95 protein-coding genes and 5 tRNA genes are annotated in these 109,581 nt (G+C 72.7%); 37 read left to right on the top strand and 63 right to left on the bottom strand.

Translation table 11 applies throughout. From position 1 onward, the window contains the following. Positions 1-94 precede the first annotated feature (94 nt). Entirely contained in the window at positions 95-1,003 is a 909-nt protein-coding gene (locus ACYVD5_RS18535) for an ABC transporter permease (RefSeq protein ID WP_461002425.1), read from the top strand. A 24-nt stretch (positions 1,004-1,027) separates the two neighbouring features. Here the strand turns inward: ACYVD5_RS18535 and ACYVD5_RS18540 are convergent, their stop codons facing one another. Then, positions 1,028-1,879, bottom strand: a complete 852-nt coding sequence (locus ACYVD5_RS18540; RefSeq protein ID WP_461002334.1) for an NAD(P)H-dependent oxidoreductase — start codon at positions 1,877-1,879, stop codon at positions 1,028-1,030. Between the two features lie 739 nt (positions 1,880-2,618). Here ACYVD5_RS18540 and ACYVD5_RS18545 point away from each other — a divergent pair. The 5 genes from ACYVD5_RS18545 (at position 2,619) to ACYVD5_RS18565 (ending at position 11,628) form a co-directional block, all read left to right on the top strand. After that, positions 2,619-4,703 (top strand): NHL repeat-containing protein, encoded by a 2,085-nt coding sequence (locus tag ACYVD5_RS18545; protein ID WP_461002335.1) that lies wholly within the window; start codon positions 2,619-2,621, stop codon positions 4,701-4,703. Positions 4,704-4,943: 240 nt separating this feature from the next. Then, a complete protein-coding gene (locus tag ACYVD5_RS18550) occupies positions 4,944-5,912 on the top strand; it encodes an AAA family ATPase (protein ID WP_461002426.1) in 969 nt (322 codons plus the stop codon). Beyond that, positions 5,905-7,146 carry a DUF58 domain-containing protein gene (locus ACYVD5_RS18555; protein WP_461002336.1) on the top strand — a complete coding sequence of 414 codons (1,242 nt, stop codon included), beginning with the start codon at positions 5,905-5,907 and terminating at the stop codon, positions 7,144-7,146. Before ACYVD5_RS18550 ends, ACYVD5_RS18555 begins: the two co-directional genes overlap by 8 nt. After that, positions 7,143-9,389 carry a DUF3488 and transglutaminase-like domain-containing protein gene (locus ACYVD5_RS18560; protein WP_461002337.1) on the top strand — a complete coding sequence of 749 codons (2,247 nt, stop codon included), beginning with the start codon at positions 7,143-7,145 and terminating at the stop codon, positions 9,387-9,389. Before ACYVD5_RS18555 ends, ACYVD5_RS18560 begins: the two co-directional genes overlap by 4 nt. A gap of 151 nt (positions 9,390-9,540) precedes the next feature. Continuing rightward, positions 9,541-11,628 (top strand): protein kinase domain-containing protein, encoded by a 2,088-nt coding sequence (locus ACYVD5_RS18565; RefSeq protein ID WP_461002338.1) that lies wholly within the window; start codon positions 9,541-9,543, stop codon positions 11,626-11,628. Positions 11,629-11,704: 76 nt separating this feature from the next. Here the strand turns inward: ACYVD5_RS18565 and ACYVD5_RS18570 are convergent, their stop codons facing one another. From ACYVD5_RS18570 to ACYVD5_RS18585, 4 genes are all read right to left on the bottom strand, one after another. Continuing rightward, a complete protein-coding gene (locus ACYVD5_RS18570) occupies positions 11,705-12,223 on the bottom strand; it encodes a hypothetical protein (protein ID WP_461002339.1) in 519 nt (172 codons plus the stop codon). Between the two features lie 340 nt (positions 12,224-12,563). After that, on the bottom strand, positions 12,564-13,619 hold the full coding sequence (locus tag ACYVD5_RS18575; RefSeq protein ID WP_461002340.1) for a hypothetical protein: 1,056 nt from the start codon (positions 13,617-13,619) through the stop codon (positions 12,564-12,566). A 212-nt stretch (positions 13,620-13,831) separates the two neighbouring features. Further along, entirely contained in the window at positions 13,832-14,476 is a 645-nt protein-coding gene (locus tag ACYVD5_RS18580; RefSeq protein WP_461002341.1) for a DJ-1/PfpI family protein, read from the bottom strand. 122 nt (positions 14,477-14,598) lie between these two features. Beyond that, complete coding sequence (locus ACYVD5_RS18585) at positions 14,599-15,588, bottom strand: GlxA family transcriptional regulator (RefSeq protein ID WP_461002342.1); 990 nt, start codon at positions 15,586-15,588, stop codon at positions 14,599-14,601. Between the two features lie 245 nt (positions 15,589-15,833). Here ACYVD5_RS18585 and ACYVD5_RS18590 point away from each other — a divergent pair, with 245 nt between their 5' ends. Next, a complete protein-coding gene (locus tag ACYVD5_RS18590) occupies positions 15,834-16,448 on the top strand; it encodes a TetR/AcrR family transcriptional regulator (RefSeq protein WP_461002343.1) in 615 nt (204 codons plus the stop codon). Positions 16,449-16,523: 75 nt separating this feature from the next. On the opposite strand, the gene ACYVD5_RS18595 is transcribed toward ACYVD5_RS18590, so the two are convergent. The 10 genes from ACYVD5_RS18595 to ACYVD5_RS18640 all read right to left on the bottom strand — a co-directional run bounded on the left by ACYVD5_RS18595 (position 16,524) and on the right by ACYVD5_RS18640 (position 28,177). Continuing rightward, positions 16,524-18,860, bottom strand: coding sequence for an ABC transporter permease (locus ACYVD5_RS18595; protein WP_461002344.1), 2,337 nt, complete (start codon positions 18,858-18,860; stop codon positions 16,524-16,526). Beyond that, a complete protein-coding gene (locus tag ACYVD5_RS18600; RefSeq protein ID WP_461002345.1) occupies positions 18,857-19,594 on the bottom strand; it encodes an ABC transporter ATP-binding protein in 738 nt (245 codons plus the stop codon). The genes ACYVD5_RS18595 and ACYVD5_RS18600 overlap by 4 nt, the downstream gene beginning before the upstream one ends. Beyond that, positions 19,591-20,115 carry a PadR family transcriptional regulator gene (locus tag ACYVD5_RS18605; RefSeq protein WP_461002346.1) on the bottom strand — a complete coding sequence of 175 codons (525 nt, stop codon included), beginning with the start codon at positions 20,113-20,115 and terminating at the stop codon, positions 19,591-19,593. The genes ACYVD5_RS18600 and ACYVD5_RS18605 overlap by 4 nt, the downstream gene beginning before the upstream one ends. A 139-nt stretch (positions 20,116-20,254) precedes the next feature. After that, positions 20,255-21,022: a hypothetical protein gene (locus ACYVD5_RS18610; RefSeq protein ID WP_461002347.1), complete on the bottom strand. Its 768-nt coding sequence runs from the start codon at positions 21,020-21,022 to the stop codon at positions 20,255-20,257. A gap of 94 nt (positions 21,023-21,116) precedes the next feature. Further along, entirely contained in the window at positions 21,117-21,881 is a 765-nt protein-coding gene (locus ACYVD5_RS18615) for an SDR family NAD(P)-dependent oxidoreductase (protein ID WP_461002348.1), read from the bottom strand. 98 nt (positions 21,882-21,979) lie between these two features. Further along, entirely contained in the window at positions 21,980-23,455 is a 1,476-nt protein-coding gene (locus ACYVD5_RS18620; protein ID WP_461002349.1) for a mannitol dehydrogenase family protein, read from the bottom strand. Positions 23,456-23,506: 51 nt separating this feature from the next. Beyond that, positions 23,507-24,895, bottom strand: coding sequence for an MFS transporter (locus ACYVD5_RS18625; protein ID WP_461002350.1), 1,389 nt, complete (start codon positions 24,893-24,895; stop codon positions 23,507-23,509). Positions 24,896-25,009: 114 nt separating this feature from the next. Next, positions 25,010-26,293 carry an Ldh family oxidoreductase gene (locus tag ACYVD5_RS18630; protein ID WP_461002351.1) on the bottom strand — a complete coding sequence of 428 codons (1,284 nt, stop codon included), beginning with the start codon at positions 26,291-26,293 and terminating at the stop codon, positions 25,010-25,012. A gap of 318 nt (positions 26,294-26,611) precedes the next feature. Next, positions 26,612-27,370, bottom strand: a complete 759-nt coding sequence (locus ACYVD5_RS18635) for an IclR family transcriptional regulator (protein WP_461002352.1) — start codon at positions 27,368-27,370, stop codon at positions 26,612-26,614. Positions 27,371-27,457: 87 nt separating this feature from the next. Next, positions 27,458-28,177: a response regulator transcription factor gene (locus tag ACYVD5_RS18640; protein ID WP_461002353.1), complete on the bottom strand. Its 720-nt coding sequence runs from the start codon at positions 28,175-28,177 to the stop codon at positions 27,458-27,460. A gap of 143 nt (positions 28,178-28,320) precedes the next feature. Between ACYVD5_RS18640 and ACYVD5_RS18645 the strand changes: the two genes are divergently transcribed. Genes ACYVD5_RS18645 through ACYVD5_RS18655 form a run of 3 tightly spaced genes read left to right on the top strand, consistent with a single transcriptional unit; the run spans position 28,321 to position 30,495 of the window. Further along, positions 28,321-29,337 carry a ring-cleaving dioxygenase gene (locus tag ACYVD5_RS18645; protein WP_461002354.1) on the top strand — a complete coding sequence of 339 codons (1,017 nt, stop codon included), beginning with the start codon at positions 28,321-28,323 and terminating at the stop codon, positions 29,335-29,337. Further along, positions 29,334-30,005 carry an alpha/beta hydrolase gene (locus tag ACYVD5_RS18650; RefSeq protein WP_461002355.1) on the top strand — a complete coding sequence of 224 codons (672 nt, stop codon included), beginning with the start codon at positions 29,334-29,336 and terminating at the stop codon, positions 30,003-30,005. Before ACYVD5_RS18645 ends, ACYVD5_RS18650 begins: the two co-directional genes overlap by 4 nt. 25 nt (positions 30,006-30,030) lie before the next feature. After that, a complete protein-coding gene (locus ACYVD5_RS18655; protein WP_461002356.1) occupies positions 30,031-30,495 on the top strand; it encodes a MarR family winged helix-turn-helix transcriptional regulator in 465 nt (154 codons plus the stop codon). A 68-nt stretch (positions 30,496-30,563) separates the two neighbouring features. Here ACYVD5_RS18655 and ACYVD5_RS18660 read toward each other — a convergent pair whose 3' ends face one another. Next, on the bottom strand, positions 30,564-31,118 hold the full coding sequence (locus tag ACYVD5_RS18660; protein ID WP_461002357.1) for a TIGR03086 family metal-binding protein: 555 nt from the start codon (positions 31,116-31,118) through the stop codon (positions 30,564-30,566). A gap of 258 nt (positions 31,119-31,376) precedes the next feature. On the opposite strand from ACYVD5_RS18660, the gene ACYVD5_RS18665 reads away from it, so the two are divergent. Together ACYVD5_RS18665 and ACYVD5_RS18670 are read left to right on the top strand one after the other, a co-directional pair. Beyond that, positions 31,377-32,279, top strand: a complete 903-nt coding sequence (locus ACYVD5_RS18665) for a metallophosphoesterase family protein (RefSeq protein WP_461002358.1) — start codon at positions 31,377-31,379, stop codon at positions 32,277-32,279. 184 nt (positions 32,280-32,463) lie between these two features. Further along, the gene (locus tag ACYVD5_RS18670) at positions 32,464-33,885 is read left to right on the top strand and encodes a DUF1266 domain-containing protein (protein WP_461002359.1); all 1,422 of its coding nucleotides are present in this window, start codon (positions 32,464-32,466) and stop codon (positions 33,883-33,885) included. A 63-nt stretch (positions 33,886-33,948) separates the two neighbouring features. On the opposite strand, the gene ACYVD5_RS18675 is transcribed toward ACYVD5_RS18670, so the two are convergent. Continuing rightward, the gene (locus ACYVD5_RS18675; RefSeq protein ID WP_461002360.1) at positions 33,949-34,824 is read right to left on the bottom strand and encodes an endo alpha-1,4 polygalactosaminidase; all 876 of its coding nucleotides are present in this window, start codon (positions 34,822-34,824) and stop codon (positions 33,949-33,951) included. A 155-nt stretch (positions 34,825-34,979) separates the two neighbouring features. Continuing rightward, the gene (locus ACYVD5_RS18680) at positions 34,980-35,507 is read right to left on the bottom strand and encodes a DUF2000 domain-containing protein (protein WP_461002361.1); all 528 of its coding nucleotides are present in this window, start codon (positions 35,505-35,507) and stop codon (positions 34,980-34,982) included. 145 nt (positions 35,508-35,652) lie between these two features. On the opposite strand from ACYVD5_RS18680, the gene ACYVD5_RS18685 reads away from it, so the two are divergent. From ACYVD5_RS18685 to ACYVD5_RS18695, 3 genes are all read left to right on the top strand, one after another. Beyond that, a complete protein-coding gene (locus ACYVD5_RS18685; RefSeq protein ID WP_461002362.1) occupies positions 35,653-36,159 on the top strand; it encodes an Lrp/AsnC family transcriptional regulator in 507 nt (168 codons plus the stop codon). Positions 36,160-36,341: 182 nt separating this feature from the next. After that, positions 36,342-37,154 (top strand): FkbM family methyltransferase, encoded by an 813-nt coding sequence (locus tag ACYVD5_RS18690; RefSeq protein ID WP_461002363.1) that lies wholly within the window; start codon positions 36,342-36,344, stop codon positions 37,152-37,154. A gap of 89 nt (positions 37,155-37,243) precedes the next feature. After that, complete coding sequence (locus ACYVD5_RS18695) at positions 37,244-38,152, top strand: RNA polymerase sigma-70 factor (protein WP_461002364.1); 909 nt, start codon at positions 37,244-37,246, stop codon at positions 38,150-38,152. A 93-nt stretch (positions 38,153-38,245) separates the two neighbouring features. Here ACYVD5_RS18695 and ACYVD5_RS18700 read toward each other — a convergent pair whose 3' ends face one another. Continuing rightward, positions 38,246-38,989 (bottom strand): YqeB family protein, encoded by a 744-nt coding sequence (locus tag ACYVD5_RS18700; protein WP_461002365.1) that lies wholly within the window; start codon positions 38,987-38,989, stop codon positions 38,246-38,248. Positions 38,990-39,047: 58 nt separating this feature from the next. Beyond that, a complete protein-coding gene (locus ACYVD5_RS18705; protein WP_461002366.1) occupies positions 39,048-39,284 on the bottom strand; it encodes a hypothetical protein in 237 nt (78 codons plus the stop codon). Positions 39,285-39,461: 177 nt separating this feature from the next. Between ACYVD5_RS18705 and ACYVD5_RS18710 the strand changes: the two genes are divergently transcribed. Further along, a complete protein-coding gene (locus ACYVD5_RS18710) occupies positions 39,462-40,832 on the top strand; it encodes a sensor histidine kinase (RefSeq protein WP_461002367.1) in 1,371 nt (456 codons plus the stop codon). 639 nt (positions 40,833-41,471) lie between these two features. On the opposite strand, the gene ACYVD5_RS18715 is transcribed toward ACYVD5_RS18710, so the two are convergent. Together ACYVD5_RS18715 and pgi are read right to left on the bottom strand one after the other, a co-directional pair. Continuing rightward, positions 41,472-42,080, bottom strand: a complete 609-nt coding sequence (locus ACYVD5_RS18715) for a histidine phosphatase family protein (protein ID WP_461002368.1) — start codon at positions 42,078-42,080, stop codon at positions 41,472-41,474. A gap of 69 nt (positions 42,081-42,149) precedes the next feature. After that, a complete protein-coding gene (pgi, locus tag ACYVD5_RS18720) occupies positions 42,150-43,826 on the bottom strand; it encodes a glucose-6-phosphate isomerase (RefSeq protein WP_461002369.1) in 1,677 nt (558 codons plus the stop codon). A gap of 432 nt (positions 43,827-44,258) precedes the next feature. On the opposite strand from pgi, the gene ACYVD5_RS18725 reads away from it, so the two are divergent. After that, entirely contained in the window at positions 44,259-45,611 is a 1,353-nt protein-coding gene (locus ACYVD5_RS18725) for a dihydrolipoyl dehydrogenase family protein (RefSeq protein ID WP_461002370.1), read from the top strand. A 291-nt stretch (positions 45,612-45,902) separates the two neighbouring features. Beyond that, complete coding sequence (locus tag ACYVD5_RS18730) at positions 45,903-46,688, top strand: hypothetical protein (protein WP_461002371.1); 786 nt, start codon at positions 45,903-45,905, stop codon at positions 46,686-46,688. A gap of 139 nt (positions 46,689-46,827) precedes the next feature. Here ACYVD5_RS18730 and ACYVD5_RS18735 read toward each other — a convergent pair whose 3' ends face one another. The 12 genes from ACYVD5_RS18735 to ACYVD5_RS18790 form a co-directional block, all read right to left on the bottom strand. Then, positions 46,828-47,127, bottom strand: a complete 300-nt coding sequence (locus ACYVD5_RS18735; RefSeq protein ID WP_461002372.1) for a DUF6221 family protein — start codon at positions 47,125-47,127, stop codon at positions 46,828-46,830. Between the two features lie 220 nt (positions 47,128-47,347). Then, positions 47,348-48,187: a glutamate ABC transporter substrate-binding protein gene (locus tag ACYVD5_RS18740; RefSeq protein WP_461002373.1), complete on the bottom strand. Its 840-nt coding sequence runs from the start codon at positions 48,185-48,187 to the stop codon at positions 47,348-47,350. Between the two features lie 59 nt (positions 48,188-48,246). Beyond that, a complete protein-coding gene (locus tag ACYVD5_RS18745) occupies positions 48,247-49,740 on the bottom strand; it encodes a hypothetical protein (protein WP_461002374.1) in 1,494 nt (497 codons plus the stop codon). A 9-nt stretch (positions 49,741-49,749) separates the two neighbouring features. Further along, on the bottom strand, positions 49,750-50,511 hold the full coding sequence (locus tag ACYVD5_RS18750) for an FHA domain-containing protein (RefSeq protein ID WP_461002375.1): 762 nt from the start codon (positions 50,509-50,511) through the stop codon (positions 49,750-49,752). 19 nt (positions 50,512-50,530) lie between these two features. Then, a complete protein-coding gene (locus ACYVD5_RS18755; protein ID WP_461002376.1) occupies positions 50,531-51,853 on the bottom strand; it encodes a vWA domain-containing protein in 1,323 nt (440 codons plus the stop codon). Then, positions 51,850-53,034 carry a PP2C family protein-serine/threonine phosphatase gene (locus ACYVD5_RS18760; protein ID WP_461002377.1) on the bottom strand — a complete coding sequence of 395 codons (1,185 nt, stop codon included), beginning with the start codon at positions 53,032-53,034 and terminating at the stop codon, positions 51,850-51,852. Before ACYVD5_RS18760 ends, ACYVD5_RS18755 begins: the two co-directional genes overlap by 4 nt. 192 nt (positions 53,035-53,226) lie before the next feature. Further along, on the bottom strand, positions 53,227-55,614 hold the full coding sequence (locus ACYVD5_RS18765; protein ID WP_461002378.1) for a serine/threonine-protein kinase: 2,388 nt from the start codon (positions 55,612-55,614) through the stop codon (positions 53,227-53,229). Positions 55,615-56,066: 452 nt separating this feature from the next. Beyond that, positions 56,067-56,753 (bottom strand): response regulator, encoded by a 687-nt coding sequence (locus tag ACYVD5_RS18770; protein WP_461002379.1) that lies wholly within the window; start codon positions 56,751-56,753, stop codon positions 56,067-56,069. 120 nt (positions 56,754-56,873) lie between these two features. Further along, positions 56,874-58,175 carry a sensor histidine kinase gene (locus tag ACYVD5_RS18775; RefSeq protein WP_461002380.1) on the bottom strand — a complete coding sequence of 434 codons (1,302 nt, stop codon included), beginning with the start codon at positions 58,173-58,175 and terminating at the stop codon, positions 56,874-56,876. A gap of 150 nt (positions 58,176-58,325) precedes the next feature. Further along, on the bottom strand, positions 58,326-58,910 hold the full coding sequence (locus ACYVD5_RS18780) for an HdeD family acid-resistance protein (RefSeq protein WP_461002381.1): 585 nt from the start codon (positions 58,908-58,910) through the stop codon (positions 58,326-58,328). 198 nt (positions 58,911-59,108) lie between these two features. Then, positions 59,109-60,398 (bottom strand): citrate synthase, encoded by a 1,290-nt coding sequence (locus tag ACYVD5_RS18785; RefSeq protein WP_461002382.1) that lies wholly within the window; start codon positions 60,396-60,398, stop codon positions 59,109-59,111. A 319-nt stretch (positions 60,399-60,717) separates the two neighbouring features. Beyond that, the gene (locus tag ACYVD5_RS18790) at positions 60,718-61,236 is read right to left on the bottom strand and encodes a methyltransferase family protein (protein WP_461002383.1); all 519 of its coding nucleotides are present in this window, start codon (positions 61,234-61,236) and stop codon (positions 60,718-60,720) included. Positions 61,237-61,495: 259 nt separating this feature from the next. On the opposite strand from ACYVD5_RS18790, the gene ACYVD5_RS18795 reads away from it, so the two are divergent. Further along, positions 61,496-62,335, top strand: coding sequence for a TetR/AcrR family transcriptional regulator (locus tag ACYVD5_RS18795; RefSeq protein ID WP_461002384.1), 840 nt, complete (start codon positions 61,496-61,498; stop codon positions 62,333-62,335). 37 nt (positions 62,336-62,372) lie between these two features. Here ACYVD5_RS18795 and ACYVD5_RS18800 read toward each other — a convergent pair whose 3' ends face one another. Then, entirely contained in the window at positions 62,373-63,158 is a 786-nt protein-coding gene (locus ACYVD5_RS18800) for a TetR/AcrR family transcriptional regulator (RefSeq protein WP_461002385.1), read from the bottom strand. A gap of 346 nt (positions 63,159-63,504) precedes the next feature. Between ACYVD5_RS18800 and ACYVD5_RS18805 the strand changes: the two genes are divergently transcribed. Then, entirely contained in the window at positions 63,505-64,659 is a 1,155-nt protein-coding gene (locus ACYVD5_RS18805) for an acyl-CoA dehydrogenase family protein (protein WP_461002386.1), read from the top strand. An 87-nt stretch (positions 64,660-64,746) separates the two neighbouring features. On the opposite strand, the gene ACYVD5_RS18810 is transcribed toward ACYVD5_RS18805, so the two are convergent. Next, a complete protein-coding gene (locus ACYVD5_RS18810) occupies positions 64,747-65,709 on the bottom strand; it encodes a GlxA family transcriptional regulator (RefSeq protein WP_461002387.1) in 963 nt (320 codons plus the stop codon). A gap of 303 nt (positions 65,710-66,012) precedes the next feature. On the opposite strand from ACYVD5_RS18810, the gene ACYVD5_RS18815 reads away from it, so the two are divergent. Continuing rightward, positions 66,013-66,177 (top strand): hypothetical protein, encoded by a 165-nt coding sequence (locus tag ACYVD5_RS18815; RefSeq protein WP_461002388.1) that lies wholly within the window; start codon positions 66,013-66,015, stop codon positions 66,175-66,177. 36 nt (positions 66,178-66,213) lie between these two features. Continuing rightward, a complete protein-coding gene (locus ACYVD5_RS18820) occupies positions 66,214-66,642 on the top strand; it encodes a DUF6010 family protein (protein ID WP_461002389.1) in 429 nt (142 codons plus the stop codon). 60 nt (positions 66,643-66,702) lie between these two features. On the opposite strand, the gene ACYVD5_RS18825 is transcribed toward ACYVD5_RS18820, so the two are convergent. Continuing rightward, positions 66,703-67,149 (bottom strand): pyridoxamine 5'-phosphate oxidase family protein, encoded by a 447-nt coding sequence (locus tag ACYVD5_RS18825; RefSeq protein ID WP_461002390.1) that lies wholly within the window; start codon positions 67,147-67,149, stop codon positions 66,703-66,705. Positions 67,150-67,212: 63 nt separating this feature from the next. Continuing rightward, a complete protein-coding gene (locus ACYVD5_RS18830; protein ID WP_461002391.1) occupies positions 67,213-68,073 on the bottom strand; it encodes an NAD(P)H-binding protein in 861 nt (286 codons plus the stop codon). An 81-nt stretch (positions 68,074-68,154) separates the two neighbouring features. Here ACYVD5_RS18830 and ACYVD5_RS18835 point away from each other — a divergent pair, with 81 nt between their 5' ends. Then, positions 68,155-69,183, top strand: a complete 1,029-nt coding sequence (locus tag ACYVD5_RS18835) for an AraC family transcriptional regulator (RefSeq protein ID WP_461002392.1) — start codon at positions 68,155-68,157, stop codon at positions 69,181-69,183. 39 nt (positions 69,184-69,222) lie between these two features. Here the strand turns inward: ACYVD5_RS18835 and ACYVD5_RS18840 are convergent, their stop codons facing one another. Together ACYVD5_RS18840 and ACYVD5_RS18845 are read right to left on the bottom strand one after the other, a co-directional pair. After that, positions 69,223-69,738 carry a TIGR03668 family PPOX class F420-dependent oxidoreductase gene (locus ACYVD5_RS18840; protein WP_461002393.1) on the bottom strand — a complete coding sequence of 172 codons (516 nt, stop codon included), beginning with the start codon at positions 69,736-69,738 and terminating at the stop codon, positions 69,223-69,225. A 37-nt stretch (positions 69,739-69,775) separates the two neighbouring features. Next, positions 69,776-71,632: a serine/threonine-protein kinase gene (locus ACYVD5_RS18845; RefSeq protein ID WP_461002394.1), complete on the bottom strand. Its 1,857-nt coding sequence runs from the start codon at positions 71,630-71,632 to the stop codon at positions 69,776-69,778. A 334-nt stretch (positions 71,633-71,966) separates the two neighbouring features. On the opposite strand from ACYVD5_RS18845, the gene ACYVD5_RS18850 reads away from it, so the two are divergent. Beyond that, on the top strand, positions 71,967-72,365 hold the full coding sequence (locus ACYVD5_RS18850) for a TFIIB-type zinc ribbon-containing protein (RefSeq protein ID WP_461002395.1): 399 nt from the start codon (positions 71,967-71,969) through the stop codon (positions 72,363-72,365). Positions 72,366-72,532: 167 nt separating this feature from the next. Continuing rightward, complete coding sequence (locus tag ACYVD5_RS18855) at positions 72,533-73,174, top strand: AAA family ATPase (protein WP_461002396.1); 642 nt, start codon at positions 72,533-72,535, stop codon at positions 73,172-73,174. Between the two features lie 116 nt (positions 73,175-73,290). Here the strand turns inward: ACYVD5_RS18855 and ACYVD5_RS18860 are convergent, their stop codons facing one another. The 10 genes from ACYVD5_RS18860 to ACYVD5_RS18905 all read right to left on the bottom strand — a co-directional run bounded on the left by ACYVD5_RS18860 (position 73,291) and on the right by ACYVD5_RS18905 (position 86,751). Further along, positions 73,291-74,496 (bottom strand): cytochrome P450 family protein, encoded by a 1,206-nt coding sequence (locus ACYVD5_RS18860; protein WP_461002397.1) that lies wholly within the window; start codon positions 74,494-74,496, stop codon positions 73,291-73,293. Next, a complete protein-coding gene (locus ACYVD5_RS18865; protein ID WP_461002398.1) occupies positions 74,379-75,719 on the bottom strand; it encodes a cytochrome P450 family protein in 1,341 nt (446 codons plus the stop codon). Before ACYVD5_RS18865 ends, ACYVD5_RS18860 begins: the two co-directional genes overlap by 118 nt. Before the next feature lie 360 nt (positions 75,720-76,079). Continuing rightward, the gene (locus tag ACYVD5_RS18870) at positions 76,080-78,476 is read right to left on the bottom strand and encodes a heavy metal translocating P-type ATPase (protein WP_461002399.1); all 2,397 of its coding nucleotides are present in this window, start codon (positions 78,474-78,476) and stop codon (positions 76,080-76,082) included. Between the two features lie 341 nt (positions 78,477-78,817). Beyond that, entirely contained in the window at positions 78,818-79,417 is a 600-nt protein-coding gene (locus ACYVD5_RS18875) for a GNAT family N-acetyltransferase (protein ID WP_461002400.1), read from the bottom strand. Positions 79,418-79,642: 225 nt separating this feature from the next. After that, complete coding sequence (locus tag ACYVD5_RS18880) at positions 79,643-80,539, bottom strand: helix-turn-helix domain-containing protein (RefSeq protein ID WP_461002401.1); 897 nt, start codon at positions 80,537-80,539, stop codon at positions 79,643-79,645. A gap of 302 nt (positions 80,540-80,841) precedes the next feature. Beyond that, the gene (locus ACYVD5_RS18885) at positions 80,842-82,320 is read right to left on the bottom strand and encodes an alanine/glycine:cation symporter family protein (RefSeq protein ID WP_461002402.1); all 1,479 of its coding nucleotides are present in this window, start codon (positions 82,318-82,320) and stop codon (positions 80,842-80,844) included. A gap of 433 nt (positions 82,321-82,753) precedes the next feature. After that, complete coding sequence (locus ACYVD5_RS18890; RefSeq protein ID WP_461002403.1) at positions 82,754-83,515, bottom strand: nitrate reductase molybdenum cofactor assembly chaperone; 762 nt, start codon at positions 83,513-83,515, stop codon at positions 82,754-82,756. A 450-nt stretch (positions 83,516-83,965) separates the two neighbouring features. Next, on the bottom strand, positions 83,966-84,694 hold the full coding sequence (locus ACYVD5_RS18895; protein ID WP_461002404.1) for an rRNA methyltransferase: 729 nt from the start codon (positions 84,692-84,694) through the stop codon (positions 83,966-83,968). A gap of 56 nt (positions 84,695-84,750) precedes the next feature. Further along, positions 84,751-84,825, bottom strand: a tRNA-Asp gene (locus ACYVD5_RS18900). A 252-nt stretch (positions 84,826-85,077) separates the two neighbouring features. Then, positions 85,078-86,751: an ABC-F family ATP-binding cassette domain-containing protein gene (locus ACYVD5_RS18905; protein WP_461002405.1), complete on the bottom strand. Its 1,674-nt coding sequence runs from the start codon at positions 86,749-86,751 to the stop codon at positions 85,078-85,080. 486 nt (positions 86,752-87,237) lie between these two features. On the opposite strand from ACYVD5_RS18905, the gene ACYVD5_RS18910 reads away from it, so the two are divergent. Further along, positions 87,238-87,615 (top strand): RNA-binding S4 domain-containing protein, encoded by a 378-nt coding sequence (locus ACYVD5_RS18910; RefSeq protein ID WP_461002406.1) that lies wholly within the window; start codon positions 87,238-87,240, stop codon positions 87,613-87,615. 37 nt (positions 87,616-87,652) lie between these two features. On the opposite strand, the gene ACYVD5_RS18915 is transcribed toward ACYVD5_RS18910, so the two are convergent. The 3 genes from ACYVD5_RS18915 to ACYVD5_RS18925 form a co-directional block, all read right to left on the bottom strand. Further along, positions 87,653-88,297: a DUF6221 family protein gene (locus tag ACYVD5_RS18915; protein ID WP_461002407.1), complete on the bottom strand. Its 645-nt coding sequence runs from the start codon at positions 88,295-88,297 to the stop codon at positions 87,653-87,655. A 100-nt stretch (positions 88,298-88,397) separates the two neighbouring features. Further along, positions 88,398-88,625 (bottom strand): hypothetical protein, encoded by a 228-nt coding sequence (locus tag ACYVD5_RS18920; protein ID WP_461002408.1) that lies wholly within the window; start codon positions 88,623-88,625, stop codon positions 88,398-88,400. Between the two features lie 329 nt (positions 88,626-88,954). Further along, the gene (locus ACYVD5_RS18925) at positions 88,955-89,884 is read right to left on the bottom strand and encodes an AraC family transcriptional regulator (RefSeq protein ID WP_461002409.1); all 930 of its coding nucleotides are present in this window, start codon (positions 89,882-89,884) and stop codon (positions 88,955-88,957) included. A 74-nt stretch (positions 89,885-89,958) separates the two neighbouring features. Between ACYVD5_RS18925 and ACYVD5_RS18930 the strand changes: the two genes are divergently transcribed. Continuing rightward, entirely contained in the window at positions 89,959-91,035 is a 1,077-nt protein-coding gene (locus ACYVD5_RS18930; protein ID WP_461002410.1) for an aldo/keto reductase, read from the top strand. Between the two features lie 93 nt (positions 91,036-91,128). Here ACYVD5_RS18930 and ACYVD5_RS18935 read toward each other — a convergent pair. The 4 genes from ACYVD5_RS18935 to ACYVD5_RS18950 all read right to left on the bottom strand — a co-directional run bounded on the left by ACYVD5_RS18935 (position 91,129) and on the right by ACYVD5_RS18950 (position 93,225). After that, positions 91,129-91,202: transfer RNA gene (locus ACYVD5_RS18935), tRNA-Phe, on the bottom strand. Positions 91,203-91,225: 23 nt separating this feature from the next. Next, positions 91,226-91,303, bottom strand: a tRNA-Asp gene (locus tag ACYVD5_RS18940). Between the two features lie 136 nt (positions 91,304-91,439). Beyond that, positions 91,440-91,512, bottom strand: a tRNA-Glu gene (locus ACYVD5_RS18945). 117 nt (positions 91,513-91,629) lie between these two features. Further along, a complete protein-coding gene (locus ACYVD5_RS18950) occupies positions 91,630-93,225 on the bottom strand; it encodes a metallophosphoesterase family protein (protein WP_461002427.1) in 1,596 nt (531 codons plus the stop codon). A gap of 140 nt (positions 93,226-93,365) precedes the next feature. Here ACYVD5_RS18950 and ACYVD5_RS18955 point away from each other — a divergent pair, with 140 nt between their 5' ends. Together ACYVD5_RS18955 and ACYVD5_RS18960 are read left to right on the top strand one after the other, a co-directional pair. Next, entirely contained in the window at positions 93,366-93,710 is a 345-nt protein-coding gene (locus ACYVD5_RS18955) for a metallopeptidase family protein (RefSeq protein ID WP_461002411.1), read from the top strand. Positions 93,711-94,263: 553 nt separating this feature from the next. Then, positions 94,264-95,469, top strand: a complete 1,206-nt coding sequence (locus ACYVD5_RS18960) for an MFS transporter (RefSeq protein ID WP_461002428.1) — start codon at positions 94,264-94,266, stop codon at positions 95,467-95,469. 284 nt (positions 95,470-95,753) lie between these two features. Here ACYVD5_RS18960 and ACYVD5_RS18965 read toward each other — a convergent pair whose 3' ends face one another. Continuing rightward, positions 95,754-96,017, bottom strand: coding sequence for a PspC domain-containing protein (locus ACYVD5_RS18965; protein WP_461002412.1), 264 nt, complete (start codon positions 96,015-96,017; stop codon positions 95,754-95,756). Between the two features lie 290 nt (positions 96,018-96,307). Between ACYVD5_RS18965 and ACYVD5_RS18970 the strand changes: the two genes are divergently transcribed. Next, positions 96,308-96,913, top strand: a complete 606-nt coding sequence (locus ACYVD5_RS18970; RefSeq protein WP_461002413.1) for a hypothetical protein — start codon at positions 96,308-96,310, stop codon at positions 96,911-96,913. Between the two features lie 48 nt (positions 96,914-96,961). On the opposite strand, the gene ACYVD5_RS18975 is transcribed toward ACYVD5_RS18970, so the two are convergent. After that, positions 96,962-98,023 carry a glucose 1-dehydrogenase gene (locus tag ACYVD5_RS18975; protein ID WP_461002414.1) on the bottom strand — a complete coding sequence of 354 codons (1,062 nt, stop codon included), beginning with the start codon at positions 98,021-98,023 and terminating at the stop codon, positions 96,962-96,964. Between the two features lie 415 nt (positions 98,024-98,438). On the opposite strand from ACYVD5_RS18975, the gene ACYVD5_RS18980 reads away from it, so the two are divergent. After that, positions 98,439-100,208 carry a hypothetical protein gene (locus ACYVD5_RS18980; RefSeq protein ID WP_461002415.1) on the top strand — a complete coding sequence of 590 codons (1,770 nt, stop codon included), beginning with the start codon at positions 98,439-98,441 and terminating at the stop codon, positions 100,206-100,208. Between the two features lie 237 nt (positions 100,209-100,445). On the opposite strand, the gene ACYVD5_RS18985 is transcribed toward ACYVD5_RS18980, so the two are convergent. Further along, positions 100,446-102,626 (bottom strand): ATP-binding protein, encoded by a 2,181-nt coding sequence (locus tag ACYVD5_RS18985; RefSeq protein ID WP_461002416.1) that lies wholly within the window; start codon positions 102,624-102,626, stop codon positions 100,446-100,448. Between the two features lie 754 nt (positions 102,627-103,380). Between ACYVD5_RS18985 and ACYVD5_RS18990 the strand changes: the two genes are divergently transcribed. Then, positions 103,381-104,130 carry a metal-dependent hydrolase gene (locus ACYVD5_RS18990; protein ID WP_461002417.1) on the top strand — a complete coding sequence of 250 codons (750 nt, stop codon included), beginning with the start codon at positions 103,381-103,383 and terminating at the stop codon, positions 104,128-104,130. A 47-nt stretch (positions 104,131-104,177) separates the two neighbouring features. Here the strand turns inward: ACYVD5_RS18990 and ACYVD5_RS18995 are convergent, their stop codons facing one another. Next, positions 104,178-104,651, bottom strand: coding sequence for a hypothetical protein (locus ACYVD5_RS18995; protein ID WP_461002418.1), 474 nt, complete (start codon positions 104,649-104,651; stop codon positions 104,178-104,180). A gap of 294 nt (positions 104,652-104,945) precedes the next feature. Then, on the bottom strand, positions 104,946-105,707 hold the full coding sequence (locus tag ACYVD5_RS19000; protein WP_461002419.1) for a hypothetical protein: 762 nt from the start codon (positions 105,705-105,707) through the stop codon (positions 104,946-104,948). A gap of 184 nt (positions 105,708-105,891) precedes the next feature. Between ACYVD5_RS19000 and ACYVD5_RS19005 the strand changes: the two genes are divergently transcribed. From ACYVD5_RS19005 to ACYVD5_RS19025, 5 genes are all read left to right on the top strand, one after another. Then, positions 105,892-106,515 (top strand): hypothetical protein, encoded by a 624-nt coding sequence (locus tag ACYVD5_RS19005; RefSeq protein WP_461002420.1) that lies wholly within the window; start codon positions 105,892-105,894, stop codon positions 106,513-106,515. A 56-nt stretch (positions 106,516-106,571) separates the two neighbouring features. Continuing rightward, complete coding sequence (locus ACYVD5_RS19010) at positions 106,572-106,829, top strand: hypothetical protein (RefSeq protein ID WP_461002421.1); 258 nt, start codon at positions 106,572-106,574, stop codon at positions 106,827-106,829. 290 nt (positions 106,830-107,119) lie between these two features. Continuing rightward, a complete protein-coding gene (locus ACYVD5_RS19015; RefSeq protein ID WP_461002422.1) occupies positions 107,120-107,533 on the top strand; it encodes a hypothetical protein in 414 nt (137 codons plus the stop codon). 58 nt (positions 107,534-107,591) lie between these two features. After that, entirely contained in the window at positions 107,592-107,978 is a 387-nt protein-coding gene (locus tag ACYVD5_RS19020) for a hypothetical protein (protein WP_461002423.1), read from the top strand. Next, positions 107,978-108,637, top strand: a complete 660-nt coding sequence (locus ACYVD5_RS19025) for a DUF2306 domain-containing protein (RefSeq protein WP_461002424.1) — start codon at positions 107,978-107,980, stop codon at positions 108,635-108,637. Before ACYVD5_RS19020 ends, ACYVD5_RS19025 begins: the two co-directional genes overlap by 1 nt. A gap of 601 nt (positions 108,638-109,238) precedes the next feature. On the opposite strand, the gene ACYVD5_RS19030 is transcribed toward ACYVD5_RS19025, so the two are convergent. After that, positions 109,239-109,324, bottom strand: a tRNA-Lys gene (locus tag ACYVD5_RS19030). Positions 109,325-109,581: the final 257 nt, after the last annotated feature.

The following is a 109,581-nucleotide window of genomic DNA, read 5'->3' on the forward strand; positions in this document are numbered from 1 at the left end:
CCGCGCCGGCGCGGGCGGCCCGCCCGGCCCGGGCGGCGGGCGGACCGCTGCGGCGTTCGTGCAGCGGCACGGCGCGCTGGTGGTCCTGGCGGCGGTGCTCGCTATCGCCGCGCTGACGCTCGACGGCTTCCTGAGTCTGGGCAACCTCAACCACATCGCGGTCGGTGCGGCGTTTCCCGCGATCATCGCGCTGGGGATGACGTTCGTGATCATCACCGGCGGGATCGACCTGTCGGTGGGCACGGTGTTCGCGCTGGCCGGGGTGCTGGCGGCGTGGGCTTCGCAGTTCGGCAGCCTGGCGGCGCTCGCGCTGCCGCTGGCGGTGTGCGGGCTGATCGGCATGCTCAACGGGGTGCTGATCGCCCGCGCGCGGCTGGCGCCGTTCATCGTCACCCTGGCCACGATGCTGGGCGCGTGGGGGCTGATGCTGGCGGTCTCCGACGAAGGCACCGAGACCTACGTGGTGCCCGACGGCCTCGCCATCACACCGCTCGTGCAGGACCGCATCGCCGGGATCGGCTACCCGGTGTTCCTGGTGGTCGTGCTCTTCGCGGTGGGCGGTGTGCTGCTGCGCCGCACCGGCTGGGGCCAGCGCGTCTACGCCGTCGGCGGCAACGAGGACGCCGCGGCGCTGATGGGTGTGCCGGTGGCGCGCACCAAGATCGCCGCCTACACGCTGTCGGGCCTGCTGGCCGGGCTGGCCGGCGCGCTGAACGCGGTGTGGCTTGGGTCGGGCGTGACCATTTTCGGTATCGGCATCGAGCTGGACGCGATCTCGGCGGTCGTGATCGGCGGCACCCTGCTGGCCGGCGGCTACGGCTTCGTCTCGGGTTCGCTGGTGGGTGTGCTGCTGCTGAACGTGATCCAGAACATCATCAACGCGATCGGCGGCCTCAGTTCGGCCTACCAGCAGGTGGTCAGCGGGGCGTTCCTGGTCGCGGTCGTGCTCGCGCAGAACTACCTGAGCAGGCGCAGGCACCGGGAAGCACCGCCGCCCGTGTGAGGGCCCGCGCCGCCCCGCGGGAATTCAAGCGGGGCGGCCGGGCAGGCGCGGGCCGGTGCCGTCCTTGGCTTCGGCGACCGGCAGGCGGCCGTGCTCGTCGGGCTCGGCCCGGTGGACCGCCAGGCCCGTGCGGCCGGGGGCCAGGGCCGGGTCCAGCACCAGGTCGCCGCCGTAGTCGGTGCTGTTCTCATGGCGGTAGGCGATCGGCTCCGCGGTCTCCAACTCCGACAGCCGCTTGCGCAGTTCCGCGGCGTGGCCGGCGAAGTCGCCGCTTCCGGCGCGGTCGGCGCCGTAGACCACGAACGGCGGCAGCGCGGCCGCGCCGGTGTACCAGAAGGTGCCGTGCAGCAGCGGGAAGAGCACTTCCTCGACTTGGCCGTGCACGCCCCGCGGCCCGAACCCGGATTCGCGCGCACCCACCGAGGTGATGATGAGCACCCGCTTGCCGACCAGCCCGCCGTCGCCGTAGCGCCGGGTGGTGCCGCGGGAGTCCTTGAGGCCGAAGGCGAAGCCCTGCACGAGCACGCGGTCGAACCAGCCCTTGAGGATGGCGGGCGGGCCGAACCACCACAGCGGGAAGTGGAAGACGAGCGCGTCGGCCCATTCGACGTTCTTCTGCTCGGCGCGCACGTCGGCGCTGAGCCGCTGCTCCTGGTACGCCCGCTCCTGCTCGTCGCCGACGAACATGCGGTCGCAGCCGGCACCCCCGACGCCGCGGAAGTCGGTCGCGTCCACAACGGGTTTGAAGTCCATCCGGTACAGGTCGGAGACGCGGTGTTCGTGCCCGAGCGCCTGAACGTGCGCTAACCCCTCGTCCAGCAGTGCGCCGTTGAGGGAACGCCGTTCGGGGTGTGCGAATACCCAGTTGATCTTCATGGTCGCATCCTGCCCCAGGTACGGCGCTCGGGACGAGGAAGCGGCGGCCCGGACCGCCCGAGGCGCGCCCCGGACAACGCGGAGCTGCAGGGTAAGGAACTTTTGGCCACAAGTGGCCATCGGTTCCGGACAGTCCTGAACTCGTTTGCCAGGGGCCGGGTCAACGGGGTGCTGGGCGCCGACCGGAACCATGGGCGGCTACACCGCGGACCGTTCGCGCAGACCGCGGGACAGGTCGCGGGCGCGCCGCGGAGAGGCGCGAGCAGGGAAGAAAGCGGTGCCGGCCGCATCCGGCGGCGCCTCCACCAGGCCGGACCGGCGCAGCAGGCCGCGGGTACCCGGACCGCACGTGCGCACCGGCGTGGCGCGGTCGCGTTGCGCGCAGGAGTCCGGTCGGCACCCGGACGGCGAACACCGCGCGAATCCCCATCGGCAACAGTGGTCCACCGCAGTCGGACGGTAATCCACACGACGCTCGATCACCTTTTTTCCCAGCAGCGATCCGGGTAAAGTTGCCGTCGCGGCGTCTCCGTTAATTCGCAATTCCCCGGCCAAGACGGTCACCCCCCGCGCCGCAGCGAGTCGGCAATCGGCTTTGACCAGGCGCTTTCTGCTGATTGCGAACCCCGCCGACCGGTGCCCCTCCCCGGATCGGCTGCCTCTCCTCAGCAGTTGCGCCACCGCAGGGCACAGACCCGGCGTTCTTCACCCCCAGAGGAATGACAGGAGACCGGTAACCTTGCGCCACAAGAAGAATTCGGAACGCGGCCGTTTCGGTAGGCACGCCACCGCCGGAGCCGTCACCGTTCTGGCCACGGGGCTCGTTGGCAGCGCCGTGTTCGGGGTGGGTGCTTTTAGCCATCTCGACCAACTCTCCGATGGCTCTTCCTGGCTGTGGAGCCGCGTCACCGGCGAGGTCATCCGCGTGAACGCCAACAACGGCCAGGTCGACCTCGTCCAGGCCGTGAAAGGCTCCGCCAACCACCCGGTGCGCCTGGCCCAGAACAATCGCCACCTGGTGCTGCACGATCTCAACACCGGTTCGCTGACCTCGGTAAACCTCTCGCGCATGGATTTCTCCGGCGAGACCGAGATCGGCGCGTCCACCGACAACCACTTCATTCTCGGCCGCGATGCCGCGGTCATCGTCGCCAAGGAAACCGGCGAGATCCGCCGCGTCGACCCCGAGACCCTCCAGCCCGTGGGCGAACCCCTGCAGCTGGCCGGGCCGCTGGTCGGCGGGCAGTTCGACTCCGACGGCGTGCTGTGGGTGGCCGCCCCGTCGCAGGGCACCGTCGTGGGCATCGACCCCAGCGGCGACCAACCCCAGGTCGTCGACAGTGTTCCCGTCAGCGACCCCGGCGACGATATCGCGCTCACCGTCCTCGATTCCGGTGCGCTGGCCGTCAACCGCGACTCCGGCGAACTGAGCGTGGTCTCGGGCGGTTCGGCCACCACGGTCGACTCGCCGGTCAGCCTCAAGGGCGCCGAGGTCCCCGACCGCACAGCGGGCGACCTGGCCACGGTCACCGTCGCCGACTCCTCGTCCATCGTCGCCGTGCGCGACCTCACCGGCGATCCGCAGCCGCAGGCGTTCACCGTGCACGGCGAGCGCCCTGATCCCGCGCTGGCGTACTCCGGCCAGGTCTACGTGCCGTATTCCGGCGAGGGCCTGGTCCGCAAGTTCTCCCGCGACGGCACCCAGAGCAGCACCATCCAGGTCCCCGACGCCGGCAAGAGCCCGCTGGAGCTTGAGGTCCGCGAGAACCACCTGTTCATCAACGCGCCCGAATCCGAATCCGCGCTGGTCATCGACCCCGACGGCCTCGTGCGCAAGGTGAGCAAGTACGACACCGACCCCGAGGGCGACGGCTCGGGCGACGGCCAGGGCGGCGAGGGCGGTTCCGATCAGCGCGACAACAGCGGCGAGCCCTACGTCGACGGCCCCGACCAGAGCGACTACGTCCCCGACCAGACCGACCTGCCCGATGCCAGTACGCCCGAGGACCTGCCCAAGCCCCCGCCGGGCCCGAACAAGGACGGCAAGAACGGCAAGGACGACCGGCGGCACCCGCTGAACGGCGACGACAACCCGCACGACGACCAGGGGCGCCCCGAGGACCACGAGGACGGCTACGAGCCCCCGCCGCTGCCCGACGGACAACCGGAGCTGCCCGAGCTACCGGAAACACCCGAGGGCCCCGGCAACGGATGGGGCGGCGATGACGACGGGCCCGGTGGCGGCGACGGCAAGGACGACGACGGCGGCAACGGCTGGCCCGGCGGCGACGAAGACGGCGGCATCATCGACTGGCCCGATACTCCGGGGAACAACGGGGACGGAAACCAGGACGACGAGGACGACGACCAGGAAAACGACGCGCCCGGCCTGCCCGGCGGTCTGCCCGATCCCCCCGACGAGGACGAGGACGACGAGTCCGAGAACGACGGCGACCAGGATCAGGACCAGGGCAACCCGGACGACGGCGAGAACGGCGGCCCGGACGACGGCGAGGGCGACCCGGGACAGGGTGAAGGCGATCCAGGGCAGGATGACGGACCCGAGACCGAGCCCGAGACTCCGCCCGGCGATGGCGAGGGCGATGGCACTCCGGATCCCGGTGGCACTCCGCCCGACCAAGGCCAACCGCCTGAAGAGGGCACCGAACCGCCGCCGAATGAGGGCACCCAGCCTCCCCCTCCCGGCCCCCAGCCCGACCCCGGCACTCAGCCCGATCCGGGGCAGGAGCCCCCGATCGAGCAACCCGAGACCCCCGAACCCAACCCCGGCACCGAGCAGCCCCCCGAGACCCCTGCCGCCTAAGGAGTCCCAGGCGCCGGCTCCCGACCACGGCACCCGGTAGCCCCGCCGGGCGCCGTGGTCCGGGCGTTGCGCGCCCGGCCGTGCCCGTCCCTGTGCCGGCCGTGCCCGGCGCACCGGGCACGGCGCGCACCCGACCGCACAAGTAGAGAAGAGACAGTGACGACTCCGGTTCCGCAGACCGATCCCGGCGAGACCGCCGCGGACCGCGCCCCTGCCTCACCCGCCTCCGCACCCGCTCCGCTGACCGGCGCCGAGGCCGCCGACCACGCGGCCCGGTTCGGGCGGCTGGCCGCCGAGGTCGAATCCGCCGTCCTGGGCAAGGCCGAGATGGTCCGCCTGGCGCTGGTGGCCATGCTCAGCGAGGGCCACGTGCTCCTTGAGGACGTGCCCGGGGTCGGCAAGACCACGTTGGCCCGCGCCATCGCCGCCGCCACCGACGGCGAATGGCACCGGATCCAGTTCACGCCGGACCTGCTGCCTTCCGACGTCACCGGGGTCCCCGTGTTCAACCAGGACACCCGCGAATTCCAGTTCCACCCCGGCCCGGTCTTCGGCAACGTCGTCATCGCCGACGAGATCAACCGCGCCTCCCCCAAAGCGCAGTCGGCGCTGCTGGAGGTCATGGAGGAACGCCAGGTCACCGTCGACGGTACGCGCTACCCGGTGCCGCGCCCGTTCCTGGTCGTGGCCACCCAGAACCCGGTCGAGATGGACGGCACCTACCGGCTGCCCGAAGCCCAGCTCGACCGGTTCCTGATCCGGCTTTCGCTGGGCTATCCCGATACCGACTCCGAACTCTCGATCATGCGCGGCGACCGACTCAAGGACACCGACGAGCTGAAGACGGTCGTCGGCGCCGCCGAGCTGGCCGAGACCACGGCCGCCGCCAAGCGGGTGCACATCCACGAGGCCATCTACCGCTACGCGCTGGAGCTCGCCAACAGCACCCGCGACCACGACGAGATCCACGTCGGTGTCTCGCCCCGCGCCACCGCCGCGCTGATGCGGGCGCTGCGCATGTTCGTCCTCACCGAGGGCCGCCACTTCGCCACCCCCGAGGACGTCAAGGCGCTGGCCGTGCCGGTTTGGGCGCACCGGTTGGTGCTGGCCGCGGGGTCGGCCGTCAGCGGACGCAGCACGGCCGACGTCCTGGCCGACATCGTCGACCGCGCACCCACACCCCAGCCGGTGCAGTTCGGCGGTGAGTGAGGTGTCCGGCGGCGGAGCCACCGGCACCGCCCGCGCCGCCGCCACCCGCACCGCCGCGCCCGACGACCGCGAGGCCGCCGGCGGGGCGGTGCTGCCCACCACCCGCGGCTGGCTGGTGCTGGCGGGCGGCGCGGCCCTGCTCGCCGGCGGTGCCGTGTTCGGCTACCGCGAACTGATCGTGCTGGGCGCGGCACCCGTTGCCGTGCTGGTGGTGTCCGTGGTCCTGGTGGGCCGCCTGCGCCCGATGCGCGTGTGGCGTTCGGTGGCCACCCCGCGCGTCGCACCCGGCGACGAGATCGACGTCGCCCTGGGCACCACCGAGGACGGCCGCGGCCGGGGAGCGCATCTGCTCGCCGACCGGGTGAGCGGCCCCGACGGCACCCGGTCGGTGGAACTTCCGGCTGCCCGCCCCGGCGATTCCAGCCCTGTCGGATACCGGCTGCGGGCCGAACGGCGCGGCGTGCTCGACCTGGGGCCGCTGGAGTCGCGGCGGCGCGACCCGCTCGGGCTGGTGGCGACCCGGCGCAGCTCGGGCGGCACAGCGCGGGTGTGGGTGCACCCCCACTGGGAGCCGCTGGTCAGCATGCCGGTCGGCCGCACCGACGACCCGCAGGGCGTGTTCGACGGCGGTCGCGCGGGCAGCGTCAGCTTCCACACCCTGCGCGACTACGTCCCGGGCGACGACGTGCGGCACATCCACTGGCGCAGCACGGCGCGCCAGGGCAAGCTCATGGTGCGCGAGCACCTCGACACCTCCCACACCCGGCTCACTGTGGTGGCCGACGACCGCGCCGGCGCGGCGGGCGACGAACTGGCGGCGCTGGACGAGGTCGCCGGCGCGGCGGCGGCCGTTGCCGCGGCGTCGGTGAGCGGGCGCTGGGCGTGCGAACTCCGGCTGGTCAGCGGCAGGTCGCTGGAGAGCACCGGGCGGCTGGCGCCGCTGCTGGACCTGCTGGCCGAGGCCGCCATCAGCACCGAGGCCGGACTCGCCGAGGAGCTGTGGCGGCTGCGCAACCGGCCCTTCGGCGACACGGTCGTACTGATCAGCGCCTCGGTCACCAGCGCCGAGGCGCGGCTGTTCGCCCGGCTGCGCGACCTCTACCCGCGGCTGGTGCTGATCGTGCTTCGCCAGTACGGCCAACCGGTCGGGGCGGTCCCCGGTGTCACCGTGGTCAACGCCGCCGACTCCCGCGACCTGGCGGCGCGCTGGAACGGGCAGCGGTGGTCCGCGTGAGCCGGGCCGGCGCCGCGCGCACCGCCACCGCCCTGCTGGCGCTGGCGGCGGCCGGCGCGGCGCCGGGACTCGCCGTCGCTCCGGCCTACACCGCGCCCACCGCGGTCGCCGCCCTGCTCAGCGGCTGGTCGGTGGTTGCCGTGCTGGTCACCGCGCTGCTGCGGCGGCGCTTCAGCGCAACCGCCGCGCTGCTGGCGGGGCTGCCGGTCGCCGCCGGCGGGGTGGCGGTACTGGTCGCCACCGTGCCCGGGCCGCACAGCGGACTGCTGCGGGGCACCGCCGACGCCGTCGTCCACTCCGGCGCCCGCATCCTGACCACCTCGTTGCCGACCGCGGTCACCGCCGACACGCTGGCGCTGCCGGCACTGGGGGTGTGGCTGGCGGCGGCGGCCGCGGTCCTGGCGGTGCGCGGCGGCTACCCGCTGGCAGCTCTGCTGTGCCCGCTGCTGGCCCTGGCGGGCGCGGCGGTGCTCAACGGGCCCGATATCTCACCGGCCTACTACCCGGCGGCGCTGTTCGCGGTGGCCGCGGTCGTACTGCTGGCGGTCGCCGCCGGGCAGCAGACCCGGTCCGAGTCCGACGGCGACGGCGGCGGGCAGGCGGCCGGCGCGGTGGTGCCGATCGCCCCGCCCAGCAGGGCCGGCGCCTTCGCCCGGGCGCTGCCGCGGGCGCTGAGCCTGGGAGGGGTGCTGGCGCTGGTCGCCGCGCTGACCGCTTATGTCGGGCCGCTCGCGCTCTACGGCACACCCATCCACCCCGCCGACCCCCGCGCCGCGGTCACCCCGCCCGAGGACGACAACCCGGCGCTGAGCCCGCTGAGCTACCTGGCCGCCTGGTCGGCGGAGCCCGGGCAGGAGTTGCTGCACGTCGAATCCAACGTGCCGACCGAACTGCGGTGGGCCACCCTTTCGCGCTTCGACGGCGTCACCTGGCTGCCCGCGGGCCGCTACCGCGCCGCATCGGAGGTGCTGCCGGAGCTGGAACACGAGGTCCCGCCGGGCCAACCGCGCCGCGTCACCGTCGACGTTGCGGGCCTGCCCGGGCACTGGCTGCCGATCGCGGGCGTGCCGCACCGGGTCGAAGGCGTGCCGGTGGCGTTCGAGCCGGCCTCGGCCACGGTGCGCACCCGCAGTGGCGGGGTCGAGGACCTGCACTACACGGCGTTGGGCCACTCGCCCGAGTACAAAAAGGCCGATCTCAAGGACGCCGGGCTGCCCGACAAGCAGGAGTTCGCGGACTATCTGGTACTGCCGAAGGGCGCACCGCCGGAGATCAACGAGATCGCCGACGCCTTCAGCGACGGCACGCCCTACCAGCGCGCGAACTGGCTGGCGGGCCACCTGCGGAGCAACTACGGCTTCGACCCCGACGCCGCGGGCGGGCACGGCTACGCCAACCTCGCCGAACTGCTGGTGCCGCCGCACGAGAAGGGCGGCGGGGGCACCGCCGGGCAGTTCGCGAGCGCGTTCGCGCTGCTGGCGCGCGCCTCGGGGCTGCCCAGCCGGGTGGTCGTCGGATTCGGCCGGGGCACCCCGGAAAACGGCGGCAAGGGCCGGCTGATCCGTTCCGGCGATGCCGTGGCCTGGGGCGAGGTCTACCTCAAGGGGGTCGGTTGGGCGCCCTTCGACGTCATCCCCGGCGACCCCAAACGCAACGGTGCCGAGGGCTCCGAGACCGGCGGCGGCAAGAACGGCGGCGGCGCCCAGGCGGGCGCCGGGGCCGCCGCGGAGGAGTCGGGCTTCTTCCGGATGTCCGGCGCGCCGCTCGATGTCGCCTATGCGTGGGGGCTGGCCGGACGCACCAGCGCCGGCGTGGTGGCGGCCCTGGTACTCGGTGCGCTGCTGACCGGGCTGCTGCGCGGCGCCCGGCGCGGGGTCCGGCTGCGGGCCCGCGATCCGCGGCGCAGGCTCGCGGGCGCGTGGTGGGAGCTGCGCGACGGCCTGCGCCTGGCGGGGGCCGCGCCGCGCCCGTCCGAGACGGTCACCGAGGTGCTGGTCCGCTCGGACGAGCTGCTGCCGCCGCCCGGGGGCGGCCGGCGCGACTGGACACTTGGGCGCGCGTTGAACGCGATGGCGTTCGTGCCGCCGCAGGAGCGCACCGAGCGGGCCGGCGCCGCCCCGGATGCGGACACCGCCGCAGCCGAGGTCCGCTCCTACACCGCTGCGCTGCGCCGACGGAGCGCGTGGAGCCGCCGCCTGCTGTGGTGGCTCGATCCCCGGCCGCTGTTCTGGAGGCGCCGATGAACGCGCGGCGCGGGCACCGGGTGGCGCAGCGGGCAGGCCGGGACGGCGGGCGGGCGGCCGGGGCAAGCGGGACAGGCAGGGCAGGCGGGGGCAGTGGAATCCGGCATCCGGCACGGCCTGGAGGTGCACCATGAATGAGCGCGGTGATCGTGTGCGATCGGACACGTGGATCGTCCCGGGCGTACACGCGCCCGAGCCGCTGTACTGCGGGGCCGACTCGGTGCTGTACCGCGCCCGGCGCGATCCCAGCGAGATCCCCGTGGTGGTCAAGCTGGCGCGTACGCAGGGCCCGTTCGAGCAGCGCGACGAGATCGAGCTGTGGCGGATGCATTCGGCGGGCCGCGGCATCCACTCGCTGCTGCAGCACGGCATCACCGACACCGGTCGGCCCTATGCGGTCATGGAGGACTGCCCCGAGGGCGACTACCGGAGCATCGTCATGGCGCAGGGCCCGCTCTCGGTGGACGAGGCGGTCGCTGTGGGCACCGCCGGCGCCGAAGCCCTGACCGCGGTGCACTCCCGCGGCCTGCTGCACCATGCGGTGGCGCCCGAGAACATCCTGCGCGCCCGGTTCGGGCCCGCGCTCATCGACTTCGGCTCGGCACTGCCGCAGGACCACCCGTTCCCGCCGGTGCACTACGGCGAGGCCGGTCCGGAGCACGCGCCGCCGGAGGAGCTGAGCGGCGGGTGGCCGGGGCAGGCCTCGGACGTCTACCGGCTGGCGTCCACCGTCTGGACCCTGCTGGCCGGGCACCCGCCGTTCTCCGACGGCCCGGACGATGCGGTGTCCGCCGCCGCTTACCGGGCGCGCATACTGGGCTCCCCGCCGCCGCAGGTGCCGCGCGCCGATGTGCCGGAGTGGCTCCAGCAGGTGCTGGTGCGCGCGCTGGCCACCGATCCCGCAGAGCGGGTCGACAGCGCGGCCGACCTCGCCCGGATGCTGCGCACCGAGCAGGCGCAGGTACCGGCGCAGGGCCCGGAGTCCGGCGCCCCCGGAAACACCGGCTCCGCTGCACCGTCCGAACCACCGCGCCGCGAACCGCTGCGTCCCGGCCCCCGCCCCAAAAACGAGCCGCAGCCGCCCGCCGCAGCACCTCCAGCTGCGGCACCGCTGCCGGCGCTGCCTGCGGAGGCCGCTCCGGCAGCGGGGGCGGACGGCACGTCCGCCTCCGGCTCCGCAGCGCCCGCGGCGGGCCCGGCCACAGCGGGCACGGGCACGGGCACGGGCCCAGGCACCGACGGCACCGTTGCCGCCGGTTTCGCCGCTGCCCTGGGCGATCCCGTGCCGGAGCCGGGGGCGGAAACGGCCGGGGAGTCCACTGCCGACCCGCAGCAGCTCCCGCCCCTTCCCGAGCCGCCCGCTGCCGAGTCTCCCGCGCCGCCCTACGGCCTGAGCGCGCCCCAGAACTCCGGCTCCGCGGCCGCCGCCCCGGACCCCACCGCCTCGGACACCGGATTCGACGCCGTTCCCGAGCCGCCCTATGTGCTGCGGTCCCCTTCCGGCGGTTATCCGGGCTCGGGCGGCGGAGCGGGGACCGGGGGCGGGTACGCGCCGCATGCGGGTGCCGATCCCGCCGAGCCGGTGGCCCCCGCACCGCCGCCGCTCCCGCCCCCGGTGCCGGTACCCGCGCCGGGCTCTCCGCCACCGCCCGATGTCCGCCCGCGGCGGCGGGTGCGGCGCACCGCGCTGTACGCGCTGGCCGTGGCGGCGCTGATGGTGGCGGTCTCGGGCGCGGCGTGGTGGGCGTCGTCGCTGCTGCCGTCGGTACTGCCGCAGTCGCAGCAGCCGCTGGCCGGCGCCGACTCGTCCGCGGCACCGTCCGGGCCCACCGGCGACGGCAAGCCGGCGCCGGAGGACACCGGAGCCGCCGATGCCGCTGAGGACGCGGCGCGGGACGTGGCCGAAGACCCCGGCGCGGAGGCCACGCAGGCACCCGACGCGGCCGAGATGGCACCGACATCGGTGCGGATCGTGCGCGACGGCACGATCAGCGTCGAGCTGTCCTGGACCGACAACTCCGGTGGAACCGCCACCCACCACGTCGTCGGCGGCCCGGTAGGGGCCGAGGAGGTCACCAGCATGGCCAGTGTGCCGCTCGGCGAGACCGGCATCGAGATCACCGGGCTCAACTCGGAGGCCGAGTACTGCTTCCGCGTGGTGGCGGTGCAGTCGACCGATGTCTCGGCGGCGTCGAAGCAGGTCTGCACGGACCGCGGTTCGCAGGACCAGCCGGAGTAGGCGGGACCGGGCCGCCCACCGGTCCCACCGGTCCCGGCCGGTCCGGCGGGCTGCGCCGCCGCGGGTGCGTGCGGGCTCAGGCCAGGGCGGTGAAGGCGGCGCGGTCGCAGGCCCGGCGGATCTCGACCAGCGCCTGCTGCGCCTTCTTCGGCAGCCGCACCTGTTCGACTTCGGCGATGTCCACTTGGCGCAGCCCGGCCACGTGGGGGAAGCGGATGAGGCTGCCGACATTCGGCTCGGCGGTACGCAGGGCGGCGGTGGCCGCGCGCGGCTCGGGGCCGGAGCCGTCGGCGACCACTACCAGCGCCGCGATCTCGGCACCGGCCGCCGCGACGTGGGCCACCACATCGGCGGCGCGGATCGCGGCCGCGGCGTTGTCCCTGGTCACCAGGGTCAGCGGACGGCCGAACGTGGCAATGTCGCTGTTCTCGACGGAGTAGGCGCCGAGTTCCCAGGGGGTCTTCAGCAGGATGCGCAGGGTGGTGGTTCCCGCCCCGCCGTGGCAGCCGAGGAGAACGATCTCCCGGGCCCAGTCGGGCAGCGCCGCTGCGCCGTCGTGTCCGGCTGCGTTCTGTTCGCCCTGCCCGCGTGCCATGCCGCCACCGTCCGTTGCCGTGTCACCGGTGCTGCGCCGCGGTCACCGCGCCCCGGGCGGCCCGCGCGGGACCGGAATTCAGGACATGTACGGCACAACACCGGTTTCCTACCGCAGCCCGGGAAGGCGCGCAACCTCGTGGGCCGGTGCGGACCGATTGTTCGGCTGGTTTTGCGCTCCGGGCCACCCGCGGACCCTCGGACGGGTCGCCGCGTGTCCGTTGTGTCGCGTTCGGGGGCTGCGGTCGGCGGTGATCATGCAGAAATGCCCGCCTGGGAGCCAGGCTTCGGCATTCCTGCATGATCACTTCGATGCGCCGGGTGGCCAAACAAACAGGCCGCTAGAAACCGGCCCCCGTGTAGGCGTCGAAAGCCGCGGGCGATGCGACGTCGACGTGGTCGCAGCCGCGGTCGCGGGTCAGCGGCCACTGGGTCAACCAGTAGACCTCCCGGCCGGTGTCGGCGATCGCGCGGTTGATGCGGTCGGCGCCCGCAGCGTCGTTGTAGTAGGTCTCGCCCACCACCCAGCCCTGTTCGTAGCCCATGTCGGCCATCTGCCGGTGCGCCGCGGTGAACTGCTGGTACTCGTCGGCGCTGTCGTCGCCGTAGAAGTGGAAGTCGAAGAGGTATGGCGGGTTGCCGCGGTACATCTCGGGGATGGCGGCGATCCGCTCGGGGCGGCTGCCGATGATGGAGAACCCGACGGTGTCGGCCTTGCCGTAGGCCGCGGTGTAGTCGTCCCACAGCCGCTGGGTGTAGGCGAGGGTCTGCGGCTGGTTGGGGGCGGGGGTCAGCTCGTTGCCCAGGTTGAGCCGGTAGTGGATCCCCGATTCCCGCACGATAGGCCGGATCTGCTGGATGAGCTGCCAGTTCTCGCGGTACAGGTCCTCGTTCCAGGTGTCCCAGTTGTTGGGGCTGTTGTCGCCGAGCACGTGCATGGCGACCTCGACCTCGGCGAAACCGATGCCCTTGGCGGCGGCCAGCAGGTCGGCGAGGTTCTCCTTGTACTGCGGCTTGATGTCGCCGCCGGCGGAGTTCATCACCGTGCCGGTCTCGGGCCCGTTGTGGTGGAAGACGCCGATGATGAGGCGGCGCTGGCCGTTGGCGTGCATCTCGGTGAGCTGGTCGGTGATGAGGTCGCGCTTGGTGTGGAAGTTCTTGAGCACGCCGTACGGTTCGCGGTTGCAGCCGTCCAGCTTGTAGAAGTTGTAGTTGGAGCCGCCGGGGCTGTTGGCGCCGCCGGCGCCCGCTGCCGGTGCCGCCTGCGGCCCGGTTCCGGCCTGCTCGGCCGTTGCCGCGGTGGGCGCCGCCAGCGTCAGTGCGGCGGCCACCGCCATACCGGCGACTCCCGCCGCGCGCAGTCGCCACCGCGCCGTTCTGCCGATTCCCCCGATCATGGGACCCCCGATCTTCGGTGCTGAGTGTGCAAGGCCCGCCGAGTCTTGCGCACACCACCATGACCGGGCAATCCCGGCCTGTCACCGCAAAAAAGGGACGGAACACCAGGTCACCGGGGGCACCGGGGGTTTCCGCACTGGCAGTGCGCCCAAGATCGGCCGTGACCGGCCAGGTGGGGAACCGAAACGGCGCGGTGGGCCGTCCGATTCGGTTATGCCTGCGCGGTGGTTACGCCGGCGAGCCGCGCACGCACCGCGTCGACCGCCTGCTGCGGCGCCTTCTCGGGCGAACCCGTGTCGTAGGGCGGCTGGGGGTCGTACTCCGTCACGAGCTGGATCGTCCGGGCGAACTCGTCGCCGGCGATGCGCCCGAGCAGGGTGAGGGCCATGTCGATGCCCGCCGAGACCCCGGCCGCGGTCACGTACTTGCCGTCGAACACGACCCGCTGCCCGGTCGGCTCGGCGCCGTAGGCCGGCAGTTGGTCCAGCGCCGCCCAGTGCGAGGTCGCGCGGCGGCCGTCGAGCAGGCCGGCCGCAGCCAGCAGCAGCGAGCCCGTGCACACCGACGTCGTCCAGGTGGTCGCCGCGTCGGCGGCGCGGATCCACTCCAGCATCGGCCGGTTGTCCATGTTCTCGCCCTGGCCCGGCCCACCGGGCACCAGCAGCATGTCGGGCGCGGGCACATCGGCCGGCGCCGCGTCTGCGACCAGGGTGAGCGACCCGGTGTCGTTGCGCACGGGTCCGGGGCGTTCGGCGACAAAGGACACCTGCGCGTCGGGCAGGCGGCAGAGCGACTCGTAAGGGCCGACCGCGTCGAGCGCGGTGAAACCGTCGAAGAGCAGGATCGCGATCTGCATACTGGTTCTCCTTTTTCGGTGTTCCGGTGTTCCGGTGTTGCGGTGGGTCGGTGGATGGGTGGGTCTCGGTTCAGCCGGCCGGGTCGGTACGCACGGATTGCGGACGTTGGCTGCCACGGGTTTCACATACGTCCGAAAGGAGCCGGGTCCCGGGGCCGGAAGCGGCTGCGGTACTCGGCCGGGCTCATGCCCAGTGCGCGGATGAATGCGCGGCGCATGGTCTCGGGCGTGCGGAAACCGCAGGAGCGCGCCGTCTCCTCGACGCCCGCACCGGTGTCCTCCAGGCGGCGGCGCGCGGCCTCCAGCCGGATGCGGTCGACGTAGCGGCCCGGCGGCATGCCCACCTCGGCGGTGAACGCGCGGGCGAAATGGCGCGGGGAAAATCCGGCGCGGGCGGCCAGTGCATCCACCGACAGGTCGGCGCCGGGGTGCTCGGCGATCCACTGCTGGGTGGCGCGCAGCGGCTCGCGCTCGGCGGTCTGGGCGGCCAACTGGGTGCTGAACTGGGCTTGGTCGCCGGGCCGGCGCAGGAAAACGACCAGATAGCGGGCGACGGTCAGTGCCAGTTCGCGCCCGGCATCCTCCTCCACCATCGCGAGCGCCAGGTCGATGCCCGCGGTCACGCCCGCCGACGTGGCGAACTTCCCGTCGCGCACGTAGACAGGGTCGGCCGCAACATCGATGCGGGGGAACCGCTCGGCCAACTCGCGGCATTGCGCCCAGTGCGTAGTCGCCCGCCGCCCGTCCAGCAGCCCTGCTTCGGCGAGCAGGAACGCTCCCGTGCACACCGACATGATCCTGCGCACACGGGGTGCGCGCGCCACCAGCCACTCGACGACCTCGGGCTGCGGGCTGCGGGTGCCCAGGCCGCCGGGGACCAGCACCATCTCAGGGGCGGGCACCGGCTCCAGGGCGGTGTCGGGTGTCAGGCGCAGCCCGCTGTCGGTGGCGACCGCTGCGCCGCCGGGCGCGGCCGTCGCAATGTCGTAGAGCCGCGGCTGGCCGCGAGCGGCGCGGACGTGGTTCGCGCCGGTGAACACCTCCAGCGGTCCGGCCACGTCCAGGCTCTGCACGTGCTCGAACAGCGGGATCAGCAGCCTCGAACCGGTCATGCGGCCATGCTCGCCGCAGCGAGCGGTGGCTGCAACGACGAGAAACCCACCTTTCCTGCCATCACCTGGTTGAGCTGCGGCCCGGTCGCCGCGCGGCGGCGCAGCGCGCGGACCGCGCCGATCACGCGCCGAGCCGGGCGCGGCGTTCGCTACCGTGGTGCCGGTACCGCACGCAGGCGCTGCCCACCCGGGACACCCCCGCTACCGCTCCCCGCATCCGCTCCCCACCGACGGGAAGGCCACGCATGGCACGCAAGCCGGGCGCCCGCGCCGACGGCGGCGGTTCCTGGCAGTGGAGCCGGACCGCCCGCACCCGCAGCGTGCTGCTGGAGGCGGCCCGCGAAGTGTTCACCGAGAAGGGTTTTGCCGCGGCCGGTGTCGCCGATGTGGTCGAACGGGCGGGTTCCAGTGTCGGCAGCCTCTACCACCACTTCGGCGGCAAGTCCGAACTGTTCCTGGCGCTGTGGGAGGACCAGCAGGCCGCCGACGAGGAACAGGCCACCGGCGCGGTTGCCGCGGCCCGCGCCAGCGGGCAGAGCGACCCGCTGGCACTGTTCATCGCGGGCGCCCGCGCCTTTCTGACCGGTTCGTGGCAGCGCCGCCACGTGGGTCTGCTGCTGCTCAGCGGCGACGGCCCGCCAGGCTTCGACGTGCTGCGGCGCGGACGCAGCCGCGAGTGGGTGCGCAAGAACGCCGAGCTGCTGCAGGCCGGCGAGTCGGCCGCCGACCGGTTGTCCGTCAGCGTGCTCACCGCGATCATCGGCGAGGCGAGCCGCGAGATCGTCGTCGCGGATTCCCGCGAGGAGGCCAACGAGATCATTGAGGCCGCCATCGGCCTGATCCGGCGCCTGGGCGAGTGAGTGGCCCGGGCGCTTCGGAAGGGAGGACCGAAGCGCCCGGGTGGGGGCGGCCGCCCGCGCCGGGGCGTGCGCGGCTTACTCGGCCCGCAGGTTGTCGGGGCGGACGAGCCGGGCCAGGGCGGGCAGGCTGAGCACGGTGACCGCGAGGACCACCGCAGCCGCGACGCCCGAGGTGGCCGCGATGGCGACCGGGTCGAACTCCACCGGGTAGTCGACGGCGCGCAGCAGCAGCCCGCCCAGCACGGTGCCCACCGCGGCGGCGACGGCCAGGCCCGTGGCAAGCGGGATTGCGGCCTGGTACAGCACCGACGCCGCCAGGGTGCGTCTGCGCACGCCTGAGGCGGCGAGTACCGCCAGGGGCCGCCTGCTCTCGCGCAGCTGTTCAACGGTGGAGATCAGCAGCCCGAGCCCGATGACCACCAGGGACATCGAGACCGCGGCGGTCAGCAGCGCCCGGATCGGGGCGATCACGTCGCGGCCGTCGACCACCCGGTTGACCACGGTGCGGGCGAGCGGGCTGATATCGCGGGCCGCGGTGCGGGCCTCTTCCAGGGCTTGGGGCTTGCCCGGCGCGAGGTCGAAGGCGACCCGGGTGGGGGCATGCGGCAGCCCGGCACCGCTGATGGCACCCGGTGTGGCGAGCACGCCGCCGGCCTCGCCCGGGGCGGTCATCTCCGTGGTGAACTCCGACGGCGGCACCGCGCGGGTGGAGGCGGGCAGTGTCCAGGCGGTCTCGTCGCCCCCGCGGGCGATCTGCAGCCGGTCGCCCGGTTCGGGGCGGTTCTTGCCCCCCTCGACAACGAAGGTGTCGCCGTCGGAGCACATGCCGAGGCGGGCGTACTGCCGCAGCGCGTCGCAGCCGCCGACCCGCATGGTCAGCCGCCCGGCCGGGCCCGCAGTGTCGTGGTACCGGGCGGTGGCCCGCGCGTCCTCGACGGCGGGCGAACCCGCCAACCGTGTGGCGGTCTCGGCCGCGGAGAGCGGGTCCTGGTCAGGGATGTCGGCGTAGTAGAGGGGCGCGCCCGGGAAGAGCGGCCGGGGTTCGCCGAAGCCTTTCTCGACGCCGGCGAGCACGGTCTGCAGCGCGATGACACCTGCGACGGCCACCACGACACCGGCGACGATGCGGGTTTCGGCCGTGCCGTCGGCGCGCAGCCTGCGCACCGCCAGCATCCGGGCCACGCCGCCGCCGCGTGCGCGGGACACGGCCACCTGGAACAGCCACGGGGTCACCGCGGCGGCGCCCGCCAGGAACAGCACCATCCCGGCGACCATCGCCGGCGGCGTGGAGCCGGCTCCGGAGCCGGCCAAGCCGTCTCCAGCCGCGGTCAGACCCAGTAGCGCAGCGCCCGCGGCGAGCAGCGCGAACCGCCACCACGGCTTGCGGCGCGGCCGGGGGGCACGGTGGGTGGCCCCGAGCGGATCGGCCGCCGCCCGCGCGGTGGAGACAAGGGTGACGCCGACCGCGAGACCGACCACGCCGACCGCCACAGCCGCCGCCAGGGCGGGGTGCGGCACGATGTCGGCGGCGAACACGTCGATGCCGCCCGGCCGCAACGGAGGTACGGCATTGCGCAGCGGCAGGAACACCGCGGCGCCGGCCGCCAGCCCGGCCAGCGCACCGGCGAGGGTTTCGCCGCACGCGATCCGCCCCGCGGTCCACCGGTCGGCGCCGAGCAGCCGCAGCGCGGCGAGCCTGCGGTCGCGCTGGTCGGCGCCGAAGCGCAGCGCCGCCGCCACGAAGACGCCCAGCGGCAGCAGCGCGACGACCGTGCCCAGCAGTACCAGCACCAGGATGGCCGGGTCGGTACGGGACTCGACCTGCGCTTTTCCAAAGCCGTCGATGCGGTGGACCATCGCGACGCCCGGGGCGAGCACGCCGGTGTCGGCCCCGGCGTAGTAGGCGAGCTCGTGCGGACCGAGCAGGCCGGCGCCGCCGATGGTTCCGACGACGCGGTAGTCGAGCCGCTCCCGCAGCAACCGGCTGCCGGGCGAGTCCAGCAACCGCCCCAAGGCGGGCGAGACCACCATCTCGCCGGGGCCGGGGAGTTCGGCGACGCCGGGCGGCGCGGGTGCGCGCGGGCCTTCGGGGTGGACGACTTGGCCGTAGACCCGCTGGCCGTCGTAGTCGGTCCGGGCGTCGCCGATGAGCAGCGTATCGGCGGCGGGCTCCTGGATCGCCGCGGTCACGTCGTAGGAGCGGGCCAGGTCGCGGGCGGCGCGGGCGTCCATCAGTGTCGGCACGGAGGCCGCGCCGAACAGCAAGGCCACCGCCGCGCCGACGGCCACCGTGATCAGCGCGAGCCGAACCCAGGAGTCGCGCCCGCCCGATACCGACATCCGCACACCCAGGGCGGTCTCGCGGCACCAGCGCAGAGGGGCGGCGGGCCGGCGCGCGCCCTGCGGGCTCACTGGGCGCCGCCCGGCACGAGGTCGCGGGTGCGGCCGTCGCGGACGCCGGCCTCGCGGTCGCAGTATGCGGCCACCCGCGCCTCGTGGGTGACGAGCACGACCGCGGTGCCGCTGCTGCGCGCGGCGGAGGTCAGCAGCTGCATCACCTTCTCCTCGTTGAGAGAGTCGAGCGCGCCCGTGGGTTCGTCGGCGAAAAGGACGACGGGTTCGATGGCGAGCGCCCGGGCCAGGCTGACCCGCTGGCCTTCACCGCCGGAGACCTCGCCGGGGCGCTGGCGGGCCGTGTGGTCGACACCCAGGTGCGCCAGCCACTCCGCGGCGCGCCGGTGGGCGGTCTTGCGGGAGAGGCCGTTGAGCCGCAGCGGCAGGGCGGTGTTCTCAAGGCAGCTCAGTTCGGGGACGAGCCCGCCCGACTGGAACAGGAAGCCGAAGTCGCCGCGGCGCAGCCAGCTGCGTTCGCTCTCGGACATCGAGCCGAGGTCGCGGCCCAGGTAGGAGACGGTTCCGCTATCGGGGCGGATGATGCCGCCCAGGCAATGCAGCAGCGTGGTCTTGCCGGAGCCGGAGGAGCCCATGATCGCCACCATCTCGCCCGGGGCGACATCGAAGGATGCGCTGCGCAGGGCGGTTGTGGGGCCGTAGGACTTGGCCAGGCCGCGGGCGCTGAGCAGGAGGCGGCCGGGGTCGGCGCCGGAAAGGGGCGGGGCTGCGGGGGCGGCGGAGTCGGGGCTCATGAGTGGACCTCCGCGGCGAGTTCGTCGAGCCGGGCCGCAGTGAGCTCCAGCCAGCGCAGGTCGGCCTCAAGATGGAAGAGCGCGTGGTCGCAGACGAGGTGCTCGGCGAGGTCGCCGCTGGATTTGCGCCGGGTGAGCTCGCGCATGGCCTCAAGGTGGGCGCCGCGCTGCACCTCCAGCACATCGGCGGCAGGGCGGCCGCTGAGGAGCGCTATCACGACCTTGGTGTAGAGGGTGCTCTGCAGGTACTGCTCGGGCGCCTCGGGACCGGCCAGCCAGGCATCGAGGTCGGTGACCCCGGCATCGGTGATGGCGTAGCGCTTGCGTTCGGGCCCGGAGCCGGATTCGGTCCCGGCGACCTCGACCAGGCCTTTCTTGAGCAGACGCGCAAGCGCGGCGTAGACCTGCCCGTAGTGCATCGGCCGGTCCAGCCCGAAACGCTGGTCGTAGGCCCGCTTGATGTCGTAACCGTGCGCCGGGCCGTTCTCGAGCAGCCCGAGGACAGTGTGTGCGAAGGACATGGCCAGGACTATACACGCCATCTATACATCGTGTGTATAGCCGAGCCGAGCCATTCCGGCCGCTGCACACAAGCAGGGGCCCGGCTACCGGACGTATCGGCGCGACCGCTCCACCGGCCCGAAGGCGCCAGCGGCCGGGCTACCGGACGTCTTCGCCCAGCCGCTCCACCAGCGCTTCGGCTACCTCGCCGCGGTGGCGGCCGAAGTCGTGGTTCGTCTTGCCCGCAACGACCGCCTCCGCGAGCCGAGCGCGCTGCCCGTCCTCCAGCGAGTCGGCCATCTTCTCGGCGAGCAGCAGCGCGTGGTACTGCTCGAAGGCGCTGCCGGCCATCTCCACCAGCGGCAGCAGCGCCTCGAAGTCGCGCAGGTCCGGGTCGGCCTGCATCATGCCCAGGGCGGTGACCCGCCGTTCCTCATCGCCGGAGCGCAACCACTCGCGCACCTGGTCGGCGTCGGTCCCGCCCGCGCGGGCGAGGTCGCGGGCCCGCTCGACGATCCGCTCCATGATCGCGGTGCGCCGCGGGCCGGAAGGCATCGTCCGGCGGGTCGAGCGGTAGTCTTCCGCGATCGCGCCGGCCGCCTCCAGCAGCGCCCGCGCCTCTCCTCGCAGCCGGTCGCCGGCAGCGGTGTCGCCGCGTTCGTCGGACTCCTCGGCCAAGGCGTACTTCGCCGCCGCAGCGGCACGCATCCGCAGGTTCGCGCCACCGAACTCGAGGCTGTCGATCCGGTCACCGAAGAGCGCCAGCACCAGGAGTACGCCGCCGAAGATGATCAGCGCCGCCGCGCCGGTGCCGTTCGCGGTCAGGAACACCGCGGCCGCCCCGAGCGAGAACGACCCCAGCCCGAGGACGGCGGTCAGGGAGCGCATGAGCCGGGACAGCGTGGGCTGCTGGGATGAACGGGGCACGGTGTATGTCTCCTCGGAGCCGGGGGGTGAGGGCGCCCAATCTTCTCACCGCCCCCGGAACCGGCGCTGCGGCGGCCGGCCCGCGGCCGACCGGTCAGTACAGCACGTGCTTGCCGCCGTCGATGATGAGGGTCTCTCCTGTGACCGCGTCCATCTCCAGCATGGCCAGCAGGCAGCGGGCCACCTGGTCGGGCTGGGTGGTGGCGCGCAGCGGGATGGACTCGCGCTCCTTGCGGCTGAACTCGGCGAACCCTTCCTCGCCGCGCAGGCCCGTCTGCCAGCGGGTCTCGACCGTGCCCGGGGCGACCGCGTTGACCCGCACGTCGGGGGCGAGCGCTGCGGCCAGGGACCGGGTGAGCTGCTCCAGCGCGGCCTTGCTCACCCCGTAGGCGATGGAGGAGCCGCCGGCGCGGTGCGCGGAGATCGAGGAGGTGTTGACGATCGCGCCGCCCGCCGCCCGCAGCGGCCGTTCCAGCGAGCGGGCGCAGCGGAACGCGCCGACGACGTTGACGTCGAGGATCTCCCGCCACATGTCGTCGGTGAGCCCGGCGAGATCCTGCGCCGCGGCGACGCGTGTCGTCCCGGCGTTGTTCACCAGCCCGTCCACGCGGCCGAACCGTTCGAGGGCGGTGTCGGCCATGCGCCCGACCTGCCCGGTGTCGGCGACGTCGGCCTGCACCGGCAGCGCGGCGGCGCCCGCCGCCTCAACCTCGCCCGCGGTCTCCGCGGCCTCCTGCGCCGAACGGGTGTAGGTGAGCACGATCCCGGCGGCGCCGCACCGGGCGGCCTCCAGGCACACGGCCCGCCCGATTCCGGTGCCGCCGCCCGTCACGACCAGAACGGCGCCGTCGATCCGCATCCGCGTCCTCCTCGCTCGTTGCTGCTTGCTGCTTGCTCCGTGCCTGTTGCCCGGTGCCTGCTGCTCGCCGCCGCCGCCCGCAACCGCCGCGCGGTCCGCTATCCGGCGGCCTCCCGTACGACCGCCGATGCGCCCCGCACCTCCAGTGCGCGCAGCGCCTCGGCGACGCGGTCGCCGACGTCGGGCCGGGCCCCCGACTCCCCCGACAGCCCGGGCATGCGCTTGCGCAGCAGATCCACCGCCTCGGTGGCGTAGCGCGCCGCGGCAAGGTGCTCGGCGAGGTGCTCGGAGTCCGGGTCCAGCCGCGGGCGGTCCCCCGGCGGTGTGCGCAGCAGCCGCACCCACGCGGCGATCGCCAGGCACGCGAGCCGCGGCTCGCGGCCGTTGCGCACGTGCTCCTCGGCCGGCGCGACCAGGCGCTGGGGCAGCTTGCCCAGCCCCTGCTGGGCGATCTGGGCGAGCCGGTGGCGCAGGTTCGGGTTGCCCAGGCGCATCAGCAGGTCCTCGAACCCGGGCGGGTTCCCGCCGGCCGCGGCGGCGCTGGGCACCAGTTCCCCGGTGTAGAGCGCGCGCAGGAAGCGGCGCAGGTCCAGGCGCCCGACCGCCTCGGCAACGGTTTCGGCCCCCAGCAGCAGCCCCATGCACGCGGCCGTGGACTGCGTGGCGTTGACGCAGCGCAGCTTGACCGTCTCGTAGGGCCGGACATCGCCGGCGAAACGGGCGCCGGCGCGGTCCCAGGCCGGGCGGGGTCCGGCGAAGCGGTCCTCGATCACCCACGAGCGGTGCTGCTCGCCGACCGCGGCCGCTTCGTCGCGCACGCCCAGCTCCGCGGCGACGCGGTCCCGGTCGGCCTGCGCGGTGGCCGGCACCACCTGGTCGACCACGGTGGAGCAGAAACCCACCTGCGCGCGGATCCACTCCAGCAGCTCGGTGCCCTCGTTCGCGGGCAGCAACTCGCAGAAGGACTCGACCAGCCCGCGCACCAGCCGCCCGTTCTGCGGCAGGTTGTCGCAGGAGAGCACGGTCAGCGGCCCGCCGTCGGCGCGGCTGCGCGCCTGCAGGCCGCGCACCAGCTGCCCCACGGCCGTGTGCGGCGCCCGGCCGGCGATGTCGGCGGCGGTCTCGGGGTCATCGGGCGAGAGGCGGCCGGTGGCGGGGTCGTGCCGGTAGCCGCCCTCGGTGATGGTCAGCGAGACGATGCTGGTGGCGGGCGCCGCGACCGCGGCCGCGAGCAGCTCGGGTTCGTCCAGCGCAGCCACGCTGCCGGTGATGGCGCCGACCAGCCGCATCCGGTCGGCGCCATCGGGTGCCCGCTCGGTGACGGTGTAGAGGTGGTCCTGGGCGCGCAGCGCGTCGACGACCGTTCGCCCGCGCGCGGCTGCGGCGCAGATGCCCCAGTCGCCCGGTTCGGCGGCCATGGCCCGCTGGGTGTAGACCGCCTGGTGCGCCCGGTGGAACGCACCCGGCCCCAGGTGCACGATCCCGGTTCCGGTACCGGGCGGCGGCAGCTCGTCCGCCGGTCCGGCGGACAGCCGGTCGCGTACCGCCGTCCGGTTCAGACGCTGTTCGGCCATGGTCATGAGTCACCTCGGCATCGGATGTGGACGTGCGCCACCGGGCCCGGTTCAATGCTGCTCCGGAGCCGGGCGGCGGTTGCGCCAGGACGCAGTGACGATACTGGTCTGGTCGGTGTCGAAGGCGGAGATGTCGACCTCCCGGGTCTCGCGCGAGAACACGAAAGCCGCCAGCGAGATCGCCGCGGTTCCGATCATCAGCAGCGCGACCAGCCACGGGTCGCCGCCCGAGTAGGCGAGCAGGGCACCGGCCGCGACCGGCGAGAACCCGGCGATGGCCGCGCCGATCTCGCGGGAGGCGGCGAATCCGGTGTAGCGCACCCCGGCGCCGAACAGCTCCGCGTAGAAGGCCGGCTGCACCGCGATCATCGGCGCCACACCAAGGGTGGTGGCGATGATCAGCGCCAGCCAGATCACCGCGGGGATGCCCGTGTTGAGCATCAGGAAGAACGGGAAGGCGAACGCGGCGGTGAACAGCACGCTGAAGATGTTCAGCGGCCGCCGCCCGATGCGGTCCGACAGTGCGCCGTAGACCGGCTGCAGCAGGATGACCGCCACGCCGAACGCGATGACGCCGGTCAGCGCCACCCAGCGGGGCTGGTCCAGTTGGGTGGTGAGGTAGGAGACGCTGAAGGTCGCGTAGATGTAGACGACGGCGGTGTCGCAGATGTGCGCCCCGATGCCGACCAGGAAGCTGCCGGGGTACTTGCGCAGTGCCCGCACGATCGGCAGCCGCACCGTGGTGCGCTTCTTTGCCGCCTGCAGGAACACCGGCGACTCCGCGACCCGCAGCCGCAGGTACAGCGACACTCCGATCAGCAGGAAGCTGAGCAGGAACGGCAGCCGCCAGCCCCAGCTCATCAGCGCTTCGTCGGGCAGGAAACCGACGACGAGGAAGACCACGGTGCCCATCACCAGGCCGATCTGCACGCCGGTCTGCGCGAACGAGCCGAAGAACCCGCGCCGTTCCGGCGGGGCGTGTTCGGACAGCAGCGTGGAGGCGCCGCCGAACTCCGCACCGGCGCCCAGGCCCTGGCAGATACGCAGCAGGGTCAGCAGGACCGGCGCCCAGAGTCCGATCTGCGGGTAAGTGGGCAGCAGCCCGATGATGCCGGTGGACAGCCCCATGATCAACGTGGTGATGACGAGTGTGGTGCGCCGGCCGAGCACGTCGCCGATGTGGCCGAAGATGAAGCCGCCGAGCGGGCGGAACACGAACCCCACGCCGAAGCTGGCGAAGGCGACGAGCGTGCCGATGGCGGGGTCGGCGTCGGTGAAGAACAGCACGTTGAAGACGAGGGCGGCGGCCGTGCCGTAGATGAAGAAGTCGTACCACTCCAGCGCGGTCCCCACCAGCGAGGCGAGCACGACGCGCCGCATGTGTTCAGGGGACGTGGCGGGTGTGTTGTCCGGGGCCCGGGCCCCCTCCTGGTCGGTCATGGCGTTACTCCGTCTCTCCCCCGTTTTCGATCGTGGCCGGGTCGGCGTTCGCAACTGGGGGCGCCCTGCTGGAGGGCGCGGGGGCCGGCCGGGTGCGGACCGGCCGGCCCGGGCTCACCGTGTGGGCCCCGCTGCCGGGTCGGCGGCGGGGCCGCCCGGAGCGTGCTGGTCGTCGGGGCCGGCGGGTCGGTCCGGGCCGGCCAGGTCGTCCGGGTTGCTCGGGCTGTTCGGGCTGTCAGCGCTGTCCTGGTGGCCGCCGGGGCGGTCGACCAGCAGGTCGGTGAGCGCTTCCCACACCGCGGGCGGCACCGGGATGCCCGATTCGGCCCGCTCGGCGCGGGCGCGCCGTTCGACGTCGCCGGGGACGAGCACCTCGCTGTGGCCCGCGGCGGCGGGCGTGCGGCGCAATTCGTCGCAGAAGTCCGCGACTTGGGCGCGGAAGGCATCGGCGGGCAGGAACCGCTCCGGGTCGATGGCGATGAACACCGTGCCATTGCCGCCGTCATACCCCGGTAGGCACGACACGCCGCCCCCGGAGAGCAGTCCGCCGACGGCTTCGATCATCATGCTGAGGCCGTAGCCCTTGTGCCCGGCGAAGGGCAGCAGCGCTCCGCCCAGATAGAAGTCGCACGGTTTGCTGGACTCGTGGCCGCGGGAGTCCAGCACCGCTGCGGGGGGCGCGTCCTCGCCGCGTGCGCGTGCCACAGCAAGCTTGCCTTCGGCAACGGCCGAGGTGGCCCAGTCCATGACCACCGGGCCGGTGCCGGCGGGGTCGCCCGCTGAGTCGCGGGGCAGTGCCCAAGCCAGCGGGTTGGTACCGAGCTTGCGCTCGCGCCCGCCGAACGGAGCGACCGTGGGGTCGGCGTTGCACAGGGCCAGGCCGATGTAGCCGGCTTCGGCCAGGGACTCGACGTACTCGCCGAGGCGGCCGATGTGGTTGCAATCGCGTATGGCCGCGATACCGATGCCGTTGGCGGCGGTGGCCTCGCCGAGCGCCTGGACGGCGGCGGCCGCGGCGACCTGCCCGAAGGAGAGGTTGCCGCGCACGGTCACCACGGCGCCCTCGCGGTCCCCGACCTCCGGCAGCGCGGCGGGGTCGATCCGGCCCTGGTGCACCGCGCGGGCGTAGATGGGCAGCCGCCGGACGCCGTGCGAGTCGTGGCCGACGAGGTTGGAGTCGACCAGGGACGCCGCAACGGCGAGCGCGGTCCCCTTCGGTGCGCCCATGTTCCGCAGCGCGGCCTCGGCGACCTCGGTCAGTTCGGCCGGCGACACGAGGCACGGCGGGCCTTGGTCGCCGGTACCGGGCCGCTCGGACCCGGCGTCGGCGTCCATCCACGCGACCCCGGTAGCGGCCGGGGCCCGCTGGGCGGGCTCGGGTTGTCCCCCGTTCTGCACTGGCGCTCCCGTCCCTTCTGCGTTTCGTTGAGCGCTGCGTTCCACTGAATGTCGTGTTCCATTCAATGAAACGGCGTTTCATCGAGTTCGTGTTTCACATCATAAACACACCTGTGAGGAACTGTGAAGGGGACACATAAGACGTGCACGTAAAGCGTTGAGGTGCGAAAACAGATCGCACGGCCGCGCTGCGAGGTCGGTGGCGACCATGCAGAACCGCCCGTCTCAGCTGTGGAATCCGGGCATTCCTGCACGGTCATCGGTGCACCGGGCGGCCCGCCGGCCGCGGGCCGGACCGGGGACCGCCCGCCCCCGCCGCTACTCCCCCAACGACCCCAGCAGAGTGGAGATCTCCGCAGCCGCCGCCGCGACCTGTTCGCCGCGCCAGGCGGCGGTGCCCTCGGTGGGCATGTGCACGAGCGCCGCCGCGCTCACGCCGCCCACGACCTCGCCGGTGTAGTCGGTGACCGCGGCGCCCACCGCGCCCACGCCGGTCTCGTTCTCCTCGCGGTCCTCGGCGTAGCCCCGGGCGCGGACGGCCGCCAGCTCGGCGAAGAGCCGCTCCTCCTCGCAGATGGTGTTCGGGGTGCGCCGCGGCATCCCGGTCCGCTGGAGCAGCGCGTGCACCCGGTCGTCGGGCATGCGCGCGAGCATCGCCTTGCCCACCGACGTGCAGTGCAGCCACAGCTGCATGCCCACGCGGGAGGCGAGGTGGTAGGGCTTGGTCCCCTCCAGTTTTGCGGCGTAGACGGCTTCGTCGCCGGTCAGTAGCGCGAGGTGGACGGTCCACTCGGTGCTTTCCTGCAGCCGGGACAGGACCGGGTAGGCGTGCTGGGGCAGGTCCAGCCGGCGCATGTAGCGCCCGGCCAGCGATAGCACGCGCGGCCCGCCGATGTAGTGGCCCTGCCCGTCGGTACGCACGAAGCCGCGCGCGACCATCCGCTGCAGGATCCGGTGCACGGTCGGTTTGGGCAACTCCGCCGCCGCAGCAATGTCGGCCAACCGCGACGTATGCGCCAGCGCCTCCAGCACATCCAATGTCCGGTCGGTCACCGTCTCCTTCTCGCGCCCCTGCATACCCCGATTATCCGCAGTCGGCGGGGGCGGTCGCTCCGCAGGGGCGCCCGCGCGTTGCGCACGGGTGCCGCCGCGGCGGACACCGGCTCAGCGGCCCGCAGCGCCGCCGTCACCGCTCCCGTCACCGCCGCCCGGCAGTTCGGCGTCGTGCACCAGCAGCGCGATCTGCACGCGGTTGTTCAGGTCGAGTTTGGCGAGGATGCGCGACACGTAGGTCTTGACGGTCGGCACGCTCAGGTGCACGGCTGCGCTGATCTCGGCGTTGGAGCCGCCCTGGCCGACCGCGATGGCGACCTCGCGCTCGCGGTCGTTGAGCGCGCGCAGCCGCTCGCGTGCGCGGTCGCGGCGCAGGTCGCGGCCGTCGCCACCGCTGGTGGCCCGCTCGACCAGGCGGCGGATCACCGGCGGTGACAGCACCGGCTGGCCGCGGGAGACCCGCCGGACCGCTTCGACGATCTCGGCGGGCGGGGTGTCCTTCAGCACGAACCCGGCCGCGCCCGCGCTCAGCGCGCGCAGCACGTGCTCGTCGGCGTCGAAGGTGGTGAGGACGATGACCTCCGGCGCCGAGGCACGGGCGCGCAGCGCCTCGGTGGCCGAGAGGCCGTCCATCGACGGCATCCGGATGTCCATCAGCACCACATCGGGCTGTTCGCGCTCGACCAGCTCGGCGACCCCGGTGCCGTCGCCGGCCTCGCCGACGACGTTCAGGTCGGGTGCGCCGCCGAGCATCATCGCCAGTCCGGCGCGCAGCAGCGGGTCGTCGTCGACGATCAGCACGCGGATCTCCGGGGCAGCGGGGGCCGTCATACCCGCAAGCTTAGGCCGGAGCCGCGGACGGCCGCGCGCGGCCGGTCCGGGGCACCGTAGACGCCGGACCGGTGGAATATCGTTGAATCTTCAACGGTTATCGCGGAGTGAACGCAGCGCCACCACGCAAGGGAAGGCCCACCATGGATGTGCGTCCAGCGGGGATCCACCACGTCACCGCCATCGCGAGCGATCCGCAGGCCAACGCCGACTTCTACTTGAACGCGCTGGGCATGCGGCTGGTCAAGAAGACCGTCAACTTCGACTCTCCCGAGACGTACCACCTCTACTACGGCGACCGCGCCGGCAATCCCGGTACCGTCATGACGTTCTTCCCGTGGCCGGGCGCACCAAAGGGCCGCTTGGGCGCCGGGCAGGCCACCACCACGTCGTTCTCGGTGCCCGAAGGCTCCCTTAGCTGGTGGCAGGGCCACCTCGCGGCGCTCGGGGTCGAGGCCACCCGCCCCGTCGAACGGCTCGGCGAGGACGTGCTGAGCCTGCGCGACCCGGACGGGCTCGTCATCGAACTGGTCGCCGGCGCCGACCACCACGACACCGACCCCTGGGACGGCGGCGCGGTGCCGGTCAAGCACGCCATCCGCGGTATCCGCGGGGTCACGCTGACCGAGCACGACCTGGACCGAACGGCGGGCATGCTCAACGGCAAGCTCGGCTTCGAGCCGGCCGGCGAACTGGGCAACCGCTACCGGTTCCACACCAGCGAAGCCGCGGCCGGTGTCGGCACCGTCGTCGATGTCCTGGCCGACCCCGGGGCCCGCAACGGCCTGGTCGCGGCGGGCACCGTGCACCACGTCGCCTACCGCTCCCCGGACCAGCCCACCCAGGTCAACTGGCAGCAGCGGTTGGCGGGCGACGGCGTGGACATCACCGAGGTCCGCGACCGCTCCTACTTCACGTCGGTGTACTTCCGCGAGCCCGGCGGCGTGCTGCTGGAGATCGCCACCGACGGCCCCGGCTTCGACTACGACGAGCCGCTGCTCCAGCTCGGCCGCGCCCTGAAACTTCCGCCGTGGCTGGAACCCAAGCGCGAGCAGATCGAGCGGCACCTGCCCGACCTGGTCGTCGGCGGGCACGACCGCCCCGGCGCCGATCCGGCCGCAGCTGCCGGGCGGCCGGCGGCAGAGGGGACGGGGCAGTGAGCGCGATCGGCGGCTTCCACCACGTCCGCGAACCCGCCGAGGGCCAAGAGCGGCTGACACTGCTCCTGCTGCACGGCACCGGAGCCGACGAGTACGACCTGCTCGGGCTGGGTCGGGCGCTGGCGCCCGGGGCGGGACTGCTCTCGCCCCGGGGCCGGGTCAGCGAGAACGGCGCCAACCGCTGGTTCCGGCGGCTGCGCGAGGGCGTCTTCGACGTCGACGACGTCATCGCCCGCTCCGGCGAGCTGGCGGAGTTCGTCGGAGCCGCGGTCGCCGAGTACGGGCTCGACCCGCGCCGCGTGGTCGCTGTCGGCTTCTCCAACGGCGCCAACATCGCCGCGGCCACCCTGCTGCTGCACCCGGGGCTGCTGGCGGGCGCCGCCCTGTTCGCCACCGCCGCTCCGCTGCAGGACCGCGAGCCCGGCCCGGCCGATCTCGCGGGCACGCCGGTGTTCGTGGGCGCCGGCCGCGCCGACCCGGTGACCACCATCGACCAGGCGCGGCTGCTGGCCCGCCAGCTCGAACAGCGCGGCGCCGATCTGCGGTTGCACGAGCACCCCGGCGGCCACACACTGCCCGCGCCGGTGCTGGCCGGGGCACGCGTGTGGTTGGCCGGAACCGGTCTGGCCGGCGGGGCCGCAGGCCCCGGCGAAGACCGGACCGGGTGAGGGCGCCTTGAGTACGATTGCGCCCATGGGCGATGAGGTGCGGTGGCTCGACACCGAGGAGCAAGCGGTGTGGCGCAGCCTGCTCACCGCCCAGTCCCGCATCGAGGAGGAACTCGACCACGACCTGCAGGCCCGCAACGGGCTCAGCCTGGTCGAGTTCGGCATCCTGGTCACGCTGTCCGAGGCACCGGGCATGCGGATGCGCATGCGCGTGCTCGCCGACAGCGTCATCGTCTCCAAGAGCCGCCTGTCCCACCAGATCGCGCGCCTGGAGCGCACCGGGCACGTGCGCCGCGAAAGCTGCGAGGAGGACCGCCGCGGCTCGTGGGCGGTCCTGACCGACCACGGCCTCGCCCACCTGCGCGAGGCGGCGCAGGGCCACGCCAACCGGGTCCGCGAACGGGTCTTCGACCGGCTCACCCGCGATCAGATGCGCCAACTCGGCGCCATCATGGCCGCCCTGGAGCCGGCCGGCGGCAGCGGAGGCTGACCGCCGGACCGTGTGGGAGGTGCACGGTCCCCGCAGCGGCACGGCGGGGACCGGTGCCGGCACTGCGACTACGGGCGGCGGCCCAGGTAGCCGAGCATCCTGTCCTGCTCGGAGGCGGTTTCGGGCACGCTGACCTCGGGGCCGCAGACCTCTGCGTGGCGGATGTTGTCGCCCATGCCGCGGGCCAGCTCGAAGACCCACGACACCTCCTCGGGCGGCAGGGTCTCGTCCTGACCGGTTGCGCGCGCGAGGTCCCAGCAGTGGACGACCAGGTCGAAGCCGAGATAGGTGTCAACGGTCTTGCCCACACTGGTCCGCCCCATGGCGCCGTCGTACTCCCGGCCCGCCTTGGCGGGGTCGTCCAGCAGCCGCTGCATGGTGTCGCGGGCCTCGTACCAGGATGCCACCGGGTCGTCCTCGACCGTGTGCGACGGCTCCACCGGCTGCCCGATCACCTTGGGCATCCGCGCGTGGACCTCGACGATGTGGCGCATCAGGTCGCGGGCGGTCCATCCCTCGCACGGTGTGTCGGCGTCCCAGCCGCCCGCGGGCACCCCCTCGACACGGCGGGTGAACTCGGCGGCCCGATTGCGGTAGTTCTCTGCGATTTTCGCGGTGTCCATGCTCGCGAGTCTGCCAGCGCGATCCCGGCGCAGCGCGCCGGGTCCGGGTCCGCATCCGGACATCCGCACCGCCCCGCACCGGGAACCGCCCGGGCCGGCCCGCGGCCGCCCGGGCGTTGCGCGCGGTCCCCCGCCACGGCGTAGCGGCGGCACGTCACCGGCCCCTATCTCCAGGGGCGGCTGTGCCCGCGCGCACCCGGTGTCCCAGACTGGTCGGCATGCGCGAGAAGCCGACCACCAAAGGAATGCGGAGGGCCGATGGCTGAACCGACCGCTGCTGGAGACACCGCCGCTCGGGCCGCCGCCGAGGGCGCTGCGGAATCCGCCGCCGAGCCGCGGCTGCTCGCGATCAGCGACCTGCACGTGTCCCATAGCGGCAACCGGGAGATCCTGGAAGGGCTGCGCCCGTACAACGAGGGCGACTGGCTGATCGTCGCCGGCGACGTCGCCGAGACCCCCGAGGACATCGAGTCGGCGCTGCGCCTGCTGCGCGACCGGTTCGCCGAGGTGGTGTGGGTGCCAGGCAACCACGAACTGTGGACCACACCGCGCGACCCGCTGCAGCTGCGCGGTGTCCAGCGTTATGAACAGCTTGTGGACATCTGCCGCGGCCTGGGCGTGCACACCCCTGAGGACGAGTTCCCGGTGTGGCGGGGCGCGGGCGGCCCGGTGACGGTCGTGCCGCTGTTCACCCTCTACGACTACACCTTCCGCCCGCCCGGCACCTCGACCAAGGACGAAGGGCTGGCCTACGCCCACAGCACGGGCGTGGTGTGCACCGACGAGTTCATGCTGCACCCCGACCCCTACCCCACCCGCGAGGAGTGGTGCGCCGCCCGGCTGGACTACAGCGAGCACCGGCTCTCTGCCGTCACGGGACCAACCGTGCTGGTCAACCACTACCCGCTGGTGCGCGACCCCACCGACGTCCTGTACTACCCGGAGTTCGCCCAGTGGTGCGGCAGCGTGCACACCGCCGGCTGGCACACCAAGTACGACGCCGCGGCGGTCGTCTACGGCCACCTGCACATCCCGCGGGAGACCCACTACGACGGCGTCCGGTTCCAGGAGGTCTCGGTGGGCTACCCGCGCGAATGGAAGCGCAGGCCCATCCCCGACAACCGCCTCTACCAGATCCTGCCGGCCCCGCCGGCGGTCTGAGGAGCCCCGCGCGCGTGCCGGCCCGCGCGGGCCGGCACCGTGCAGCGGCGCGGCCCCGCGGGCGCGCCCGCCCCGGCGGTGCAACCGCGCCAACCCCGACAGCGTCAGAGACCCGGACCGCCGCGCGGCTCCATCCCCTCACCCTGTGGGACCTCCCCACCACACGGCGGAAAGCACACCCGACATGGACAACCGAATCGAGCACCTTCAGGCGACCGTAAAGGGGACCCTCGCCGAGAACGCCTTCTACTTCGACACCGACCGGGGCACCGTCCGGGTACCCGGCCTGTTCACCAGCTGGGCGGCATCGACGCTGATCGTGCTGCTGGCCGGAATCGCCGGCCTGGTCGCGGCGCTCATCGTCGCGTTCCTCGGGCCCGGCCCGGTCGCCGCGGGGCTGCTGGCCGCGGGGATCGCCTTCCTTGCGCTGTTCGCCTGGGCCAACCGGCGGCCCGGTTGGGAACTGCGGCTCATCCAGCAGGCGGTCGCCCACAACCGGGGCAAGCTGCCCTTCCACGCCATCCGGCACGACCACCTGCTACTGGAGCGCGCCGGCAGCGGACGGCTCACGCTGGTGTTCCGCGGCGGCGGGGTCGACAAGCCGCTGGCCGCGTTCCGCGCCCACGAAGAGGCGGCGGCGATGCGCCTGCGCCAGCAGTTCTGGGAACTGATCTCGGCCTCCGCCACCGCTTCCGGTGCCGCCCGCAGCCCCCGCGCCGGCACGCACACCCCGCTCACCCCCGTGCAGTCCTGGATCATGGGGTCCTTCGCGATCTTCGCCGAGGTCAACGGCCAGCCGCTGGACCGGCTGGGACCGGAGTCGGCCGCCGAGCGCGCCGCCGACCAGCGCAGTGCCCACCGGGTCCTGGCCGACGCCTGGGACACCGCGGGCCGCGATCAACTGCTGGCCAACATCGACGCCCTGGTCACCGCCGGCCACCGCGAGGACTTCGCGCACAGCGCCGCCGTGGCCGCACTGCCCCGGACCGCCCAGGACACCTACATCCAGCTGCTGCGGTGGGCCGACGACTGTGCCGCCAACGGCGGCCGGATCGGTGCGCCGCCGCTGGACGACGCGCTGCGCCGCATCCTCTTCCTGCGCCACGGCCCCCAAGGCGACCGCTACGCGCGCCTCTACGACGCCTACGCCGCGGGCACGGCCCCCACCGGAGCGGGCCCCGACACCCGCGCACTCGCCGAGATCGAATCCTTCACCGCCCAGTTGGCCGCCGGCCGCGGTTTCGGGCAGGAGGAGGCCGACCGGGTCTCGATGCTGGCCGGGGCCCCGCCGGAACAGGTGCAGCACAAGCACCTGGTCTGGGACTACGCCCGCGCGATGATGCTGTACCGGTGGGGCCACCTGGCCGGGTGGCTGGAGGCCGACTTCTGCTGGGACCGCATGCTGCCGCTGGCGCGCGAAATCCAGCGCGCCTACGGCTCCTGGGTGGAGATGGGCGAGTACTACCTCAGCGGGCGGCGGCTGTGGGCGGGCGGCGTGCCCGGCGATCAGGACCGGTTCGAGGAGGCGGCGGCCCGGCTGCGCGGCAGCCCGCGCAGCCCGTGGAACACCCTCGCGTGGTCCCACCCGCTGGAGCGCGACTGGTAACCCGCGGCCCGCCGGCGGGCCGCGGCTGGCACCGGTCGGTGCGGTCGGGCGGTTCGGGCGGCCTTAGCCGGCCCCGACCCCCGCACACGTGCCGTGGACGTGGTCGGGGTGGCCCTTCGGGAGCACGTCGACATCGCGCAGGACGACCGACACCCCCGCGTCCGTGTACGAGCAGGCCGCGTCCATGTCGGCTTCGCGGTACTCGACATCGAGCACCCGGCCCGGGTAGGCGTCCGCATAGGTCCCGCACTCGTCCCAGCGGCCGCACTCCTCGGCCACCGCGAAATCGAACCCGGCCACCGGCCCCCCGCCTGCGCCCTCGATGAGTTCGGCGGCGTTCTTCTGCCCGGCGGCCAGACCTTCGGCGTGTGCGCGCTCGGTTAGCAGCTTGGCGAACTCCACCGCGTGCCGCTGGGTGAGCTGCGACCGCGAGCGGGACCAGGAGTCCAGGTTGTCCAGTTCCACGGCGTCGAACCCGGAATCCGCGCACCCGGCCATCCAGTCGCCGACAATCCCGGCCGCCGCCTCGCGCTTGTCCGCGGTCGAGATATCGATCAGCGCCTCGTCCCAGTCCGGGTCGATGACCACATCTCCGCCTGCGTCGCGCAGCAGTAGATCGGGGTGGTTCTCTTGCCACCAGTCCAGCTCCTGGGGCTGCACCTGGTAGCCGTTGACATAACAGACGTTGTAGACCCCGGCGGCGGGCGTGTCCGCACGGTCGCGGATCACCGCCTCCGCACCCTGCGGCGGGGTGTAGACGCCGCCGATCTGGTAGTCGAATTCCGCGTTCCGCGGCGGGAGGACCACATCCGCCGCCGCGGCGGTCGCGGACTCCCCGTCGGCTACGGGCCGGGCGCCCGCGGAATCCGGGGTGCCGCAGGCCGCGAGGGCCAGCAGGGCGGCGAGCGGGAGGGTGCGCAACAGGCTCCGTGCTGTCATGGCGACAAAGCTACCGACATTCTCCGGCAGCCGCGCACGCAGGGCCCACCGCCCGCCGGTCGCCTCGGCTCCGCGGTGCGCGCGGGCGGCGCGGTCACCGCCGCGCCGGACCGAGCGCGCCCCCGCCGCCGCAACCGAACGGCAGGCGCCGCGGCTCACCCGAACAGCGGCAGGCGGCCGACGATCTTGTCGACCTTGTTGCGGGGGCCCACCAGGGCCACACCCTGGTAGCGGATGTCCGCGGGTTCGGTGTCGGCGAGGGCGTCCAGATAGCCGCCGTAGACCCGGCAGACCTGGGCGAGCGAGGGCATGTCCACCACCAGCAGACCCGTCTTGGCCATCGCCGAGTCGCGCACCCGGGCCACCGCGTCGGCGTCGCCGCTCAGCACGGTGCAGCCCGTCCACGGCAGCCCCCGGTGCACAGCGCCCGATGCGTCGGCGCCGCCCGGCCCGATCAGCCGGGGCAGTTCCCGCCCCACGGCGGCGGCCAGGCAGCCCGCGGTGTTGGCGGCCAGGCCCGCGTCCAGGCCGCCGTCGATCACCATCACCCACTTCACGCGCGCACTGCGGGTGGGGGCGTCGATGGTGATGTCGTCAGGGCCGAGTTCAACGGGGTCGGGGAGGGCCTCGGCGGGGTCCGGTCGGGGCAGGTCCCGTTCGGACCGGGTCAGCTGGTCGGTCATGGGTGCTTCCTCCGCGTCGGGCACCGCTGCGCTGCGTTCGGCGGCGCCGTGAACATGAGATATACGCGTACGCTGGCCGAAGCTAGTCATCCGTGCGCAATATGGAAAACGCCGCCGAACTTTGTTCGGCAAAGGGGTGGAAAAGGTGGATCTGGACGAACTTGATCGCGCGATCCTGCGAGCGCTGCAGCAGGACGCCCGGCGCACCAACCGCGACCTGGCCGCGGCCGTCGGTGTCGCGCCCTCCACGTCGTTGGAGCGGGTGCGGTCGCTGCGGGAGCGCGGGGTGCTGCGCGGCTACCGGGCGGAGGTCGATCTGGAGGCGATCGGGCGCGGGGTCCAGGCCATGATCTCGGTACGGATCCGCCCGCCGTCGCGGCGCAACATCGAGGCGTTCCGCGAATGGGCGGCGCGGCTGCCGGAAACCGTGGGGTTGTTCGTCACCTCGGGAAGCCAGGACTTCCTGGTGCACGTGGCCGTGCCCGACACCGATGGGCTCTACGCGTTCGTCATCGACCGGCTGACCGAGCGCCCCGAAGTGGCCGATGTCGAAACCAGTGTCGTCTACGAGCACGTGCGCGCCCCGGCGGTCGAACCCGTGCGCCCCCGCACCGGATCGGCACAATCCGCGCATCCCCGTCCGGAACGCTGATCCGCTGCCCGAAGACGGCACGGGGAAGCCTTGACCTGGGCTACTTTGCCTTCGTCGGCACTACGGCACCAACACAAGCGGACGATCGGCCGCCCCGGCCACTGCCGCCGGGGGGTCGGCCGGTGCGGCAAGCACCGTAGGGTAGCCGGTCACAGCCAGCGCGGATAAGGAGGCCGACGACCATGACGACACCCGCTGCCCGGCGGCGCGACGACGGCGAGGCGCACCCGGCCGGCTCGCCCCGGCCGCGGCGCCAACCGCTGCGGCTCGGTGCGATGGCCGCCACCCTGAGGGCTTGCGCTGCCGTACGGCTGAGCGAACCCGAGATCCGCGGATTGGCGCAATTGGTGCCGCCCGGCGGAATCTGCTTCGACATCGGCGCCGCATACGGCATGTACACGTTCCCGTTGGCGCAGCTCGTGGGCCCGCACGGGCAGGTGCTGTCCTTTGAGCCGCTGCCCAACCCTTTCCGCATCCTCGCGGCGGGGGTCCGTGCGTCGGGCGCCGGCAACATCCGGATCCACAATGCCGCCATGGGCCCCCGCAGCGAATCCGCGCAGCTCACGCTCCCCCACCGGTTCGGGCTGCCGATTCACGGCTGGGCCTATCTGCGGACCGGCATGGAGCGCCCCGGGCGGGACTTCTCGTTCGGCGCCGAGCGGATCCTGCACACACGGGTGCGCACCGTCGACGAGATCTGCGCCGAGCAGGGCATCGACCGCGTTGACTTCATCAAGGCCGACGTGGAGGGTTTCGAGTCGGCGGTGCTCGACGGCGCCGAAAAGACCATCGAGGCCCGCAAGCCGGCGCTGCTGCTGGAGATCGAGGACCGCCACCTCGACAAGTACGGCATGACCGCGGAGTCGATGGCCGGGGCCCTGCGGGAGCGCGGATACACCATGTACCACTGCCGCGGCGGACGCTGGGTGCCCGCCGCGGCAGTGACCGACCAGTGCCGCAACTACCTGTTCGCGGCCGACGGCGCCTTCGGCTGATACCGCCTGCTGCCCCGTTGCGCGACCGCCGCACCCGGATCCCGTGGGGCGGCCGCGGCATGCGCAGGCGGGCGCTTAGCATCGTCGGTGTGGACCCTTCGCGACCGGCGGCCCCAACGGCGAAAACCGATCTGTTCACCGAGCAGCGCCCCCGCCTGCTGGGGCTGGCCTACCGGCTACTCGGCTCCGCCGCCGAGGCCGAGGACGCCGTGCAGGATGCGTTCCTGCGCTGGGACGCGGCCGACACCGCCGCCATACGGGTGCCCGAAGCGTGGCTGGCCAAAGTCGTCACGAACCTGTGCCTGAACCGGCTCACGTCGGCGCGGGCGGTCCGCGAAAGCTACATCGGGCCGTGGCTCCCCGAACCCGTGCTGACCGACAACGGCGCCCTCGGCCCGTTGGAAACCGTCGAGCAGCGCGAGTCGGTGTCGGTGGGGGTACTGGTCATGCTGGAGCGGCTCACCCCGCCCGAGCGCGCGGTGTTCGTGCTGCGCGAGGCGTTCGGCCACACCCACCAGGAAATCGCCGAACTGCTCGACGTCGAAGAGGCCCACTCGCGGCAGTTGCTGCGCCGCGCCCGCGAGCACGTCGGCACGGCGCAGCGCCGCTTCGCCGCCGATGCCGCCGAGCAGCGGCGGATCGCCGAACGGTTCACCGCCGCCGCCGTACAGGGCGACGTGGGCGCGCTGGAGCGCATGCTCGCCGAGGACGCCGTGGCCTGGACCGACGGCGGCGGCCGGGCCCGGGCGGCGCGCCGCCCGATCTTCGGCGGCGCGAAGCTGGCGCGCTTTGTGGCCGGCGCCTTCGCCAGGCCTGAGGCGGCCGTAACACAGGCGGAGTTCCGGGAGGTCAACGGCGAAGTCGCCGTGCTGCTCTGGCAGGGCGGCGACCTGACCTCGGTCGTATGGCTGGAAACCGCGCCTGATGGGCGGATCACGGCGGTGCGTGCCGTGCGGCCGCCGGAGAAACTGGCGTTCGCCGCGCAACAGGCGGGCTGAACCCGGGGCGTGGCGACCGTGGAGGTTGCCGTCCGCGGCGGCGATAGTGCAGAAATGCCCGTCTCACGTTAAAATTTGGGCATTTCTGCATGATCATCCTGTCGGCGGTGCCGCGTCTCCGGTGTCCGCGTGCCCGGTGGTGCGCCAGTACTGGGCCTTGCGCTCGTCGCGCACCACGAGCCCGAGTTTGGCCAGTTCCGCGCGGAGTTCCTCGGCGTCCCGAGCGGCCTCGGAGCCGTCTTTGCGCAGTGCCCGCGCCCGCGCGGCGAACAGCGCGTGGGCGCTCGCGGAGAGTTCCGGTAGCCCTTCCACCCAGCGCCGGTACTCACCCGCGTGGGGGTCGCCGTCGGCGCACCACGGGTAGCCGTGGGCGCGGAAGGCCGCGGCCAGCCGGGCCGCGCTGAGGTCGGTGGGTTGCCCGGCCAGCTCCGCGGAGCCGGGTCCCAGCGCCACCAGCCGCTTGCCGTCCTTGAACACCGCGCCGGTGTCCGACCGCGCAAAGGCGGTCCGCTGTTCGTCGCGCTCGATGGTGGCCGTGTCGTCGGTGATCGTGACCTTGACGCTTTCGCTCTCGCCGATGGCGGCCAGTACCAGCCCGGCGACCAGGCCGAGCGCGGCGCCGCCGATGCGGGCGGGCGTGTCGGGCAGCGAGGCGATGAGCTGCGCCGGGCCTTCGAACGGCGCCCACGGCCAGGCGACCATCCAGTCGGCCAGGCTCTTGAGCAGGGCGCCGAGCACGATCCCCAGCAGCGGAAATCCGGCCCACATCAGGGCCCGCTCGCTCTTGCGGTTCGCGACGATGGTCGTCCCGCCCGCTCCCGGCGCCTCCGGTTTCATGCCGACCCTCTCCTCTGCTGCCGCGTCCTGTCGGAACCGTCCCCGGCACGGACCGCGGTCAGCCGCCGCGGATGCGCGTCGCGGCCACCAGCACCGCGATCCCGGCCACAAGTAGCGAGGCGTTGGCGAAGACCAGGTACCCGCCCAGCCACTGCAGCCCGTCCAGGGCCGACAAGCGGTCCAGGACCGACAGCCCGCCTGCCCACCGCGTCCATCCGGTACCGAGGGCACCGGCCAGACCGGCGGCGGCCTGCAGGCAGATGATGAGGCCGGCGGCCTGCGCAATCCGTGCCATGCCCCGACGGTAGGCCGCCGGTGCGCCGCGGCGCGTCGGCCGCCGGTATCGGACTGCGCGACCGGGGTCGCCGGTCTGCCGGGGGCCGTCAGCCGAAAGTATCCATCGCTGCGACTCCGGTCGCGGGATCGGCGGCGCGGGTCCGCGCCGACCGGGCCGGCGAGTAGGTTCGGGACCATGGACGGCGCACCGACCGGCCCCGATTCGCGGACCGGATCCCCGGCGGACACCTCGGCCGGAACCCGCACCGCCGACCGCAACGACGACCGCAACGACGACGGCGGCAGCGGCCCCGCCGGCCGGACCGCCGGGTCCGCAGGGCTCCGCCGCAAACGCGGCCCGCGCGAGTGGGCCGTCGACATCGGCCTGTTCCTGGCCGCGGTCGGCTACGGGCTGGCGTGGGCGGTCGCGCTGACAGAGGATCCCGAGGTCACGCAGCAGGCGCTCCTGCGGGAGCAGCTCGTCTGCGCGGCCGCGTGTGCCGCGGTGTGGCTGCGGCGCCGCAGCCCCGTGGGACTGGCTTTGGGGCTGATACCGCTGTCGGCCTACGCCGCGCTCGCCGACGGCGCCCAGTTCGTCGCCCTGTTCACCGTCGCCATCCATCGCGGCGCGCGCCCTACGGCCCTGTGCGGCGCCGCCGTGGTGGCCGGCCAGATCTGCTACTTCGCACTGTTCAACACGCTCGTCCCGCCGGAGCGCCAGGCCGACCCGAACGAGCTGCAGTGGATCACGGCGTTCACAGCGGTGATGGTCGCGGCGGTGCTGGGCTGGGGGACTGTGATCCGGCACCGGCGCCGGCTCGTGCTGTCGCTGCGCGAGCGGGCGGCGCGCGCGGAGTCGGAGGCGCGGTTGCGGGCGGAGCAGGCGCAACTGCACGCGCGCGAGCAGATCGCCCGCGAGATGCACGACGTGCTCGGCCACCGGCTGTCGCTGCTCAGCGTGCACGCCGGCGCCCTGGAGTACCGTCCGGACGCTCCGGCCGCCGAGGTCGCCCGCGCCGCCGCGGTGATCCGGGGCAGCGCGCACCAGGCGCTGCAGGACCTGCGCGAGGTCTTCGGGGTGCTGCGCGCCCCGGTGGGCGAACTACCGCAGCCGACGCTGGCCGACGTGCGCGGGCTGGTCGCCGAGTCGGTGGCGGCCGGGATGCGGGTGGAGCTGCACGAGGAGGTCGCGGAAGGCAGGGCGCCGCCCGACACGATCGGCCGCACGGCTTACCGGATCGTGCAGGAAGGGTTGACCAACGCCCGCAGGCACGCAGCGGGCGCGCGCGTGCAGGTGCGCATCTGCGGCGGTCCGGGCGACGGGCTCGCGGTGGAGGTGCACAACACCGCCGCGGAGCCGGAAGCGGGTCGGCCGGATTCCGGTGCTGCTCCGCCGGTGTTGGCGGATGCCGCGGCATCCGCCAACACCGGCGCGGAACGCCCCTCGGGCGGCCAGGGCCTCATCGGCCTCGCCGAACGCGTCTCCCTCTCCGGCGGCCGCCTCAGCCACGGCCCGGACGAATCAGGAGGATTCAGCATCACGGCCCGGCTGCCCTGGGGCGACTAAGTCCTGTTTAATAGACCATGATCGGTCAGGACTGCCCGCATGCCGGTGCCCGCGCAGCAGCGAGGTCTCCGGTGGACCGATCAACCCGGAAGAAGCCGACCCGCACCCGGACACCGGTGGTGGACCGGCCATGGCGACCAGTGCGTTCGGGGACCGGGGCGGACACGGGTCCGCTCGGCGGCCTTGTCCGCTGCCGTCAAAAGGCGGCCTGGGGCGGAAAAGCAGCGGCAACGGCCGCGGGCGGCGGGGGCGGGCGGCGCACCGGTCCCACCCGCAGGCAGCCGGGGCGGGCGACCCACCGATGACCATGCAGAAATGCCCAGATTTCAAAGCTGAGACCGGCATTTCTGCATGATCATCAATAGAAACCCGACATAACGGGTGCACGGCCACCCGGTAATCCGACTTAACGGACACACACGCGCCCGCCCGGCCGACCTCCGCCCCCGGTGCCGCTTTTCCGTGCAGGCCACCCGCCGCCCGGCAGGCCACAAGGCCGCACAGCGGACCCGGGCCGCCCCTCCGGCCACGAGGAGCCGCCCGTGCCCGCCCACCCACCCGGGCCGACCGCCGCCCTCGGTGCCGCTAACACACACTTCCTAAACAGGGCTTAGCCGAACTGCAGGTCGGCCGCGCGCTTCATTCCGCCGGCGGTCCCATGTTCCAGTCGGTGACTACCGGGCGGCCGTGTTCCTTGCCCAAGCGGGCCATGCCCGCGGTTTCCAAGCGGAACAGTGCGCCGCGGTCGGCCGGCAGGCCCAGGCGGCGGGCCGTCAGGACCCGGAGCAGGTGGCCGTGGGCGACCACGGCGGCGTCGGCGGCGCCGTCGTCGTCCAGGATCGGCCGGAGCCGCTCCAGCACCCGGTCGGCCCTGGCGCCCACCTGCTCGACGCTCTCTCCCGGGTGCGGGGGTCCGCCGGGAACCACACCGTCGCGCCAGATGTACCAGCCCGGCCGGTCGTGCTGGATGCCGGCGGTGGTGCGGCCCTCGTAGCCGCCGTAGTCCCACTCCATCAGGTCCGGTTCGGTTTCGGCCCCGCCGCGGAGCCCGGCCAACTCGGCGGTGCGCCAGGCCCGCTCCAGCGGGCTCGCGAGCACCTGCGAGAGTCGCCGCTTGGCCAGCAGCGGCCACAGGGCGCGCGCCTGCTCCTCGCCCTTGGCGGTCAGCGGCACATCGGTGCGCCCGGTGTGCCGCCGCGACCGGCTCCACTCTGTTTCGCCGTGGCGAATCAGCAGCAGCCCGCCCATGTCACTCCTCCCCTGTGGTCCGGTCGCCCCCATGGCCGCCGCGGCCCGCGCGGCCCCGCCCGCAGCCCGTCACCCGTTCAGCGTCCGGTACCGGTTGACCAGGGCCGATGTCGACGAGTCCAGCCCGGGCACATCGGCGCCCTCGGTCAGAGCCGGTTCGATCCGCTTGGCGAGCACCTTGCCCAGCTCGACGCCCCACTGGTCGAAGGAGTCGATGCCCCAGACGGCGCCCTGAACGAACACCTTGTGCTCGTAGAGCGCAACGAGCTGGCCCAGCACCGACGGTGTCAGCTCGGTGGCCAGGATGGTGGACGTGGGCCGGTTGCCGGCGAAGGTGCGGTGCGGCACCTGCTCGGCCGGCACCCCCTCGGCGGCGACCTCCTCGGCGGTCTTGCCGAAGGCCAGCGCCTGGCCCTGGGCGAACATGTTGGCCATCAGCAGGTCGTGCTGGGCGATCAGTTCCGCGGTCATGCCGGCGGCGGGCCGGGCGAACCCGATCAGATCGGCCGGGACCAGCTTGGTGCCCTGGTGCAGCAGCTGGTAGTAGGCGTGCTGCCCGTTGGTGCCGGGCGTGCCCCACACAACGGGGCCGGTGGACCAGTTCACCGGTCGGCCGGCGCGGTCGACCGACTTGCCGTTGGACTCCATGTCCAGCTGCTGGAGGTAGTCGGGGAAGCGGGCCAGGTACTGGCTGTAGGGCAGCACGGCGTGCGACTGGGCACAGTAGAACCCGCCGTACCAGATGCCGAGCATGCCCATCAGCATCGGCACGTTGGCTTCGATCGGCGCGGTGCGGAAGTGGTCGTCGACCAGCCGGAACCCGTCGAGCATCTCGCGGAAGCGCTCCGGGCCGATGGCGATCATCAGCGACAGCCCGATCGCCGAGTCCAGGGAGTAGCGGCCGCCCACCCAGTCCCAGAACTCGAACATGTTGGCGGTGTCGATGCCGAACTCGGCGACCTTTTCGGCGTTGGTGGAGACGGCGGCGAAGTGCCGCGCCACGGCCGCGACGTCGCCGTCCAGGCCCGACAGCAGCCACGCCCGCGCGGAGGTCGCGTTGGTGATGGTCTCGACCGTCGTGAACGTCTTGGACGACACGATGAACAGGGTGCGGGCCGGGTCCAGGTCGCTGACCGTCTCGTGCAGGTCGGCGCCGTCGACGTTGGAGACGAAGCGGACCTCGATGCCGCCCTCGCCGCCGGGCCCGGGGCGGGCGAAGGGCCGCAGCGCCTCGTAGGCCATGGCCGGGCCCAGGTCGGAGCCGCCGATGCCGATGTTGACGACGGTGGTGATGGGGTCGTTGTAGTGCCCGACCCAGGTGCCCGAGCGCACGCGCTCGGCGAATCCGGCCATCTCATCCAGCACGCGGTGCACGTCGGGCACCACGTTGCGCCCGTCGACCTCGACCACCGCGCCGCGCGGCGCCCGCAGGGCGGTGTGCAGCACGGCACGGTCCTCGGTGACGTTGATCCGCTCGCCGCGGAACATGGCGTCCCGCAGTTCGGCAACGCCGGTGGCCTCCACGAGGCTGCGCAACAGCCCCAGCGTTTCGTCGGTGACCAGGTGCTTTGCATAGTCCAGGTGCAGGTCGCCGACCTGGAGGGTGTAGCGGTCGCCGCGCGCGGGGTCGGCGGCGAACAGCTCGCGCAGGCCGGTCTCGCCGAGCTGCGTACGGTGCTTGCCCAGGGCCGCCCATTCGGGGAGGCGGTCCAACGGGGTGCGGGCGTTCGGTGTCGTGTCGGGCATCGGTTTCGCTCCTCGCGTGTCCATTCTCGATGTGGTGCGCATCGTCGCGGGCGGAGGCCGACCGCCCGGCGCAGGCGCGCCGCACCGGCCGCGCGCCACCGGAGCACACCCCTACCCGGCATCATGCCGCGCTGACCGGAACGCGCGTGCGGACGGCTTACCGCCGAGCGGTTCCGGCTCGGCTCCGGCTTGGTTCGGGTTCGGATCCCACCGGGTCCGGCCGCGGCTTCCCGTTGCCGGTTCCAGGTCGCCTCCAACCCGAACCGGGGTAGGAGACCACCGCCGGCGACGGCGTGTCAGGGCCCGCCGGTGCAACCGATCGTGCCATACCGGACGGCGGGCCCCCGCGTCCGCGGTGGCCCTGTCAGCGCCCTGTTCCGGAGCTCACACCGCAGCCCGGCCAATCCCGCGACCGAAAGGCAGAGGATGCACATGGACGCCCAGTACGACGCCGTTGTGATCGGCATGGGACCGGGAGGCGAGGTCGCAGCGTCCCAACTGGCGCAGCACGGCAAGCGCGTCGCCGTGGTCGAGCGCGAGCTCATCGGTGGAGAGTGCGGCTACTGGGCCTGCATCCCCTCCAAGACGCTGTTGCGGCCATTGGAAGCCGCAGCCGGAGCCGCCGCGGTGGCGGGGCTGGGCTCGCCGGTCGCCGACTGGGCGGCCATGCGCGCCTACCGCGACACCATGATCCGCCATCTGGACGATTCCAAGCAGGTCGAGGGCTACCGGTCCCAGGGTGTGCCGGTGTTCAAGGGCACCGCCCGCCTCGTCGGGCGAGACCCGTGGGTGGTGGCCGTGGACGAGCACCGGCTGACCGCCGGCAACGTGATCGTGGCCACCGGCTCGGCGACGATGCGCCCGCCGATCGAGGGACTGGAGGAGGTCGAGGTCTGGACCAACCGGCAGGCCACCACGCTTGAAGAGATTGCCGACCGGGCGGTGGTCGTCGGCGGCAGCGCGGTCGGCGTGGAAATGGGCCAGTTCCTCGCCCGCATGGGGTGCGAGGTGACGCTGGTGCAGCGCGGCCCTGCCCTGATGGACCGCGAGGAGCCGCGGGTGGGCGAGCTGGCCGCCGAGTTGCTGCGCCGCGACGGCGTGGAGGTGCGCACCGGGACCGAACCGCGCCGGGCGCACCGGCGGGGCCGCGACAGCGTGCTGGAGCTGGACGACGGCTCCGAGGCGGCCGGCGACGTGGTGCTGCTGGCGACCGGCCGCACCCCGCGCCTGGAGGCGCTGGAGCTTGAGGGGGTGGGTGTCGAGGCCGGCCGCAAGGGGCTGGCCGTGGACGGGCGCTGCCAGGTCGCACCGGGGCTGTGGGCGGTCGGCGACGCCACCGGTACCTCCCTGTTCACCCATGTGGCCAAGTACCAGGCGGGCGTCGTCGCGGCGAACATCCTGGGCCGCCACCGCACGGCCGACTACACCGGCGTGCCGCGCGTCGTCTTCGCCGACCCCGAGATCGCCGCCGTGGGGCTGACGGCCGGGCAGGCGCGCGCCAAGGGTTTGGACACGGTGTCGGCGGAGGTCGACCTGACCGCGGGGCTGGCGCGGCCTTGGACCTACGAAACCTCGCCGTCGGGGCGCCTGGGCGTCCTGGCCGACCGGTCGAGCCGCACACTGGTCGGCGCCTGGGCGGTGGCCCCGCTCGCGGGCGAGTGGATCCACACCGCCGCGTTGGCGATCCGCGAGGGGATCACCGTCGACCGGCTCCGCGAAAGCATCATCCAGTTCCCCACATTCAGCGAGGGCTACGTGCTGGCGGTCAACGAGCTGGACCTGTAGGGGCGCGCGGCGGGCGCCGGGCTCCGGCGGGGCCGGACGCTGGAAATGCGCGTGTAACAGTGCCAGAGTCGGGCAGGGGGAACACTTCCGGGTCCGGCCGGATGCGGTGCCGCGGCCGGCGCGGCCGTCCGCGCAGCCGGATGCGGCACGGCCTACGTCCTGCGGCCGAGCCGGGGCGGGCGTGCTGCGCCCGGCGCGGTAGGTGCGGTGCCGCCGGCGGCACGACGACATGCGCACGCAAACCGAGCAGACTCGGCGGCGATACACCCACGCATACGAGGGGCGGTCCTCATGGGAGCCGATGCAGCTTGGCGCGCGGGCCTGCAGGCTGCGCGCGACCAGGACCCGCGCACCGCACCGGACACCGCCGCGCCGCCGCGGTCGCCGGTTCCAGTGGCCGCGCCGGTGCCGCCCGCGCCGCCCGTACCGGCGCTGCCCTCGGCACCGCCCGGGATCCTGCTGCCCCACCCGCCCGCGCCGCGCCCGCCGTCGGACGCCCCCGCCGCGTCCCCTGATCTGCCGGGGAGCGAGCCGGGCGGCGCGGCCCGCTCCGGCCTGCCTGCCCTGCCCGCCGGTCGGGCGCTGCCGCGCGGCGGGGGCAGCGCCGCACGTCCGGCCGCGGCGCGGGTGCCGGCTCCGATCGCGGTGCCGCTTTCCGCGGGTGCGGCGGGCGTACGCGCCGCGGCCGGTGCGTGGCGGCCCGCTGTGCTGTGGACGCTGCGCCTGGCGGTGCTGGTCCAGGTCGCCATTGTGCTGCTGCGGTCGGCGACCGGCGCCGTCGCGTCATCCGGCCCGCCGGACGCCGCCACCGCCGCCGCGGGGCTGCTCGGCGGCCTTGTGCTGGCAGCCGGCCTCGCACAGACGGCGGCGGCCGCGGCGATCGGGGCCGCCGCGCGCGCCTCGTGGAGCCCGGCGGTGTTCAGCGCCGGGCTGCTGGTCGGCGCGTTGGTGCAGGCGGGTGTGGCCGCCACCGCCGAACCCGCCTACCAGTTGCTGCTCGGCGCGGTGCTGGTCGCTCCGGGCCTGTGGGTGGCGCTGTGGGCGTGGGGCTGGCAGTGGCCGGCTCCGGCCGGCTGACCCGGACCATGCGCAGGCCGGGGGTGCTGGGCGGCCTGCTCTCGGACCGGCCACCGCGGCCGACTCGGCCCGCCGGCGTTTTGGGCCCAACAGCGGCGGCGACGGCAGCGGACGGCAGCGGGCGCTCGATCGGCCGCGGTCAGCTCTTCCAGGCCGTGTCGTAGTCGGGGTGGGCGGCGTAGACGGCCGCGAGGTGTTCGACGGCGCGGCGCCAGGCGTGCAGGGCCGACCAGGCGCCGTCTTCGGCCGCGGCGGACGTTGCGCCGTTGTTCAGGGTGTCCATGCACTCGTGGTACGTGGCGGTGTAGGCGTCGACGATCCCGCGTTTGGCGTGGACGTCGGCACGGGCGCGTTCGGGCCCCCCGGTGCCCGGCGATGCCGCGTGCGCGGCGCTTTCGTCCTCCGCCAAGCGCGCGTTGATGAACTCCACGATCGTCACCCTGTTCCGCTCCTTCCGCTGGAGTCCACTCACAACCGACGCCCCCGCCGCGTGCCGGGTTCCGGGTTCCCTGGTGCGGTTGATCCGCCCGCGCCCACTGTGCACCGGATGCCCCGATGCCGCCACTCGGCGGCGGCGCCCGCCCGCGGGCAGCCCTGCGAGGCGCCCCGGCGATGCTCTCACCCGGCCGCCCGACGGGCCGCCCGGGCCGGCTCCCGCCTCAGCCGCACCCCTCGTACTGGGGCACGCTGGTGTTGACGTCCAGGCCGGTGTCGCCGAACCACTTGCGCAGCAGCCACGCCGCCGTCCCGTTCTGGTACATGCGGGTGATGGCCCGGTTGACCGCCTCGCAGCCGCCGATGTCCCACTTGGCGATCCCCACGCCGTACTTCTCGTTGGTGAACGGTGCGTTGACCAGCCGGAACGAATCCGGGGAGGCCTCCAGGTAGCCGGCCAGAATGAGGTCGTCGGTGGAGACCGCGTCGATCTCGCCGTCGGCGAGCAGTTCGATGCAGGCGCTGTAGTCGGGGCGCTCGACAACGGTGGCGCCGACATCGACCTCCTCGGTCACCCGGTCGCCGGAGTTCGACCCGGCGCCCTGGCACAGCCGCTTGCCCGCCAGGTCCGAGACGTTGTCGACCGAGGCGTCGCCCGCGCGGACCAGGATGTCCTGGTGGGCCACGTAGTAGGGGCCGCCGAACGCGACAACGGTCTTGCGCAGCTGGGTGACGGAGTAGCTGGCCAGTATCAGGTCGACCTTGCCGTCCTGCAGCGCCTGCTCGCGTTCCTCCGAGGTGACCCCGACGAACTCCACGTTGCCGCGCTCCACACCCAGGTGGTCGGCGATGTAGAGGGCCACGTCCACTTCAAAGCCCGCATGGTCGCCGTCGCCGGTCCGCAGCCCCAGGCCGGGCTGGTCGGTCTTGATACCGATGCGGAGCTGCTGCGCGTCCGCGATCGAGATTCTCCCGGCGGCGTCGGTGCAGCCCGCACCCGCCGCGAGCACCACTGCCAGCGCCGCCGCGGTCGCAGCGGCGCGGGCCTTTCGGACCGGTCCCATCGGCGTTCGCCTCCTGTCCCTCCCCCGGCCGTGCCCGCCCCCGGGCCTTGCGCGCCCCGCTACCGGTACTCCGCCAACCGCGGGCGCACGCCCAGCACCAGCAGCGCCGCAAACGCCAGGCAGCCCGCCGTGAGCGCCGTGTCCCAGCCCAGCAGCCCGTCCTCGGCTTCGGCGACGGCCGAGTCGAAGGTGTTGGAGTGCAGCGCGGTGAGCCGGACCAGCGACCGCTCGTACTGGCCGAACAGGTCCTCCACGGAGTCCTCGCCGGACATGTGGGCGTCGACGGCCGCCTCGATGTCACCGTCGGCCGCCAGTTCGCGCATCTCCTGGTCGGCGCGCAGGAAAGCCGTGTAGGTCTGCAGGGTGCGCTGCTGGGCCTCCTCCCTGCCTTCGATCCCGCCGGTGTGCACCTCCTGGCCGAGCAGGCCGAGCACCTGACCGGGGTAGTCGGTGTGGTCGCGGACGGCGTCGGCGACCTCGGCGGTGTAGGAGTCCAGGTCGCCCGGTGGCCGCCCCTGTTCGGGGACCAGGAACAGCACGGTCTTCGCGTCGTCCAGGAAGTTCTGCTCGTAGGCGTGGGCACGGGTGGGATCCATCAGCCACCGGCTCTGGTCGGCGTTCATGCCGGTGCTGATGGCCCGCGCCCGCGACAGCGCGAGCATCGAGTCGAGCCCTTCCTCCTTTGCGGTGCGCAGCAGCGCCGACTGCTGTTCCAGCGTCGAGACCGTGCCCAGGCCCAGCAGGAGCACGCCCGCGGTCGCCGCCGCCAGCGGCAGGTTGTAGCGGCGCCGGAACCGGTTGCGCAGGAACAGCTGGAGCCACAGCAGCGCGCCGGACAGCGCCGCGGTTGCGGCCGCGACCAGGGCCAGTCCCTGCGACGCCGCCGCGCTCTTCTCCTCGTAGGTGCTGCGCACGGTGGCGCCGCTATCCAGGGTCAGGTTGTAGGCCTTGGGCAGCAGGTCGCGCTGCATCACTTCGGCGGCCCGCCGGTACAGCTCGACGACCTCGTCCGATGGCTGCCCCGCCGGTCCGCTCTGCTCGTCGTTGAGCAGGCGCGCCTCGGCCGCCAGCCGCTCGTAGGTGTTCACCCCGTCCATGACGGCGCGGACGTTCAGTTCCTCGACCCTGTCGCCCTCGGCGAGCTGGGCGGCGTGCAGCAGCGCCCGGTTGGCGTCGGCGCGGCGCTGCTCGTAGCGGACCATGGCGGCTTCGCGGCCGTCTCCCAGCGAGTGCTGCGAACCCATCAGCAGCACGTTGGCCATCTGGGCGTCCATGTCGCTCAGCGCGAAGTACAGGTCGGCGGTCGCCACCACTTTGGGGCCTTCGCCGCCGCCGATCACCTCCAGGCCCTCGCGGGCGCTGGACAGCGCCGTCTGGGCGGTGGCGAACAGCAGCCCGGTCAGCACCAGGCACAGGGTGCTCAGCAGCCACACGCGCTCGCGGGTACCGGGCCGTGTCACCCACGAAGGCAGGCCCATCCGGTGGCGCGCCCGGTCGGCGGCCGTGGTGGCCAACCGGTCGGCGATCTCGGGGCGGTCGGAGCTGTGCTTCACCAACTGCGCTCACCCCCGCTGCCGGTGCAGGGTGATGACGGTCCAGGCGCCGACGTAGATCCGGTCGGCATCGTGCAGCCGCACCTCCGTGTCGCGGGCGATCGGGTGGTCGGTCCCGTTGACGGTGGTGCCGTTGGCGGACCCTTCGTCCACGAGCGACCACGCGCCGCCCGGCCGGGCGAGCAGCATCGCGTGCGTGTGTGAGACGGCCGGGTCCGCGGGCGGTCCGGCCAGGTCGATCTCGGGGTGGATGCCGCGGGAGGTGCTGCGCCGCCCGATGCGCACGCGCGGCCGGTTCAGCGGCACCCGGCGCTGCGGCGCGTGCGCCGGGAAGGCGATGGCGGCGGTGTCGAGCACACCGCGGTCGGCCATGGCCTGGTAGAAGGCGGGGTCGGCGGCGACGATCGCCCACCAGGTGGCCGTGTCGTCCGCGGCGCCGGTGCCCGTCCCGCCGGCCGCGTGCTCCGGGCGCGCGCCGGGGAGCGCCGGGTCGGCCGCGGCGGGCACGTCCGGCGCCAACGGGACCGGCGACGCCTCGGTCCGGTCGGCGGCGGCGAAGTCGTGCCCGCAGACCTCGCAGAAGCGGCCTACGCGTTCGGCGGCGCAGTCGGGGCACCGCTCGTCGGGAACGGGGCGGGCAGCGGACGCGGTGCCGGCGGCGTGCTGCGGGAAGCCGGTGCGCAGTCCGGTCGGCGGGGTGGGAATGGACAGCCCGCAGATGTCGCAGTTGGTGTAGGCGGACGAGCGGTGTCCCCGCGGACACGTGGGCATGGTCGCCCCCTCCTCGCTTTCACACGGCCCCCGGTTCGCGGTCGCCCGCACGTGTTCGCACGGTTCTGGTCGAGTGGGTGTCCAGGGTCATCTCGTCGGCGCGGGAGACCTCGGGCCGCAGCCGCACCGTCCCCGTGGCCGCGTCGACGACCTCGACGACCCGGTGCAGCAGCTCGGCGGTGGCCGCGTGGCGGGACCGGTGGGCCAGCGCCACCGCACGCCCGAGCCGGGCGGTGGCCGTGTCGTCGTCGCCGTCGCGCCGCGCGCGCAGCCCCTCCTGCACGGCGCGGCACAGTTCGGTCTGGCCCGTGTAGTGGGCCACCACCGGGTCGATGCGGGCGGTCCGGTCGGGGTCGGCGGTCCATTCGGCGAGGATGTCGCCGCGGGCGCCGGGCTGCTCGGGGGTGCCGGGCGCGACCGGCCGCACCCGCGCCGCTCGCATCCGCCGCCCGGCGGCGCCCGGCGGCACCCGCAGGTGCAGGTGGTAGGCGCGGCTTTCGGCGCCCCACGCCCCGGTGGGGAACTCGCAGCTGAGCGGCCCGGCCGGGGTGCGCCGCGGCGTGAGGTCGCACACGCCGGGATCGACCTGCACCAGCGAGGCCACCGCAGCACCGCGGGGAGTCCACAGCCGCAGCGTTACATCGGCGACGGCCTTGGCCATGGCGGCGCGGGCCGCGGCGCGGAAATCCGCGGCCAGCTCAGCGGGGTCGGTGACGATCCCGACGGTGCCGAGCATGGCTTCGGCGATCCGGCGCAGTTCGCCCACGTCCACGTCGGTGCCCACGCCCCGGCAGTCGCAGACGAACCGGCCCGCCAGCGTTTTCAGCACCGGGTCGAACACGCCGGGGTGCTCGTTGTTGCGGCCGTCGGTGAGCAGGATGGCGTGCTTGAGGGTGCCGGGGTCCAGTCGCGCGAACAGCTCGCCGGCCGTGTTCAGCCATGCGCCCAGCCGGGTGCCGCCCGCTGGGGCGAGGCCGTCGACGGCGGCGCGCGCCTCGGCCCGGGTGCGTTCGCAGACGCAGGCCAGGCCGGGTTCGGCCGGGTAGACGACTCGGGCGGTGCCTGCGCCGGCCACGACCGCGAAGCCGACCCCGTCGTGGAGGGTGTCGACCGCGGCGCAGGCGGCCCGCTTGGCCGCGGCCAGTTTCTCGCCGTACATCGACCCCGAGGTGTCGACGATGACGATCTCCGCCGCGGGCGCGGGCCCCGCCGCGGCGCCGGGGGGCGGCCGGGCGGTGACGCGCACGATGGCGTGCACGTCGCCACCGCCCGGGGGCAGGCAAGGGTTCTGGTCGATGTGGACGGCAAAGTCCGGCGCTGCGCCGGCGTCCTGCGCGGTCACGGCACCTCCCCTGCTGCGGGCGGGCCGGGTACGTCGACCAGCACGGCGGTCACGTTGTCGTGGCCGCCGTGCCGCAGCGCATAGCGGATGCAGGCGCGCGCCGCGGCGAGCGGGTCGGGGCCGCAGCTGCGGATGAGCGCGGCGATCTCCAGCGGGTCGGGCAGGTGGTTCCACAGCCCGTCGCTGCACAACACGAGCGTGCCGGCGCCGCCGGGGTCGAAGGCGGCGACCTGTCCGGCTGCGCCGCCGTAGTCGGCGCCGAGCCAGGCGGTCAGGGCGTGGGCCCGCGGCGAACGCGCGGCCTCCTGCGGGCTCAGCACGTTCATCGCGACCATGGCCTCTCTCCACGAGTCGTCGCGGGTGAGCAGCGCCGATGGCGCGGCCGCCGACTGGCCGGACACCCAGTAGGCGCGGCTGTCGCCGGCCCAGGCCAGCCCGATCGGGCCGCCGGCGGCGGGCACCGCGGCGGCCAGGAAGGTGCAGGCGGGCGCACTGGTGGCGGAGTCGGCCAGTGCGGACACGGCGCGGCCCGCCCGGCGCAGGGCCGCGCCGGCCGCCTCGGTGGTGCCGACGCCGTCCCGCAGGGACTCGGCCAGTGCCGCCGCCCCGGCGTCGGCCGCTGCGGCGGATGCCGCGGCGGGGCGAGGCGAGGACGACACCCCGTCGCAGACGATGGCGGCGACGGCGGACGCGGGCGCGGGCGCGGGTACGGGTGCGGCGGGGCGCGTAGCAGCACCGGCGGCGGTGCGGGCAGAGCCGGCGGTGCCATCTGCAGGGGGCACGGTACGCAGCGCCATTGCGTCCTCGTTGTGTTCGTGGCGCAGCCCCCGGTCGCTCACTCCGGCGGCGGGGCCCAGCCGGAGTTCGGTGTGGTCGCCGGGTGCGCTGCGGCGCAGCCCGCACTCGCCGCAGAATCCCGCGGTCACCGGCCCGCCGCAGCGCGCGCACGGCGCGTCGGCGCCGCTGAGCGGAGTCGGCGCGACCGGTGCGGCCGGTGCGGTCTCCGTCCGGGACCCGGGCGGGTAACCGCGGTCGCCGTTGCCGGTACCGCGCAGGCTGCAGCCGCAGCGCTCGCAGAAAGCGTCCCCCGCGGCCACTGTTTCACCGCACACCGGGCAGGTCAGCACGCCGGCCTCGCCTCCCCTCTGCCACCGCTGCCACCGCCGCCGCAAGGCCGCCATTGGCACGCTCGGTCCGCCGCGGACCGCCGCGGACGCCTGCAGGCCCCGCTGTCCCACCCCGGGTGCCGGTCGGCGCTTCGCCCCGCCGCGTGCCGTTGGCTTCGGTTCCCCCGCGTACTCCCCCGTTGGACGCACTACCCGTACCGGGCGGTGCGGCTAACGCGTGCGGAGGCGCCGCGGCGGAGCGGGCGGTCATAGCAGTGTCCTCGGGCGTACCGCGTTGGCGCGGTCGACGAGTTCGCGGCGCCGGGGGCTGTCGGTGGTCATCCGGGCGCGTTCGCGGTAGCTGCGTTCCAGGTTGGCGCGCAGGCCCTCCTCGGTCAGCGGGGCGTCGAGCAGCCGGATGCCCGCGCCGTTGGCGGCGGGGTCGCCGGCGGACGGCTGCGGGCCGCATCCGGCCAGCACCCAGTCCAGCGCGGTGCGCAGCACCCGCGCCTTGAGCCGGTCGGCGGCCTCGCCGCGCAGGCCCAGTCTGTCCAGGCGCGCCTCCGCGTCCAGGAACACCGACTCCGATACTTCGCGGGGGTCGCGGTCGGTCACCAGCACGCTCACCGCCGCCATCTGCGCGGCGATGTAGACACTGGACAGCTCCGGCACCCGGTCCAGCTCCCGCACCGCGCCTGCGGGGTCGCCGCGGGCCAGGCGGATGCGGGCCAGGCCGAAGCCCGCGCTGACATAGGAGCGGTCGGTGGCCCACACGGTCCGGTAGAGCTGTTCGGCGCCGTCGGGGTCGCCGGTCAGTTCGCAGGCGGCCGCAAGGCCGAGCTTGGGTGCGGCCTCGCCGGGCACCTGGTCGAAGAGTTGCTCGAAGCGTTGCCGGGCGTCGTGGCACCCGCCCACGCCCAGCACCATGACCGCCCAGTACCAGAACGGCCGCCAGTCGTCGGGCGCCTCGGTGCCGAAGGCCCGGAGCTGGACTACCGCCTCGTCGCGGCGCTCCAACCCGATCAGGGCGCGCGCCAGCATCAGCCGTGTTTCCGGTGTGGGGTCGGTGTCGCCTTCCAGCGCCGCCGCCAGGTCTTCGTCGGGTAGTGCCGCGAGCCCGGTGAGCTGGGCCGCCGCCGGGTCGGCGGGGTCGATCAGCGGAAACGGGAGCGCGGCGGCGACGCGTTCGGGGGCGGGCGGGCCCAGCAGCCGGTCGGTCTCGTCGACCACCCGGACCAGGTTGCCCGAGCTGAACAGGGGGCGCTCGGCGCCGAACAGCGCCGACTGGGCCGGGTGCGGGCGGCCGCGCAGCTCCGAGAGCACTTCGCGCAGCACCCCGGTGAGCTGGTCGGCCATCTCGGCGGCGTCCTGGAACCGCAGCTGCGGTTCCTCCTGCAGGGCGCGGCGCAGCAGCCGGTCGTAGGAGGGGAAACGGTTCAGCACCGGCACGCTGCCGGCGTCGGGCAGGGAGTGCTCGTAGGTGCCGGTGAAGTCGAAGCGGAAGCTGAGCACGGCCAGGCAGCGCGCCACGGAGTACAGGTCGGAGCTGATCGAGGGGCCCCGCTCGCGCAGCTCCTGTTCGGGGACCCGGTAGCCGAGCGTCGTGTAGACGGGGCTTACAAGGTCGTCGATACGCCGCACCGCGCCCACGTCGATGAGTTTGATCTGCTCCTCGCTCTGGATGACGTTGTCGGGTTTGAAGTCGCAGTACAGCAGGCCTTTGCTGTGCAGATGGCCCAGTGCGCGCAGCGCTTCCAACCCGTAGGCGATCACCTGGTCCACCGGCAGCCCCGCGGAGCCGCACTCGCTCGAACGCTGTTCGACCAGCAGGGCGCGCAGCGACTTGCCGCCGACGTACTCCATGACGATGTGGCCGGCCGGTACGCCGGTGCGCGGGTCGGGGTGCTGCACGAAGTTGTAGATCTTGACGACGTTGGGGTGCTCCACCTCGGCCAGGACCCCGCGTTCGGCGGCGGCGGTCTTGTGCGCCTCGGCGTCGCCGACGTTGAGCAGGCCTTTGAGCACCACCCACCGGTCGTTGACGTTGTGGTCGCGGGCGAGGTAGATCCAGCCGAGCCCGCCGTGGGCAAGGCAGCCCAGCACCTCGTACTGGCCGGCGACCAGGTCGCCGGGCGCGAGTTTGGGGGTGAAGGAGAACTCGGTGCGGCAGGAGGGGCAGTAGCCCTCGGTGACCCCGGGCCGGCCGTTGAGGGAGCGGCCCACGGTGCCGCCGCAGTGGCCGCAGAGCCGGTTCTTCTCGGCGACGACCGGGTTGGTGAGCACGGCGCTGGCGGGGTCGAGGTAGGGCACCTGCGGCACCTCGACCATGCCCAGGCCCAGCAACCCGCGCGAGGAGGGCGCTCCGGGGCCGGCGCCGGAGCTCGCCCGGGGGACCGAGGGTGCCGACAGCCGCGGTGTGCTGAGACCGGTCATGCGCCCGGGCCCCGAGGCTTCGCCGCCGCCATCCGGAGCGGGCGGCGGCACACCATCCGGGGCGGCGTGCGGCACCGGGGTGCGCGGGGCCACTTGCGAGAGGGCGGGCGCGTCGCGCGGCGCCGGCACGATCTGCTTGGAGATCGTCGGCGCCATCCCGCACTCGTTGCAGTAGCCCTCGTCGATCACACCTGTGCAGTCGGCCTCGGTGCACTCGGTCATCGGCACGCTCCGCAGGGCTGGTCGGCGCGGTTCGGCGGGGTTCGTGTTCGGCACAGTGGTGCCCCACCGCACAGGCGGCAGCCGGCTGCGCCGCTGTACCCCTGCGGCGGAGGCAACGGTCTTCGCTTCCGAGTCTTACCCCGTTACGGACCCTCCACAAGGGAATCGGGAATCGGCGACCGTCTCTGGCCGGTAATGGGTGCGTCACCGCGTGGTGAGTTACCATGCCGGGCGCTGTGACCGCCGCGAGTCGCGCGGTGCGCCGAGCCGAACAGACGCGCACGGCTGCGCGCGCGCCGGCTCACCCCAGGCGAAGCGGCGATCGGGCCGCCCGCGTGGGCCGGGGTGGGCGCGTGTGCGGCCGAACCGCCGCGGGCCGGGCGAGTGGGCGGATGGCGCGCAGCCGATTACGGACGCTCACAAATGGGGCACTTCTCTACAGAAGCGGGATTTCAGCCGAGCCAGCCCGGCCGCACCATCCCGGTCTCGTAGGCGATGACCACCAACTGGGCGCGGTCGCGCGCCCCCAATTTGGTCAACACCCGGCTGACGTGCGTCTTCGCGGTGGCAGGGCTGAGGGTCAACCGCCGGGCCAACTCCTCGTTGGACAGGCCGGCGGCAACCTCGGCCATGACCTCGCGCTCGCGTTCGGTGAGGGAGTTCAGCCGCGGCGACGGCGGCGGCTCCTTGATTCGGCCGGCGAACTCGCTGATGAGGCGGCGGGTGACCGAGGGCGCCAGCAGCGCGTCGCCCCGGGCGACCACCCGCACGCCGTGGATCAGCTCGGCGGGTTCGGTGTCCTTGACCAGGAACCCGCCGGCGCCGGCCTTGAGCGCGCCGTAGACGTACTCGTCAAGGTCGAACGTTGTCAGGATGACGACCTTGACCCCGCGCAGCCGCTCGTCGGCGGCGATGCGCAGGGTGGCCTCCAAGCCGTCGAGGACGGGCATGCGGATATCCATCAGCACCACGTCGGGGCGCTCGGCCAGTGCGGCCCGCACCGCCTCTTCGCCGTTGCCCGCCTCGGCGACGACCGAGATGTCGTCCTCGCCTTCCAGCATCGAGCGGAATCCGGCCCGCACCAGTGTCTGGTCGTCGGCGAGCACCACCCTGGTTGTGCGCGCATCCGGTTCGCTCATGCGCCCGCCTCCTCGCCGCGGCCCCCGGCCACTCGTCCCTTTCTTACCAGTCCGAACCGCCGCCGTACGCTGCGCGGACGGCTCCGGGGCAGAACAGGGGCAAAGAGGCCGGGTGGCACCTCAGTCCGGAGTGGTGGTGGCACGGTCCCCGGCGGCGGGCAGCGGGAAGGCGGCGCGTACGGCGAAACCGGCACCGTCGGCGCGCGGCCCGGCGCTGCACGTACCGCCGACGGCGATGGCGCGTTCGCGCATCCCGCGCAGGCCGTTGCCTTCGGGCGGCGCACCGGGACCGGTGGCGGGACCGTCGTCGGTCACGGCCACGCCCAGCTCCGCGTCGCCGTAGACCACCGACACCCCGGCGTCGGCCGCACCGGAGTGCCGCAGCGCGTTGGTCAGGGCCTCCTGGACGATGCGGTAGGCGGCGAGGTCCACCGCTGCGGGCAATGGCCCCGGGGTGCCGGTGATCTCCAGCCGCACCGGCAATCCGGCTGCCGCGGTCTGCTCGGTCAGCTCCGCGACCCGCGCCAGTGACGGGGCGGGGGCGACGGGCGCGCCGGCGCCGTCGTCGGCCTGGCGCAGCACCCCCAGCGTCGAACGCAGTTCGCGCAAGGTGTTGCGGCTGGCGTCCTTGATGTGGCCGAGTGCGGCGAAGGCGGCTTCGGGGTCGTCGCGGCGGTGCGCGGCGGCGCCCGCCTGCACGTTGATCAGCGAGATGCTGTGCGCGATCACGTCGTGCAGCTCGCGGGCGATGCGCAGCCGCTCTTCGGTTGCGCGGCGGCGGGCCTCCTCCTCGCGGGTGCGTTCGGCCTCGGCGGCGCGGCGCTGCACCTCGCGCACGTAGGCGCGGTGGCTGCGGGCGATCTCGCCGGCCAGCAGCACCACCAGGGCCCAGGCCAGCACCGACAGCGTCCGCCACAGGTCGAACGCGATCGCCTCGCCGATGGTGGCGACCGCCAGCAGCGCCGCGGTGGCGATGGCGGCGGCCGCCCGGTTGCCGGTGGCGCCCAGCCGCACCACGCTCACCGCGAACGGCAGCCACGCCGCCCAGGAGTCGGCGACGCTCGTCATGTAGTACAGCGGCGTGCACCCCCCGATCACCGCTGCGGCGGTGCGGGGGAACCGCGTCAGCGCCGCGACCGCGGCGGTGCCGACCATCAGCACCGCGAGCCCGGGTTCGATGCCGTCCACTGAGTAGGCCACGGCGTAGCCGCCCAAGGCGAGCGCCGCGGCCAGGATCACGTCGGTGAGGCGGGCCGGGATCCGCAGGCGCCCGATCAGCAGGCTCCCCTCGCCCGCCGGCGCCTCGGTGCGTGTTCGCAGGGCGGCCAGGCCGCGCCGGATCACCGGCCGCACTCCGCGGCCGGCCCCCGCACCGCCGCCGCGCGGACCGCGCTCGCCGCCGGCAGGCATCTCAGGCCCCATCCCCCCATTCAACTACGCGCCCGCCGCACAGCGGCAGGCCGCACTTTGGCCAGGGTGGACCACGGCCGCGGCCGGCCGCATCGGCCGCCGGATGCAGCCGTGCCTGCGACTCGGGATGTAGGGCGTGTCCGGAGTGTTCGGCGGGCCGCCTCAGGCCGGTGCCGAGCCCGAACCGGGGCCGGTCCCGCTCGGGCCTGCGGTGCCGGCGCGGGCCACGCCGCGCAGGCGGATGCTCAGCGCGATCAGCGCCGCACCGAAGATGATGGCGTAGGCGCCGATGGCGAAGGACATGGCGACCGCGCCGCCGAACGGCACGATCCAGATGACCAGGCCGAATGCAACGGACAGGGCTCCGCTGAAGATATAGAGCCATTCGCCGCTCAGCTCGCTGCGCAGCCGGTAGGCGGTGAGGATCTCGAAGCCGCCGGTGACGATCGCCCATAGGCCCAGCAGCACGGTCAGCACGATCACGGTGGCCAGCGGCCAAGCGAGCACGATCAGTCCGACCACCACGCCCAGGACGGCCTCCCAGATCAGCGGCGGGCGGTCGCTTCCCTCAGCGCGCATCGCGGCCCAGCCGGCGAACACCCCGTCGACGAGGGCGTAAACCCCGAAGACGGTCGCCAGCGCGATCGCCGTGATGCCCGGCCACAGGAGGGCGACGAGCCCGAAGACGATCGCCGCGGCCCCGCGCACGGCCAGGACCCACCAGTGCTGTGCCAGGTAGTCGAGCATGTCTCCCCCGATCGATCGACCATTGCTGGGGCCTTGCCCGCGGGCGGGCGCGCTGATGGTCGCGGGGGCGGAATTATTACCTGCACTGGAGCAAGCCGATACCCGGCGGCTGCGGGTACCGGCTCGCCCGGGAAAGCCGGCGGCGGCGACGGCGCCGCGGGGGTGCTGTCGCCGCCGCGTAGGGTCGGCGGGGCCTGCTCAGCCGTTGTAGGAGCGCTGCGCGGGGCCGACGTAGAGCTGGCGCGGGCGCGCGATCCGGGCCGCGGGGTCGAGGCGCTGCTCGCGCCAGTGGGCGATCCACCCGGGCAGCCGGCCCAGGGCGAACAGCACAGTGAACATGGAGGTGGGAAAGCCCATGGCCCGGTAGATGACGCCGCTGTAGAAGTCGACGTTGGGGTAGAGCTTGCGGTCGGTGAAGTAGGGGTCGGCCAGGGCGCGGCCCTCCAGCCGCAGCGCCAGCTCGAACAGTTCGTCGGGCTGCTCCTGGCGGTCCAGGATCTGAGCGGCCAGCTCCTTGATCTCCTTGCTGCGGGGATCGAAGTTCTTGTAGACGCGGTGCCCGAACCCCATCAGGCGGGTGTGGCTCTCCTTGTCCTTGACCTTGGCCAGGTAGGAGTCGACGTCGCCGCCGATGCCGCGGATCTCTTCGAGCATCTCCAGTACGGCCTGGTTGGCGCCGCCGTGCAGCGGGCCGAACAGGGCGTTGATGCCGGCGGAGACGCTGCCGTACAGGCTGGCCTGCGAGGATCCCACCACGCGCACGGTGGCGGTGGAGCAGTTCTGCTCGTGGTCGGCGTGCAGGACCAGCAGCAGGTCCATGGCCTTGGCGTAGAGGTCGTCGAGTTCGGGGGTGCCGGTGCGCCCGCCGAAGGTCATGCGCAGGAAGTCCTCGACGTAGCCGAGGTTGTGGTCGGGCTCCAGGGGCTCTTCGCCGGCGGAGTTGCGGAAGATGCGGGCGGCGACCGCGGGGAGCTGCGCCAGCAGCAGCGTGGTGGCGCGGTCGACCTGCGCGGAGTCGCCGGGGTCGGTGGTGTCGGCGTAGAACGCGGCCATGGCGTTGACGGCGGAGCCCAGCAGGACCATGGGGTGGCCCTCGCGCGGAAGGGCGTCGATCATGGCCCGCATCCCGGCGGGCAGCGCGGCATTGGCGCGGAGCTGCTCGGAGAAGTCCTTGAGCTCTCCGGGGCTGGGAAGTTCGCCATGGATCAGGAGGTGGGCGACCTCCAGGAAGGAACTCTGCTCGGCGAGCTCCTGAATGGGATAGCCGCGATAGCGGAGGATCCCCGCTTCGCCGTCGATGTAGGTGATCGTGGATTCGCACGCCGCGGTGTTGGCGAACCCGGGATCGAGGGTGACCATGCCTGCTTGGGCCAGCAGAGTCTTGGCCTCGAAGGCGGATTCGCCCTCGGTGCCGGTGAGCAGCGGCAGGGTGTGCGTCCCACCTTCGTACCGCAGCTCTACCGCGCGCTCCTTGCCGTCTTCGCTCATGCCTGAGCAACCTTTCCAGGCGGGGATGCGGGGGATCAGGGAAAGCCGCCGTCCCGGCTCGATCATGTCTTGCGTTCAGTTCTTATTAAACTCCAGTGAAGCAAAACAGTACAATTGTCGCGCATTGGCGAACCGGTGACATGGGACACACCCTAAAGCGGGCGAATACTTTCCCTATCGGCAAAGAAATGCTGTTTTTCACACCTTTGATGAGTGTAACTGTTCACAGATCGGACACACTGCCGCCCCCCGCAAAGACACGCCGCCCGCCCCGACCACACCCGCTCCCGGCCCCCGCTACCCCGGAAAGCCGGCCCGCCTACCGCGCCGCCGTGCGGGACGGGGACCACGGGCGCAGCCGCGGCAGCCACGCTGGGACGTTGCGGCGGTACTCGGCGAACTCCGCACCGAAGGAACGCCGCATCATCGGTTCCTCGAAGAAGCGGACACCCAAGGCGGCGGCCGTCCAGCAGACCAGCGTCCACACCAGCACGCCGACCGAAGCGAACAGCAGCGCCTCCCCGATGAGCACGCCCACCAGCGCCACGTACATGGGGTTTCGCACGTAGCGGTGGAAGCCGTCCACCACCAGGTGCTCGGTCGGCGCGAGAGGCGCGGGCGTGCCCAGCGCGGCGGCGAACCTCGTGAAGGCGTGCACGCACACGAACAGCCCCGCGCAGATCAGCAGGGCCCCGGCGACCTGGGCCGCCTCCCAGTAGGGCAGCGGCCGGCTCAGCTCCCATCCGGTGATCAGCCACGGGATGATCCCGACCACCGTGCCCGGCGCCACCGCGAAGAACACCGCACTGCCCGCGGCGGCCGACTTTCGACTACGCATCGTTCCAACTCCTTGTCCGCTTCCGACCCCCGAGCCTCCGGACTTCCGGGGTCCGGACTTTCTCGGCCTTCAGGGCTTTCCTTCGTGCCCAGCCCACTGGGGCCGTCCGGTCGTCCGGTCGTCTGCTGCCGCATCCGAACGGCACCGCGGCCCGCACCGGCGTTTCAGCAGCGCTTCAGCAGCGCTTCGCGCAATCAGCGTGAGCCACTACCGAACAAATATCTGGAACGATTCCATATGTACAGTAGTATCGAGTTCCATGATGGGTGAGCGCACTGGCTACAACACACCGCAGGTACCGCCCGGCCTCGTCGACGCGGCCCTGGCCGCCGCGCGCGAACGCGGGCAGGATGTTGCCGAGGTCCCGCTGACGGCCGTCGCCGCAGCGGCCAACGTCTCCCGCAGCACGCTGCTGCGGCGGCTCGGCGGCACCCGCGCCCCGCTGGACGCCGCCGTGCTGGCCTCCGGGGTCGACCCCGGAGGCCGCCCGCCGGTGCGCGAACGCGCGGTCGCCGCCGCCGCGCAGATCATCGGCGACCACGGCTTGGGCGCGGTGACCCTGGATGCGGTCGCCGCTGCCGCCAAGTGCTCCGTGCCCAGTCTGCACACCGTCTTCCAGGGCCGCGACGGCCTGCTGGCCGCGGTCTTCGAGCGCTACGGGCCGGTGGCCGACATCGAAGAGATCGCCCAACATCCGCCGGTGCGCTTCGAGGACGCCGTCAGGAACATCCACCGCGCCGTCATCGACGCTTTCAGCCGGGAACCGCGGGTGCTGCCCGCGATCATCGCCGATATGCTCGGCCGCCCCGACGGCCCGGGATCACGCCTGCTGCAGACGGCGATGCCGCGCATGCTGGAAAACTTCGGCAGCCTGTTCGCGGCCGAAATCGCGGCCGGGCGCGTGCGACCGCTGCCGCTGCCCGTCCTCATCCAGATGCTGATCGGCCCGACCGCGGTGCACATGATGGCGCGTCCCGCGATGGAGCGGGCGCTCGACCCGGGGCTGCCCTCGGCCGACGCGGCCTGTGCGATGTTCGCCGACGGGTTCCTGCGCTCCATCGCCGCCGATCCCGGCGGGGACGGCGGGGACGGCGGCTGATCGGCACGCCGCAGGGCGCCCGCGGCACCGGTCCGGCTCAGCGCTCTCCGGGCTCCAACGCTGCGCGCACGCGGGCCAGCACGTCCTCGCCGGAGACCTCGGCCCCATAGACCGCCACCAGCACCGACTCCCCTCCGCGGCCGCCGCCTTCTGCCGGCGCAGTGGCGGCACCCGCCCCGCTGTCCACGCCGGCGCCCGGACCCGCAACGGCGGCGCCGGGATCGCTCAGCAGAGCGCCCAGCGAGTCGCTCACAAACGCCATCGCCTCGTCGAACCGCCGCCAGGGCACCGGCTCCTCCGGGGCGTGCAGCCACGACCGCAGCACATGGTTGTGGGCGGCGATGACCGACGCCGCCAGCGCCTCTCCCGCCAGCGCGCGCGGCCCCGCTGTCTCACCGCGGGTTAGGAAGCGGCTGAAAGCGGTCTGGTACCGGGCGGTCATGGCGATCTCCCGGTCGCGCAGCCGGGGGACGGCGCGCACCAGGCGGAACCGGGGCACTGTGACCGCCGGTGAGCGCACGTAGGCCTGGAAGACCATCCGCGCGGCCGAGCGGACGGTGGCCGCCGGCTCGTCGTCGGGCGCCGCCTCCAGGAAGCGCTCGATGGTCTCGAACAGGTCGTCGTGTTCGGCAAAGAGGATGTCCTCCTTGGAGCCGAAGTGCCGGAAGAGGCTGCGCCGGCTCATGCCTGCTGCGGCGGCGATGTCGTCCATGGTCGTGGCTTCGTAGCCCGACTCGGTGAACAGCCCTACCGCGACCGCCACCACCGCGCTGCGTGCAGGTGCGTGCCCACGGCCAGTCTCGCCGTCCGTGCTATCAGCCAACTCGGCCCTCTCCTCCGCTTCCGCGCCGGTCCCGCGACGACCCGCGACTCTCCGTGTCCGGTGTCGAGTATCCGCGCTCTTTCCCACTGCCGCACACACGCCGTACCATGACATTCAACGGGGTGGCACTATATGCCACACTTGGACACGCAGTGCCAGATTCAACCAATGCCAATGCAGTGCCAGCAGTGCCAGCAGTGTTAGCGGTGCCAACGGTGCAGGTAGTGGCCGAAACAGGTCAGCGCGACGCACGCGGTGCATGCGGCGGTGCATGCGAGTGCCGGAACCGCCTCCAGTGGCGGGCCGGAGGCCGGAACCGAGCAACCAGGAAGGGCGGGCAGCGGCGATGAGCGACTTCGACCTATTCAGCATCAGCGAGGACCACCAGGAACTGCGCGAGGCGGTACGCGCCGTCGCCGACGACAAGATCGCGCCGCACGCGGCCGAGGTCGACGAACGCGCCGAGTTCCCCAAGGCCGCCCACGACGCCCTGGTCGCCACCGACTTCCACGCCGCACACATCCCCGAGGCCTACGGCGGCGCCGGTGCCGATGCGCTCGCGACCTGCATCATCATCGAAGAGGTTGCGCGCGCCTGCGCGTCGTCCTCGCTGATCCCGGCGGTGAACAAGCTCGGCACCATGCCGCTGATCCTGGGCGCTTCCGAGGACGTCAAGCAGCGCTACCTCACCCCCGTCGCCCAGGGCGAGGCGATGTTCTCCTACGGCCTGTCCGAGCGCGAGGCCGGCTCCGACACGGCCAACATGCGCACCCGCGCCGAGGCGGACGGCGACGGCTGGATCCTCAACGGGCAGAAGTCCTGGATCACCAACGCGGGTGTCAGCAGGTACTACACGGTCATGGCGGTCACCGACCCCGACGGCAAGCGCGGCGCCAACATCAGCGCGTTCGTGGTGCACGCCGACGATCCCGGGTTCACCATCAGCGAGCCCGAACGCAAGCTCGGCATCAAGGGCTCACCCACTCGCGAGCTCTACTTCGACAACGTGCGCATCCCCGGCGACCGGCTCGTGGGCGGGGTCGGCGAGGGCCTGAAGATCGCGCTGCGCACGCTCGACCACACCCGGGTCACCATCGGCGCCCAGGCGGTGGGCATCGCCCAGGGGGCGCTCGACCACGCGGTGGCCTACGCCAAGGAGCGCAAGCAGTTCGGCAGCGCCATCGCCGACTTCCAGGGCATCCAGTTCATGCTCGCCGACATGGCCATGAAGCTGGAAACCTCGCGCCAGCTGGTCTATACCGCCGCGGCCAAGTCCGAACGCAACGACCCTGACCTCCCGTTCTTCGGCGCCGCCGCCAAGTGCCACGCCTCGGACGCGGCCATGGAGATCACCACCGACGCCGTGCAGCTCCTCGGCGGAGCCGGCTACGTCAAGGACTTCCCGGTGGAACGCATGATGCGCGACGCCAAAATCACCCAGATCTACGAGGGCACCAACCAGATCCAGCGCCTGGTAATGGCCCGACAGCTGCTCAAGTAGCCGCCGGAAAGGACGCGGGACCTCTGGACCGCGGAAACACGGCGGCGCTGTCCCGGCCGGCAGCTGGCAGGGCCGGGCGCGCCGCCCTCACTCGGGTTGGGGTAAGCCGCGCGAGCCGAAGGTGCGCCGGTAGGCATGGGGGCTGACACCGGTCGTCTTTTTGAAGCGGTCGCGGAAAGCGGTGGCCGAGCCGAAGCCGACCTGGGTACCGATGCGCTCGACCGAATGGCAGGTGGTTTCCAGCAGGTGCTGCGCGCGCCGGATACGTGTGTGGTGCAGCCACTGCAGCGGTGTGGTGCCGGTCTGCTCACGGAAACGGCGAATCAGAGTACGGGTGCTCATACCGGCGCGGGCGGAGATGCCGTCCAGGGTGATGGTGTCGGCGAGGTTCTCCCGGAGCCAGTCGAGGACGGGCTCCAGCTCCGAGCCGTGCGGGGTCGGCGGCCCCTCGTGCAGAATGAACTGGGCTTGGCCGCCCTCGCGTTCCAGCGGCGTGACCGATAGGCGGGCGGCGTCGGCGGCGACGGCCGAGCCGTAGTCGCGGCGGATCATGTGCAGGCACAGGTCCAGCCCGGCGGCGGCGCCCGCCGAGGTGAGGAATTGCCCGTTGTCGACGTAGAGGACGTTCGGGGCGACCTCCAAGCGCGGATGGGCGGCGGCCAGCCGGTCGGCGGCGACCCAGTGGGTGGTAACCCGTAGACCGTCCAGCAGTCCGGTGGCGGCGAGCAGGAATGCGCCCGTGCAGATCGACGCGATGCGCGTGCCGTCGGCGGCCGCCGCGCGCAGGGCGTCATGGACGGCGGCGGGCAGCGGGGCGGTGGGGTCGGCCGTCCCGGGCACGATGACCGTGTCGGCTCCGGCGAGGCCGTCCAGTCCCCAGGACGGGCGCAGCATGAACGTACCCGTGTCGACTTCCTGCCGGTCGCCGCATACCCGGATGCGATAGCCCGGGCGCTGGTCCGGCAGCCGGGTGCGGGTGAAGATCTCGATCGGCGCGGACAGATCGAATGGGATCACCTTGTCGAGGGCCAGGACGGCAACGGTGTGCATGGCGGAAATCTACCTGCCCGCCCCGGGTACCGGACGTGCGATGTCCTTTGTCTCAGCAGGCCAGAAGAGTTTCCGCGGGATGGCGTTTTTCCGTTGAAAACTGTCACCCGCGCCACTGGGAGCCGCCGCGCCCCGCACCTACCTTCGGCAGTGGCCCGGAGTCGAACCGGCCGCCTCCCTACGCGATGGACCGCCCATGCACGCTCGGATCACCCTGCCCGAAGGCTTCGACCCACTCGGCGCGATCGCCCCACCGCTCCATACGAGGTCCCGCACGCCGGAGACCCCGCATCCCGGCGCCCGGTGACCGGCCATGACGAAGCTTTTACCTCCCTGCACGTGCTGGCCGCCATCGTGGCCATCGGCCCGGTCACCGTCGCCACCACCAAGGCCGTCGCCCTCCTACCCGGGATGGGCGGCCTGCTCGCGGTGCACCGCCTGCGAGCCGCCGCCCCCGATAACCGATAGCCAACGGCCAATAGCCAACAACTCGGGAAACGGGCCATGGAATACCTGCCGTACATCGCACCGATCGGCGTCGGAATCGCCTACGCGCTGCTCATGTCCCTCATCCGCGAACCGCACCGGCGCCGCTTCAACGCGATCATGGTCGCCGGGGCCGGCGCCGCCTACCTCAGCGGTGGCGGCATGGGCGCATGGGAACTCGCCGCCACCGCGCTGATCACCTACGTCGCCTACCGCGGCCTCGACTCGTGGACGTTCATCGGCATCGCCTGGCTCCTGCACACCGCGTGGGACATCGTCCACCACATCCAAGGCGAGCCGATCCTGCCCTTCGCCCACGACTCCTCCTTGGGCTGCGCGATCTGCGACCCGGTCATCGCACTGTGGTGCTTCAGCGGCGGCCTGACCCCGCGCGAACTGCTCCACCGCTTCAAGCGCCCCGCCGAACCGCAGCACGCCCCCGGGTGAGTGGCAGCTGCGGACGTTTCCGCTCGCTTCACAACACGGGCGCGGGATGTGCCGCAGCGGTCAATTCACGAAGCGGCGCACGGTCTCCGGGTGGATGACGATGCGGACCTGGTCTTCAGCCAGCATCCCGGCGAGGTCCTCGGCGCGGCCCGGCTCGTCGGGGCCCCAGTAGCGAGCGGCCAGGCGGGTCACCAGGTCGTGGGCCCCGTCGGATTCCACCGTGACGGGACCGGCGACCGACAGCCAGCGCTCGCGTTCGCCCACCGGAGCGGCGACCACGATCGAGGCGCGGGGGTCGCGGCTCAGCCGCCGCACTTTGCGCGATTCCGGGCTCGTGAACAGCTGGATCGTGCCCTCGGCAGTGGCCTCGAACCACACTGGCCGGGGCTGCGGCGGTAGCGGCGCTGCGGCAACGGTCAGGAAACCGTGCAGGGGGCGGCGGAGGAACTGCAGGTCCTCGGTGGTCAGCGAACCGGCGCCGGTGCTCGGGCGGTTTGGCTCAGGCATGGCAAGTCCTTTCAACGGGTGGTGCGGTGCACAGAGCGGGAGCGCAAGGGTGCCGCCGCGCGGTCACCGCCGCCAGGCTCCCGCCGCCGCGGCCCGCAGGGCGTAGTCCTCGAAGGTCCGGGGCGCGCGCCCCAGCAGGGTGGCGATACCGTCCTCCGGTTCGGCGAGCAGGCCGCGTTCCATCAGCCCGAACATTTCGGTGATGTGGTGGGCGTCATCCTCGCTCAGGCCCTGCGCGACCAGCGCCGCGGTGTTCTCGGCGGCGGAAACCTGCTTGTAGGCGATGGGCAGCCCGGATGCCCGGGATATCAGCTCGACGGCCTCGGCGAAGGTCAGCGAGCGCGGCCCGGTCAGCTCGTAGATCCGCCCGGTGTGCCGGCCGGGCTCGGCCAGCACCGCGGCCGCCGCATCGGCGACGTCCTCCAGGTCGATGAAGGGCTCGGGGACCGCACCGGCCGGAAGCGACAGCTCCCCGGCGACCAGCGGGGCGTGGAAGGGGCCCTCGTCGAAGTTCTGGTTGAAGTTCGCCGGCCGCAGCACGGTCCAGTCCAGTGCCGAACCGCGCACGGCGTCCTCGGCCGAACGCATGTCCAGCCCGAACGCGGAGTCGCCCCAGGTGTCGGCGCCGTGCCCGGAGAGCAGGACCAGGTGCCGCACTCCGGCGGCCTCGGCGCGGGACACGAACCCGTGCACCGGCCCGGGCACGAACGGGGGCACCACATAGGCGCTGGTGATGCCCTCCAGGGCCGCGTCCCAGGTGCCGGGGTCGGACCAGTCGAAGGGGGTGGCGCTGGATCGGGAGGCGGCGCGCACCGGCGTGCCGCGCAGCCGCAACCGGGCGGCGACGCGCCGCCCGGTCTTACCCGTGGCGCCGAGGACGAGCGTGGTGGCGCCGGTGTTGGCGCTGTCGTTGTCGTTGCTCATGGCAGCGATTCAACGGCATCGGCTTGGACGAATCCATGGGTGAGAAGCCGGATCGCCTGTGTCATCGTCTAACCTCAGTGCATGGATGTGTTCAGCGACCTGATCCGCGGCGTGCGGGCCAACGGCTCCCTGTTCGGCAGTTCGACCCTGTCCCCGCCGTGGAACCTGCACTTTGTGGACGGCGCGCCGCTGACCCTGTGCACCGTGCTGTCCGGGGCGGGCTGGATCGTGCCGGAGGACCGCCCGCCCGAACCGCTCCGCAACCGCGACACGATCGTCGTACGCGGCCCCGCGACCTTCACATTCGTCGACGAAGTCGGCACCCGGGCCGAACCGATCGCGTGCGGCGAGCACTGCGCGGTGCCCGAGCAGGGCGGCACCCGGCACCGGCGCGGCTGGCACGACACCTGCGGCGGCACCGGCGCAGACGCGACAACGCTGATCGTCGGCGCCTACCCGGCGCGCAGCGAGATCAGCCGCCCGCTGCTGGAGGCACTACCCACCGTGCTGCGCGTCGGCGGCGGCGACACGGCCGACCCCGTCCTGGACCACCTCGCCGCCGAGGCCGCAGCCGACATCCCGGGCCAGCAGGCGGTGCTGGACCGGCTGCTGGACTGGCTGCTGGTCTGCACGCTGCGCGAGTGGTTCGACCGGCCCGGCGGCGACGCCCCCGCCTGGTGGGCCGCCCAGCGGGATCCGGTGGTCGGCGACGCACTGCACCTGCTGCACGCCGAACCCGCGGCACCGTGGACAGTGGCCGAACTGGCCGAACGCACCGGGGTGTCGCGTTCGACGCTGGCCAAAAGGTTCTCCGACCTGGTCGGAGAACCGCCGCTGACCTACCTCACCCGCTGGCGCATGACCCTCGCGGCCGACCTGCTGGTCGAGCGGGCGTCCGCGACCATCGCCGACGTCGCCCGCACCGTTGGCTACTCCGACCCGTTCGGATTCAGCGCCGCGTTCAAACGGGTCCGCGGCACCAACCCGAGCAATTTCCGCCGCGCCGCCACCGCGGGAGCCGCGGGAGCCGCGGGAGCCACCGGGAGCAATGGAGGCACCACCGCCGCTGCACTCGGCGGTGCGGCCCGGACCGTTGCCTCTTCCTCCTGACACCTCCGCACGCCGAACCGGCCGCCTGACGGCCTTTCGCTAGGCGAACGACCAACCCGACCAGCGGGTGATGTCGATGAGAATGACGGGGCCGCCCGGCGGTGTGTCGCGGTACTGGGAGTAGCGCTCCTGCAGGTGGCGGACCGCGGTGCGGTGTTCGGGCGGGGCGTCCTGGCTCTCGGTTCCGGGCTCGATGGTGCCGGCGCGGCCGTCCGCGCGCACCCACCACAACCGCTCCCAGTCCTCGGCGTACTCGTCGGCGAGCAGCGACACCTGCGGGTTGGCGGCGATGTTGGCCAGCCTGCGCACGCGAGTGGTGCGTTTGGGTTTGTGGTCGATGGCGATGACCACGGTGTCCGCGGTGCCGGCGGCACCGGTGTGCTGGCCGGCCCAGCCGCCTGCCCCTGTCCCCGAACCGGTGCCGGTGCCGGTGCCGGTGAGCAGGGCGAACGTTACCGGCACCAGGTGGGGCCGCCCTTCGGAGTCTGCGGTGGCCAGGCGGGCCACCCGAGCGCGGGCGAATCGCTCGCGGCACTGCTCGGTGTTCCAGCGCATGCTCCGACCCTGCCACGCGCGCCGCGGGCGCGGGTGGTCACTCGCCGGGGTCGAACGACTCGCCCACCTCGTCCAGGATCGCGCTGTTGCGGGCGAAGTTCTGTTCCGTGGTGACCAGGAACAGCGCGTATCCCGTCTCCTCGGTGTGGAAGGCCCGGTCGATGGCGTGCATGCGCGCGCCGCCCGATCCCCGGAAGGTGAACTCCCAGTCGGCGGCGCTGACGTAGTCGTCGGTGTAGGGCTCGCCGAGCGCCCGGATCTCCACCAATTCGTACTCGGGGAAGTTGGCGGAGAGCTTGGGTTCCTGGCGCTCCCAGTCGGCCAGGGCGTTGTCCTGCGGGTTCGGGGTCTGGTCGATCTGCAGGTAGCCCTCGTCGGGAATGTCGAAGATGACGCTGCGGCCGTCGTGGTGGTCGAACGTCCAGTTCTGCGGGATGTCGACGGTAAAGCCGGTGTTGGGGTCCTCGTAGTCCGTCATGTCGGGATCCGGCTCTGGTTGCTCCCCGTTGCCGTCGCCGCCTGCATCCCCCATGTCCTGCTGACCGTCCTGGGCCCCTTGGCCGTTTTGGCCGTTCTGGCCGCCCTGGCCCTCTGCCGCGCCGCCGTCCGCAGCCGCGCTCTCCTCCGGCGAGGGATCGGCGGTCATGTCGGACGAGGCGCCGGCGGTGCCGCCCTGGTCGGACATGCCGTTCTGGCTGCCCAGCCACATCACCAACCCCGCGACCAGGACCAGCGCCACCAGGCCGCCGAGGACCGCCAACGGCGTGTTCGAGCGCCTGCCGCCACCTGCGGCGGCGCCCATCGACGTGCCCGTGCCGGGGCCGGGCGGCATCGTACCGCCGCCGGCGTAGGCGGCACCGGTGTACTGGTTCGCGGGCGGTGCCGGCGCCGCGGAACCCGTCGGTCCCATCGGCTGCGGGGGTCCCGCCGACCCCGTCGGTCCGGTGGCCCCCGCTCCGCCGGACGCGGCCGGGCCCGAAACGGTCGCGGCGGGCGGGCCGGACCGGGCCGGCGGCTGCTGCACCGCGGTGGTCGACGGCTCCCGCTGCTGCGCATCCTGCTGCTGCGTGCCCTCGGCCGCCTCCTGGAGCAGGGCGACCGCCTCGTTGACCGAAGGCCGGTCCTGGGCGTCCTTCTGCAGGAGCCGCTCCAGCGCCGGAGCCAGCACCCCGGCCGCCTTCGGCTGCGGCACGTCGGCGGTGACGATCGCGGTCAGCGTGGCCATGGGCGTCGACCGGCTGAACGGCGTGCTGCCCTCGACCGCCTGGTAGAGCGTCACCCCCAGCGCCCAGATGTCGCTGGCCGGTTTGGCCGGATAGCCGTGCGCCTGCTCGGGCGCCAGGTAGCTCGGCGACCCTACGAGCAGCCCGGTGCTGGTGAGGTGGGTGGAGCCCTCCAGGTGGGCGATGCCGAAGTCGGTGAGGACCGCACGGTCGCCGCGGGCGATCAGTACGTTGCCCGGCTTGATGTCGCGGTGCACGATGCCGTGCTCGTGGGCCACCGCCAGCGCCCCCGCGACCTGCACACCGATCTTGGCGGCGCGCGCAGGGTCCATGCGCTCCTGCCGGACCAGGTCGCCCAGCGACGGTCCGCGCACCAGCTCCATGACGATCCAGGGCCGCTCGTCGATTTCGACCACGTCGAAGACGGTGATGATGGACGGGTGGCTGAGCTGGGCGGCGCTGCGCGCCTCCCGCAGCATCCGGGTGCGCAGGACCTCGACCTCGGCAGCGGGCAGCTGCGGCGAGATGGTCAGCTCCTTGATGGCGACGGGCCGGTCCAGGAGCTCGTCAACGCCCTCCCAGACCCGTCCCATCCCGCCTTCCCCGATCAACTCAGCGAGGCGGTAGCGACCGGACAGCAGGCGACCTTGCTCGCTGTTCTCATTCGTCATGGGTGGGGGTTCCTCGGGGTCGGTAATAGCGGCAACAAGGCGGGGGAGCGCCGTCAAGGCGAGTGTAGGAGCATGCGCCGGGCCCCAGGATCGCCGCATACCCCCCGCAGGGGGCGACTTCGGGCACGCCGCGCCGCAGCACGGTCGGCGGCTCGGTATACCGCGGCGGGCCGCGGACAGCGCACCGCGGTGTGCTCTGCGGCGACAACGCAGGGGGCGGCCCGGCCCACCCGCATCGGGCCTACGCAGGAGTGCTTGCGGGTGCGGTTACCGGGTCCGGACACAGGCGGGCGGGTTTTACCCGTACCACAGCCCGGGCCGCTATTCTTGTGGCGTGATATGCCCTAAGTGCCAAGGCCAGATGCAGACCTTTGACCGTATGGGGATCCACCTTGAGCAGTGCGCGAACTGCCGAGGCATCTTCCTTGACCGCGGTGAGCTTGAGCAGATCCTTTCCGCCGAGCAGCGCCACTACGGTGGTGCGCCGGGTGCGATGCCGGGTGCCCCCGTACCGCCCGCTGGGCCCGGTGGCTACCGCGACTCCCCCGCCCCCTACCGCGGCGGCGCTCCGCACGGCGGCCACCGCGACTCGCCCCGGCCCTATGGCGGCCACGGCGGCTATGGCGACTCCCCGCGGCCCTACGGGGGCCACGGCGGCGGCTACGGCGACTCCCCCCGCCCGTACGGCGGCCAGAAGCGGCGCAAGAGCTTCTTGGAGAACCTCTTCGACTAGCGGGTCCCGTCCCGCCTACTCGCGGCGGGACGGTGCCGCTGTCGGTTCCGCCGGCCGGTTCCACCGATCGGCCGCCCATGGCATGGCCCTGTCCGGCCATCGCACCATGGGGTGCACGTGGCGGCCGCCCTCGGCGGCGGCCGACGACCACAGGACCGGGGGCCAGTGTGAACCCGCTCATCTGCGCGCGCTGCGGCGAGCACACCGACCATCCTGCCGTTGAGACCGCCGGCTCCGCCGATACGGCAGGGCTGCCGGTCCTGCGCTGCGCCCGGTGCGACCACCGCGAGCCGTTCCAACGGCTTCCGCTGTTCTGCGTCACCGGCCCCAGCGGCACCGGAAAATCCACCATCGCGCGGCTGCTGCTGGAACAGCTGTCCGACCGGTTCGTGGTGCTGGAACAGGACCTGCTGTGGACCGGCGGCCTGCGCGACTCCGGCACCGAGCACCACCTGTTCCGCAGCACCTGGCTGCGCACAGCGGCGATGATCCAGCAGAACGGCCGCCCGGTGGTCCTGTGCGGGACCGTGGTGCCGCCGGAGTTCGAACAACTGCCGGAACGCGTGCTGTTCTCCGACGTGCATTACCTGGCGCTGATGGCCGACCCCGACATACTCGCCGAGCGGCTGCGCGCCCGGCCTGCGTGGCGCGAGTGGGACGAGCCTCGAATCGCCGAGATGCTCGACTACACCCGATGGGTGCAGGAGACCGCACACGAGATGGATCCGCCCGTGACCCTGCTCGACACCACCGACACCAAGCCCGCGGCCACCGCCGAAGAGGTCGCGGCCTGGGTCACCGGCCTGTAGTGCCACCCCGGCCAGTGCCGAGCGCGGACCGCGGGACCGGCCGAGCGCGCGACGAGCCGCCGCGGGTCCGCCGACCGCCGGCAGACCCGCCGGACCGCACCGGACCGCGCCCGCGGCTACTCCCCCGCGTTCAACCGCACAGGCAGCGCAGTAACCCCGCCGGACACGATCGAGGGCAGGTCCTCTGGCTCGTCCCCCGCCGGTTCCAGGTTCGGGAAACGCGCGAAGAGCAGCGGCAGCACGATCTGCAGTTCCAGCCGCGCCAGGTTGGCGCCCAGGCAGTAGTGCGGGCCGTGGGAAAAGGACAGGTGCGACTTGTCCTCGCGGGTGATGTCGAACAGGTGCGCCGTGTCGCCGTAGCGCTCCGGGTCGCGCCCGGCCGAACCGTAGCCCACCAGGATCGCCTCGCCGGCACCGATACGGACGCCCGCGATCTCCAGATCCGCGGCCGCGTAGCGCAGCGGGATGTTCTGGATCGAGGTGTCCCAGCGCAGGGTCTCCTCGATCACGTCGTCCCAGGTGTACTCGCCGCCGGTGACCAGGCGGAGCTGGTCGGGGTGGGCGAGCAGCGCCCGCACCGCGTTGGTGATGAGGTTCATCGTGGTCTCGAACCCGGCGCCGATGATCAGGATCAGCGTCCACACCAGCTCCGACTCGCTGAGCCGGTCCTCATCCTCGGAACGCGCCTCGATCAGCGCGCTGGTCAGGTCGTCGGCCGGCTCGGCCCGTTTCTGCTCCACCAGCCCCGACAGGTAGGCCTGCACCTCCAAATGGGTGCGGCCGGCGACCTCGGGGCTGATGGTCTGGTCCAGGATCAGCCCGATCAGCCGCGCCAGCTCGGTGCGGTCCGCGGGGTCGGACACCCCGAACAGGTCGGCGGTGACGGTCATCGGCACCGGCCGGGCCAACGCCTCTTTCAGGTCCACCTCGCCGTCCGCGGCCGCCATCTCCTCCAGTAGCGAGTGCACCAGTTTGGTGACACGGTCGCGCAGGTGCTCGACCCGGCGCGGGGTGAACGCCTTGGAGACCAGTTTGCGCAGGCGGGTGTGGTCGCCGTCGTCGCGCGCGAGCATGTTCTCGTTGGCCACCCAGGAGATGAGCTGCCAGTCGGGCGGGATCTCGCCGTCGCGCCACGCCCGCCAGTGCACGGGGTTCTTCTTGACATCGGAGTGGGCGAGCACCTCGGTGACGGCCGAGTGGCGGGTCACCGCCCAGGCAGGAACCTCGCCAGGAAGGAGGACAGGGACGATCGGACCGGCTTCGCGGAGGTCTGCGGCTTGCTGGTGGAGGTCTCCGGCGTTGAGGACGGTTGCTGCTGCCATGGCGTGCCTTCCTGCGTGGGGGCCTGGGGGGCGAAGGTGACCGGTAGCTGAGCAAGTGACCGCGAGAACGGCGAGGCGCGCCACTCCAACTCCTCGGGGGCCACGCCCAGGCGCAGCTCGGGGAGCCGCCGCAGCAGCGTCTTGATCCCGGTGGTCGCGATCATGGTGGCGAAGTCCTGTGCGGGGCAGCGGTGCGGGCCGACCCCGAAGGCCAGGTGGGCGCGGTTGGCGGAGCCGCCCATCTCCGCGGCGTGCTGCTCGGCGATGGCGTGGTTGGCGGCTCCCAGGCCCAGCAGGACGGGTTCGCCTTCGGGCACGACTCCCCCGTTGGGCAGCGGCACATCGGCGGTGGGGTACATCACCGGGTAGCCGATCAGCGGTGGGTCGCGCCAGAGCACCTGCGCGACGGCGTCGCCGACCGCCAGCCGCCCGCCGGCGATCTCGTCGCTGAACGCCTGGTCGGTGAGGACTTGCCGGATCGCATTGCCGATGAGGCTGGCGGTGGGCTCGTTGCCCGCGCCCACGATCAGCACCAAATGCTGCACGACCTCTTCATCGCTGAGGCCCGCGCGGTGCTCCATCAGCCAGGTGGTGACGTCGGAGCCGGGTTCCTTGCGCTTGCGTTCGATCACCGAGGAGATCACACGCTCGACCTCGGCGTTGGCGCGTTCGGAGTCGGTGGCGTCCATCAGGTCGGCGAGGGCGGTCATGAACCGGCGGCCGCTGTCCTCGTCGAACCCGAACATGTGGTTCATGACCAGTAGCGGCAGCAGGCGGGCGTACTCGTCGAGGATGTCGGCGCGGCCGCGTTCGCAGAACGCGTCGATCAGCGTCTCGGCTGCCTGCGCGGTGTAGGCGCCGACCGCGGCCGAGTCGACCCTGCCGAGGCTGTCGGTGACGGCGCGGCGCAGCCGCTGGTGGTCAGCGCCGTCGGCGAAGAGCACGTTGGGGCGGTACTCCATCATGCCCAGCACACCGGCCTCCTCCGAGACCTGCCCTTCGCGCCAGGCCCGCCAGCGCCGGGAGTCGCGGCTGAACAGGGCGGTGTCGCGGCACCAGGCGATGGCGGTGGTGTAGTCGACCACCATCCAGCCGCGGATGCCGGGTTCGAGCATGACGGGGATGACCGGGCCGTGCTCTTCGCGCATGCGCTGGTACACCGGCTGCGGGTCCCGGTGGAAGTCGGGCTTGTACAGCTCGGCGTAGGGGCATCCGTCGGTCACTCGGTCCGTCCTCGGGTTCGTCAGGCGCTGCGCGGGGGCGGCGGAGCGGGAGCGGGTGCTCCGCCGGCCTTCGATTCGCCGAAACCCCCGCGGTCCGGGCTGGGTCCGCAACGCTCACCGGTGTTCTGGTGTGCCCGCAGTGCCCGCAGTGCCCGGACTGAAGGAGTTTCGGCGATGAACCCTAGCGTTAACCGCGAACCGGGGAAAGACGTAGTGATGCCGATGGAGGACACGATGTCAGCCGATTCGCACTGACACCGGTCAACAACAGCTGCTCGGTGCCAACCGGTTGATGTCAGCCGATTTCCACTGACGCCGGTCGGCACCGCTCGGCGCAGGCCGCGTTCGGCCGTGCGCCGTTCACCCGCTGAGCGAGTCGCCCCGCACCGCCGCCGTCCGCTCCGCGTCCGCCGCCGGTGCCTGCCCGGGCGCCCCGGTGCGTCCGCCGCCGGCACCGCCGCCCCGCCGGCCGCGGGCGTCCTCGGTGCCCGCCAGCGGGCGGAACGCGCGCAGCCGCAGGCTGTTGCTGACCACGAAGACGCTGGAGAGCGCCATCGCCGCGCCTGCGATCATCGGGTTGAGCATGCCGGCCGCAGCCAGTGGCAGCGCGAGGACGTTGTAGCCGAACGCCCACACCAGGTTGCCGCGGATGGTGGCAAGCGTGCGGCGGGACAGGCGGATGGCGTCGGCGGCCACCCGCAGGTCGCCGCGGACCAGGGTGAGGTCGCCCGCCTCGATCGCGACGTCGGTGCCCGTGCCCATGGCCAGGCCGAGATCGGCCTGGGCGAGCGCGGCGGCGTCGTTCACGCCGTCACCGACCATGGCCACCGAGCGGCCCTCCTGCTGCAGCCGCCGCACCTCGGCCGCCTTGTCCTCGGGCAGCACCTCGGCGACCACCTCGTCGATGCCGACCTCGGCCGCCACCGCCTCGGCCACCGCGGCCGTGTCGCCGGTCAGCAGAATCGGGCGCAGGCCCAGCTTGCGCAGCCGGGCGACGGCCTCAGCGCTGGTGGGCTTGACCGTGTCGGCAATGGCGAGCACAGCGCGCGCCGCGCCGCCCCAGCCCACGGCGATCGCGGTTCGGCCCAGCGCGCGCTCGCGGTCGGCGGCCCGCTCCAGCTCGGCCGGCAGTGCCATGCCCCGCTCGGCCAGCAGCGAGGGCCGCCCCACCAGCACCCGGCGGTCGGCGACACTGCCCTCGACGCCGCGGCCGCCGATGCTCGCGAAATCGGCGACGCCGGGCAGTTCGCCGGCACGCTGCACGGCGGCCTTGGCGACCGCGCGGCCGATCGGGTGCTCCGATGCATCCTCGACCGCCCCGGCCAGCCGCAGCACCTCGTCCTCATCGGCGCCATCGGCGGTGCTCACGCCCACCAGCGCCATGCGGCCGGTGGTGACGGTGCCGGTCTTGTCCAATACGACGGTGTCGACGCGGCGGGTGGTCTCCAGGACCTCCGGGCCCTTGATGAGGATGCCCAGTTGGGCGCCGCGCCCGGTGCCGACGAGCAGCGCGGTGGGCGTTGCCAGGCCCAGGGCGCACGGGCAGGCGATGATCAGCACCGCCACGGCGGCGGTGAACGCCTCGGCGACGCCACCGGTGGCGAGCCAGACTCCGAGGGTGGCCAGGGCCAGCACGATGACCACCGGCACGAACACGCCGGAGACGCGGTCGGCCAGGCGCTGGATCTCGGCCTTGCCGCTCTGGGCCTCTTCGACCAGGCGGGCCATCTGCGCGAGCTGGGTGTCGGCACCCACGCGCGTGGCGCGCACGAGCAGCCGCCCACCCGCGTTGACGGTCGCGCCCGCGACCTCCGAACCCGGCCCGACCTCCTCGGGCACCGACTCGCCGGTGAGCATGCTGCGGTCGACGGCCGAGGTGCCCTCTTCGACCCGGCCGTCGGCGGCGATCTTCTCGCCGGGCCGGACTGCGAACAGGTCGCCGGCGGCGAGCCGTTCGACGGGCACCCGCTCTTCGCGGCCGCCGCGTATGACAGCGACGTCCTTGGCGCCGAGTTCGAGCAGGGCGCGCAGCGCGTCGCCGGCGCGGCGCTTGGAGCGGGTCTCGAAGTAGCGGCCGAGCAGGATGAACGAAGTAACCCCGGCGGCGACCTCCAGGTAGATGTCGCCGGCGCCGCCACCGCGTTCGATGGTCAGCGAGAAGGCGTGCACCATGCCCGGTTCGCCGGCCGTGCCGAGGAACAGTGCGTACAGCGACCAGCCGAACGCGGCCAGCGTGCCCACCGAGACCAGCGTGTCCATGGTGGCCTGGCCCAGCCGCAGGTTCTTCCAGGTCGCCCGGTGGAACGGGAGCGCGCCCCACACGACCACGGGGGCGGCGAGGGCGAGCGAGGCCCACTGCCAGTACGTGAACTGCAGCACGGGGATCATGGCCAGGGCTATGACCGGGACCGACAGCACCAGGCTGACGATCGTGCGGGTGCGCAGCCCGCGCAGCGGGTCGGATTCGCCGCCGGAGGCGCCGTCGGCCGCGGCGGCAGCGGGGGGTTCGGGCAGGGCGGCGGTGTAGCCGGCCTTCTCGACCTGGGCGATGAGGTCGTCGTCGGTGATCCCGTCGGGACGGGTGACAGTGGCTTTCTCGGTGGCGTAGTTGACCTCGGCGGTTACACCCTCCAGCTTGTTCAGCCGCTTCTGCACCCGATTGGCGCAGGAAGCGCAGGTCATGCCGCCGATCGCGAGTTCGATCCGCTGGCCGGCCGGCGCCGGATCCTGCTTCAAGTCCGTGCTTTCGCTGCTCATATCGGTTACGGCCTCCTCCGCGGGCGTCGCCGGAGGGCGACGGCGCTGGTCAGAGTGCTGGTGGGCGTCCGCCAGCCTACTTCGGATACCAGTCTGGGGTATCCCTCAACACGGCAATACTGTACCCCCCTAGGGTATATGGAACGCAAGGGCGCACCCTTTCGGGCACGCTGCCGGACGCCGCCGCGCGGACTGGGAGGCGCGCGGGCGGCGGGCGGGCCGTGCAGGAGGCGGGGCGAATGGAAAAGCCGGGAGGACGGGCGGAAGAGGTCAGGAGCCGTTGCGGCCGGATAGGCGAGCGGCCGGTCGGGTGGTCGCAGGCCGGCCGATCGGCTGAGCCGCTAGTCGGACTTGAGGGTCAGCCGAGCGATGGGACGGCCGCTGGTGGGATGCGGCGTGCAGGAGAATCCGGCCTTCTGGAACATGCGCACGGTCCCGGTGTAGACCTCGGCGCTGGGGGCGCGCCCACCGACCGTGTCGACCGGGTATGCCTCAAGGACCCGGCCGCCGTTGGCGCGGGCGTGCTCGACGGCCGCGTCCAGCAACTGCGACCCCATCCCTTTGCGGCGCCGCCGCGGCGGCAGCCAGAAGCACACGAGCGACCACACGCCGGGCTCGTTGGGATCGGCCGGGCGCAGCGACCTGGACCGCGCCAAGCGGACGAAGTCCTCCCGCGGCGCTACCGACACCCAGCCGCACGGTTGGTCGCCCTCGTAGGCGATCAGTCCCGGCACGCTGCCGTCGAGGGTCACCCGGCGCAGCGCCTCGTGGTTGGTGCCGCCGCGCTCGGGGGGCGCGCACGACACGCTTGCGGTGAAGTCCTTGGCTCGGCGGCGGAAGTAGACGCACCAGCAGTGGCCGTAGGCCCCGGTCGGGCCGAAGAGCCGTTCCAGGTCCGCCCACCGTTCCGGGGTGGCGGGCTCGATCGCGACGATGGTCATCTGGCCCCCTCGAACACGGGCGTTTGTGACCTAGAACACTAGCGACTCGTGTCGCCAGAAGGCACCCTTACAGGGGCTGACTTGTGATCCGCTCCGGCAGAAAAGCCGAACCCGCAGCGCACAGCGGCCACCCTGCGCACTGATGGTCAGGCGGAAATGCCTGGGTTTTACGGCTCAGCCGGGCATTTCCGCATGATCATCGCCGGTCTGGCACCGATCCGGACACTAGCGGCCCGGATCCGGATCGCCGACCTGCGCCGAAGACCGGATACCGCGGCTGCCGGCCCAGGACGCCAACTGCGTGAGGGCGCGGTGGTCGGCGGTGTCGGGGGCGGCGCTGAGCAGGCCCACGAACTGCTCGTCGTCCTCGATGACGGTGAGCACCTCCCACTCCAGCGAGAACTCGCCGACCGCGGGGTGGTCGAAGCGCGCAGCGCCGAACGGGCGCAGCGAGACCAGGTGCTGGTTCCACCACCGGCGGAAGTCGTCGTCGCGCAGCGAGAGTTCGCCCACCAACTCCTGCAGCCGCGCTTGGCTGCTGCGGGCGCCGCTGTTCATCCGCAGGAACGACACCACTTGGCGCGCCTGATCGCTCCAGTCGACGAACACGTCGCGGGTCGCCGGATCCAGGAACACCATCCGCACGTAGTTGCGGCGGTACCGGCTCATCTCGGCGAGGTCGCCCAGCAGCGCCGCCGCAAGCGTGTTCCAGGCGAGAATGTCCAGGTAGCGCCCCAGCACCAGAGCGGGCATCGCGACCAGGCTGTCCAACAGCCGCTGCACCCGGACTCCGACGCGCTGCTCGTCCTCCGGTGCGCTGGTGTCCTTGTGGAGAGCGGCGAGCTTGAACAGGTGCCCACGCTGGTCCGCATCGAGTCTGAGCGCCAGGCCGATCGAGTTCAGCACGGCTCGCGAAGCCGTACGCAGGCGCCCCTGCTCCAGCCGGCTGTAGTAGTCGACGCTGATCCCGGCCAGTTGGGCGACTTCCTCGCGGCGCAGGCCCGGCACCCGCCGGGACAGCCCCAAGTCGTGGATCCCGGCCTCGCGGGCCGAGATGAGCGCGCGCCGCGCGCTGAGGAACTCGCCCAGCGGCCCCCGGCCTGAGTGCTGGTCATCCTGCATACCGACCGATTATGGCAGCAAGCCGACGCACACAGGGGGAAAATTTTTCCCTGGAACAACCTGCCCTTCTTCTACTCCGCGAATCAAGGCAGTCTCTATGACCGAGGGGGCGGACCCGGTCCACGGTCCAACCGCTGGGGCAGCGGTGAGGGGAAAGGGCCGCGGAACCGGTTCCGGAAGGCGGTGTGGCCCATACGCCAGCGCGGGGCCACACCGCCTTATCTCGGTCCCGGTCGGGACCGGCCAGCCACGAACGACCGCGGCGCTGCCGCACGTTCGGGCCCGGGCGGTCCCACCGGCGGCTACCGGTCGGCCTTGCCTGCCATGTCGGACTGACCGGGCTGCTGGTCGGGCTCCCAGCACTGGACACCGCGCAGCTCCGGTACCCGGTCGCGGGTGAAGACCGGGTCGAGGCCCTGCTTGCGCTGGGCCATGTAGTCCTTCAGCACCAGTCCCACCGCGCCGGCCAACGGCGCCAGGGCGAGCAGGTTGACCAGGGCCATGAAGCCCATGGCGGTATCGGCCAGGCTCCACACGATCTGCACGGTGCCGATCGAGCCGAGGAACGTCGCGATGAGGAAGATGACCTTGAATCCGGTCATCACCCCGCGGCTCTCGGTGAGGAAGGAGACGTTGGCCTGCCCGTAGTAGTAGTTGCCCAGGATCGAGCTGAACGCCAGGAGCAGCAGCACCACGGTGAGCGCGTGCAGCGACCAGGAACCCAGTCCGGTCTGCAGGGCTTCCTGGGTGAGCTGCGGGCCGCGCTCGGCGCCGTAGGTGGGGTTGGTGGACAGGATCAAAAACGCGGTCATGGAGCAGATGACCAGGGTGTCGAAGTAGACGCCCAGTGTCTGGACCAGGCCCTGTTTGACCGGGTGGGTGACCGCTGCGGTGGCACCGGCGTTGGGCGCCGAGCCCAGCCCGGCCTCGTTGGAGAACATGCCGCGCCGCACACCCTGCACGATCACGGTGCCCACTGCCGCACCCGCGAACTCCTGCAGGCCGAACGCGCCCTGCACGATCTGGTTGAAAACGGCCGGGATCTGGTCGGCGTTGAGCACCACGACGGCCAGCCCCATCAGCACGTAGAACACGGCCATGAAGGGGACCAGGGTCTCCGCGACGTGGGCGATGCGACGCACGCCGCCGAAGACGACCAGCCCGGTGATGGCCACGAGCACCAGGCCGACCCCGGCGGTCACCCAGCCCGCGTAGGTGTACCCCAGCGCCTCGGAGGAGTTGGCGATCGCGTTGGCGATGGTGTTGCTCTGCACGGCGTTGAACACGAAAGAGAACGTCACGATGATGGTGATGGCGAAGATGATCCCCATCCACCGCGCGTTGAGGCCGTGCTGCATGTAGTAGGCCGGACCGCCCCGGTAGCCGGTGCGGTCGCGCACCTTGTACAGCTGCCCGAGGGTCGACTCCACAAAGCTCGCCGCTCCGACGAGCAGGCCCATCACCCACATCCACAGCACCGCGCCGGGGCCGCCGACTGCAATCGCGCCCGCCACGCCGACCACGTTGCCGGTGCCGATGCGCGCTGCAGCGGAGATCGAGAAGGCCTGGAAGGAGGAGATCGCCCGCTTGCCGTCAGGGGCGGTCTCGGGCTTGCTGCGCAGATTCCGGAACATCTCCGGGATCAGGCGCACTTGGACGCCCCCCAGCCGCACCGTGAAGTAGATGCTGAGGATCGTCAGGAGGGGGATGAGCAGCCAGGCCCAGAACGCGTCCGTGAACGTCGTAACGAGGTCGTTGGCTAGTTGGTTCAGTTCTTCCACGGCCCGTGGTGCTCCTTTGCTACGGGGGACGGACCCGTTGGGCCTACCCGATATGGGCACTTGTTCACGATTCGGAACTGGTTGTTACTGGACAACCATCGTTCCGTTATCGGATGCGGTTGCCCTGGCCATCCGGCACCGTACGCTGCACCGCCCGGTGCCGGAGCCCTGCCGGGCCGCAGCGGTGGCGGCTTGGGCGCCGCCGACCCGCCCGACCCGCCCCATCCGCCGCCGGCGTCCGGACCCGCGCCCACCGACCCGCCGATCGGCCCTGCGCAACGCCCGGTGCTCAGCTTCCCCCGGAGGGGACGCGGTTGCGGGCGGGACGCGCCGAGGCGGGCGCGGGCGCGGGCAGTGTGCCCGCGGCACCGGCCGCGGCTCGGCGCGGCCAACCCGCCGGCCGGCGGGTTGGCGAGCCGGCGGTCGACGCGGGTCAGTAGCGGGCGGTTCGGGCCGCGGGCGCGCCCGGGCCGCCCATGCCGGTGGTGCGCGGCCCGCCCAGTTGCCTGGGCACATCGGGGACCGGGCCTTCGGCGACCGGCCGCCCGGCGACGGCACCGCGCCGGACGCCGGGATCGGCACCGGCGTGCCCGGTCGGCGGCAGTGTTGCGCACACCGCTTCGAGCACCGGCGCGTACGGGCTGCCCACGGCCGCGGACCGCCCCACCAGCTCCGCGTGGAGCCGCTCCAGACCGGCCCGCAGGCGCACGAGCAGCCACTCGCCGCGCTCGGGGTCGGCGCAGGCGGCGAACTCCAGTAGCACCGCCAGGTGATCGGGACGCTCGGCGGTCGCCACCCGCCAACCGCGGTCGGCATAGGACTCGGCGATGCGGGCACGGACCCGGCGGCGGCGCCGGGCGTCGCCGCAGGTGTGGTCGAGCAGGTGCAGTGTGCGCCGCCGCGCGTCGAAGGCCTGCGCGTGGTCCGTGCGCAGCTCGCGTTCAGGTGCAGTGGCGGCGTGGTCGCAGAACCCGGCGAGCGCCCGGCGGGCGGTGATGGCCGGGAGTTCCAGCAGTGCACGGCGGACCAGCGGCAGACGCTCGTAGAAACGGGCGCCGGGCGGACCGAGGAGCACCGAGGCGGCGCGGCGGAGCGCGGCCTCGGCGACGGCCTCGTCCAGCGGCCCGCCGGACGGGACACGGCCGCGTTCGGTGCCGCCGGAGCCCGGCGCGGCGGCGGCCGGGGCGCCGCACAAGCAGCCGCCCGGGAGCCGGGCCGGGTGAGCGTTTCCGTCGGGCCGTGGACCGGAATCCGGATCGCGGGTTCCCCGGAACGGGGTCAGATATGCATTGAAACGAAGCAGAAGTTCGGCGGCACAAATATTGTGACCTGCGCTTTTACTGGAAACATCCACAATTACCACTCGCCTTTTACGTGCTCGCTTTTCGCCCTCCTGCGACCGGACCCAATCCATTAGCGGGAAAGATACCCGAGAACGGCACCCGCCCTCACCTGTTGTGCATTATCGGATTTTCCGCCGGTGGCGGCGGCGCAGCGGGCAGCGCAGCGGCGGCCGGGCCGAGTCGCAGGCGTGCGGGGCCCCGGGCGTGCGAGCGGGCGCCGGCTACGGGAGCACGGAGGAACCGCGCAGCAGCAGCACCGCAGCAGGGACCGGCGGCAGCCGCCGAACGCCCCCGCTCCCTCGTCAGCGGAGCACGTCACCGGCCCGCACGAGCACGGCGGCGCGGTTGCCCACCCGCACCCGCTCCAGTGCGCGCACGTCCGCGGGCAGCGTGACCTTGCGGGTGCGCGCGGTCACCGCGAGCACGGCGTGCGCCGGCAGGACCGCTGCGAGCGCACGCAGCAGCGCGCAGACGGGCTCTCCGGCGGGCGGCGCGCCCGCGAAATGCGTCAGATCGCCGTAGGGGATGTCGGTGAGCACGACATCGACCGGGCGATCGGGCGGATCCGGACAGAAGACGTCGCCCGCGGCGACCCGGTGGTCCAGGCCGCCGCCCAGGCTGCGCAGCCGCTCGGCCAGCCGCGCTGCGGCGTCCGCCCGCTCCAGCAGGGCGGGCTTGGCGAATTCGGCGGCGCCGGCGCGCAGCTCGCGTTCGCGCTCGGCCAGGCCTTCCGGGCCGAGCAGGGCGAGGTTGCGTTCGGCGATGGACAGCGCGGCGGGGTCGGTGTCGGTGGCCAGCAGCCGCGCCAGCCGGTCGCGGTGCAGCAGGCCGACCGTTGCGGCGAGGTGGCCGCTGCCGCAGCAGGGGTCCCACAGCGCAAGCGGTGGTTCGGGGGCGTGTGCGGCGGCGCGCTGGAAAAGCTCGTCGGCCAAGCGGACCGGGAACCCGGGGTGGCCCGGCGCGGAACGCAGCACGGTCCCACCGGCCAGATCGGAGTGGTCGCGGCGTTCGGTGGCGTAGCGGTAGGCCACGGAATTCCTTCGCGACGCGGGCGCACGGACCGCTGATGCGGTAGGCGGTGCGGGGGCGGTCCTGACGGGATTTGAACCCGCGGCCTCCACCTTGACAGGGTGGCGAGCACTCCTAGCTGCTCCACAGGACCTGGGTGCGGCGATCCGCTCAGCGGCTGCGCACTCGCACCACTCTAGCGGTTGTCGGGAGCGGTTGGCACCACGATTACCGCCTTCGCCCCCTCCCGCCGGGGTGCGTCCCGGCGCCGGCGCAGCGTTCGGGCAGTTCAGGCCCCTTGCCCCGCAGATATCGGTTCCGTGGGCCGCGCGGACTTCCGCGGACTTCCCCTGACTTCCGCGGCCGCTCCGCCGCATTGGCGCTCCGAAACCCGGGACCCGGACGCTCAGAGCGGGCTGCGGCGCACCCGGCCTTCGTCCCACACCGGCGTATCCGAGTCCTCGACCCGCCCATCGGCGCCGAACACCAGGAACCGGTCGAAGGACCGCGCGAACCACCGGTCGTGGGTGACCGCCAGCACAGTGCCCTCGAACGCTTCCAACGCCGACTCCAGCGCCTCGGCCGACTCCACGTCCAGGTTGTCGGTGGGCTCGTCCAGTAGCAGCATCGTGGCGCCCGAGAGTTCCAGCAGCACCACTTGGAAGCGCGCCTGCTGGCCGCCCGAGAGCGTGTCGAAGCGCTGGTCGCGCTGGCGCACCAGTTCGTAGCGGTGCAGCAGCGGCGCCGCCTCGTCCAACTGCAGCGCGTGGTCCTCGGCGAGGATCGCGGTGAGCGTGCGGCCCTGCCATTCCGGGTGGTGGTGGGTCTGGGCGAAGTGGCCCGGCACCACGCGCGCGCCCAGCCGCGCCTCGCCGGTGTGCGGGACGCTCGCGGGGTCGGCCAGCAGGCGCAGGAAATGGGACTTGCCCGAGCCGTTGGCGCCCAGCACGCCGACGCGCTGGCCGTAGAACACCTCGGTCGAGAACGGCTCCATCAGCCCGGTCAGTTCCAGGTTGCGGCACCGCAGCGCGCGCACCCCGGTGCGTCCGCCGCGCAGCCGCATGGTGATGCTCTGCGGGCGCGGCGGCTCCGGGGGCGGGCCGGCCTCCTCGAACTTGCGCAGCCGGGTCACGGCGGCCTGGTAGCGGTTGGACATGGTGTCGTTGGCTGCGGCCTTCTGGCGCAGGGTGTGCACCAGTTCGCGCAGCCGGGCGTGGCGTTCGTCCCAGCGGCGGCGCAGCTCGGCGAAGCGCGCGTGCCGGTCGGCGCGGGCCCGGTGGTAGTCGGCGAAGCCGCCGCCGTGCACCCAGGCCGAGTTGCCCGCGGCGCCGCCTTCAACGGTGATGACGTGGGTGGCGGTGCGCGCCAGCAGCTCGCGGTCGTGGCTGATGAACAGCACGGTCTTGGGGGTCGCGCGCAGCCGCTCTTCCAGCCACCGCTTGCCGGGCACATCCAGGTAGTTGTCGGGTTCGTCGAGCAGCAGCACGTCGTCGGGGCCGCGCAGCAGTGCCTCCAGCACCAGCCGCTTCTGCTCGCCGCCGGAGAGGGTGCCCAGCTCGCGGTAGCGGACCCGGTCGAAAGGGGCGCCGATGGCCGCCACGGTGCAGGTGTCCCACAGCACCTCGGCGTCGTAGCCGCCGGCGTCGGCCCAGTCGGCCAATGCCTGGGCGTAGCGGAGCTGGGCGGCTTCGTCGTCGCGCTCCAACAGGCCGGTTTCGGCGGCGCCGAGCTCGCGGGCCGCCGCCCGCACACCGGGTGCGGAGACCGACACCAGCAGGTCGCGGACCGGGGAGTCGGCGCCCAGCGGCGCGGAGACGCCATCGGCCCGCTCTGCCGCGTCGGTGGCGGCGTGCGACCCGACGAACTGGCGCATCACACCCAGGCGCCCGCTGCGGGTGACGGCGCCCTCGGACGGTTCGACGTCGCCGGCGGCGATCCGGAGCAGCGTGGTCTTACCGCTGCCGTTGGCGCCCACGAGCACCGCTTTCATGCCGTCGCCCACCCGGAATGACACGTCGTCGAGCAGGATGCGGCCGTCGGGCAGGTGGTACGCGGCCCCGGAGACATCGATATGGCCCATGCACCGCAACTATGCCGGGGGCCCGCTGATGGCGTCGAAGGATTTTCGCAACCGCGAACCGGGGCCCGGGTGCGGGGCAGGGCCGGGGGCTGTGGAGCGGGCGTGCGGCTTCCGGATGCGGCACCGGTGGCCGCTGCCGCGGCGGCGCGCAACCGCGGTGCCGGGCTACAGTGCGGGCAGAGGGTGCGCGCGGGCTCCGGCTACCGGGCACCGGTGCCGGCCCGGACCAGCCCGGCCCGCCACTGCCTTCGCAACCACCAACCGCCGACCGTCAGCGCCACAGGCGGCTCCGCAGGCGATCGGGCCGTTTCGCCGGGGCCGCCGGAGGGATCGCAGGTGAACGAGGACCCGCATCGCAGCACGCCGCCCGCGCAACCGGACCCGGAGCGGCAGAACCGGCCGGACGGACAGGTAGGTCCGGACGGGCAGGCGGCACCGGACGGCGCCGCTCAGCAGGGCGAGCCCGCTGCTCAGTCCGATCCGAAGATGCCGCCGACCCACCCCAGCGGCCGGGTGGACCGCTGGGTCTGGGCAGTGCGGCTGGCCAAGACCCGCGCCGACGCCGCCCAGGCGTGCCGGGGCGGGCACGTGCGGGTCAATGACCGGCCCGCCAAGCCCGCGACCACCGTGCGCGCCGGCGACGAGGTACAGGTGCGGTTGAACGGGGTGACACGCATCGTCGACGTCGTCCTGGTGATCGACAAGCGTGTCGGCGCGCCGCTCGCCCGGCGCTGCTACACCGACCGCAGCCCCGAACCCGCTCCCCAGCCGCGCGGCACCATCCTGCGGCGCGACCCCGGCGCAGGGCGGCCCACCAAGCGCGACCGGCGCCAGATCGACCGGCTGCGGCGCGAAGGTTTCTGAGAGGCGGTTCTCCCGGCCGGGCGGCGCCCGTAGCAGGTCAGGCAGGCGGCGGAGCGACACCGGGCGGAGCGGGCGGGCCGGGCGGCTGCCGCTCGCCGAACGGGTCGGGCCCGAAGATGTCGATCGGCGGCTTGCGCCCCAGCCGCTCCTGCCAGTCGGGATCGTGGTCGGGATGGTCGCGGTAGGGCTGGGTGAGCAGCAGCAGCGTGAAGCACGGGAACGGCTCGGGCACTGCGGTGCCGTCCTGCCAATCCACGCATTTGGGGCAGGTGAGTTCGCCGCGCGAGGGGCTGCCGGTTGCCGTGTGCGCCGCCACCGTGCGCCGCTTGGCCTCGATGTCGGCGACCACGTGCATGGGGTCGTGGCGCACCACGTGGTCGGCGACCGCCTGCTTGACACGCAGTGTGCCGCGCACGTGCAGGACATGGGCCGGGGAGTTGCCGAACCCCGAACGCATCGGATACTCCTGCACGCTGCGCAGCAGCGCTCCGTGCTCGGTCCGCAGCAGGTCCTGGTGCAGATTCCGCGGCGGCCGCTCGCCGGTTTCGGCGTCCACCCACACCCAGCGTTCCTGCCCCGATGAGACGAAGGCACCGTCGGGCCTGCTGCGGTAATCGGCGGCGCGGTGGGCGGTGATCTCGTCCTCCTCCAGGCGGCGGAGCAGGAACTCGACGATGCTCACCGGCGGCCACCGCCGCGGACCGCCTCGTTGCGTGCGGGTACGCCGGCACGCAACCGCCGTCCACAGGCTGGGGACACCGCGCTCCGCCCGAACTCCGCAGTCACTCCCCGCCGGCCCCGTCCCCGGAACCGCGGCCGGCACCGCGCCGACGGTGCCGGCGGCGCGAGATACGGGTGAACACGAACGCGGTGTCGAGCATCACAAAGCACACGATCCCCCACAGAATCGTCGTGGCGGCCCAGCCGTCGGCGCGCCAGGCGATGAAACAGAGGTACCCCGCGACGGCCCCGCAGAACAACGCGATCCACACCGTCCAGCGCCCGATCACCTGCCACCTCCTCATCCGCCCGCGGGCGGCCCGAAACCCGGGCACGCCAACACCCGGAAAGCCAAGTCCACCCGCCTCGGCCCCGCAGCGCAAACCGGCACCTTGGCGCGGCGGCCGGCGACCGGCCCCTAACGGCCTCCGCCGCCGCCGTTGTCCGCTGGACCGTTCGGGGGGATCGGCGGGCTTGCCCGCATTGGCAGGTTCGGCAGGTTCTCCGGCGGCCGCACCGGAAGCGGTCTCATCCCGGTTCACACCCTCGCCCTCGCCCGGAGCAAAACCCCATCATGCCGACAACCGCTGGTAGTTGCACATGAGCGAAAAGTGCGAGCTCAGGCGGTGCAACGCCGTGCGGACGAGTGCCGGTACCGCAACGGAGTCGTGCCGAACGCGCGCTTGAACGCGGTAATGAAGGCGCTCTCCGACAGGTAGCCGATGCTCAGCGCCAAATCGCCCACCGATACGTCCCGGTGGACCAACGCGTGTGCCGCAAGACGCATCCTCCAGTCGTGCAGATAGGCCAGTGGAGGAGCATCCGCCACGGCGCGGAAACGAGCGGCGAATCCCGTCCGCGACATCGCGGCGACGCGAGCAAGTTCGTCGAGCCGCCAGGCGTGTCCCGGGTTCTCGTGTATCGCGCGCGCAGCCGGAGCCAGCCGAGGGTCGGCGATCAGGCGCAACCAGCCCGCCGGCAACGCCTCCGGCTGCGCCAGTTGCCGGCGCAGGACCTGCAGAAAGAGGAGCCGGGCGATCTGGTCCCGCGCGAAACCGCGACCGGCCCGGCCGCTGCCCATCTCCGCATGCAGTTCCTGCAGCAACCAGTGCAGTGCCTGGGACTGCGGGCTCGCCCCGGTGATGTGTAGCAGCGGGGGCAGCGCCCGGGTGAGTAACGCCTCGCCGCCGTGTTCGACGTCCAGTTCCCCACCCACACCCGAGAACTCCGCCCCCGCCCCGATCCGGTGAAGGGGCACGGTCATCGCGGACGCGTCGATCGGCGTGAGCGCGGGGTCGGTACGGACCACGAACGGGGTGTCCCCGTTCACGGCGATCGCTTCGCCCGCACGCACATCGATGTCGCTGCCGAGCAGCCCGGAGGAGAACGTGCAGGTTCCGCGCAACACGGTGATGATCTTCAGGCGGCCGGGCGCAGGAAACCGGATCGACCACGCACCGCTCGCCTCCAGCCTGCCGGTGACGTGGCACCGGGCCCCGGCGGAAGCGAGGACCTGCGACAGAAGGTCAGACTCGTGTTCGCCAACCAACTTTGGACTCTCGCGAAGGAATTTGGGACGATTCAGCTTTCATCCTACAGTTGCGCGGCACAAGACTGATGGGCATGGATTCCACACACCTCGACTCCTACCGCACTCTCGGCCGCACCGGTCTTCGCGTCAGTCCACTGATGCTGGGCACGCTGCTGTTCGACGACCCCGGCTGGGGTTCCGACCGGGAAACGTCGCTGCGTATTCTGCAGCGCTACATTGACGCGGGTGGCAACGCCATCGACACCGCCAACGGCTACGCCGGTGGCCGCTCGGAGGAAACCATCGCGGAATTCCTCCGCCGGACCCCGTCCGCGCGGGACGGTCTTGTGCTCGCCACCAAATTCGCCGGCAACATGCATCCCGGTGACCCCAACGGCGGCGGCACCGGGCGCAAGGCGATCCTCCGGCAGGTCGACGCTTCGCTGGCTCGGCTGGGCACCGACCACATCGACCTGTACTGGCAGCACTACTTCGACCCGCACACACCGTTGGAAGAAACCATCGGCACGCTGCAGGACCTGGTCGCCGCGGGCAAGATCCGCTACTACGGCCTGTCCGACACCCCTGCCTGGGCGGTCGCCCGCGCAGCAACCATCGCCGAACTCCGCGGATGGGCCCCGATCGCCGCGGTCCAGACCGAGTACTCATTACTCGAACGGACCGCCGAAGGCGAACTGTTCGGAGCCGCCCGCGAACTGGGTGCCGGCGTGACGCCGTGGAGTCCGCTCGCCGGGGGCGTACTGGCCGGCGGGTACACCCGGACGAACCGGAGGCCGTCCGGGCAGGGCCGCGCGGAATGGCCGACAACGCAGGGCAAGCTCACGGACAGCACCTTCGCCCTCCTGGACCTGCTCCAACAGATCGCACACGACCAGGGCGTCCCGGTCCCCGCAGTCGCGCTCGCCTGGGTCCGCCATCGCCCGGAAGTGACGGCCGCGGTCATCGGCTGCCGTACCACCGACCAACTGGAGGACAACCTCGCGTCCCTGACCGTCGCCCTCTCCGATGCGCAACTCCGCGACCTGGACGCCTTGACAGCGCCTCAACTGCCGTTTCCCTTCGCGTTCCTGGAGAACAGCGCGGTCAACCTCGCTCAAGGCGGAGCAACGATCAACGGAGTACCGTCACGAACCTGGCACCCGGCCTGATCCGCCGCGCCGGCAACCGGCCGAAGCAACGCCGCCGCCGTCAAAAAAGCCCGGTGCCTATAGGCTCCGGGCTTCTCTGCTGGTCAGACTGTGTGGCCAGGGACGGGGTCGAACCGCCGACCTTCCGCTTTTCAGGCGGACGCTCGTACCAACTGAGCTACCTGGCCCCAGACACACTGCTGGGTGTGTATGGCGGTCCTGACGGGATTTGAACCCGCGGCCTCCACCTTGACAGGGTGGCGAGCACTCCTAGCTGCTCCACAGGACCTTGCATGTTCAGTTGTACCGCTGGTAGCGAAAATCCACCCGGCCGATCGGGCTGTTGGCCTGTTGACCGGGGAAATCCGCGTTCTGCGCTCTGCGTCTCATTCTGCCAGACCTTCGGCAGTGGTTTGACCGAGCCGTACCCCCAACCGGATTCGAACCGGCGTTACCGCCTTGAAAGGGCAGCGTCCTAGGCCACTAGACGATGGGGGCCTCGACGACGAACGCGGTCGTCATTACCCACTTCGCCAGTCGTCGTTGACGCACTAAGCATAGGGGAGATCGGGCCCCTGTGCCAAAGCGGTTTGTCCGCGGTGCCCGCGACCCGTGTCACCCGGGCTCATCCGCCGGGGACCGGGTGGGCGTTGCGGTGGGTGCCGCCGGGCCCGTCGGTCCTGTGGGCGGTGCCGGCGCGGTGGGCGGCGTCGCCGGGGTGGTGGGGGCCACCGGGGTGGCCGTGGGCGGGGTGATCTCGCGGTCGGGGTTCTCGGCGATGTGCCGTTCGATCTGGGCGGAGGTCAGGCCGAGACCGCCGAGGGTGACGTCGTCCCAGGCCTGCAGCCGCTTGGTCTCGGCGTTGAAGTACAGCACCGACGCCTCGTAGGGGGTGGGCTCCTCGGCGTCGCGGTCGAGGCCGCGCAGGCCGGCGCCGCCGGTGGATCCCTGCACGATGAAGCGGGTTCCGGTGTCCCGCAGCTGGGTGGACCGCTTGTGATCGTGCCCCGCCAGCACCAGCGGGACCCTGCCGGTGAAGGCCCGGCCCTGCAGCGGGTCGTGGAACACCGCGGCGTCGACCGGCGGCTCGGTGCCCTCGATCGAGGCGGCCTGGTCGGCTCCGATCGCCGCGACCTCCTCACCGCTGGGGTTATCGAGGGTCTTGTCCGGGGCGAACCGCGGGTCTCCCGCGCCGTAGAAGACGATTCCGCCGACCTTCTCGGTTTCGTCGTCCAGCACCACGGCATTCTGCTGCTCTTCCACGGCGCGCTGGGTGCCCATCGAGTCGTGGTCGCCGCGCACCCACACGTAGGGGACTTCCAGGGACTCGATGTCGTTGACGAAGGCGTCTTCGGCGGCGCTGCCGCGGTCGCTGATGTCGCCGGAGTCGACGATGATGTCGATCTGGAACTGCTGCCGCAGCGAGCGCAGCACATTCCACGATGCCGGGTTCAGGTGCAGGTCGGAGATGTGCAGCACGCGGATGGTGTCGGCGTCGCCCTCGTAAACCGGCAGGGTCGACGTGGCCTCGTAGATTTGCGAGACGTTTCCCACCAAACCGGCCAGCTGCTCGCGGTACTGCGAGAACCGGTTGACGACGTCCTCGGCCCTGCCCACCACCTGCGGCGCCCCCGCCAGCAGGCCGGTGTAGCGGGGCTCGGCGATGGCGGCCGGGTTGAACGTCGCCGCGCTGAGCCCTCCGGCGCCGGCGAGCACGAGCACGGCCGTCAGCGCGCTGAACCCCGCTCGCCGCCAGTCGCGGAACACCACCAGGCCGGTGAGCCCCGCACCGGCGACGGCCGCCACCGCGGCTTGCACGAACAGGTGGATGACGCCCTGGCGGAGTTCCTTGCCGATGGTTCCGGCCATGCGGTTGATGGCGTCGGGGTTCTGGAACATCTCCTCGGCCGCGGAGAGGCGGATCTCGGAAATGGCGGCGCGGAAGCTCAGCGGCGCCGTGTGCGTGTCGAATTCGAGCTTGCCGAGCGGCGAGACGTCGACGACCGTCTTGCCGTCCCAGTCAGGGGCGACGGTGAGTTCGACGTCGGCCGGGCCGATAGGTGTCACGATCTGCCCGCCGAGGGCCAACCCCAGCCAGCCGCCGAGCAGCGCCGCGGCGACCACGGCCCCGATGCGCCAGGTGCGGCCCCCGCGGACGCGGAGCAACCGGGCCCATGCACCGCGGCCCAGCACCACCAGGCCGGATCCCACGCGCGACAACACCCCTCCATCATGCCCCTACGCGCTGCTTCCCAACGTGGGCACCCGGCCCTGGGCCCGGCCGCATCCGGCAGGCCCCCGGGGCGGCGGAGGGCTCGCCACCGGCCGCGGGGTGGCGCACAATACGAGGCGTGGTCGAACTATCGCGCGCACGATTCGAGGAGCTGGTCGCCGACGCCCTCGACACCATTCCCGAGGAGCTGACCGGCTACATGGACAACGTCGTGATCACGGTCGCGGAATCAGCGCCCGAACCGGGACTGCTCGGCCTCTACGAAGGCATCCCGCTGACCGAACGGGGCGACGGCTACTTCGGTGTGCTGCCCGACCGGATCTCGATTTACCAACGGGAGATCTGCGGCGTGTGCGAAACCCCGGAGGACGTCGTCGAGCAGGTGCGCGTCACCGTGGTGCACGAGATCGCCCACCACTTCGGGATCGGCGACGACCGCCTGCACGAACTCGGCTGGGGCTGAGGGCGCCGGGCCGCGCCGGGCGCGCTCCGCACTTCCGCTCTACCGAAACGGTTGCACCATCCGACCGAATCGGATGTCCCATTCTGCGGAAGGCGCGCCGCACGTACAACGAAACGGCTACGAATCTGGCGGAACGGCTTGCGGAAAAGCACACACATCAGGAACGGTAGGTCATCGCGCAACAACTTAGAGTGACACCACTGTGATCCAGTAAGGGAGTCGCCGAGTGGGCGATCCGCACATGGACAGCCGCGAGGCAAGTGTCCCCCCTCAAGCCCGCGGAGGGACCAATGGGACCAGTCCGCAGCGCCCTGAACCAGGTACCGGCCGAGCCCCCACCGACTCCGGCGCCGTCACCGCCCAGACCACCCAACCCGCTCACTCCTTGCCCGATGGCCCGGCCGGCGCCGCCGGCGGGGCGCCTCCCGGTTCGGGCCCGACCGATCCCTCCGGCTCCGCCGCCCCTTCGGACCCCGCCGGTCCCGCTCCCTCCGACTCCTCTGATCCGCCCGACTCCGCCGACTGGCGGCGCAGCTACCGCGAGGTCGCCGGCGTGCCCGAGTTCCGGGCCCTGTGGTCGGCGCAGGCACTGACCGTAACCGGCGGTTTCCTGCTCAACATCGCGATCACGGTGCTGGTCTACGAGAAAACCTCCTCGGCGCTGGCCGCCGGCCTCACCCTGGCGCTGACCTTCATCCCCCAGGTGGTCGGCGGTCCGCTGCTGTCCGGTCTGGCCGACCTCTTCCCGCGGCGCCGGGTGCTCGTGGTATGCGACATCGTCCGCGCGCTGCTGGTGACCGCCATGGGCATTCCCGGGCTGCCCATCTGGGCCATCTGGGTGCTGCTCTTCCTGTCCATCCTGCCCACCGTGCCGTTCGGTGCCGCCCGGGCCGCGCTGATGACCGAAATCGTGCAGGGCGACCGCTACGTCGCGGGCTCGGCCATCTTCCAGCTGACCTCCCAGGCCGGAACCCTGGTCGGGCTGGCCGCCGGCGGCTGGATCGTCTCGCTCATCGGCCCCAACCCGGCTGTGATGTTCAACGGGCTCACGTTCCTGGTCTCGGCGTCGATCGTCTACTTCGGGGTGCGCTACCGCCCCGCGCCGCACGCCGGCGACGACATCCGTCCCTCGCTGTGGCAGGTCACCCGCGACGGTGCCCGGCTGGTCTTCACCGACACCCGGCTGCGCACCCTCGGCCTGTTCGCGTGGCTGGCGGGGCTCTACATGGTGCCCTACGGCTTGGCCAACCCGCTGGCCGATCAGGCCGGGGGCGGCGCCACGGCGGCGGGGCTCATCATGGCGGCCCCGTCGCTGGGTGCGGTGATCGGCGGGGTGGTGCTGACACGGCTGATCAACCCGTCCACCCGCATGCACATGCTCGGCCCCCTGGCGATCGCCGCCTCTGCGCCGCTCCTCGTCTGGCTGGCCGATCCGCCCTTGTGGACCATGGTCACGTTGATGGTGCTATCCGGTGCCGCGGCGTCCTACCAGTTCGTCGCCAATGCCGCGTTCGTGCTGTGCGTGCCCGCCGAAGGGCGGGGGCTGGCGTTCGGGCTCGTGGTGGCGGGCCTGCAGGCCGCACAGGGCCTGGGGATCGCACTTGCCAGCCTGCTGGTGGAACTCACCAGCATCCAGGTGGTCGTCGTCTCCGCCGGAACCGCCGGCGTGCTGTGCGCGGGCGCACTGGCGCTGAACTGGTCGCGTGTGTCGCACAGCGCCATCGAACTGATGAACGCGCCGTCGCCGGCGGGTGCCTGAGCCGCGAGCGCCCCGGCCGCCGGTACCGTTGCGCGCCGGCCACCCCGCCTGCGCGGGCGCGGGTGGGCGGGCGCGCGGAACCGGCCGTTGCGCTGCCCGAGCACCGCCGCGCCCTCAGCAGGCGCGGCCGGTGCTCTGCTGGGGAGCCGACGCGTCGGGGCCGCTGTGCTCCTGCGGCGATCCCTGCTCGGCTCCCGCGGGTTCCCTGTTGGGCTCCCCCTGCCGCGCATCGAAGGCGTGGGGGAGCCGCGAAACAAACCCTGACCTGGCTCGGAGCGACCACATCAGTAGTCGGACTTCTTGCCTTGGAAGTTGCGGATGAAGTGTTCGAGCATGGAGGACTCGCCGTCCTGCTCGGGCATCACCAGCCACGCGATGACGTAGAGCAGGAACGCGCTCCCGCCGGTGAAGATGGCGGCGGCCACGAGGACCAGCCGGATGATGTTCGGGTCGGCGCCGACGAACTCCCCGATGCCCCCGCACACGCCGGTGAGGAGCCGCTGGCGGCGGCTGCGACGCAGCGTCTTGCTGCCGGTGTTCTCGTTCATAATTCCACCCTGCCCCGCTGAAGCCGGTTTTCCCATCGGGATCGCCCCTGGTGCTCCCCTGACCGCGACCCTGACCGCCGAATCCGACCCCGGCCCGAAATCTCGGGGATCGCCGGGGCCCGCCCGGGGTGCCGGATGCCGGAGGGCCGCGCCGGCGCCGGATGCGGAATGCGTAGGATCCCGGTGAACGCCGCCGAACCGGTCGCGTACGCACGGCGGTCCGCTGCGGCCGAGAGAACCGTTCACAAGTGAGCGCGGCAACGGCCGACGCGTCTGATCGAGGAGGTCCGGTGGCCAAAAAACCGCAGCCCGAACCGCAGCAACCGGACATTTGGTCCATGGCGTGGCGCCAGGCCGTGGACCTGCGGGAAGCCCTGCGGGACGGCTTCCCGCTGCCGTCCCTGCCCCATCCGCCGGTGCGGCTGGCCCGCGGCGAGACCGCCCATGCCGAACTCGTGCTCGACTACTCCCGCTATTACGCGATGGACGTTACTTACCAGCAGAGCAGCGGTTTCTACTTCGGTTCTCCGCTGTTCGTCGCGGCGGGCCTGGCCGGCGACGCCATCGGCAACGCCAACCGGCGCGCCCGCGCCGAGGCCATGGCGGCGCCGCAGTGGCGCGGGTTCCAGCGGGTGGTCGCCTACCTCACCGACCGGCGCGTCCTGGCGCTGGTCGACGGCACGCGCTGGCTCTCCTGGGACCACGACGCGAACATGCAGGTCGCGCCGATGCTGGAGCACTGGAGCGTGGTGCAGATGTTCACCCAGACCGAGCCGTTGCGCTGGCAGGGCACCGCGGCGCCGTGGCTGGCGGTTGCGCTGGTCTACCTGGTCTACGGCGAGGAGCACCTGGAGCAGCACCCCGACCTCCGTGCCCTGCGGTACCTGGACGGCTGAGCCGGCGTGTCGGCTGAGGTGGCACCCTGCCGCAGGCGTCCGGACGTGTCACTGCGCCGAGGGGTCGAGGGCGAGCACCGTTTTTATGTCGCCCTCCTGCGGGGTGAACGCCTCCCGCGCGCGGTCCATGGGGACACGGCGGGTGACGGCGCTCTCCAGCCACGCCCGGTCGGCCGCAGCCAGCGCCTCGGCCGCCTGGCGGTAGTGGCGCAGGTTGGCGTTGACCGAACCCACGACCGCGTCGTTCTCCAGGACGATGTCGCGGTTGAGGCTGCCCGCGTCGACGGTGATCCGGCGACCGCTGGGCGAGACACCGGTCAGGCAGACGATGCCGTAGGCAGGAGTGCCCGCCATAGCCTCGAACACCAGCCGGGCGGCACCGGTCGCCTCAATGACGATGTCGGGGCTCACCTTCGCCATCACGCGCTCGATGTCGTCGGTGTGGTATTCGCCGCCGAGGTCGCGGATCAGCTGCGGCTTGGGCCCTTCGGTGACGCGGTCCAGTACGTGCACGTCCAGGCCGCGCTGCCTGCCCAGCAGGGCCGCCAGCGCGCCTATGGGCCCGGCACCGGTGACCAGCACGCGCTGCGGGGCGAACCAGGACCGCCGCCCCACCCGCTCGACCTGCTCCCAGGCCTTGGCCACCACGGTGGCCGGCTCCATCAGCATGCCCACGCGCTCCAGGGCGGGGGCGAGCCGGACCGCGTAGGCCGGGTCGACGCACCACAGCTGCGCGCCATAGCCGTCGGCGCCCTTGATGCCCCGTTCGGTGTAGCGGCCGTTGCGGCACATGTCGAACTCGCCCTGGGCACAGGCCCCGCACGGGACCGGGTCGGGCCGGCGCACCACGCCAACGACGAGGTCACCGGCCGCGAATCCGCTCCCCTCGGGCGCCTGGCGCACGCGTCCGAGGGACTCGTGCCCGAGCACGATCCGGTCGCGTCCCTCAGGCAGTGCACCGTAGCCGCCTGCGAGGATCTCGCGGTCGGTGCCGCACACGCCCAGCGCAAGGCCCTGCACCAGCAGTTCGCCCGGAGCGGGCTCGGGGTCGGGCAGCTCGCATATCTCCAGGGGGTCGGCGCTGCCGGGGCGTACGGTGACTGCGCGCATGCATGACCTCCACTGGCCGGCTCCGTCGCGGTTCACACCTGTGCCTAGCCGCCGCTCAGCGCCGTAAACCCGGCGGCGGCCCGCCGTACCCAGCGGCGCCGCTCCCGCCTCCATCGCCGTAGGCATTTGTGCGGCATGCGCAGCGCCTGCTCCAGGGTGGCCGCAGGCGCGGATCGCGGATGAGCAGCTCAGCAACCAACCGCGCCAGCGGAGCCGGCGCGGGACGGCTACGGGGCAGCGGACAGGCGGCCGGCGGGGCGGCAGCACGCTGGGGCCCGGGTTTGCGCGAACGCCGCGGTCGGCTAGGAACTGGGGAGTCGGCGGAGAATGCGCTGTGTACGCAGCCAGGCCGGGAAGGGGGCCGGGTGTTAGGATCTTTGGGAGCCGGATGCCCGTTCAACCACCTGGTGGTCGCGTGATCGAGCGACGGCGGGTCCCCGTCGGCACGACCGCCCAGCGTTGGCGGACCCTGCACCAGTTGCGTACCGTCCTGGCCGCGGCGCGGACCCTTACCTCCGCCATCCGGCTGCTGGACGCCCTGGAATGCTTCCGCGCCGACCCCCGTGTGCAGGTCGTCTTCACCGTCGACACCACCTCCGCGTTCAGCACCGGCGCCGCCGCGCTGCTGGAACGCGAGGGCGCGGCGCTGCTCCCGTGGGACCAGGCCGCCGAAACCCCCGTGGATCTGGTGGTCACGGCCAGCGAGAACCTCGATTTCGGCGCCTTCGACGCCCCCGCTGTCGTATTGCCGCACGGCGTGGGGTTCCACAAGTACGTTCCCGACTCCCGCAGCGCCGACCGCCGCCTGTCCGGGCTCGTCGCCGAGGAGCACCTTGCCGCCAAGCGGATCGTGCTCGCCGTCTCCCATCCCGAGCAGGAGGCGCAGCTCGCCGCCGCCTCGCCGCACACCGCCGGCGCGACCGCGTGCGTGGGCGACCTCGCCTACGACGGGCTGCTTGCGGGCGCTCCGCTGCGCGGCCACTACCGCGACCGGCTCGGCGCAGGTGACGACCGGCGGCTGGTCCTGGTCAGCTCCACGTGGGGGCCCGAGTCGCTTTTCGGGCAGCGCCCCGGCATCGCCGCCGAACTGCTGGCCGAACTGCCCGCCGACCGCTACCGGGTCGCCGCAGCGCTGCACCCCAACGTGTGGTCGCTGCACAGCCCGTGGCAGGTGCGCGCCTGGCTGGCGCAGGCGCGCGAAGCCGGACTGCTGCTCCTGCCGTCCGAACGGGGGTGGCAGGCGGCGCTGGTCGCCGCCGACTGTGTGATCGGCGACCACGGCTCGGTGACCTTCTACGCCGCCGCCCTGGACCGGCCGGTGCTGCTGGGCGCGTTCGGCGCCGAAGCGGTGCCCGGCACCCCGATGGCCGAGTTCGCCGAGTCCGCGCCGCGGCTGGGCGGGCCCGGCCGGCTGTGCGGCGAGGTCGAAGCGGCGATCGCCGACCACACGCCGGGCCGCTACGCCCAGCAGGCCGAACGCGCCCTGTCCCGCCCCGGCGAGGCGTTCACGGCGCTGCGCGGGCTGTTCTACGAGCTGCTCGGCCTGCCCGTGCCCGACACTCCCCCGGTGCTGCGGGCGCCGGCCGCCCCCGATTCCGAGCACACCCCGGCCCTGTCGTTCGAGACCCACACCGAATGCCCCGAACCCGGCCTGATCGCCGTGCGGCGCTACCCGGCGGGTGTGCGCTCGGCGGCGCAGTGCCCGCCGGGCGCGATGCGCCACCTGTCGGCGGCCACGACCGAGCCTGACCAGCGGCTCGCGCAGTCGGCGTCGGTGGTCTACCGTCCCGAGCCCGCGGGCAGCGGCCCGGAGGCCGCGGCTCGGGCGGCCGAGGCGCTCGCGGCCTACCCCGGAGCGCTGCTGGCCGCGGCCGCAGGCCCGGACGGCTGCACGGTGGCGCTGCGTACCGGCGGTGTGTTGCAGGTGACCGGCGAGGACGGGCCACCGCAGGCGCCCGCCGCGGTCCTTGCGGCGGCGGTTTACACGCTCCTGCGCACGAGCGGCGGGCAGACACCCGGACCCGGCATACTGCGCATACGTGCCGGCACCCGCGAGCACCGGGTGGTGCTGCACCCCGTCGCGCGCGGCCCGACGGGACTGGCGGGTCCGGCAGGATCACCCGACCCGCAGGCGGCCGACCAACCCGGCACCACCAACAGCACCACCGGCGACCCGCCGGCGTAACCGGCCGCGTCGGCGGGCCGCCCCACTGCGGGGGCGGCCGGATCCGGTCTCCGATGGCGACGGGCGGCGGCGCGCCCGACCGCAACAGGGCAGCGGCGACGGCCACGTCCTGCACCGCGACCTGCGGTCAGTACGCCAGTGCGCGATAGGCGGGCCGACCGTGTCTCGGGCGGTCGTTCGACCAGCGGGCCCTGTCCGATCAGCCCCGGCCTCGTGCAACCGGCCGGCCTCGTGGTGTCAGCCGGCCTCGTTGAGGCGGAACGCCAGCTCGCGGGCGCGCGGGCTGCCGTGTTCCGTGTGCAGGTGCAGCGCGCGTTCCAAGTGCGGCCGCGCCGCCGCGTCCTCGCCTTGGGCCTCCAGCAGGTCGGCGAGCGCCTCGCGGGCCCGGGCCTCGTAGTGCGGGTTGCCGCCGCCCAGGGCCGCGACCGCATCCTCCAGGGTCTGCCGGGCGCGGTCGGCCGCACCGGCGTTCAGGTGCGCCCTCCCGAGCGCCAGCAGCGTGCGGCCCGCCATGCGGGTGTCGCCGGACTCGCGGAACCAGGCCAGCGCCGTGTCGAGGTGGGCGAACGCGTCGGCGTGGCCGCCGGAGCGGCTCAGCGCCGCCCCGAGGAACAGCCGGGCCAACGCGGCGCCGCGCGGCTCGTGCGCTCGCAGGTTCAGCTCCAGCGACTCCCGGTATGCGGCGGCGGCCCGATCGGGTTCGGTGCGGTCGAGGTAGCGCCCGCGGAACTCCGCCACCGAGGCGCGCAACCGCTCGTCCGGGCAGTCGGCCACCAGCGCCGCGGCCCGGCGCACCTGCTCGCCGGCGTCGCCGAGCCGGTCCAGGTCGGCCAGCGGGCGCGACACCAGGCTGCGCAGCCGCGCCTCGGCGCGCGGGCGTCCCGCGCCGCGGGCGGCGTCGGCGCCCAGCAGGCCGGTTTCGGCCCAGTCGTGGACGTAGCGCAGGTTCAGGTACAGCGCGGTCGCGGCCTCGGCGATCGGCCAGGCCAGGTCGGGCAGGCCGGCGCGCACAGCCGCGTGTTCCGCGGCGACGATGCCCGCCCGTTCGGCCTGCAGCCACTCCAGCGCGGCGGTGCGCGAACCGAACGGGTCGCTGCGCCCGGCGGTGATGGCGGCGTGGTCGGCGATGCGCAGCCGATCGCCCGTGACGGCGCGGTCGGCGAAGGCCAACCGCACCAGGTAGGCCTCCAGGAACCGGCGCAGCAGCCGGGAGCGCTCCTCGGCGGATTCCTCGGCTTCGGCGCGGTCGCGGGCGTGCAACCGCACCAGGTCGTGGCGGAACCGGACGGCGTCCGGTTGCCGGGGGCACGGCTCGATCAGTCCAGCGCCTTCCAGGCTCGCGCGGGCGGCGCCCGGATCGGCCGCTGCGGCGGCCTCCGCGGCGATCTCCGGCCCCACTTGCGGCCCGGGCCAGAGCCCCAGTCGGCGGTAGGCGCGTGCGGCTTCGTCGGGCAGCGCCCGGTAGGCGGTGTTGAACGCGGCGGTGACTGTGGCGTCGCCGCGCAGCGACAGGGCACTCAGGCGGCGGTCTTCGTCGGCGAGTTCGGCCGCCAGATCTGCAACTGCCAGGCGCGGGTTCCGGCTGAGCCGCGCGGCGCTGACCATGAGCGCCAGGGGGTGGCCGCCGCACAGGGCGACGACGCGGTCGGCGGCTTCGGGGGCCGCGCCGATGCGGTCGGGGCCGCAGATCTCGGCGAGCAGGTCGCGGCCGGCTTCCGCGTCCAAGGGGTCGAAGGCCACGAAACGGGCGGCGTCGACGGTGAGCTCATCCAGCGGGGTGGTGTCCTCGGTAACGACGACCGCGCTGCCGGGTGCGTTGGGCACGAGCATGCGGACCGGGGCGGGTTCCCCGGCGCCTTCGACCACGACGAGCGTTGCCTCGTGCGCGGTCCGCTTGCGGAACAGTGTCGCCATTTCCTCGACGGTGCCGGGCATGAACTCGTCGGTGACACCGAGCGAGCGCAGCACCCGGGCGATGGCGTCCTTGGCGTCGCGGGAACCGTGCTCGCCGGGGATCTCGGCGAAGTCGACGTAGAGCTGGCCGCCGGGGAACCGGTCGCGGGTGCGGGCGGCCCAGGTGCGGATCGCGGCGCTCTTGCCGATACCGCGCAGGCCGGTGCAAACGGTGATGGCGGTGCCGCCGGCCGCTGCAGCCGCTGCGGCGGCGGTGTCGAGGCACCCGAGCTCGGGCGTGCGGTTGACGAACACCGACGGAGCCGCGGGGACCGTGTAGGGGGCGTCGTCGCGCCGAGGGGCGTAGGCCGGGACGGCCGCCTGGTTGACGGTGATCCCGGCGCCGGTATCGCGGAACTGGAAGACGGTGCCGCCGGTACCGGAGAAGGCGTTGCCGGTGCGGGAGGCATCCGGGTCGTCGGGGTCCGTTCCGTCGCCGTCGCCGGGGTGCCTTGTCGCGTCCATGGGCGATTCCACGCTCTCCATGAGTCCCGTCACACTCAACGCTCGCCACCCAACCGTACGCCACTGCGGGGTCGCCGCGGGGCGCGGCGGCGGGCGGTCGCGGGGCGCCGGCGGGCTCCGGTGAGCGACTGCGCCGCGGGACCTGCGGGAACCCGGCGGCAGCCGCGGGAACGGGCCGGAACCGGCCGGATTCGGCGGGCGTGGGCGGGGATGCGCGTGGTTCGTGCTGCGTCCGCGCAGGGCGCCGGCACCACCCCTATTCCGCGAGGTACCGGTCACACTCATTTTCGGGCGGCCTTATTACCGGCCATACCTGCCACGAGCAGGAAAGTCCGGTGACTCCTGCATTTCAGCGCCCCGGAAACAAACCCGAATCGGTCTCCGCAACCGAACTTGACTGCAGTTCAGGACAGCCCGGAACAGAAGTCGGCGCTTGGGTGGCCTGACCCGGTCGCCTGTTTCCTTCCGGGCTCCACTGAAAACCGTCACCGCCGTGGGTCAGGATGGATTGCACGGATTGCCATACTCCAACGCCACTCCAGCGCTCCCGAATCGAGTGAGGATCTCGCCATGCCCCCGCGCGACTTCAGCAACCGGTTCTCCGACCGGCCGTTTCCAGCGGCCGCGACCGCCGTTTCCGTGCTTTTCCGCCGCACCGGCCCCATCGCGTAACCGGGGCTGCGCAAATCCGCCCGCAGCCGTCCGGTAAAGCCGCCACCAGGGAATTCTCCCTCGAACCGCTTGGAGACCAGCGATGATGGCGCCCTCGCACGCAGCGACCGGCCTGCTGGCCGGTGTCCTTACGACCGCCGCCATGGCCCCCGTAATGGCCGTCGGCCCGATGGAACTACTCGCGGGTGCCGCCGTCGGTGCCGGAGCCGCGCTGCTTCCCGACATCGACCACCCCGGCTCCACCGTCGCCCGCTCCCACGGGCCGCTGACCCGCCTGCTCGCCGACGGTGCGCGCCGGGTCTCCGCCGCGGTCTACTACCGGACGCTCACCCCCAGGGACACGGTCGCCGACGGCACGCACCGGTTCCTGTGGCACACCCCGGCGGCGGCCGCCGCAACGGGGGCCGTGGTCGGGCTCGGCGCGGCCCTGAGCACCGCCGTGCTCGCCGCGGTGCTGTGGTTCACGATCGGCCTGGGCGTACTCGGGACGGCGCAGCTCCTGCCGCGCGGGCAGCGCCGCAAGCGGTTGATGAGCTGGCCGGTGGTCACCCTCATCGCCGCGGTCGCGGCCCTGGCACTGATCTACGCGGGGGTCTCCCCCGGCCCGCACATCGGCGCCGTGGTCGGCACCGGAATGCTCACCGGAGTGCTGGGCGACGCGCTGACCCGCTCGGGGGTGCCGCTGGCCTGGCCGTTCGCAGTCGGCGGCCGGCGCTGGGCGATGCTCGGTCTGCCGCTCCGGCTCCGTTTCTCCACGGGCACCTGGCCGGAGCGGGTGGTCTGCTGGGGCTGCCTGCTCGCCGCACCCGTTGCCGGCCTGGCGCTGGTGTAACGGTGCCGCCGCGACAGGGCCGGCGTAGCCCTGCTGCCGGCCGGTGCTCACGTGCCGTGCGGTCCGGCGCCGTACTTCCAGCCGCCCTCAGCCAGTTCCACGACAGCGGGGTACGCACGCGCATGGCGCTCCGGCCGCGGAGCCAACCGCCGCCAACCGAACCAGCGCCGGCGCACCCCCCACCACAGCCACAACACGGCGAGGGTCCAAAACCACGGAAAAACGATCTGCCAAGAATCCGCCCACGGTTCCCCGTTCAGATAACTGATCACCATCAGCACACTTGGCAACCCGGTGACCAGCGCAGATCCGATCAATATCCAGCGGAGCCCCTTTTCGATTCCGTGCCCGACCCTGCACCGCTCACACCGCGGCACGGGTACCGAAACCTGCTCCCAACGGGATTCGATCACGACGATCAGCGGCGTAAGCGAGTAGTCGGCGTTCCGGTGCATGTCAAAACGCCAGTATTCATCGCGTCGAGTGGGTGCGGCGCAGAACCAGCACTTGTTGGCACTCATGCACGAACGATAGCGACCGGCCCGCCATTCATCGATAGTGCGGCGAGCCGTTCCGGATCCGGCCAACAGCGATCACCATTGCCCATTTCCCGTGTCCGGCGTTCCCTTGAAACGGCAGGGCACAGGCCGGCGAAAGCGAGCTGCGCGGGTGGATCCACCCGCGCCCGGACACCGCGGCCGCCCAGCAGCGGCCACCGCGGTCGGCGCCCCGGCCTTCCGACCGGGGCGGGGCCGATCGCGAGCGGTGCGCCACTGGACGATGTGTCCGGGCCCACCGGCGGTGCGGCACGCTCATCAATCGGTTCCGAGCCACCCGTCCTCGCCGTTCTCCAGGTCGTTCCAACCCACGTGCAAGGCGAACGAGGGATCCCACCGCAGACCTTCGGTGATCTGGCTGTCCTTGACCCGGATGGGCTCGCCGGCCCACGCGAGCCGTATCCAGCCCGAGGTCAGCAGCGGGGCTTCCAATGCCGGAACAACACAGGCCAGTGCATCCCAGTCAAGCCGAAGCGCACGGGGACCGGCATCCAAGGCGGGCCAACCGTCGGGAAGCTCGCCGTCGGATTCCCTGAAGCCCTCCAGTTCCTCAGCGGCCCGCTGCGCGTCCGCGGAACCGGGATCAGCGTCGATGCGGTCGTGCAGTTCAAGCACCCGGCCCAGCACCGGAAGGGTAGGGGCGCAGTCGAAATCGGCAGTTTCCATCACCAGGTCGGCGTCTTCCCAGACCTCCCAATCGCGTTCGGAGGAATCTGCTGCAAAGGCCTTTCGCTTGAGGGTGACAACCCGGGCCAGTGTCCGGTCGCCGGCCGGGGTGCCGCTGCGCAGGTACGGGTGCAGGTCGATGCCCTCAGTGACCGCGCCGCACCGCACCACCCACAGGTGCAGGACGGCTCCGTACCACATCAATAGGTAGGAGTCGGGATCGACGGCGAACCGCGTCTCGAAGCTCTCCCGCGCGGCGGCGAGATCGGGGGCGGCGTGCACGTCGCCGAGCCGTGCACCGCCGCTGCCGACAGAAAACTCGAGCAGATAGCAACTGGGCGCATCGGATGTCATGGCGGGCTCCGGGAACCGACGGCTGGGGCAGGAGCCGGGAGCGTAGCAGCCTTCCCCGGCAAAGCCGGCTGCTCGCCGGTGCCATGGCTGTCCGCTTCCGCACCTGTGTGCAGCAATGACCGGATGTGGCCGATCCCGTGCTCCCTATCGCCGTCCTCCTGAGGTGCCGTGATTGACTGCGGCCATGGCCTCCCCTGATCTCATACTCGGTGACCTGAAAGGCCCCGGCGGCCCGCTGCCCGGCAACTCCGTCGAAGCCCGGTCGGTAAACCTGCGCTGGCGCCGGACCCTCACGTGGACCTCGCTCACGGTGTTCTCGGTCGCCTTGGCCGCGGCGATCGCCATCCGGATGTCCACGGAGGTGGGCAAGCCCTACATCGGCACAAGCGAGATCACCGGGGGCGTCGTGTTTTTCGTCGGCTCGGTGGGGGTCGCGCTGTGGATGGCGTGGGTGGCCCCGCGGGTGTTCACCCGCCAGGCGGTGGCGGCCGACACCATCGGCGTCGCGTTGATCCAGGAGCCCAACCTGTGGTTCCCGGGGAAGACCGTGCGGATCCCGTGGGACGCCATCCGCTCGATCAGCGCAGAGGTGCGCCCCGCAGGCAACAGCGGAGAGCGCAAGACCGTCGACCTGGTGGTGGACACGGAGCACCAGCGCCCCACGGTACCGAGCTGGGCGGGGACCCTGCCGGTACCCGCGTCCGAGGAATCCCCGCCGCAGACCCGCATCATCATCACCCCGGGCAACAAATGGCAGCCGAAGATCCTCCAAGCGCTCGGCGAGGTCCGCCCCGATCTCTGCACGTAGGTTTCCGGGCGGGCGGGTCCGTCCGCGCACTGCAGGGCAAGGGTGAGGAGCAACGGGTGGACGTCGCCTACCGATACGTCGAGGTGGCGGACAACATGCCGCCCGTGCTCGCCGCGGTCGTCGGGGTCGCCTTGCTCGCGGTGTTCGCCGGGACGATGTGGTACCTGACGCGGCTGGACCATACAAAGCTCAAGGATCCGCAGGCCCGTGCACGTGCCCGGCGGCGCAGCCAGAGCCGCAAGCTGCAGGGCAGGCTGCGCGCCCGGCGCCGGGCACTGCAACGCAAGGCCGCACGGCGCAAACGCAGCGGCTAGCAGCCGCCCCGAGACCCCGGACCAGCGCGGCGGTGCCGTGCCGGCGCGAGGCCTGCGCCCCCGCACCACCGGGCAACGGTTGACCAGGCAAGAGCCCACGAATCGTGCGCACCCGCAGAATTTCGGCCATCCCGTACAAGGGTGCCGCCCCCCGGGGGCGCAGCCCGGGCCCGCACGGGGCGATTGCGGGCTACGCCCACCTGCGCAGCCGCGGATACGCGTTCGGGGCGACGCCTTGTGGGGCGGCCCCGGGCACGCTGGCAGGCATGGTCGAAATGAAAACGCCGCGCGTGAGGTCCGGCGCCCTGTGGGCCGCGATCGCAGGACTGCTGTTGTGCGCCCTCGGCATCGCAGCCCTGTGGTCGTTGGGGGCCCCATTTCCCGTCGCGCTGCCGCCCGGGGCAGCCAACACCGGTTCCAGCAGCCGCTCCGAGATTCTGTTCCTGCTCGTCGGCGCCGTGTTCGCCACCGTGGCCCGGTGGCGCTGGGCGCCGGCCGTGGCGGCGGTCCTCGGCGCGGTCTTCACCGTGGGCTTCCTGGCAGATCCGGACGGGATCGCCAACCTCGCCGGCGAAAGGGGGGCCGTCGCGGCCGTCGCCCAGGCGCTGCATCTCGCGGGAGGCGCAACGGCGGCCATCGCAGGAGCCGTCGCCACGCTGGCCCGCTACCGCGCGCCGCGAATCGCTCAGCCGAGCCGCCGATGAGACCGAAGGCGCCCCGCAGCGTGCGGGATCCCCACCACGCAGGAAGAGAGTGATCACCATGCCGCAGCCCCGGACGAGACCGCGTGCGACCGCCGCCACCGCGGCGGCGCTTGTCACCGCGGCGGTCGGGATCGTTGTGCAGATCCTTTCGGGCGCCGACTACCCGGCCGTGCCGCCGGGGATCGCCATCCTATTGGCAGCCGCCGCGTTCGTGTGGTTCGCACCCTGGCGCTGGTGTCCGGCCGTCGGCACGCTCGCGGGGCTGTCGCAGTTGCTGGGGCTGTTCGCGGCGGGCGAGGCAACGCGGTTGGTCGTGCCGGACTCCGCAGGCGACACGGCCGGGCTGTGGCTGCAACTGCTCGCCGTCACAGCGGCCGTGCTAGCAGGGGCCGCCGCCGTCGCCACGAACTACCGACCAATCCGCTCCACGGCGGGGAGACAGTGATGGCCGAGCGCACGGGTGCGGTCCACGCTCGGGAGCTGAGCGTCGGCGTGCTGCTGATCGCGGCGGTGGCCGCCGGGATGGCGCTGGTCGCCCCCTATGCGGTACCGGAGCTGGGCGCAGGACGGCTGGAGGTGCGCAACAGCGCCCACGCCGTTCTGCTGCGTGTGCACGTGCTGACCGCGTTCGCCGCGCTCGTCCTTGGTCCGGCTCAGTTCCTGCCGCGGCTGCGGGCGCGCCGACGCCTGCACCGGCTGGTCGGGCGCGCCTACCTGTTCGCGGGGGTCCTGCCGTCGGCGCTGGCTGGAGTGCCCGTCGCGCTGATGTCCGAGCGCGGTCCGGTCACCCAGGTCGGGCTGTTCATCCCGGCGCTGGCCTGGCTGGTCACCGGTGCGCTCGCGCTGCAAGCGGCCCGCCGACGTGACTTCGTGGCGCATGCGGAGTGGATGGCGCGCAACTACGCGCTGACGTTCCTGGCCGTGACCTCGCGGGCGGTCGTCCCGCTACTGCTCCTTGCACAGATCCCGGTGATGGGTTCCGTCTACGGTTCCGTGGAAGCGGCCGTCGCAGCCAGCATCCCTGTCGGGCAGTGGCTCGGCTGGATCGTGAACCTGGTCGTTGCCGAGATGTTGATCCGCCGGCAGCGCGCGCGGGGTCGGTGACGACCATACAGAAATGCCCGTCCCAGCTTCTTGAGTTCTAGTGGTCGTCGCAACACCCCGCCTCTGGAAGGGTATTGGACCACTTCGAGATCCGCGAGAACCGGAAACCACAGGGCCGCAAGGCTCGACTCCGTAGGACCCCACATCCTCCAGGGTGATCCGGTGGATACCGGAGGCACCCCGGTTGTCCTTCACCCCCCGCCATACCGCCCGCAGAACGTCATCCCTGCAGATACGGTCGAACAGGGCATTGAAGCGGCGATCCGGGGACCGCTTGGCCGCAGCCCATAGCTTGCGTTGGAGTCGTCGCACCTTCCCGATGGGCGCGGTGCCCCGGGCGCGGCAGCCGTGCCGCCGGGGCTGTTGGACCGGGCGGTCCCAGCCATGCCCTGGCGCTTACCTCGCTGCGAGCGTGAGGGGCTCCGTTCTGGTCCGACAGGATCAAGGAGGAGGCGATGCTCCGGCGACCAGCGGGGCGCCGGGAGGACCGCTGATTTGCGCAAACGACTGGGTACCGACATAAGAGCACCGACGGAGCAACATCCGCCTCGGCAGCGGGCACTCCGTGGGGCATGCAGGCTGTTGACCTGCGAAGACACGGTAGGCCGCCCGGGGCTCGAACCCGGAACCTACTGATTAAAAGTCAGCTCAATCGGTACCGTCGAATACCGCGAAATGTTGTGACCTGCCATTCCATCGACTCGGCATGGTGGGTGAGTGCCGTTCTGTCCCGCCGTGTGCCGGGCGCGTCCCCAACATACGAGCACCGACGGAGCACCACGCTCATTGAAACCGATGTCTCCTCTTGTGAGGAGAGCCGCCTGTATAGCCATCGTGGAACCAGGCTTGAGGCGCCACACCGTTCGTCCGGATCGGTGAATGTTAGCCTCGGGCTTTCACGGCGGGCGTGACCGCAGACCCCTCTGGACATGCGAAAGGTGCTT

It is taken from the genome of Streptomonospora sediminis, from assembly GCF_054778995.1.

Excerpts from the sequence above, each read along its gene's own strand:
- ACYVD5_RS18540 (WP_461002334.1), bottom strand. The coding sequence starts at position 1,879 with ATGAAGATCAACTGGGTATTCGCACACCCCGAACGGCGTTCCCTCAAC.
- ACYVD5_RS18570 (WP_461002339.1), bottom strand. The coding sequence starts at position 12,223 with ATGGCACGCGGGCAGGGCGAACAGAACGCAGCCGGACACGACGGCGCA.
- ACYVD5_RS18575 (WP_461002340.1), bottom strand. The coding sequence starts at position 13,619 with ATGATCGGGGGAATCGGCAGAACGGCGCGGTGGCGACTGCGCGCGGCG.
- ACYVD5_RS18580 (WP_461002341.1), bottom strand. The coding sequence starts at position 14,476 with ATGCAGATCGCGATCCTGCTCTTCGACGGTTTCACCGCGCTCGACGCG.
- ACYVD5_RS18585 (WP_461002342.1), bottom strand. The coding sequence starts at position 15,588 with ATGACCGGTTCGAGGCTGCTGATCCCGCTGTTCGAGCACGTGCAGAGC.
- ACYVD5_RS18590 (WP_461002343.1), top strand. The coding sequence starts at position 15,834 with ATGGCACGCAAGCCGGGCGCCCGCGCCGACGGCGGCGGTTCCTGGCAG.
- ACYVD5_RS18600 (WP_461002345.1), bottom strand. The coding sequence starts at position 19,594 with ATGAGCCCCGACTCCGCCGCCCCCGCAGCCCCGCCCCTTTCCGGCGCC.
- ACYVD5_RS18605 (WP_461002346.1), bottom strand. The coding sequence starts at position 20,115 with ATGTCCTTCGCACACACTGTCCTCGGGCTGCTCGAGAACGGCCCGGCG.
- ACYVD5_RS18615 (WP_461002348.1), bottom strand. The coding sequence starts at position 21,881 with ATGCGGATCGACGGCGCCGTTCTGGTCGTGACGGGCGGCGGCACCGGA.
- ACYVD5_RS18620 (WP_461002349.1), bottom strand. The coding sequence starts at position 23,455 with ATGGCCGAACAGCGTCTGAACCGGACGGCGGTACGCGACCGGCTGTCC.
- ACYVD5_RS18625 (WP_461002350.1), bottom strand. The coding sequence starts at position 24,895 with ATGACCGACCAGGAGGGGGCCCGGGCCCCGGACAACACACCCGCCACG.
- ACYVD5_RS18635 (WP_461002352.1), bottom strand. The coding sequence starts at position 27,370 with ATGCAGGGGCGCGAGAAGGAGACGGTGACCGACCGGACATTGGATGTG.
- ACYVD5_RS18640 (WP_461002353.1), bottom strand. The coding sequence starts at position 28,177 with ATGACGGCCCCCGCTGCCCCGGAGATCCGCGTGCTGATCGTCGACGAC.
- ACYVD5_RS18645 (WP_461002354.1), top strand. The coding sequence starts at position 28,321 with ATGGATGTGCGTCCAGCGGGGATCCACCACGTCACCGCCATCGCGAGC.
- ACYVD5_RS18655 (WP_461002356.1), top strand. The coding sequence starts at position 30,031 with ATGGGCGATGAGGTGCGGTGGCTCGACACCGAGGAGCAAGCGGTGTGG.
- ACYVD5_RS18660 (WP_461002357.1), bottom strand. The coding sequence starts at position 31,118 with ATGGACACCGCGAAAATCGCAGAGAACTACCGCAATCGGGCCGCCGAG.
- ACYVD5_RS18665 (WP_461002358.1), top strand. The coding sequence starts at position 31,377 with ATGGCTGAACCGACCGCTGCTGGAGACACCGCCGCTCGGGCCGCCGCC.
- ACYVD5_RS18670 (WP_461002359.1), top strand. The coding sequence starts at position 32,464 with ATGGACAACCGAATCGAGCACCTTCAGGCGACCGTAAAGGGGACCCTC.
- ACYVD5_RS18675 (WP_461002360.1), bottom strand. The coding sequence starts at position 34,824 with ATGACAGCACGGAGCCTGTTGCGCACCCTCCCGCTCGCCGCCCTGCTG.
- ACYVD5_RS18680 (WP_461002361.1), bottom strand. The coding sequence starts at position 35,507 with ATGACCGACCAGCTGACCCGGTCCGAACGGGACCTGCCCCGACCGGAC.
- ACYVD5_RS18690 (WP_461002363.1), top strand. The coding sequence starts at position 36,342 with ATGACGACACCCGCTGCCCGGCGGCGCGACGACGGCGAGGCGCACCCG.
- ACYVD5_RS18700 (WP_461002365.1), bottom strand. The coding sequence starts at position 38,989 with ATGAAACCGGAGGCGCCGGGAGCGGGCGGGACGACCATCGTCGCGAAC.
- ACYVD5_RS18705 (WP_461002366.1), bottom strand. The coding sequence starts at position 39,284 with ATGGCACGGATTGCGCAGGCCGCCGGCCTCATCATCTGCCTGCAGGCC.
- ACYVD5_RS18710 (WP_461002367.1), top strand. The coding sequence starts at position 39,462 with ATGGACGGCGCACCGACCGGCCCCGATTCGCGGACCGGATCCCCGGCG.
- ACYVD5_RS18715 (WP_461002368.1), bottom strand. The coding sequence starts at position 42,080 with ATGGGCGGGCTGCTGCTGATTCGCCACGGCGAAACAGAGTGGAGCCGG.
- pgi (WP_461002369.1), bottom strand. The coding sequence starts at position 43,826 with ATGCCCGACACGACACCGAACGCCCGCACCCCGTTGGACCGCCTCCCC.
- ACYVD5_RS18725 (WP_461002370.1), top strand. The coding sequence starts at position 44,259 with ATGGACGCCCAGTACGACGCCGTTGTGATCGGCATGGGACCGGGAGGC.
- ACYVD5_RS18730 (WP_461002371.1), top strand. The coding sequence starts at position 45,903 with ATGGGAGCCGATGCAGCTTGGCGCGCGGGCCTGCAGGCTGCGCGCGAC.
- ACYVD5_RS18740 (WP_461002373.1), bottom strand. The coding sequence starts at position 48,187 with ATGGGACCGGTCCGAAAGGCCCGCGCCGCTGCGACCGCGGCGGCGCTG.
- ACYVD5_RS18750 (WP_461002375.1), bottom strand. The coding sequence starts at position 50,511 with ATGCCCACGTGTCCGCGGGGACACCGCTCGTCCGCCTACACCAACTGC.
- ACYVD5_RS18760 (WP_461002377.1), bottom strand. The coding sequence starts at position 53,034 with ATGGCGGCCTTGCGGCGGCGGTGGCAGCGGTGGCAGAGGGGAGGCGAG.
- ACYVD5_RS18765 (WP_461002378.1), bottom strand. The coding sequence starts at position 55,614 with ATGACCGAGTGCACCGAGGCCGACTGCACAGGTGTGATCGACGAGGGC.
- ACYVD5_RS18770 (WP_461002379.1), bottom strand. The coding sequence starts at position 56,753 with ATGAGCGAACCGGATGCGCGCACAACCAGGGTGGTGCTCGCCGACGAC.
- ACYVD5_RS18775 (WP_461002380.1), bottom strand. The coding sequence starts at position 58,175 with ATGGGGCCTGAGATGCCTGCCGGCGGCGAGCGCGGTCCGCGCGGCGGC.
- ACYVD5_RS18780 (WP_461002381.1), bottom strand. The coding sequence starts at position 58,910 with ATGCTCGACTACCTGGCACAGCACTGGTGGGTCCTGGCCGTGCGCGGG.
- ACYVD5_RS18785 (WP_461002382.1), bottom strand. The coding sequence starts at position 60,398 with ATGAGCGAAGACGGCAAGGAGCGCGCGGTAGAGCTGCGGTACGAAGGT.
- ACYVD5_RS18790 (WP_461002383.1), bottom strand. The coding sequence starts at position 61,236 with ATGCGTAGTCGAAAGTCGGCCGCCGCGGGCAGTGCGGTGTTCTTCGCG.
- ACYVD5_RS18795 (WP_461002384.1), top strand. The coding sequence starts at position 61,496 with ATGATGGGTGAGCGCACTGGCTACAACACACCGCAGGTACCGCCCGGC.
- ACYVD5_RS18805 (WP_461002386.1), top strand. The coding sequence starts at position 63,505 with ATGAGCGACTTCGACCTATTCAGCATCAGCGAGGACCACCAGGAACTG.
- ACYVD5_RS18810 (WP_461002387.1), bottom strand. The coding sequence starts at position 65,709 with ATGCACACCGTTGCCGTCCTGGCCCTCGACAAGGTGATCCCATTCGAT.
- ACYVD5_RS18820 (WP_461002389.1), top strand. The coding sequence starts at position 66,214 with ATGGAATACCTGCCGTACATCGCACCGATCGGCGTCGGAATCGCCTAC.
- ACYVD5_RS18825 (WP_461002390.1), bottom strand. The coding sequence starts at position 67,149 with ATGCCTGAGCCAAACCGCCCGAGCACCGGCGCCGGTTCGCTGACCACC.
- ACYVD5_RS18830 (WP_461002391.1), bottom strand. The coding sequence starts at position 68,073 with ATGAGCAACGACAACGACAGCGCCAACACCGGCGCCACCACGCTCGTC.
- ACYVD5_RS18835 (WP_461002392.1), top strand. The coding sequence starts at position 68,155 with ATGGATGTGTTCAGCGACCTGATCCGCGGCGTGCGGGCCAACGGCTCC.
- ACYVD5_RS18840 (WP_461002393.1), bottom strand. The coding sequence starts at position 69,738 with ATGCGCTGGAACACCGAGCAGTGCCGCGAGCGATTCGCCCGCGCTCGG.
- ACYVD5_RS18845 (WP_461002394.1), bottom strand. The coding sequence starts at position 71,632 with ATGACGAATGAGAACAGCGAGCAAGGTCGCCTGCTGTCCGGTCGCTAC.
- ACYVD5_RS18860 (WP_461002397.1), bottom strand. The coding sequence starts at position 74,496 with ATGGCAGCAGCAACCGTCCTCAACGCCGGAGACCTCCACCAGCAAGCC.
- ACYVD5_RS18870 (WP_461002399.1), bottom strand. The coding sequence starts at position 78,476 with ATGAGCAGCGAAAGCACGGACTTGAAGCAGGATCCGGCGCCGGCCGGC.
- ACYVD5_RS18875 (WP_461002400.1), bottom strand. The coding sequence starts at position 79,417 with ATGACCATCGTCGCGATCGAGCCCGCCACCCCGGAACGGTGGGCGGAC.
- ACYVD5_RS18880 (WP_461002401.1), bottom strand. The coding sequence starts at position 80,539 with ATGCAGGATGACCAGCACTCAGGCCGGGGGCCGCTGGGCGAGTTCCTC.
- ACYVD5_RS18905 (WP_461002405.1), bottom strand. The coding sequence starts at position 86,751 with ATGGGCCATATCGATGTCTCCGGGGCCGCGTACCACCTGCCCGACGGC.
- ACYVD5_RS18910 (WP_461002406.1), top strand. The coding sequence starts at position 87,238 with ATGCCGCCGACCCACCCCAGCGGCCGGGTGGACCGCTGGGTCTGGGCA.
- ACYVD5_RS18930 (WP_461002410.1), top strand. The coding sequence starts at position 89,959 with ATGGATTCCACACACCTCGACTCCTACCGCACTCTCGGCCGCACCGGT.
- ACYVD5_RS18965 (WP_461002412.1), bottom strand. The coding sequence starts at position 96,017 with ATGAACGAGAACACCGGCAGCAAGACGCTGCGTCGCAGCCGCCGCCAG.
- ACYVD5_RS18975 (WP_461002414.1), bottom strand. The coding sequence starts at position 98,023 with ATGCGCGCAGTCACCGTACGCCCCGGCAGCGCCGACCCCCTGGAGATA.
- ACYVD5_RS18985 (WP_461002416.1), bottom strand. The coding sequence starts at position 102,626 with ATGGACGCGACAAGGCACCCCGGCGACGGCGACGGAACGGACCCCGAC.
- ACYVD5_RS18990 (WP_461002417.1), top strand. The coding sequence starts at position 103,381 with ATGATGGCGCCCTCGCACGCAGCGACCGGCCTGCTGGCCGGTGTCCTT.
- ACYVD5_RS18995 (WP_461002418.1), bottom strand. The coding sequence starts at position 104,651 with ATGAGTGCCAACAAGTGCTGGTTCTGCGCCGCACCCACTCGACGCGAT.
- ACYVD5_RS19000 (WP_461002419.1), bottom strand. The coding sequence starts at position 105,707 with ATGACATCCGATGCGCCCAGTTGCTATCTGCTCGAGTTTTCTGTCGGC.
- ACYVD5_RS19005 (WP_461002420.1), top strand. The coding sequence starts at position 105,892 with ATGGCCTCCCCTGATCTCATACTCGGTGACCTGAAAGGCCCCGGCGGC.
- ACYVD5_RS19020 (WP_461002423.1), top strand. The coding sequence starts at position 107,592 with ATGCCGCAGCCCCGGACGAGACCGCGTGCGACCGCCGCCACCGCGGCG.
- ACYVD5_RS19025 (WP_461002424.1), top strand. The coding sequence starts at position 107,978 with ATGGCCGAGCGCACGGGTGCGGTCCACGCTCGGGAGCTGAGCGTCGGC.